This window comes from bacterium, from assembly GCA_019637795.1.
GTDB lineage: Bacteria > Desulfobacterota > Binatia > HRBIN30 > CADEER01 > JAHBUY01.
On the sequence record JAHBUY010000002.1, the window covers coordinates 1 to 114226 of the forward strand.

General features: G+C 71.8%; 98 protein-coding genes, 1 tRNA gene and 1 pseudogene (1 of these 100 cut by a window edge). 35 read left to right on the forward strand and 65 right to left on the reverse strand.

What is annotated here, in order from left to right; all coding sequences use genetic code 11:
• Nucleotides 1–695: hypothetical protein (locus KF840_05370; GenBank protein MBX3024324.1), on the reverse strand; the 695-nt coding region annotated here is incomplete at its 3' end.
• A gap of 681 nt (nt 696–1376) precedes the next feature.
• Here KF840_05370 and KF840_05375 point away from each other — a divergent pair.
• The 5 genes and pseudogenes from KF840_05375 to KF840_05395 all read left to right on the forward strand — a co-directional run bounded on the left by KF840_05375 (nt 1377) and on the right by KF840_05395 (nt 6791).
• Nucleotides 1377–1685, forward strand: coding sequence for a hypothetical protein (locus KF840_05375; protein MBX3024325.1), 309 nt, complete (start codon nt 1377–1379; stop codon nt 1683–1685).
• Between the two features lie 370 nt (nt 1686–2055).
• Complete coding sequence (locus KF840_05380; GenBank protein MBX3024326.1) at nt 2056–2847, forward strand: TrfA family protein; 792 nt, start codon at nt 2056–2058, stop codon at nt 2845–2847.
• A 144-nt stretch (nt 2848–2991) separates the two neighbouring features.
• Nucleotides 2992–4269, forward strand: coding sequence for an IS1380 family transposase (locus KF840_05385; GenBank protein MBX3024327.1), 1278 nt, complete (start codon nt 2992–2994; stop codon nt 4267–4269).
• 1034 nt (nt 4270–5303) lie between these two features.
• Nucleotides 5304–5657: pseudogene (locus tag KF840_05390) on the forward strand (DUF3596 domain-containing protein).
• Between the two features lie 195 nt (nt 5658–5852).
• A complete protein-coding gene (locus KF840_05395) occupies nt 5853–6791 on the forward strand; it encodes a tyrosine-type recombinase/integrase (GenBank protein MBX3024328.1) in 939 nt (312 codons plus the stop codon).
• Here the strand turns inward: KF840_05395 and KF840_05400 are convergent.
• From KF840_05400 to KF840_05410, 3 genes are all read right to left on the reverse strand, one after another.
• Nucleotides 6754–6828 (reverse strand) — tRNA-Glu (locus tag KF840_05400). The two genes, KF840_05395 and KF840_05400, sit on opposite strands and share 38 nt — an antisense overlap.
• 55 nt (nt 6829–6883) lie before the next feature.
• Complete coding sequence (locus KF840_05405) at nt 6884–8101, reverse strand: anion transporter (GenBank protein MBX3024329.1); 1218 nt, start codon at nt 8099–8101, stop codon at nt 6884–6886.
• 68 nt (nt 8102–8169) lie between these two features.
• Nucleotides 8170–8832, reverse strand: a complete 663-nt coding sequence (locus tag KF840_05410) for a hypothetical protein (protein MBX3024330.1) — start codon at nt 8830–8832, stop codon at nt 8170–8172.
• Between KF840_05410 and KF840_05415 the strand changes: the two genes are divergently transcribed.
• Nucleotides 8831–10213: a hypothetical protein gene (locus KF840_05415; protein ID MBX3024331.1), complete on the forward strand. Its 1383-nt coding sequence runs from the start codon at nt 8831–8833 to the stop codon at nt 10211–10213. The genes KF840_05410 and KF840_05415 overlap by 2 nt on opposite strands.
• 123 nt (nt 10214–10336) lie before the next feature.
• On the opposite strand, the gene KF840_05420 is transcribed toward KF840_05415, so the two are convergent.
• The 4 genes from KF840_05420 to KF840_05435 all read right to left on the reverse strand — a co-directional run bounded on the left by KF840_05420 (nt 10337) and on the right by KF840_05435 (nt 12838).
• Nucleotides 10337–10636, reverse strand: a complete 300-nt coding sequence (locus KF840_05420; protein ID MBX3024332.1) for a hypothetical protein — start codon at nt 10634–10636, stop codon at nt 10337–10339.
• 291 nt (nt 10637–10927) lie between these two features.
• A complete protein-coding gene (locus KF840_05425; GenBank protein MBX3024333.1) occupies nt 10928–11317 on the reverse strand; it encodes a hypothetical protein in 390 nt (129 codons plus the stop codon).
• A gap of 100 nt (nt 11318–11417) precedes the next feature.
• Nucleotides 11418–12002 (reverse strand): hypothetical protein, encoded by a 585-nt coding sequence (locus KF840_05430; GenBank protein MBX3024334.1) that lies wholly within the window; start codon nt 12000–12002, stop codon nt 11418–11420.
• Between the two features lie 128 nt (nt 12003–12130).
• Nucleotides 12131–12838 (reverse strand): HAD family hydrolase, encoded by a 708-nt coding sequence (locus KF840_05435; GenBank protein ID MBX3024335.1) that lies wholly within the window; start codon nt 12836–12838, stop codon nt 12131–12133.
• 82 nt (nt 12839–12920) lie between these two features.
• Here KF840_05435 and KF840_05440 point away from each other — a divergent pair, with 82 nt between their 5' ends.
• Nucleotides 12921–13418 carry a hypothetical protein gene (locus KF840_05440; protein MBX3024336.1) on the forward strand — a complete coding sequence of 166 codons (498 nt, stop codon included), beginning with the start codon at nt 12921–12923 and terminating at the stop codon, nt 13416–13418.
• Between the two features lie 50 nt (nt 13419–13468).
• Here the strand turns inward: KF840_05440 and KF840_05445 are convergent, their stop codons facing one another.
• The 4 genes from KF840_05445 to KF840_05460 all read right to left on the reverse strand — a co-directional run bounded on the left by KF840_05445 (nt 13469) and on the right by KF840_05460 (nt 20892).
• Nucleotides 13469–14791, reverse strand: coding sequence for a hypothetical protein (locus tag KF840_05445; GenBank protein MBX3024337.1), 1323 nt, complete (start codon nt 14789–14791; stop codon nt 13469–13471).
• A 4-nt stretch (nt 14792–14795) separates the two neighbouring features.
• Entirely contained in the window at nt 14796–17420 is a 2625-nt protein-coding gene (locus tag KF840_05450; protein ID MBX3024338.1) for a right-handed parallel beta-helix repeat-containing protein, read from the reverse strand.
• A 181-nt stretch (nt 17421–17601) separates the two neighbouring features.
• The gene (locus tag KF840_05455; protein MBX3024339.1) at nt 17602–19299 is read right to left on the reverse strand and encodes a hypothetical protein; all 1698 of its coding nucleotides are present in this window, start codon (nt 19297–19299) and stop codon (nt 17602–17604) included.
• Between the two features lie 255 nt (nt 19300–19554).
• Nucleotides 19555–20892, reverse strand: a complete 1338-nt coding sequence (locus tag KF840_05460) for a hypothetical protein (protein ID MBX3024340.1) — start codon at nt 20890–20892, stop codon at nt 19555–19557.
• A 317-nt stretch (nt 20893–21209) separates the two neighbouring features.
• Here KF840_05460 and KF840_05465 point away from each other — a divergent pair, with 317 nt between their 5' ends.
• Nucleotides 21210–22715 (forward strand): aromatic amino acid lyase, encoded by a 1506-nt coding sequence (locus KF840_05465; protein ID MBX3024341.1) that lies wholly within the window; start codon nt 21210–21212, stop codon nt 22713–22715.
• A gap of 121 nt (nt 22716–22836) precedes the next feature.
• Here the strand turns inward: KF840_05465 and acnA are convergent, their stop codons facing one another.
• The 4 genes from acnA to hflX are packed head-to-tail and all read right to left on the reverse strand — an operon-like array spanning nt 22837 to nt 28247.
• Complete coding sequence (gene acnA / locus KF840_05470; GenBank protein ID MBX3024342.1) at nt 22837–25524, reverse strand: aconitate hydratase AcnA; 2688 nt, start codon at nt 25522–25524, stop codon at nt 22837–22839.
• 35 nt (nt 25525–25559) lie between these two features.
• Entirely contained in the window at nt 25560–26369 is an 810-nt protein-coding gene (locus KF840_05475; GenBank protein ID MBX3024343.1) for an outer membrane lipoprotein-sorting protein, read from the reverse strand.
• A complete protein-coding gene (locus tag KF840_05480; protein MBX3024344.1) occupies nt 26366–26923 on the reverse strand; it encodes a CDP-alcohol phosphatidyltransferase family protein in 558 nt (185 codons plus the stop codon). Before KF840_05480 ends, KF840_05475 begins: the two co-directional genes overlap by 4 nt.
• Nucleotides 26924–26978: 55 nt before the next feature.
• On the reverse strand, nt 26979–28247 hold the full coding sequence (gene hflX / locus KF840_05485; GenBank protein MBX3024345.1) for a GTPase HflX: 1269 nt from the start codon (nt 28245–28247) through the stop codon (nt 26979–26981).
• A gap of 183 nt (nt 28248–28430) precedes the next feature.
• On the opposite strand from hflX, the gene KF840_05490 reads away from it, so the two are divergent.
• On the forward strand, nt 28431–31130 hold the full coding sequence (locus KF840_05490; GenBank protein ID MBX3024346.1) for a hypothetical protein: 2700 nt from the start codon (nt 28431–28433) through the stop codon (nt 31128–31130).
• A 46-nt stretch (nt 31131–31176) separates the two neighbouring features.
• Here the strand turns inward: KF840_05490 and KF840_05495 are convergent, their stop codons facing one another.
• Complete coding sequence (locus tag KF840_05495) at nt 31177–31527, reverse strand: sulfite exporter TauE/SafE family protein (protein MBX3024347.1); 351 nt, start codon at nt 31525–31527, stop codon at nt 31177–31179.
• A gap of 225 nt (nt 31528–31752) precedes the next feature.
• Here KF840_05495 and KF840_05500 point away from each other — a divergent pair, with 225 nt between their 5' ends.
• The 6 genes from KF840_05500 to KF840_05525 all read left to right on the forward strand — a co-directional run bounded on the left by KF840_05500 (nt 31753) and on the right by KF840_05525 (nt 39199).
• Nucleotides 31753–32451 (forward strand): transposase, encoded by a 699-nt coding sequence (locus KF840_05500; protein MBX3024348.1) that lies wholly within the window; start codon nt 31753–31755, stop codon nt 32449–32451.
• A gap of 274 nt (nt 32452–32725) precedes the next feature.
• Complete coding sequence (locus KF840_05505; GenBank protein ID MBX3024349.1) at nt 32726–32938, forward strand: transposase; 213 nt, start codon at nt 32726–32728, stop codon at nt 32936–32938.
• 442 nt (nt 32939–33380) lie between these two features.
• Nucleotides 33381–35606 (forward strand): response regulator, encoded by a 2226-nt coding sequence (locus KF840_05510; protein ID MBX3024350.1) that lies wholly within the window; start codon nt 33381–33383, stop codon nt 35604–35606.
• Nucleotides 35607–35852: 246 nt separating this feature from the next.
• Nucleotides 35853–37166 carry a 4-hydroxybutyrate CoA-transferase gene (locus KF840_05515; protein ID MBX3024351.1) on the forward strand — a complete coding sequence of 438 codons (1314 nt, stop codon included), beginning with the start codon at nt 35853–35855 and terminating at the stop codon, nt 37164–37166.
• Between the two features lie 136 nt (nt 37167–37302).
• On the forward strand, nt 37303–37857 hold the full coding sequence (locus tag KF840_05520) for an ATP-dependent Clp protease proteolytic subunit (protein ID MBX3024352.1): 555 nt from the start codon (nt 37303–37305) through the stop codon (nt 37855–37857).
• A 43-nt stretch (nt 37858–37900) separates the two neighbouring features.
• Entirely contained in the window at nt 37901–39199 is a 1299-nt protein-coding gene (locus KF840_05525) for an Hsp70 family protein (GenBank protein ID MBX3024353.1), read from the forward strand.
• A 231-nt stretch (nt 39200–39430) separates the two neighbouring features.
• On the opposite strand, the gene KF840_05530 is transcribed toward KF840_05525, so the two are convergent.
• Nucleotides 39431–39802: a DUF4345 domain-containing protein gene (locus tag KF840_05530; GenBank protein ID MBX3024354.1), complete on the reverse strand. Its 372-nt coding sequence runs from the start codon at nt 39800–39802 to the stop codon at nt 39431–39433.
• Nucleotides 39803–39805: 3 nt separating this feature from the next.
• Nucleotides 39806–40186: a VOC family protein gene (locus KF840_05535; GenBank protein ID MBX3024355.1), complete on the reverse strand. Its 381-nt coding sequence runs from the start codon at nt 40184–40186 to the stop codon at nt 39806–39808.
• A gap of 156 nt (nt 40187–40342) precedes the next feature.
• Here KF840_05535 and KF840_05540 point away from each other — a divergent pair, with 156 nt between their 5' ends.
• Together KF840_05540 and KF840_05545 are read left to right on the forward strand one after the other, a co-directional pair.
• Complete coding sequence (locus tag KF840_05540; GenBank protein MBX3024356.1) at nt 40343–40972, forward strand: DUF2959 family protein; 630 nt, start codon at nt 40343–40345, stop codon at nt 40970–40972.
• A 93-nt stretch (nt 40973–41065) separates the two neighbouring features.
• Nucleotides 41066–42874: a HAMP domain-containing histidine kinase gene (locus KF840_05545; GenBank protein ID MBX3024357.1), complete on the forward strand. Its 1809-nt coding sequence runs from the start codon at nt 41066–41068 to the stop codon at nt 42872–42874.
• Between the two features lie 11 nt (nt 42875–42885).
• On the opposite strand, the gene KF840_05550 is transcribed toward KF840_05545, so the two are convergent.
• Entirely contained in the window at nt 42886–43854 is a 969-nt protein-coding gene (locus KF840_05550) for a zinc-binding dehydrogenase (protein MBX3024358.1), read from the reverse strand.
• A gap of 8 nt (nt 43855–43862) precedes the next feature.
• On the reverse strand, nt 43863–44279 hold the full coding sequence (locus tag KF840_05555) for an ester cyclase (protein MBX3024359.1): 417 nt from the start codon (nt 44277–44279) through the stop codon (nt 43863–43865).
• A 115-nt stretch (nt 44280–44394) separates the two neighbouring features.
• Here KF840_05555 and KF840_05560 point away from each other — a divergent pair, with 115 nt between their 5' ends.
• Complete coding sequence (locus KF840_05560) at nt 44395–46473, forward strand: hypothetical protein (protein ID MBX3024360.1); 2079 nt, start codon at nt 44395–44397, stop codon at nt 46471–46473.
• Nucleotides 46474–46612: 139 nt separating this feature from the next.
• On the opposite strand, the gene KF840_05565 is transcribed toward KF840_05560, so the two are convergent.
• From KF840_05565 to KF840_05615, 11 genes are all read right to left on the reverse strand, one after another.
• Nucleotides 46613–48703 carry an AAA family ATPase gene (locus tag KF840_05565; GenBank protein ID MBX3024361.1) on the reverse strand — a complete coding sequence of 697 codons (2091 nt, stop codon included), beginning with the start codon at nt 48701–48703 and terminating at the stop codon, nt 46613–46615.
• Between the two features lie 60 nt (nt 48704–48763).
• Complete coding sequence (locus KF840_05570; GenBank protein MBX3024362.1) at nt 48764–49222, reverse strand: cytochrome c; 459 nt, start codon at nt 49220–49222, stop codon at nt 48764–48766.
• A 3-nt stretch (nt 49223–49225) separates the two neighbouring features.
• Nucleotides 49226–49771: a twin-arginine translocation signal domain-containing protein gene (locus KF840_05575; protein MBX3024363.1), complete on the reverse strand. Its 546-nt coding sequence runs from the start codon at nt 49769–49771 to the stop codon at nt 49226–49228.
• A 19-nt stretch (nt 49772–49790) separates the two neighbouring features.
• Nucleotides 49791–50405 (reverse strand): methylamine dehydrogenase accessory protein MauD, encoded by a 615-nt coding sequence (mauD, locus tag KF840_05580; protein MBX3024364.1) that lies wholly within the window; start codon nt 50403–50405, stop codon nt 49791–49793.
• Nucleotides 50398–50937, reverse strand: coding sequence for a methylamine utilization protein MauE (locus tag KF840_05585; protein MBX3024365.1), 540 nt, complete (start codon nt 50935–50937; stop codon nt 50398–50400). The genes mauD and KF840_05585 overlap by 8 nt, the downstream gene beginning before the upstream one ends.
• 20 nt (nt 50938–50957) lie before the next feature.
• Nucleotides 50958–52181, reverse strand: coding sequence for an amine dehydrogenase (locus KF840_05590; GenBank protein ID MBX3024366.1), 1224 nt, complete (start codon nt 52179–52181; stop codon nt 50958–50960).
• A gap of 59 nt (nt 52182–52240) precedes the next feature.
• The gene (locus tag KF840_05595) at nt 52241–53218 is read right to left on the reverse strand and encodes a DUF2889 domain-containing protein (protein MBX3024367.1); all 978 of its coding nucleotides are present in this window, start codon (nt 53216–53218) and stop codon (nt 52241–52243) included.
• Nucleotides 53219–53229: 11 nt separating this feature from the next.
• Nucleotides 53230–53613, reverse strand: coding sequence for a PaaI family thioesterase (locus KF840_05600; GenBank protein ID MBX3024368.1), 384 nt, complete (start codon nt 53611–53613; stop codon nt 53230–53232).
• Nucleotides 53610–54047 (reverse strand): PaaI family thioesterase, encoded by a 438-nt coding sequence (locus KF840_05605; protein MBX3024369.1) that lies wholly within the window; start codon nt 54045–54047, stop codon nt 53610–53612. The genes KF840_05600 and KF840_05605 overlap by 4 nt, the downstream gene beginning before the upstream one ends.
• Nucleotides 54048–54174: 127 nt before the next feature.
• Nucleotides 54175–55380: an endonuclease/exonuclease/phosphatase family protein gene (locus KF840_05610; GenBank protein ID MBX3024370.1), complete on the reverse strand. Its 1206-nt coding sequence runs from the start codon at nt 55378–55380 to the stop codon at nt 54175–54177.
• 79 nt (nt 55381–55459) lie between these two features.
• A complete protein-coding gene (locus tag KF840_05615) occupies nt 55460–56611 on the reverse strand; it encodes a DGQHR domain-containing protein (GenBank protein MBX3024371.1) in 1152 nt (383 codons plus the stop codon).
• A gap of 109 nt (nt 56612–56720) precedes the next feature.
• Here KF840_05615 and KF840_05620 point away from each other — a divergent pair, with 109 nt between their 5' ends.
• The 3 genes from KF840_05620 (at nt 56721) to KF840_05630 (ending at nt 60937) form a co-directional block, all read left to right on the forward strand.
• The gene (locus KF840_05620) at nt 56721–59519 is read left to right on the forward strand and encodes a hypothetical protein (GenBank protein ID MBX3024372.1); all 2799 of its coding nucleotides are present in this window, start codon (nt 56721–56723) and stop codon (nt 59517–59519) included.
• Between the two features lie 177 nt (nt 59520–59696).
• The gene (locus KF840_05625) at nt 59697–60038 is read left to right on the forward strand and encodes a hemerythrin domain-containing protein (protein MBX3024373.1); all 342 of its coding nucleotides are present in this window, start codon (nt 59697–59699) and stop codon (nt 60036–60038) included.
• A 41-nt stretch (nt 60039–60079) separates the two neighbouring features.
• The gene (locus KF840_05630; GenBank protein ID MBX3024374.1) at nt 60080–60937 is read left to right on the forward strand and encodes a phytanoyl-CoA dioxygenase family protein; all 858 of its coding nucleotides are present in this window, start codon (nt 60080–60082) and stop codon (nt 60935–60937) included.
• A gap of 34 nt (nt 60938–60971) precedes the next feature.
• Here KF840_05630 and KF840_05635 read toward each other — a convergent pair whose 3' ends face one another.
• Nucleotides 60972–62879 (reverse strand): hypothetical protein, encoded by a 1908-nt coding sequence (locus KF840_05635; protein ID MBX3024375.1) that lies wholly within the window; start codon nt 62877–62879, stop codon nt 60972–60974.
• A 108-nt stretch (nt 62880–62987) separates the two neighbouring features.
• On the opposite strand from KF840_05635, the gene KF840_05640 reads away from it, so the two are divergent.
• Both KF840_05640 and KF840_05645 read left to right on the forward strand, forming a co-directional pair.
• Nucleotides 62988–63743, forward strand: coding sequence for a DUF3108 domain-containing protein (locus KF840_05640; protein MBX3024376.1), 756 nt, complete (start codon nt 62988–62990; stop codon nt 63741–63743).
• Nucleotides 63744–63786: 43 nt separating this feature from the next.
• Nucleotides 63787–65064 (forward strand): hypothetical protein, encoded by a 1278-nt coding sequence (locus KF840_05645; protein ID MBX3024377.1) that lies wholly within the window; start codon nt 63787–63789, stop codon nt 65062–65064.
• Between the two features lie 160 nt (nt 65065–65224).
• Here KF840_05645 and ppk1 read toward each other — a convergent pair whose 3' ends face one another.
• Nucleotides 65225–67405, reverse strand: a complete 2181-nt coding sequence (ppk1, locus tag KF840_05650) for a polyphosphate kinase 1 (protein ID MBX3024378.1) — start codon at nt 67403–67405, stop codon at nt 65225–65227.
• A gap of 207 nt (nt 67406–67612) precedes the next feature.
• On the opposite strand from ppk1, the gene KF840_05655 reads away from it, so the two are divergent.
• Nucleotides 67613–68803 (forward strand): thiolase family protein, encoded by a 1191-nt coding sequence (locus KF840_05655; GenBank protein ID MBX3024379.1) that lies wholly within the window; start codon nt 67613–67615, stop codon nt 68801–68803.
• Between the two features lie 48 nt (nt 68804–68851).
• Here KF840_05655 and KF840_05660 read toward each other — a convergent pair whose 3' ends face one another.
• The 3 genes from KF840_05660 to KF840_05670 all read right to left on the reverse strand — a co-directional run bounded on the left by KF840_05660 (nt 68852) and on the right by KF840_05670 (nt 71718).
• Nucleotides 68852–69823 carry an NADPH:quinone oxidoreductase family protein gene (locus KF840_05660; protein ID MBX3024380.1) on the reverse strand — a complete coding sequence of 324 codons (972 nt, stop codon included), beginning with the start codon at nt 69821–69823 and terminating at the stop codon, nt 68852–68854.
• A 115-nt stretch (nt 69824–69938) separates the two neighbouring features.
• Nucleotides 69939–71180 (reverse strand): family 1 glycosylhydrolase, encoded by a 1242-nt coding sequence (locus tag KF840_05665; GenBank protein MBX3024381.1) that lies wholly within the window; start codon nt 71178–71180, stop codon nt 69939–69941.
• Nucleotides 71181–71250: 70 nt separating this feature from the next.
• Complete coding sequence (locus KF840_05670; protein ID MBX3024382.1) at nt 71251–71718, reverse strand: nitroreductase family deazaflavin-dependent oxidoreductase; 468 nt, start codon at nt 71716–71718, stop codon at nt 71251–71253.
• Between the two features lie 98 nt (nt 71719–71816).
• Here KF840_05670 and KF840_05675 point away from each other — a divergent pair, with 98 nt between their 5' ends.
• The 5 genes from KF840_05675 to KF840_05695 all read left to right on the forward strand — a co-directional run bounded on the left by KF840_05675 (nt 71817) and on the right by KF840_05695 (nt 75084).
• Nucleotides 71817–72215 (forward strand): hypothetical protein, encoded by a 399-nt coding sequence (locus tag KF840_05675; protein MBX3024383.1) that lies wholly within the window; start codon nt 71817–71819, stop codon nt 72213–72215.
• A 66-nt stretch (nt 72216–72281) separates the two neighbouring features.
• Nucleotides 72282–73190: an alpha/beta hydrolase gene (locus KF840_05680; GenBank protein ID MBX3024384.1), complete on the forward strand. Its 909-nt coding sequence runs from the start codon at nt 72282–72284 to the stop codon at nt 73188–73190.
• 70 nt (nt 73191–73260) lie between these two features.
• Complete coding sequence (locus tag KF840_05685) at nt 73261–74103, forward strand: SDR family NAD(P)-dependent oxidoreductase (GenBank protein MBX3024385.1); 843 nt, start codon at nt 73261–73263, stop codon at nt 74101–74103.
• Nucleotides 74104–74180: 77 nt separating this feature from the next.
• Nucleotides 74181–74594 (forward strand): hypothetical protein, encoded by a 414-nt coding sequence (locus KF840_05690; protein MBX3024386.1) that lies wholly within the window; start codon nt 74181–74183, stop codon nt 74592–74594.
• A gap of 85 nt (nt 74595–74679) precedes the next feature.
• Nucleotides 74680–75084, forward strand: a complete 405-nt coding sequence (locus tag KF840_05695) for a hypothetical protein (GenBank protein ID MBX3024387.1) — start codon at nt 74680–74682, stop codon at nt 75082–75084.
• 29 nt (nt 75085–75113) lie between these two features.
• Here the strand turns inward: KF840_05695 and dnaE are convergent, their stop codons facing one another.
• From dnaE to guaB, 3 genes are all read right to left on the reverse strand, one after another.
• Nucleotides 75114–78668 carry a DNA polymerase III subunit alpha gene (gene dnaE / locus KF840_05700; GenBank protein ID MBX3024388.1) on the reverse strand — a complete coding sequence of 1185 codons (3555 nt, stop codon included), beginning with the start codon at nt 78666–78668 and terminating at the stop codon, nt 75114–75116.
• A gap of 101 nt (nt 78669–78769) precedes the next feature.
• Complete coding sequence (gene guaA / locus KF840_05705; GenBank protein MBX3024389.1) at nt 78770–80302, reverse strand: glutamine-hydrolyzing GMP synthase; 1533 nt, start codon at nt 80300–80302, stop codon at nt 78770–78772.
• A gap of 16 nt (nt 80303–80318) precedes the next feature.
• Nucleotides 80319–81794 (reverse strand): IMP dehydrogenase, encoded by a 1476-nt coding sequence (guaB, locus tag KF840_05710; GenBank protein MBX3024390.1) that lies wholly within the window; start codon nt 81792–81794, stop codon nt 80319–80321.
• Between the two features lie 246 nt (nt 81795–82040).
• Between guaB and KF840_05715 the strand changes: the two genes are divergently transcribed.
• Nucleotides 82041–82556 (forward strand): gamma carbonic anhydrase family protein, encoded by a 516-nt coding sequence (locus KF840_05715; protein ID MBX3024391.1) that lies wholly within the window; start codon nt 82041–82043, stop codon nt 82554–82556.
• Nucleotides 82557–82575: 19 nt separating this feature from the next.
• Here KF840_05715 and KF840_05720 read toward each other — a convergent pair whose 3' ends face one another.
• Both KF840_05720 and KF840_05725 read right to left on the reverse strand, forming a co-directional pair.
• Complete coding sequence (locus KF840_05720; GenBank protein ID MBX3024392.1) at nt 82576–85371, reverse strand: hypothetical protein; 2796 nt, start codon at nt 85369–85371, stop codon at nt 82576–82578.
• 174 nt (nt 85372–85545) lie between these two features.
• Complete coding sequence (locus tag KF840_05725) at nt 85546–86280, reverse strand: endonuclease/exonuclease/phosphatase family protein (GenBank protein MBX3024393.1); 735 nt, start codon at nt 86278–86280, stop codon at nt 85546–85548.
• A 179-nt stretch (nt 86281–86459) separates the two neighbouring features.
• On the opposite strand from KF840_05725, the gene KF840_05730 reads away from it, so the two are divergent.
• Complete coding sequence (locus KF840_05730) at nt 86460–86840, forward strand: ferritin (GenBank protein MBX3024394.1); 381 nt, start codon at nt 86460–86462, stop codon at nt 86838–86840.
• On the forward strand, nt 86837–87655 hold the full coding sequence (locus KF840_05735; protein ID MBX3024395.1) for a bacteriocin family protein: 819 nt from the start codon (nt 86837–86839) through the stop codon (nt 87653–87655). Before KF840_05730 ends, KF840_05735 begins: the two co-directional genes overlap by 4 nt.
• 36 nt (nt 87656–87691) lie before the next feature.
• Here KF840_05735 and der read toward each other — a convergent pair whose 3' ends face one another.
• From der to KF840_05770, 7 genes are all read right to left on the reverse strand, one after another.
• Nucleotides 87692–89074 (reverse strand): ribosome biogenesis GTPase Der, encoded by a 1383-nt coding sequence (der, locus tag KF840_05740; GenBank protein ID MBX3024396.1) that lies wholly within the window; start codon nt 89072–89074, stop codon nt 87692–87694.
• Between the two features lie 104 nt (nt 89075–89178).
• Entirely contained in the window at nt 89179–90069 is an 891-nt protein-coding gene (era, locus tag KF840_05745) for a GTPase Era (GenBank protein ID MBX3024397.1), read from the reverse strand.
• A gap of 29 nt (nt 90070–90098) precedes the next feature.
• Nucleotides 90099–90395, reverse strand: coding sequence for a hypothetical protein (locus tag KF840_05750; GenBank protein ID MBX3024398.1), 297 nt, complete (start codon nt 90393–90395; stop codon nt 90099–90101).
• A 67-nt stretch (nt 90396–90462) separates the two neighbouring features.
• Nucleotides 90463–91344 (reverse strand): formyltetrahydrofolate deformylase, encoded by an 882-nt coding sequence (locus tag KF840_05755; protein ID MBX3024399.1) that lies wholly within the window; start codon nt 91342–91344, stop codon nt 90463–90465.
• Between the two features lie 28 nt (nt 91345–91372).
• The gene (locus tag KF840_05760) at nt 91373–91726 is read right to left on the reverse strand and encodes a 4Fe-4S dicluster domain-containing protein (protein MBX3024400.1); all 354 of its coding nucleotides are present in this window, start codon (nt 91724–91726) and stop codon (nt 91373–91375) included.
• Between the two features lie 21 nt (nt 91727–91747).
• Nucleotides 91748–92275, reverse strand: a complete 528-nt coding sequence (locus KF840_05765) for an Rrf2 family transcriptional regulator (protein ID MBX3024401.1) — start codon at nt 92273–92275, stop codon at nt 91748–91750.
• Between the two features lie 208 nt (nt 92276–92483).
• Nucleotides 92484–92750, reverse strand: coding sequence for a hypothetical protein (locus KF840_05770; GenBank protein MBX3024402.1), 267 nt, complete (start codon nt 92748–92750; stop codon nt 92484–92486).
• Nucleotides 92751–93032: 282 nt separating this feature from the next.
• Between KF840_05770 and KF840_05775 the strand changes: the two genes are divergently transcribed.
• From KF840_05775 to KF840_05785, 3 genes are all read left to right on the forward strand, one after another.
• On the forward strand, nt 93033–94310 hold the full coding sequence (locus KF840_05775) for an ISNCY family transposase (GenBank protein MBX3024403.1): 1278 nt from the start codon (nt 93033–93035) through the stop codon (nt 94308–94310).
• A 213-nt stretch (nt 94311–94523) separates the two neighbouring features.
• Nucleotides 94524–95273: an OmpA family protein gene (locus KF840_05780; GenBank protein MBX3024404.1), complete on the forward strand. Its 750-nt coding sequence runs from the start codon at nt 94524–94526 to the stop codon at nt 95271–95273.
• 40 nt (nt 95274–95313) lie between these two features.
• Nucleotides 95314–96585 (forward strand): DUF1329 domain-containing protein, encoded by a 1272-nt coding sequence (locus KF840_05785; protein ID MBX3024405.1) that lies wholly within the window; start codon nt 95314–95316, stop codon nt 96583–96585.
• Nucleotides 96586–96702: 117 nt separating this feature from the next.
• On the opposite strand, the gene rnc is transcribed toward KF840_05785, so the two are convergent.
• The 16 genes from rnc to KF840_05865 form a co-directional block, all read right to left on the reverse strand.
• Nucleotides 96703–97374, reverse strand: a complete 672-nt coding sequence (gene rnc / locus KF840_05790) for a ribonuclease III (protein ID MBX3024406.1) — start codon at nt 97372–97374, stop codon at nt 96703–96705.
• Complete coding sequence (mtaB, locus tag KF840_05795; protein MBX3024407.1) at nt 97367–98701, reverse strand: tRNA (N(6)-L-threonylcarbamoyladenosine(37)-C(2))-methylthiotransferase MtaB; 1335 nt, start codon at nt 98699–98701, stop codon at nt 97367–97369. Before mtaB ends, rnc begins: the two co-directional genes overlap by 8 nt.
• Complete coding sequence (gene mnmA / locus KF840_05800; protein MBX3024408.1) at nt 98698–99804, reverse strand: tRNA 2-thiouridine(34) synthase MnmA; 1107 nt, start codon at nt 99802–99804, stop codon at nt 98698–98700. Before mnmA ends, mtaB begins: the two co-directional genes overlap by 4 nt.
• A 3-nt stretch (nt 99805–99807) precedes the next feature.
• Nucleotides 99808–100923 carry a cysteine desulfurase gene (locus KF840_05805; protein ID MBX3024409.1) on the reverse strand — a complete coding sequence of 372 codons (1116 nt, stop codon included), beginning with the start codon at nt 100921–100923 and terminating at the stop codon, nt 99808–99810.
• A gap of 25 nt (nt 100924–100948) precedes the next feature.
• Nucleotides 100949–102622: a citramalate synthase gene (gene cimA, locus KF840_05810; protein ID MBX3024410.1), complete on the reverse strand. Its 1674-nt coding sequence runs from the start codon at nt 102620–102622 to the stop codon at nt 100949–100951.
• A gap of 2 nt (nt 102623–102624) precedes the next feature.
• The gene (locus tag KF840_05815; GenBank protein MBX3024411.1) at nt 102625–103848 is read right to left on the reverse strand and encodes an aspartate kinase; all 1224 of its coding nucleotides are present in this window, start codon (nt 103846–103848) and stop codon (nt 102625–102627) included.
• Between the two features lie 145 nt (nt 103849–103993).
• Nucleotides 103994–104458, reverse strand: a complete 465-nt coding sequence (gene tsaE / locus KF840_05820; GenBank protein ID MBX3024412.1) for a tRNA (adenosine(37)-N6)-threonylcarbamoyltransferase complex ATPase subunit type 1 TsaE — start codon at nt 104456–104458, stop codon at nt 103994–103996.
• On the reverse strand, nt 104458–106005 hold the full coding sequence (locus KF840_05825) for an NAD(P)H-hydrate dehydratase (protein ID MBX3024413.1): 1548 nt from the start codon (nt 106003–106005) through the stop codon (nt 104458–104460). Before KF840_05825 ends, tsaE begins: the two co-directional genes overlap by 1 nt.
• Before the next feature lie 58 nt (nt 106006–106063).
• A complete protein-coding gene (gene pdxJ / locus KF840_05830) occupies nt 106064–106792 on the reverse strand; it encodes a pyridoxine 5'-phosphate synthase (protein ID MBX3024414.1) in 729 nt (242 codons plus the stop codon).
• Between the two features lie 91 nt (nt 106793–106883).
• Nucleotides 106884–108515, reverse strand: coding sequence for a phosphoglucosamine mutase (locus KF840_05835; GenBank protein MBX3024415.1), 1632 nt, complete (start codon nt 108513–108515; stop codon nt 106884–106886).
• A gap of 738 nt (nt 108516–109253) precedes the next feature.
• Nucleotides 109254–109997 carry a diadenylate cyclase CdaA gene (gene cdaA / locus KF840_05840; protein MBX3024416.1) on the reverse strand — a complete coding sequence of 248 codons (744 nt, stop codon included), beginning with the start codon at nt 109995–109997 and terminating at the stop codon, nt 109254–109256.
• 10 nt (nt 109998–110007) lie between these two features.
• Nucleotides 110008–111849, reverse strand: a complete 1842-nt coding sequence (ftsH, locus tag KF840_05845; protein ID MBX3024417.1) for an ATP-dependent zinc metalloprotease FtsH — start codon at nt 111847–111849, stop codon at nt 110008–110010.
• A 63-nt stretch (nt 111850–111912) separates the two neighbouring features.
• Nucleotides 111913–112938: a tRNA lysidine(34) synthetase TilS gene (tilS, locus tag KF840_05850; GenBank protein ID MBX3024418.1), complete on the reverse strand. Its 1026-nt coding sequence runs from the start codon at nt 112936–112938 to the stop codon at nt 111913–111915.
• Between the two features lie 72 nt (nt 112939–113010).
• Nucleotides 113011–113361: a PspC domain-containing protein gene (locus tag KF840_05855; GenBank protein ID MBX3024419.1), complete on the reverse strand. Its 351-nt coding sequence runs from the start codon at nt 113359–113361 to the stop codon at nt 113011–113013.
• 9 nt (nt 113362–113370) lie between these two features.
• Nucleotides 113371–113748: a hypothetical protein gene (locus KF840_05860; protein ID MBX3024420.1), complete on the reverse strand. Its 378-nt coding sequence runs from the start codon at nt 113746–113748 to the stop codon at nt 113371–113373.
• Nucleotides 113745–114226, reverse strand: the 3' portion of a protein-coding gene (locus KF840_05865; GenBank protein MBX3024421.1) for a sigma-70 family RNA polymerase sigma factor. It continues 31 nt past the right edge of the window; only the last 482 of its 513 coding nucleotides appear in the window; its start codon lies off the right edge, out of view — the gene reads right to left on this strand; the stop codon is at nt 113745–113747. The genes KF840_05860 and KF840_05865 overlap by 4 nt, the downstream gene beginning before the upstream one ends.

The following is a 114226-nucleotide window of genomic DNA, read 5'->3' on the forward strand; positions in this document are numbered from 1 at the left end:
GTGACGCGAATCCGGTCCTCGGTTTCATGGTCGCTGATCACCAACTCTGGCACCGAGACGTCGATATCGGCAAAATTTTGGAAGAGTCCCTGGACAGTCTTGGCCCCTTCGGTGTCGTAGTGATTGATCCACGTCCTAGCCTTGAACAGCCGCCGTTTGGCATCGGCGTTGACAGCAGCACCGAGGATTCTGTCGATCGAGTCGGATTGAAGAACAATCACGCCTGGGCGCTGCGCCGCTCCTTCGCCGAAGAACTGTTCGAGAGGTTCGGCGTCTGACGGAGACAGGTCCGCCCGGGTATCGTTGATGGCGCCTTGCGCAGTCGCGGGCGAGAGGTTTGCCCTAAAGCCGGCAATTTCGATCTTTCGAGGCCGTGGCGTCTCATTGTAGTAGCCGCTCAGCGCCGCCCGAAGATCGACCAACGCGGAGCGCGCGTACGTCTTGCTCAAGTCGCCGGGCGACGGGTCGCCATAGAACTCCTCTCGCACGGCTTTCTCATCGAGCTTCCGGCCAGGCTCTAGGTGAGCTGCGTGAAGCAGATAGAGGAGCAGCTTCCTTCGACGATGCGCCTTTCTGAACTTGTGGTGTTCGCTGATCCTTGAGAACTCCGCGAATGCCGTGCGCGGAAGGAGAGCGGCCACAGCCTTTTCGTGTTTTGAGTCCGAGTCAACGCGAACGTTCTTCCGAGCAGTCATCGACACCACCTTGCTGCGGGCCGGCTTAGTGGTGCGGTCACGGCCGTGTCAACGGGTCGGACCGTGAGCAACGTGCCTAACGTGTCTCACGTTTGCGGACAAAAATGTTCTGCAGTTTCAGCGCCTTAGCTGGTACAGCATTCTCCAACAACGCTGAGTGAGGGCGTTGAACAAGGAGGTTCGACATGGCGGTTCGCACGATCTTCATCAATGGCCAACCCGTGGTCGCGACCGACTACGGCAGCGGCGGCTGTACGATTCAGACGCCGTCGGGACCGAAGACCTTCTGGCCCACCAACTAGGGCCGTACGTACACCTCCGCCGGCGGCAGGGCTTGTGGCCGCCGGCGGAGCAATAGGAGGAAACTCAAATGTGTGAGTTCGAAGGCCTTCATTCCGAACCGAAGCTCGATCCATGCGTTTGTGGAGCGTGCCATCGTTGCCGGAGTCGCCACGGTCGCGTGGCGCTCCCCGATCCCGCATGGGAGAGCCAATGGCCGTGAACTGTTATCCGTGCCCGTGCTCCTGCCACCAGAGTGACTGGCAGCACCGCGGCCTTTCCGAAGGACCCCGCCGCTTCCCCTGGATTTCGGGAAACCATCCATGTCCCCGCTGCTATTGCGGCCCATCACCGGTGAGGCGGTGAAGGCCGCGCGATCGCGGAGGTTGCAGAAAGGTAGAGATGAAGCGCCGCCGGCGTTATGTAGCGCTCGGGCGTGAACTCAAGCGCTATCGTCAAGGATTCAAATTTCGGCAGGATTGGCTCGTTGATGGCATTTATGGCCACAGCGCGTCCGCTCCGCTCTGGCGTAGTCTCGAGCGAGGAGACTTCCGACCGGATCGTGACAAGCTCATCCGCATACTCGTCGAGAAGTTTGATCTCACCGACATCGCGGAGATAAACCGGCTGATGAGGCTTGCTGCCTACGAGGGCCTGACTCCGAATGAGGCATCCCGGCTCCTCGGGAACCTTGTGCGGGCGGCTTCGTAGTCAGCGGCAATCCGGCCAGACCCCCGGGCCTATCCGACACCCATCCCCGCTCAGCGTGGCTCGCTGGTTGCGCGCCTGAGCGCGGGTGAGGGTTACCCACCCCAGAGCGCCGGACGCACCATGACGCATTCTGGGGGCTGACAGCAGCTCGGCCAACCTCCGTTCGGGGGTTCTGACGCGAGATATACCGTGGCGCGAATGGGGGCAGCGAGAAAAGCCTTGCCGGCCAGACGATCGGGGTCCTAGAACCAACAAGGCCGTCCGGGCGGTTGCTCGGGCGGCCTTGCATCACTTCGGGCAGTTTGGAGCGTCCCCGCTTGAACTGCACGCGGAGTATAAACCGCACGCGATCCGCGGCGAAAGGAATTTCATGGGACGGCCCGATGACCTGAGTCGCGATCTCGCGGATTGCCTCGAAGGCCTTCGCAAAACCCTCGCGGCAGCAACCACCCACGACGACGAAGGCGAAGCCGCGCCCCCTGCTGGATCAAGGGTCGTTCAACTTCCTCTCTGGCCGGAAAGCCGCCGCGCATCTCCCAATGCCATCTTCCGCTCTGCGCTGTTTCCCGCCCTCAACTTTAAGGAGGGCCGGCCCGTATTGAAGGGTCGCGTCCTCGCGTCGGTCGCCGGCATCAAGGTGCTCTTCACGGGCGAGCGATTCGACCAATCCGATCTCGACGTCTACCTCGAGCTGCTGCATCACGCCCGCTTCCATCCCCTCGGCACTGAATGCGCTTTCTCCGTCTATGGCATGCTGAAAGCCCTTGGGCGACATACGGGCAATCACGATCACAAATGGCTCCACGGGGTGCTGATACGCCTCTGCGGCGGCGTGGTGGACATCACAGACCAGCGGAAGCGTTATTTCGGGACGCTGATCCATGGCGGCTTCACGGATGAGCTCGCCCGGCACTATCGCATACGGATCAACACGGAGTTCGCGGGCCTGTTTGGATTCGGGATGTGGGCGAGTATCGACCGCGCGCAACGCCGCGCTCTCGGCAGGAATGCGACCGCGAAGTTCCTTCACGCGTACTATTCGACCCACGCGAAGCCCGGCCCGCATCGGTTCGAGACGCTGGCTGCGATCGTCGGTCTCAATAACTCGAACAGGCGCCAGCAACGGGCGACGCTCCTAACCCGGATTATTCACGGTTACTAAAGTAGAAAGCCACCGTGCACCTCTGAAATCTGCTACAGACAAGGGCTGCGAGACTCTTGATCGAAGCAGAGAGGAGGAGCGGCGGTGGCTACAGAGTGTCGTAGCGGATCGGGATTCCAATTCCAATTCGCACCGAAGCTGGCGGTGGCATTCGATGGGGGTGAGATCACCAGTGATGCGGGCTTGGTGCTGCTGCGGGAATTCGATGAGCGGGTCGGGGTGACGGCAGCATTGCCGACGTTGATCGCCGACCCGCGCGACACGCGGTTCACCGAGCACGAATTGCTGACGCTGCTGCGTCAGCGGCTGTATCAAATTGCCGCCGGCTACGAGGACGCCAACGACGCGACGGCGCTGCGGCGCGATCCGACGCTGTGCACGGTGGCGGCGCGCGGCCTGACCGCGTTGGCGTCGCAGCCGACGCTGTCGCGCTTGGAGAACGGGGTCGCGTGGGAGTCGATCCGGCTGCTGGAGACGCAGGGCACCGAATGGCTGTGTCGCTATGAACCGCGCGGTCCGCGCGACGAGATCATCCTGGATGTAGATTCCACCGAGGATCCGACCCACGGCCAGCAGCCCTTCACGTTCTTCAATCAGCACTACGGCGGCTACATGTATCACCCCGTGCTGATTTTCGACGGGCGCAGCGGGCTGCTGCTGGGCTCGCGGCTGCGGCCCGGCAACGCCATGGGGAGCCGCCAGGTGATCCCGCTGCTGCGCCCGTTGCTGGCGCGGCTGCGCGGCCACTTCGGTCCCGCCCAGCCGCTGGCGCTGCGCGCCGATGGGGAGTTCGCCAAGCCCGATCTGCTCGCGTATGCCGAGCGCCACGGGCTGCGTTACGCGATCGGCTTTGCCCGCAACTCCAGACTGCAGACCCTGGTGCAGCCGCTGTGCGAGAAGGCCGAAGCGCTCTGGGAACGGCGCGGGGCGCGCGTGCGGCTGTATGCCAGCTTTTCCTACCAAGCCCACAGTTGGCACCGCCCGCGCCGCGTGGTGGCCAAGATCGAACGCACCGCCGAGGGACGGAATCTGCGCTTCGTGGTGACCAACCGCCGCGGCCGGGCTCAGCAAATCTTCCACTGGTACGAGCAACGCGGGCAGGCCGAGAACTACATCAAGGAACTCAAGAACGATCTGGCCGCCGATCGGCTGTCGTGTGCGGCCTATCGCGCCAATGCCTTCCGGCTCCAACTGCATGCGTACGCGTACAACCTGGCAGTGCTCTTCCGCCGCCGCGTGCTCGTCGGGACCGAGCTGGCCCGCAGCACGATGGCCACGCTGCGCGGGCGTCTGTTCAAAGTGGGCGCCCGCGTTCACCGCTCGGTGCGCCGGGTGTGGTTCCACCTCGCCAGCGGGTGGCCGGGGCAGGCGCTGTTTGAGCGCGTCCTCACCCACATGGCCCCCCTCGGCGCGCCGGGATAGCCGCACGCCCCCGCCTCCCCCTCGCTGAAACCTCGCTCGCCGCGGCGCCCCGATCGGGGCGCACGGCGGTGCTATGTCCGTGCGCGGGTCGTCCGCGCGCTTCTTTGATCTCATCGCGTCTCTCGGGATCATCCGCGGTCTACCTACGACCCGCACTTGCCGCTCACTGACCCGCTACACCCCGCTCGCCGCTCTGCCGCACCTCATCTGGCGCCCTTTACGCCTCGAACACTGGCCGCGCCGTCGAAAGTGTGAATAATCCGGGCTAAAGGCCCACGAACTCCTGGCGGCACCGGCTGTGGGATTTCTCCGAAGCCATACCGTTTCACCGGATGGGCTCAGTGTTCGCGTGAGCCTGAATCCGACCGCGGGACAGGCGCGCCACCTCGCGCGGCGGCAGCGTGCAACGGGCAATGGCCGCGGCGGGCGCCGAGCACGGGATAGCGTGGACGCCGCCACGGGATAGCATGGACGCTTTGACGGGATAGCGTGGACAGAATCACGGGATGGGATGGACGGGTGAAACGCCAAGTTTCCCAAGTGACAGAGTAACTTAGGTACAGATCATCTAGCCGATAACCTATTATAACCTGCTATAACCGGAAATATGCATCAGGCTACGTCCTGCGTCATGGCCAACAAGGGGGCTCATTGCCGCCCCCTCTGGCCGTCGCTGAGGCGACGACCATTCACCCCGCTAGGATGGTTGAGCCGAAATGATGTCAGGGTCGTGACCACCCCCGGCAGGGCTTCTCTTTGCCACCTCTCTGCAACCTTGTTCGGGGTCGGAGCGAGAGTCACAATCGACGGCGATGATGGGGTGGGAGGCGGCTGTGGGGACGGGGGCAATCGGGTCATGGCAAGTCGACCGTCAACAGCGGCACATCTCGACAATGGCGATCAACCTCGCGTGGGAGACGCTTCGGGCGTGCCCAAGCCCTATCTCTCGGTCGCCGAGCTTTCGCGCCTGACACCCTGGACCGAACAGGCGATCCGCACCATGATCTCCAAGGGGATCTTGCGCTGCGACGAGCATTTCTTCTACGTCGGCCGCCGCGCGGTCTTCAAATGGGCGGCGATCGTGGCCTTCATCGAGGGGAGAATCTCCGCGCCCTCATCGGACCGCCTGCCACATTATCGGGACACGCTTAATCGTGGGAGCAAAGCCTAGAACGAAACGGACCTCCTGCTCGGTGCAGACGACCCCCGGAGGGCTTCTTCGCTTCCGGTTCCGGGCGCTGATCCCCGGCGTCGGCCCGCGGTACCTTTCGGAGGCCACCGCCCTGCCCGATACGCCCGCCAATCGGGCCCGGGTGAAGCGGCAAGCCGAGCTGATCGGCGCGGAGTTGCGGCTGGGCGTCTTCGACTACCTGAAATGGTTCCCCAACGGGAACCGCGCCACCCACTTCCTGGCTGCTAGGGCAGGCCCGCCCGACGCGGTGTCGACGTCACAATGGACCGTGCGGGGCTATTACGGCGCCTGGATCGAGCGGAAGACCCCGCCCCTGGTGCGCGCCTCGGCGGAGCGGGACTATCGCTGCCACTTCTCCAACTACATCCTGCACGCGCTGGGCGACGTCCTGATGGCAGAGCTGTCCCTCGGCCACCTCGAGGATCTGCGCACCGCGCTGCGCAAGCGGGAGCTTTCGGACAAGAGCATCCGGAACGTCATTGACGGATCGCTGCGCGCCATGTTTCGCGACGCGGCCGACGAAGAGATCCCGGTCGGATTTCCGTTTCCCAAGCTCCGCTGGCCGGAGAGGATCGTGCCGGGCCCCTCCCCCTTTAACGCCGAAGAGCGGGATCGGCTGCTGGCCTACTTCCGCGCGAAGAGCTGGAAGTTCGGCGGCTTCAACGATTCGCGGCCTCACTACGCCTATTTCGCGTTCCTCTACACGCTTTTCTTCACGGGGATGCGCCCGTCCGAAGCGGCGGCCCTTCGCCTCCACAGCGTCAATCTGGAGGCGCGGACGATCTACGTGGACCGGTCCCGCCACCTCGGCACCGAGGCACCGCCGAAGACCCAACGTGCGCGCCGCACGGTGCGGCTCACGCCTGGAGCGGCCGACGTTCTGACTCCGCTCGTCGCGTTCGAGGCCGCGCCCGACGACCACCTCTTTCTCAACATCCACGGGGAGCCGATCGAGCAGGCCAACTTCTACGACCTCTTCCGCGATGCGCAGCGCGCCCTGAAGATGGCGCCGCTGCGGGATCTCTACTCGACCAAGGACACGTACATCTCGCTGGCGCTCACTAACGGCGTCAGCCTGCCCTGGCTCTCCGAGCAGACAGGCGTCGCTGTGGCGACGATCCTGAAGCACTATGGGCGGTTCATCCACTCAACGCAGGCGGACGATCTTGAGCTGTCGAAGATCGGTGATTCCGCCGAGCCTTCGCAGGGAAATTCGGAGCAGTTTGAACACCGGTTTGAACACCGGGAAGGCCCCGAGAAGCCAACTCCGCGAATTTCCAAGAAAAGGAAAGCGTCCCCGACGGGATTTGAACCCGTGTTGCCGACGTGAAAGGCCGGTGTCCTGGGCCGGGCTAGACGACGGGGACGTGGCTGGTGGCGCGTAGCGGTCTGCGAGCGAGCTATGCGAAAGGGCGGGCCGAATCAACCCGGGCCGCTGCGCCACCAGAGCCAGGCGATGGCGAGCGCCGAGGTCAGGACGGTGATCGGGACGCCGGCGCGCGCGTGCTCGCGCCAGCCGATGGCAATGCCCAACCGGTCGGCCTGGTCGACGACGATCAGGTTGGCGATGCTGCCGACCAGCAACAGGTTGCCGGCCAGCGTGCTGGCGAGGCCGAGGATCGCGCCTGCCTGCTCGCCGTTCGCCAGCGGCAGCAGGAGCATCACGGCCGGCACGTTGGAGACCAGATTGGAGAGCGCCACGGTGACCGCGAACAGCCACCCCGGCCGCTGCAGGTCGACCATCCCAGCGGCCAGCCGATCGCGCAGCACCGCCAGCAGACCCGACGCGGCGACCGCGTGGTTGACGATGAAGAGCGCGACGAAGAGCAGCAGGAGCTGCCCGTCGACCTGCGCCAGCAGGCCCCGCGACGCGGTGCGTCGGCTGACCAGCAGCACCGCCGCGCCGGCGAGCGCCAGCACGTCGCGCTCGCCGACGCCGGCCACGAAGCCGACGATCAACGCCGCCAGCACGGCCAGTCCCTTGCCGCTCTGCCAGACGTCGAGCCGCGGCACCGCAATGGCCCGCGACGGCTCGGCGCCCTGCCAGCGCCCGCCGCTCTGGCGCGCGATCACCCACCAGACGACGCCGAGGCCGAGCAGCGCCGGCACCGCCGCGTCGGCCAGGTAGCCGGCGAACGACAGGCGCAGCACCTGTCCGATCAGGATGTTCTGCGGGTTGCCGATCAGGGTCGCCGCCGAGCCGACGTTCGCCGCCGCCGCCAGGGCGAGCAGGAAGGGCCGCGGGTCGAGTCGGCGGCCGGCGCAGCCGGCGACGACGATCGGCGCCATCGCCAGACAGACGACGTCGTTGACCAGCACCGCCGAGAGCAGGCCGGCGCTCAGCACCAGGATGGCGAGCAGCAGCGGCGGCGACAGCGCCGCGGTGGTGATGCGGGCGGTGAGCGCGGCGTAGAATCCGGCCTGCGCCAGTTGCCCCGATACCACCATCAGGGCGAACAGCAGCGCGATGGTGGCGACGTCCACCGCCTGCCACGCCGCCGCGGCGCCGAGCGCTCCGCCGGCGACGAGGGCGATGGCGCCGAGCAACGCGACGCCGGTGCGGTCGAGCCCCGTCCCCGGCACGCCGCCGACCAGCATCCCCAGGTACACCACGGCGAAGACGGCGAGGACGAGCGGCATCGCCCCGCGTTCTCGACGAGGCCCGGCCGGCGGTCAACGGCGGCGTCGGCGGCGGCCCCGCCCGGGGGTCACGGCACGACGCGGATGATGATCGAGGCGGGCGGCCCCGGCTGACCGAGGATGTCGGTGATCCGCACCGTGACGCGGGTGTCGCCGAGCGGGAAGGCGATCTCGGAGCCGACGCCGAGCGTCGGGCAGAACTGCACCCGCGTCGTGCTGACGACGAAGCTCGGGTCCTGCTGGCGGTTGCGCGTGCACGCATCGCCGCTGGAGGCCCGCGCGTTGAAACGACAGCTCAGATCGTTGATCGCATTCGCCGACGCCTGCGAGCCGCCGAACATCGGCGGGTCGGTCGCCGGCACGCCGCCGATCGGTGGGTCCGGCCCGTTGTCGCACACCTTCGTGCTGCCGTTGCCGAGCGGCCGCGAGACGACGATCTGGAGATTGGGCAGCAGGTTCGGATCGCTGAGGCTGGAGTTGAATGTCGTCTGTCCGACCGCGCGATTGGACGGCCCCGGCCGCGCTTCGACGTAGAGGAAGAAACCGAAGCCGAGTGGACGTTCGAAGATCGGCGTGCCGTCGGCGGCGGTGCCTGCCGCCTGCGTGACCTGCCCGTCGGCGCGCGCCACCCCGACGGCGTTGATCAGGGGGCCCACGCTCGCGAAGGTCGGCGTGATCGTCGGCGTGGTCGTGCGGGTCGGCGTCGCGGTGCCGGTACGCGTCGCGGTCATGGTCCGCGTCACCGTGCGGGTGGCCGTGTCCGTGCGGGTCGCGGTGGCGGCTGGGGGGCCGGTCGGCGTGTACGTCACGGTCCCAGTCGGCGTCCGGGTCGTCGTCCGCGTCGGCGTCGCGGTGAAGCTCGGGGTGCGGGTGACCGTCGGCGTCCGGGTCGTGGTCGCGGTCGGCGTCTGCGTCGGGGCCGGCGAGCCGGTCGCGGTGCGGGTCGAGGTCGCCGATGGCGCCACGGTCGCCGTGCGGGTCGCCGTCGCCCCGATCGGGACGGTGGCCGACCGCGTCGCCGTGGCGGTCGCCGGCCGCGTCGCGGTGGGTGTCGCGCTCGGCGAGGCCGTGGCGCTGCGCGTCACCGATGGCGTCCGAGTCGCCGTCGACGTCCGGGTGGGCGTCTGGGTCCGCGTCGCGGTGAGGGACGGGGTGCTGGTCCGGGTCGCGGTCGACGTCACCGGCGGCGTCGCGGTGCGGGTCGGCGATGGGCCGGCGGTGTTGGTGTCCGACGGCGTCGCCGTCGCCGGCTCCGGCGTGGACGTCAGGCGGATGGTGCGCGTCGCCGTGCGGGTGACGGTCGGCGACTTGGTCGCCGTCGGCGAGATGGTGGTGGTCGGCGTGCGCGTCGGCCGGGTGGCCGTCGGCGTCGCGGTGGGCGGCTCCGTCCGCGTGCGCGTCGGCGACAGCGTCTGCGTCGGCGTGCGCGTGCTCGTCGGCGGCGTGCCCATGGTCGCGGTTTCGGTGGGCGGACCCTGGGTCGCGGTCGGCAGCGCGGTGTCGGTCGCGCTCGCCGTCCGCGTCGCCGTGGCCGTCGCCACTGTCGCCGTCGCGCTGCTGGTGGCGCTGCCGGTGGCGGTCGGCAGCGGCGTCGCCGTCGATGTCGACGGCGCGGTGGCCGTGGGCGTGGCCACGAGCGTCGCCGTGGCCGGGGCGGTCTCGGTGGCGGTGGCGAGGGGCGTCGCCGTCGGGCTCGCGGTGAGCGACGGGGTGCCGGTCGGCGACGGACTGATCGTGGGCGGCGTCGCCGTCGGGCTGGCGGTCGGCACCGCGATGCAGCCGGAGAGGGCTCCGTTGACCGCCAGGATGAGCTCGTTGAGCGCCACGGTGCGGTCGCCGTCGGCGTCGAACGAGGGACAGCTTGCGAGCGGCAGCTCCCCCTGGGCGATCGTCACGCCGATGATCAGCTCGTTGACGGTGACGACGCCGTCACCGTTGCAGTCGCCGACACAGGGCCCGAGCAGGACGTCGGCGCGCGCCGCGGGCGCGGCGGACGCAGCGGACACGGCCAACACCGCCAGCATCCTCAGCAACCGCCGCCACCGCCGGCGGAGCCGCCCGCCCCTGCCTCTGCTCGGCAGGCATCGCTCGCCGCACCTCACCACCTCGTAGATGTGCAGACCTGGCGCTTTGCTGCAAGACTACGCATGCCGCGTGGCACGCGGTGGTGGCGGGCGGACGCGCGTTCGGCACCCGCCGCTGGCGGACGACGCGCCCGGGGCGCCCGCCCGGCCCTCAGAGCTGGGCGTCGGCCTGGCGCGGTCGCCCCTCCGCCGCGCGCGCGCCCAGCGCCCCCTCCTGGCGGGTGTCGTGGTACTCGCGCAGCAGGGCGCGCAGGTCGCTCGAGGGTCGCCAGCGCGCCGGGCCGGCGCCGGTCACGGCGCCGCAGAGCATCCCCATGGCGCGTGCCGAGGCGCGTCCGTTCTCCAGTTGCCAGCCGAGGGCCAGCGGCACGGGATCGGTCGTCGGCGCAGCGGCGCAGACGCGGTTGTGGACCAGGGCCAGGCAGTAGCGACGCAGCTCTCCGTTTCGCATGCGACTCCCTCGTGTGGCGGATTTGCGCTGGGAACCGTGCGGTACCTGTGCAACCGATGTGCCGCGGCGCCGCGGGCGCCGCCGCGCGAGACGTCGCGGCGGGCGCGCATCCGCCGCCGCCACCCGATCGTCGCTTCCTCGTGCCATATGCCTGTCGCGACGACGTGCCCGGCGCGCCGGCGTCCGCGCAGCTCCACGTTGCGCATGACCGCTCGCGCGCCACCCCAGTCCGGGTGCGCCGTCCCCCCTCCCCTGTCTCTGGTTTCGCTTCGACCCGCCGGGCGCGGCGTGTCACTCCTCCGGCCCGGGATCGCGCGCGAAGCCGCTCCGCCGCCGCGCATTCGGCCGACTGCGCGGGATGTGATCCGGCGACACGTCCTGGGCGCGCAGCCGGAGCAGCGCGCCGCGGACCGCCTTCGGCTCGAGCCCCAGCGTCTCGCAGACGACGGCGAACGAGAACACCGATCGCCGCTGACGGCTCAGCACCCACTGCTCGGCTTCCATCCGGGCCCTGGGCTCGCGGCTGAGATAGGCGCGGATCGCATCCTCCAGCACCGCCAGCATGAGGGCCTTGGTGCCGGTGTAGGGCGCCGTGCGCGCCTCGCCGCCGCCGACGCCGATGAGAGCGGCGATGTCGTCGCTGGTCACGGGCCAGGCGTGCTTGGGATCGAACTTCGACACGGGACGGTTGACGTGGGGCTCCGGCCGCGGCGACCGCTGCCCACCCCCTCGCCAATGCTCCGATTCGCGTCGGCGTATTGCCAGCGCTTTTTCAGTTCGCTCAATCGAGGCGCATGCGAAATTGCACGATCACGCCGAGATCGCCTTCGGCGTCGCGCAGGTTCATCGGCACCCCCACGCCGAGGGCCAGCGGCAGGCGTGGATGCAGCCACTGCACGCCGGCAATCCCGTAGTACCCGAACTCGCTGTCCTCGCCGCCCTCGAGGCGGAGCGTGAAGCGATCGATCGGCCAGACCACCGCGCAGCGGAAGCCGCGCTGGGCCGAGTAGAAGGCGCCGAGCGGCTCGAGCGACCGGTCGCCGAGGTTGACGCTCACCGCCGGCAGATCGCGGCCGACGCCGAAGGCGGCCTGCACGCCCACCAACTCGCCCGTCGGTTCGCCGCGCCGCTGGCGCAACGGAATGCCGTGCTGGTTGACGAAGCCGACGATCGCGTCGACCGCCGGCGACAGATCGATGCCGGCGCGCCGCGGCGGCCCCTCGGCCCCCGGCATGCCCGTGGCGTCGCGCCCGATCTGATCGAAGCGGTCGGGACGGCCGGCGCGCCACAATGCGCGCGACGCCTCCGCCACCGGCATCGCCAGGCGCGCCGCGTCATCGCCGGCCGCGCCCGACGCCCCCGCCACCAGGAGGGCGATCGCACTGCCCCATCGCGACCAACAGCAGGACACGGCACGACTCCCCTGCCACCACGCTCCGCCCGGGTCGCGGCATTTTCAACCGCGATGTCGCATCCCTCGCCGCTGAAGGCGGGTCAGCGACGGCGGCGCGGCGGACGCGGCGCCGGTCGCGCCGCGGCGAGCAGCGTCTGGAGGTCGTAGTCGACCAGCTCGCCGATGCGCTGCAGCGTCACGTCGGGAATCGCGCACCTGGCGAAGGCGTCGGGATCGAGCGCGTAGTGCCCCTGGCGCGGGAAGACGGTGGTGACGCGTTCGCCCCAGCTCCGCTTCACCGCGTCGAGCAGGCGCGGCTTGTCGTCGACCATGATGTAGTGCTTCGCCGGATAGCGGCGGGCCACGTCGGCGAGCTCCTGCTCCTTGTGGATGTACACCAGGATGTTGCCGTCCACCGCCTCGAAGATCCCGGCGCGGTGGATCTTGCGCGGCTGGAAGACGACGTCGCCGTCCGAGAGCACCACCGCCGGTCCCCAGCGCTTGACGTGCGCGATGACGTCGAGCGAGCCGGGGTAGAGGCGGTTGGCAAACGGATAGTCGATGAGAAACATCGACAGCGCCAGCAGGTGCGAGTCCTGCGGTTGCTCCAGGCGATAGCGCTGCAGCGCGCCCAGGTAGTCGGCGTAGCCGAGCTCCCCCCGCAGCTCCTCGAAGATCTGCCAGTAGCGCGCCTGGCGCTGGCGGCCGACCTCGGCCGTCAGGTGGGCGCGCAGATCGGCGGTGACGGCGTCGTTGTCGAGCAGCGTGTTGTCGATGTCGAGGAGGGTGACGACGGAGGCGCGCGGCATGGCGCCGTTCTACACGCCGCGCCCACGGGCGCAAGGCGGTTCGGTGGACCGCGCCGCCCGCGCCCGCTAGAAAGCCCAGCCCATGACGATGCGAGCGACGATCCTGACCGCGGCGGTGATGGCCATGGCGGCGGGCTGCGCGGCGAGCGGCCCGATCGCGGCGCGCCTGGTGCGGCCCGACAGCGGCGCGCCCGTGGCGATGGCGTACCGCTCCCAGCGCTTCACCAACAACGGCACCCTGACCGCGACCCTGCCCGACGGCGAGCGCTTCAGCGGGCCGTACCTGCAGGTGACCTCGGACGTCAGCGGCGAGGCGCTCGATCCGTACTGGGGCGGCTGGGGCGTCGGCTGGGACGGCTGGACGCCATGGTCCGACGACTACGGGCCCTGGATCGCCGGCGCCGACATGCCGACCTTCATCCGCAACTACAGCGGCAAGGTGATCGCCAGCCTGCAGGGCGACCGCGGCGGGCGCATGCGCTGCCGCTTCCGCCTCGCCGAGCCGGACCAGGGCATGAGCGGCGGCGGCCTCGGCGAGTGCGAGACCGGCAGCGGCGAGCGCATCAGCGCGACGTTCTGACCCACCCACGGCGCGCGGCCACGCCGGCGTCATGCGGGGTGGGATTCGCGCTACCGGCAGGTGCCCTCGAGGCCGGAGATCCAGTCGCGGATCACGCTCACCGCCTCGCCGTGCACGGTCTGGCGGCCGAGCTCGGGCATGGCGATGCCGGGGGCGATCGATTCCATCCGGTAGACGAGGATCGAGCCGTCGGGATCGCCGGGCAGGATGTCGACCCTGCGCCCACCCGAGCCCTGCCCGGCGGCGACCGGGCCCTTGCAGACGCCGAGGCGGGCCGGGGTGTCCTCGTGGATGTCGAGGTAGAGACCGGAGGTGCGCGCCAGGCCGCTCGGGTTGTGGCAGTGGCCGCAGTTCACGTCCAGATAAGCGCGGGCCCGCTGCTCGAGCGTGCCGGCCCCGGGGTCGTCGAACGACGGTGACTTCGGCGCCTCTTCCGGGCTTGGGGCGCCGGTGAGATAGCCGACCTCGGTCCACCGCCGCAGCTCGTTCTCGACCGCATCCCCGTAGTCGTAGTCCTTGTTGAGATTGCGCGCCTTCGGGCCCAGCGGTCCGAGCACGTCGTTGTGCTCGGCATGGCACTCCTTGCACTGGTTGGTGTTCGGCACCTGGAAGGTGATCTGGAAGCGCGATCCGTCCGCCTGCGGGTAGTCGATCGGCACGCGGGCGCCGATCACCCGGCGCCGCGCCTCGCTCCGCTGGTCGTTCCACACGTAGGTGATCGCTTCCCAGCCGGTGCTGCGGCGCAGCAGCAGCCGGGTCTCGATCAGTCGCTCGCCGAGCGCCGGATCGCGCTCGTCGACCGGGAAGGCGAAGGTCTTCACCAGCAGCGCGCCGACCGGGAAGGTGAAGCTCTCGCGCGCGCTGTAGGTCGCGCTGGTGCCGGGCGGCAGGTACACGAAGCGGTGCTTGCGGGCGTAGTCGGAGAACAGCGGCGTATTGAGGTCGAACGGCAGCAGCCCGGCGTTGGGCTCCTGCGTCGCCGGATCCCGGAACAGCCGGTAGCTCGAGAGCAGCTCGCAGAACGGCTGCGTCGGATCGACGTTCACCCCCTCTCCCGGCGGCACGGCGCAGCGCGTCTCCGCGACGGCGACGGGCGTGGCGGTGGCGGTCGGCGTCGGGCTGGCATCGGGCAGGCAGATGCCAACGGCGCTGTTGACGCCTGCCAGCAGCTCGTCGATCGACACCAGGCCATCGCCGTTGCGATCGAAGGCGCGACAGGCGTCGACCGGCGCGGCGCCGAGGGCGACGTTGACGCCCATGATCAGCTCGTTGATCGGCACGCTGCCGTCGCCGTTGCAGTCGCCGACGCACGCCAGCGCCGGCGCCGCCGCCGTCAGCAGCGCGGCGGCGCAGAGGGAGACGAGACGCCGCATCGCCCTACTTCACCCCCGGAATGCTGACCGGCGCCAGGCGCGGCAGGCCACAATTGAACGGGGTCGGGTCCTTGCTCACCATCGGCGCGCCGCCGACCAGTCCGGGGATGTCGAGGTTGACGAAGGTGCCAGCGGGATCCTGAACGCAGAAGCGCAGGGCGTCGGGCAGCGCGCCGCCGACCAGCTTCGCCGGGTCGACGTCGCCGTCGTAGGCGATCTGCGGCACCGGCAGGCCGCCGACGAGTTGCACGAACACCGCCGTCAGGTCGCCGAGATCCGGGTCGGTGCCGCCGCCCTGGTAGCTGTTGTCGAGGATGTAGATCGATTCCGAGAAGGGATCGAACCGGGGATCGGTCGGCGCCGGCAGGCCGAAGAACTGCGCCGTATTGAAGCTGATGACGCTGATGGCGTTGGTGTCGTTCTCGCGGATGATGTTGTTGAAGATCTCCACCTGGTCGTTGGCGAGCACGAAGATGCCGGTGCCCGTCGGCACCGCCGCCACCGTGTTCCCCGCCGGGGCGAAGTTGGGGGTGTTGTTGCGGTACACCTGGTTGTCGTGGACGCGCGTGCGCGCCCCGTACACCGCCAGGCCCGGCAGGTTGAAGACCAGGATGCCGCCGGTGTTCGCGGTCGCGACGTTGCCGTGTACGTCGGCGCCGGTGGAGTTCTCGATCTCGATGCCGGCGACGTTGAGCTCGACGACGTTGTTGCGAACGATGATGTTGCGCGACTGGCCGACGTAGATGCCGGCGTCGGAGGCGCCGCGCACGATCGAGTCCTCGATCAGGACGTCCTTGCACTGCACCGGGTACAGACCGTACGCGCCGTTGTCGGTGTCGGCGCCGTTGGTCCACTCGGCGCGCACGCGGCGGAAGGTGACCCCGTCGGCGCCGATCACCTTGACGATGTCGTTCTTCGGCGTGTCCTCGAGACCGATGTCCTGCAGGGTGAAGTCGTCCCCCTGCACCAGCAGGCCCTCGCCGCCGCCCTGCAGGCCGGTGAAGCTGAGGACGGTGGCGTCCATGCCCTCGCCGCGGATGGTGACGTGGTCGACGGTGAGCGACAGCGGCATGGTGATCGGATAGGTGCCCGCGGTGAGCAGGATGTCGTCGCCCGGCTCCGCCTCGAGGAGCGCGGTGAGGACCGCCTCCTCGCCGTCGCCGGGATGGAGGACGATGTGCCGGCCCGTGCCGATCACCACCCCGGACAGCGCGTCGTGCGTGCAGTCCACCGTCGCCAGGTCGGTGGTGATGTTGGCGAAGTTGTTCGGCACGTCGAGGTTGACGAAGGTGGCGCCCGGCTGCTGAACGCACAGGCGCAGACGGTCGGGCAGGACGCCGTCGACCAGGTGGGCGCGGTTGATGTCGCCGTCGGTCAAAATGTTGGGCAGCGGGGTGCCGATCAGGTCCACCAGCGCCGCGAGAATGGCCGACGGCGCGGTGCCACCACCGATGAAGGTGTTGTCGTGGATGAAGGTCCCTTCCGAATAGGGATCGAAGTCCGGATTGTGGGCCGGCGTCTGCCCGAAGAAGGCGGCGGTGTTGTAGCTGATCACGACGATGTGGGTGGAATTGTTGTCGCGGAAGGTGTTGCCGAAGAATTCCACCTGGTCGTTGGCGAGCACCATCGATCCCGTGCCGCTCGGCACGCCGGACACCGACGAGCCCGGGATGGCGAAATTCTCGATGTTGTTCTCGACGATCTGGTTGTTGAAGACGCGGGTGCGTCGGCCGTCCTGCACCGGCGGGCCGGGCAGGTTGAAGACCAGGATGCCGCCGGCGTTGTTGGTGGCGACGTTCTCGTACACGTCGGCATCGGTCGAGTTCTCGATCTCGATGCCGGCGACGTTCTCGTGCACGTTGTTGCGGCGGACGATGATGTTGCGCGACTGGCCGACGTAGATACCGGCATCGCGGGCGCCGCGCACGATCGAGTCCTCGATCAGCACGTCGCGACACTGCACCGGGTAGAGGCCGTAGGCGCCGTTCTCGACCGACGGCCCGCGCGTCCACTCGGCGCGCACCCGGCGCATTGTGACGCCGGTGGCGCCCTCGATCTTCAGCAGGTCGCCGGGGCTGTCCTCGAAGCCGATGTCCTCGGCGACGAAGCCGTCCGACTGGACCAGCAGGCCCTCGCCGCCGCTGGTCTGGCCGCTGAACGAGAGGATGGTCTTGTCCTGGCCCTCGCCCTTCAGCGTCACGTCGTCGACGTCGAGCGAGAGCTGCTGGTCAAGGGTGTAGGTTCCGGCGCGCAGATAGATGGTGTCGTTCGGTTGCGCCTCGATGAGCGCCGCCAGCAGGTCGTCCTGGGCGTCGGGGCCGGGCGCGATCTCGACGCACCGTCCGCCCGGCCGCGGCACGCAGGCGGCGGCCGGACAGCCGTTCAGCGCCGCGTTGACGGCGGCGATGAGCTCGTTGATCGTCACGTCGCCGCTGCCGTCGGCGTCGAACGCGGCGCAGGTCCCGGCCTCGGCGGTGCCGAGCGCGATGTTGACGCCGATGATCAGCTCGTTGATCGCCACCGTGCCGTCGCCGTTGCAGTCGCCGGCGCACTGCGCCGCCGCCGGTCGTGCGGCGAGCGCCAGCAGCGCCGCGCACAGCATGCCCACCCGGGTTCCCCTAGCCCACATGCTCGAATGTCCCATATCGGAATTGTGTACTTGATGGTTCGCCTCAGTGGCAAGGTGGATCGGCGCGAGAGGCGTTGCTCGAGCATGCGCTGCGAACGGCCGGGCAAGGCCCGCGCGGGGGGCATCGCGGCACCCCCTCGCCGGATGTGGACCGCGCCGTCGGGTGGCCGGTGACCGCGGGTCAGCCGTCGACGCGCGAGGCGCCGGTGGTGGCCACCGCCGGCTCGTCGTCGATCAGGGCGCGCAGCAGGCGGACATCGCCCGCCGCGTTCTCGTCGGCGGCGATGTCGAGCACGAGGATCGCCGCCGATTGCAGCGGCTGGCCGCTGGCGAACGCGATGCGGGCGCGCCGCGGGTCGGTCAGGTTGCTGACCATCAGTGCGCCGGCGGCCGCCCGCAGGGGGCGGACGGCGACGGCGCGCAGGCCGGGACCGAGGTCGATGGTGAGATCGACGGCGTAGAAGTCGGCGGGCGCGTCGACGGCGATCGGCACCCGAATCATTCCGTCGGCGGTGCGCCGCGAGACGCGCAGGCGCACCTCGGGCCGACGCCCCGGCGCCACCGCCTGCAGCGCCGCGCCGCCGGCCGGCTGCCAGTTGCCGGTGCAGTCGCCGAACAGGATGCCGAGAAAGTCCTGCTGCGTCTGGTCGGTGGCGAGCGGCTCGTAGGCGATGCCGCCGCGTTGACAGCTCGCCGCGGTGATCGCCGGCTGAATGAGGCGCCGCCCGGCGGCGGCGCTGGCCACCGGCTCGAAGAGCCAGTCCGAGTCGCACTTGGTGGCGACGGCGAAGCGCGACAGGATGCCCACCTGGCGCTGCAGGATGTTGGCGGCGTCGAGCGCGCTCAGCGTGCCGTTGCCGCTCACGTCGCAGGCCAGGCGCTGGCGGGCGTCGAAGGTGCGGATGCCCGCGACCGCCTGCAGCACCCACGCGGCGTCGAGGGCCGAGATCGCGGTCGGCGACCCGAAGTCGCCGACCTTGCGCGGCTCGATGGTGACCGTGCCGGCCGGCATGTCGGTGAAGGCGTAGCCGCCGCTGCTCGACGTGGTGACGCTGCGCGCCGCGCTGCCGGTCGAGCGCACGGTGGCGGCGGGAACCGGGCGCGTGCTGGCATAGAAGCGCACGGCGCCGGCGAGACTCGCCGGCCGCGGGGTCGCCGTCGGCGTGCGCGTCGGCGTCGTCGTCGGCCCCGCGTTGGGATCGACGACGACGACGAACTCGTAGCGCGGCCCCAGGTTGCCGCTGGTGTCGCGCAACTGCACCGCGACCGTGGTGCGGCCGGTCGGGAAGGCGGCGGCGTTGCCGATCTGGGCGCAGAACTGGCGCGCCGTCGACGAGCTCAGGAAGGCGAAGTCGCCGTAGCGGTTGCGCGTGCAGGCGAACTGCGACGACTGCGCGAATTCGAAGCGACACGCCATGTCGGCGAGGGCGGTGGTGACGGCGCTCCCGGCATTGAAGTCGAGCGCCGAGAAGCCGGGGACGCCGCCGAGCGGCAGCGTGCGACAGTCGATCTGCGGGCTGCCGTTCCCCAACTTGCGCTCCGACAGCATCATCATCGACGGCTTGCTGGACGGGTCCGAGATCGCGACGAGGGTGTTGCCCGAGAACACCCCTTCGCTGCCGACCTGGCGGTTCGAGGTCCCGAGGCCGGCCTCGACCACCATCAGGAACTGGCCGGTGGAACGGCGGAACACCCGCCGTCCCTGGGCGTCGATCTCGGGCGTCGGGGTCGGCGTCCGCTGGCAGGAGAACTCGCAGCAGAAGGGGCAGCCGTCCTGGTTCACCGGTCCGGCAAAGCGGACGACCGGTCCGGACTGGGCCGCCGCCATGGTCGCCAGGAAGGAAGCGATGACGATCGACAGGTGGCGAATCGCGCGCACGGGTCGGTGAGTCCTCCGCCGAGGCGCCGCTGCGGCAGATCCGCTGGCCCCTCAGCTACGTGAGACGCTGGGCTCGCTCTCTTTGCTGCAGGGCGTCCGCCCTGACGAGACCCACCCTGACGCCCGTCCGCGTCTCTGGCAATAGCCGAACCCGCCGATCCGGCGTCGGCGCGGGGCGCGCTCGGTCGTCGCGGCGGCCCGGTGATCGGAGGGGGCGCGACCCGCTCGCCCCCTCCGATCGGGCGCCACGCCGGCTCAGGAGCCCGAATCCGTCTCCTCGAGGATGCCGATGCCGTCGGGGAAGTTCAGGCCCTCGTTCATGATCTCCGGCGGCTGCGGCTGGCCGTCGACGAAGCGGATGCGGCGCACCTTGCCGAGATTGCGGCCCGGGCCGATGCCGCGCGACGAGACCTGCAGGCCGATGTCGGCGAAGTAGATCGTGCCGTCCGAGGCGAGGCCGATGCCCAGCGGGTTGCCGGTCTCCGCCGGAATGCCGGGGCGAGGCGGCGACAGGACGCGGCGGACGAACTGGCCGTCGCGGTCGTACTCGGCGATCACCCCGTTCACCACGCTGGCGACGTAGAAGCCGCCGCCGGGGATCAGCACCACGCCGGCGGGCGTCTGGATGTGGCCGTCGCTGGGAATGAAGCGCTCCTTGGTGATGCGCCCCTCGCTGACCAGCGGCGCGCCGGTGCCGTCGACCCGGCCGCAGCCGCCTTCGGCGGTGTCCGACGTCGGGAACTCGCCGCTGTAGCGCCAGACCCCGGCCGGGCTCTCACCGGTGGTGCGGGAGGAGGAGACGTAGACGCGGTCCTGGTCGTCGATCGCGATCTGCTGCGCGGTGGCGATGCCGACGTCCAGCTTGCAGTAGCGGGTGTTCGCCCCGTCCAGCGGCGGGAACCAGATCACCAACTGCCCGGTACCGGGGCCGGCGGCCTGGCTGCCGACATCGGTCAGGAGCAGGCGGCCATCGCTGAGGAAGCCGCAGCCGTAGTTCTCCGCCTCGTCGCCACCCTGCGGCACGGGTTGATAGGTGGGTTGGATGTGGGTGAGCTGTCGCCAGGTGAAGTTCGGAAAGCTGCCGCCGAGCTCGAACAGGCCCCAGCCGGCCGTCGTGTGCTGCTGGCCCTGGTCGGTGTCCTCGCCGGCGATGAAACGCAGCTCGCCCTGCGGGCCGCGCGTGAAGCAGATCTGGCCGTTGATGTCGCGGCCCACCCCCGGCGCGTCGTTGTCGCTGGGGATCACCACCTGGCGCGGAAACCCCGGGGCGCCCTGGTAGGCGAAGAGGCGGTTGTTCTCGGCGCCGAAGACGATGCCCGCGGTGGTGGCGGTCACTGGACAGCCGTCGAGCAGGTAGCTCACCGCCCGGATCAGCTCGTCGATGGAGATCTCTCCGTCGCCGTTGTCGTCGAGCGCGGTGCAACTGCTCACCGGCGCCGCGCCGAGGGCGATGTTGACGCCGGTCACGAGCTCGCCCACCGTCACCGCGCCGCTGCCGTCACAGTCGCCGAGGCATTGCGCCGCGACGCCGCTCGCTCCCCCGAAGCACAGCACGCATGCCATGCCGATGCCCGCCGCCCACAGCTTCAGCATCGATCCCTCCTCGCTGGTCCGTTCCTCCGACAGAAGCACGGCGCCGCGCCGAGAGGCAAACCGCCGGCCGCCCCGCATTGCCAATGCGGCGGCGGCCGGCTAGCCCGGACCCTTCATGAGCTCGCTCCTGCCATGAGCTCGCTGCCGCGAGCGCCGATCGCACGCCATCTCCGGCCGTGCCCGCCCCTCTCTCCTCGCCGGACGGGCGAGTCCGCCCGCGTCGATCGTCGCGGCGCCGGAGCGGATCCGGCGCACGAGCGCCGCTGTCGCGACGCGAACCCATGAATGATCCGGGCCGGGACTCGCGCCTTTCCGCCATGCGCCTCGCCCCGATCGTCGTCGGTGATCGTCTCACGGTGACGCACGTCGACGCCGTCGCGCGCCGCCGCGCGCCCGCCATCGTGGCGCCGGGCGCCGGCGAGCGCCTGGCGCGCAGCCACGCGTTCCTGCAGGAGCTGGCGGCGGGCGACGCTCCCGTGTACGGCCTCACCACCGGCTGCGGGCCGCTCGCCGGCCAGCGCATCGACGCCGCGGCGCGCGCCGCCTTCCAACGCAACCTCGTGCGCAGCCATGCCGTCGCCCTCGGCCCGCCGCACGGCGAGGCCGCCGTCCGCGCCGCGATGCTGGTGCGCGCCCAGGTCTTCGCCCAGGGCTGCTCCGGCGTCGCCCCGGCCACCGTCGACCTGCTGCTCGGCATGCTGAACGCCGGCGTGCACCCGCTGGTGCGCGAGGTCGGCGGCGTCGGCGCCAGCGGCGACCTGGTCGAGCTGGCGGAGATCGCGCTGGTGGCGATCGGCGAAGGCGAGGCCGCGTTCGACGGCCGCATCCGACCCGCTGGCGAGGCGCTGCGCGCCGCCGGCCTGGCCCCGCTGACGCCCAGCCTGCGCGAGGGCCTGGCGCTGATCAACGGCACGTCCTTCCACGCCGGCGCCGCGGCGCTCGTCGTGGCGGGCGCGCGGCGCCTGGTCGCCGCGGCGCAGGTCGCCGCCGCCCTGTCGTTCGAGGCCCTCGGCGGGCATCCCGAGGCCCTCGACCCTGCCCTGCACGCGGCCCGACCGCACCCCGGCCAGGCGGCGGTGGCCGCCCGCCTGCGCGAGCTGACGCGCGGCAGCGCCCTGCTGCGCCGCGACGCCGTCGCCGGCAGCCAGGATGCCTATACCGTCCGCTGCATCCCGCAGATCGTCGGGCCGGTGCTCGAGGCGCTCGACGGCGCCGCGGCGGTGGTCGAGGTCGAGCTGAACGCGGTCAGCGACAACCCGCTGTTCCTCGCCGCCGAGCGACGCGTCGTGCACGGCGGCAACTTCCACGGCCAGCCGGTGGCGATGGCGCTCGATCGCCTGAAGGCGGCGCTGATCGCCCTCGGCGTCGCCGGCGAGCGGCGCATCGCGCGGGTCCTCGACGCCCGCCTCAGCAACGGTCTTCCTCCCTTCCTGATTCGCGGCGACGCGGGCCTGCAGAGCGGCTTCATGGGCCTGCAGTACGCCGCCACCACCATCGCCGCCGAGCAGGCGCTGCTGGCCGCGCCGGCCAGCGTTCGCTCGCTGCCGACCAACGCCAACAACCAGGACATGGTGCCGATGGGCATGCTGGCGGCGCGACACGCGCTGCGGGTGCTCGACGGCGCCCGGCAACTGGTCGCGATCGAGATGCTGTGCGCCGCCCAGGCGCTCGACCTGCGCGGCGCCGAGCGCGCCGGCGCCGGCACGCGCGCCGCGCACGCCGCCATCCGCGCCGTCGCCGCGCCGCTGCTCGAGGATCGCGGCCTGCGCCCCGACGTGGAAGCGCTGGTGGCGTTGATCGAGGACGACGGTGTCGCGCCCTGAGTGTCGTCGCGCAGGGCGCGAGGCGGACCGACGAGCCGGCGACCACCGCGGGGCGGTGGACACGGCGAGCGGCCGACGGCGCGCGCGGCGGGGCCGCGCCGGCTGAGCGCGAGGCGCCCCGCTACTGCGTCGCGATGGCGCGGATGACGGTCTGCAGGATGCCGCCGTTGCGGTAGTACTCGACCTCCACGTGCGAATCGATGCGCGCCACGACGGTGAAGCGCCGCACGCCGCCGTCCGCCGCCGTCGCCTCCACCTCCAGCCTGGCCTGCGGCGCCAGCGCCGTGATGCCGCGCACGGCGTAGACCTCGTCGCCGCGCAGGCCGAGCGACTCGCGCGACTCGCCGGGCAGAAACTGCAGCGGCAGCACGCCCATGCCGACCAGGTTGCTGCGGTGGATGCGCTCGTAGCTCTCGGCGATCACCGCCCGCACCCCGAGCAGCGTCGTGCCCTTCGCCGCCCAGTCGCGCGAGCTGCCGGTGCCGTACTCCTTGCCGGCGATGACGAGCAGCGGCACGCCCTCGCTCCGGTACTGCATCGCCGCCTCGTAGATCGAGGTCTGCGCCCCGTCCGGGAAGTGGCGGGTGACGCCGCCCTCGACGCCCGGCACCAACTGGTTCCTGAGGCGGATGTTGGCGAAGGTGCCGCGCATCATCACCTCGTGATTGCCGCGCCGGGCGCCGTAGGAGTTGAAGTCGCGCGGGGGCACGCCGAGGCCGATCAGGTACTTCCCGGCCGGGCTGTCGGCGGGGATCGAACCGGCGGGCGAGATGTGGTCGGTGGTCACCGAATCCCCGAGCACCGCCAGCACGCGCGCGCCCGCGATGTCGGCGAGGGGTTCCACGGTCGCCGTCATGGTGGCGAAGAACGGCGGCGACTTGATGTACGTCGAATCGTCCCGCCACTGGTACAGCTCGCCGCTCGGCGCCGGCAGGGCGCGCCAGCGCTCGTCGCCGCTGAAAACGTCGGCGTACTGGGCGCGGAACTGCTCCGGCGTCACGTTGTCGCGGACCACCGCCGCGACCTCCTCGGGGCTCGGCCAGATGTCGCGCAGGTAGACCGGCGTCCCGTCGCGGCCGGTGCCGAGGGGATCGCGGGTGAGGTCGATGTCGACCGTGCCGGCCAGCGCGTAGGCGACGACCAGCGGCGGCGACGCGAGGTAGTTGGCCAGCGTCAGCGGGTTGATGCGGCCTTCGAAATTGCGATTCCCGCTCAGCACCGCCGCCGCCACCAGGTTGCCCTGCTTGATCGCCGCCGCCACCGCGTCGGGCAGCGGGCCGGAGTTGCCGATGCAGGTGGTGCAGCCGTAGCCGACGACGTGGAAGCGCAGCGCCTCCAGGGCGGGCATCAGGCCGGCCCGTCGCAGGTAGTCCGTCACCACTTTCGAGCCCGGCGCCAGGCTCGTCTTCACCCACGGCTTCACCGTCAGCCCGCGCTCCACCGCCTTCCTGGCCAGCAGGCCGGCGCCCAGCATCACCGAGGGATTGGAGGTGTTGGTGCAACTGGTGATGGCGGCGATCACCACCGCGCCCTGGCGCAGCTCGTATCGCTCCTCGCCCTCGGTCACCGCGACGCTGGCCGCGGCGTCGCGCTTGTAGGCGCTGCGCAGGGCCTCGTGGAAACCGGCCTGCATGCGCGCCAGCGGCACCCGATCCTGCGGCCGCTTCGGACCGGCCAGGCTCGCCTCCACGGTCGAGAGGTCGAGGGCGAGCTGCTCGCTGAACGTCGGTTCCGGCGACGTGGCGGTGTGGAAGAGTCCCTGCGCCTTGCAGTACGCCTCGACCAGCGCCACCTGCTCCGGCGCGCGGCCGCTCAGGCGCAGATAGGCCAGCGTCTGCTCGTCCACCGGGAAGAAGCCCATGGTGGCGCCGTACTCGGGCGCCATGTTGGCGATGGTCGCCCGGTCGGCGAGCGACAGGTCGGCCAGCGCCGGGCCGTGGAACTCGACGAACTTGTCGACCACGCCGTGCGCCCGCAGCATCTCGGTGACCGTGAGCACCAGGTCGGTGGCGGTGACTCCGGGAGCGAGCGCGCCGGTGAGCTTCACGCCCACCACCTTCGGCATCAGCATGTAGTACGGCTGGCCGAGCATCACCGCCTCGGCCTCGATGCCGCCGACGCCCCACCCCATGACGCCGAGGCCGTTGATCATGGTGGTGTGCGAATCGGTGCCGACGCAGGTGTCGGGGAAGACCAGGCGGGCGCCGTCCTCGTCGCGACCGAACACCACCTGCGCCAGGTACTCGAGGTTCACCTGGTGACAGATGCCGGTCTCCGGCGGCACGACGCGGAAATTGCGCAGGCTCCCCTGCCCCCAGCGCAGGAACTCGTAGCGCTCGCGGTTGCGCTCGTACTCGAGCGCGCCATTGGCGGCGAAGGCGCCGGCGGCGCCGAAGCGGTCCACCTGCACCGAGTGGTCGATGACCAGATCCACCGCCACCTGCGGGTTGATGCGGCGCGGATCGCCGCCGAGCCGGCGCATCGCCTCGCGCATCGCCGCCAGGTCGACGACCGCCGGCACGCCGGTGAAGTCCTGCAGCAGCACGCGCGCCGGCATGTACGGCACCTCGCGCGCCGCCGGCGCCGCCGCCGTCCATGCCGCGAGCTGGCGCACGTCGTCGCCGCGCACCAGCCGCCCGTCCTCGTTGCGCAACAGGTTCTCGAGCAGGATGCGGATGCTGAACGGCAGGCGGTCGACGGCTCCCAGGTTCGCCTCGGCCAGCGCGGCGAGGGCGAAATACTCGACGCGCGTCCCGCCCACCGTGAGCGACCGGCGGGCCCCGAAGCTGTTCAGGCGTGGCGTGCTCATCTCGTCTCCAACCTTTCCGATCCTCTGCGCACCGCTCAGAGCCCCTTCTCCAAACGGCGTTGGGTGAATTCCTCGTCGGCGATGCCGGTATCGTACTCCAGCGCCGTCACCGTCACCGTGGTGTGGCTGCCGGTCTTCACGTTCTGCATCTCGAGCCGGTGCGCGGTGGGGATGTTCTTCTGCGGCCGGATGTCGCCGAGGAACAGGGTCTTGGCCAGCGTGCCGTCGGCGTCGCGCAGCTCCATCTTGCGCACCACCTGGTCGTCGCTGCCGAGCCACACCCGCACCGTCCCGTACGACACATCGGCGCCGGCGGTCGGCCGCAGGTCGATGACGGCGCAGCGGACGCCATCGAGCGTCTCCTCGCCGACCATGCCGGCGCTCGCTCGGTCCTCCTGCCACTCGACCGCCTCGGCCATGATCGCCAGATCCTCGTAGCTGAAGTCGGTGCCGACGAAGCTCTCGGTGCGGGCGCCGCCGCTGATCTGCCGCACCCGCTTGAGCGCCGGCAACCACAGCCACTGGTGGTCCTCGCTCGTCGGGTCGGTCCACTGCAGGAAGCCGATCCCCGCCACCTGCGCCGGGGCGCGGAAGAACATCAGCGAGCGGACGAGGTCGCCGTCGCCGCGCTTGCTCAGCACCTCGAGCTCGCGCTGGAACTCGCCGCCGCGCCGATCGACGACCGTCAGCGTCATGCGCTGCCGGCGATCGCTCCAGTGCCGCTCGCCGCGGTTGAGGGCCCTGGCCTTGTCGAGCGCGGCGCGCGCCGCGTCGTCGCCGCGGGCGCCGCCCGCCAGCAGCACGAGCGCCGCCAGGGCCAGCCCGATGCGGCCGACGGCGCTCATGCCGGGCTGCTCCCGCGGCGCTGGTGCCAGAGCAGGCCGCGATAGACGTACTGGATGCCGGAGACGGCGGTGACGGCGCCGGTGACCGTCTGCAGCATCTCCGACACCGTCGCCAGCGGCAGCGCCGGCCGCGCGACGCTCATCAGCGCGAAGCCGACGGTGAAGAGCTGGAAGAAGGTGGTGAGCTTGCCGAGCCGGCTGGGAGCCACCTCCATCCACTCGTGGTCGACGACGAAGACGGCGCCGTAGCCGAGGACGACGATGACGTCGCGCAGGATGACCAGGACCGCCAGCCAGACCGGGATGACGCCGTCATAGCCGAGCACCACGAACGAGCTCAGCAGCAGCAGCTTGTCGGCCATCGGATCGAGCACCGCCCCGAGATCGGAGCGGCTGTCGGTGAGGCGGGCGAGCGCGCCGTCCACCGTGTCGGTGACGCCCGCCGCGAGAAAGAGCATGAACGCCGCCGGGTGATTGCCGTTGGCGAGCAGGATCAGAAACACCGGGATGGCGATGATCCGCAGCAGGGTCAGGAAGTTCGGCAGGGTCAGCATCCGCGCCGCCAGTCATAGCAAGTCGCGCCGCCGATGGCAGGCCCGGCGCGGCGCCTCACGCGCCGGCGGCGCCCTGCGCCAGCGCCTTGCGGATCCGCCCCGCCACCTTCGGCGGCACGTAGGCGGTGATCTGGAAGGCGCCATCGAGCAGGCTCTGCTCGGCGACCCGGCCCGCCTGATGAATCTGCGCCAGCAGATCGCCGCGATCGACCGGGATCCGCACCTGCAGCCGCTCCTGCTGCGCCGCCAGCAGGATGCCGATCTGGCGCAGAAGCTGCGGCAGGCCGGCGCCGCTCCGCGCCGAGACGCTGCAGCTCGGGCCGCGCACCGCCGGCCGCGCGGCGGGCGTCAGGTCGGCCTTGTTGAACACCGTCAGGCGCGGCAGCTCGCCGGCGTGCAACTCGCCGAGCACCTCCTCGACCACCGCCACCTGCTCGCCGGCGTTCGCATCGCTGCCATCGATGACGTGCAGCAGCAGGTTGGCGCTCCGCACCTCCTCGAGGGTGCTCTTGAAGGCGTCGACGAAGCCGTGCGGCAGCTTGTGGATGAAGCCCACGGTGTCGACCAGCAGCGCCTCGCCGCCCTCCGGCAGGCGCAGCACGCGCACCGTCGGGTCGAGGGTGGCGAAGAGCTGGTTCGCCACCAATACCCCGGCGTCGGTCAGCGCGTTCATCAGCGTCGATTTGCCGGAGTTGGTGTAGCCGACCAGGGCGACGATCGGGTACGGCACGGCGTGGCGGCCGGCGCGGTGCAGGCCGCGGGTGCGCGACACCTCGCCCAGTCGCTGCTTCAGCTTGGCGATGCGCTCGCGGACGCGCCGGCGGTCGACCTCGAGCTGTGTCTCGCCCGGCCCGCGGGTGCCGACCATGCCGCCCGCCTGGCGCGAGAGGTGCGACCACTGCCGGGTGAGCCGCGGCAGGAGGTACTCGAGCTGCGCCAGCTCGACCTGCAGCTTGCCCGCCTGCGAGGTCGCCCGCTGCGCGAAGATGTCGAGAATCAACTGCGTGCGGTCGATCACCCGCACGCCGATCGCCTTCTCCAGGTTGCGCTGCTGCGCCGGCGTCAGCTCGTCGTCGAAGATGACGACGCTCGCCACCCCGCCCTGCACCTGCTGCCGCACCTCCTCGATCTTCCCCGAGCCGATCAACGTGCCCGGACTCAACCTGCGCGCCGCCTGCACGGCGCGACCGACCACGGTGGCACCCGCCGTCTCGCTCAGTCGCTCGAGCTCGTCGAGCGACTCCTCCGCCGTGAGCAGGGCGCCGCGACCATGGTCCACCGCGACGAGAAAGGCCCGGTCACTGCGCTGCGCGACATCGATCACGACCCCGCGGACCATCGCGGAGCGCGCCGCCCCCGTCAAGGCGGGGCGTTCCCACGGTGGTGCGAAGCCAGCGCCCAGCGCGGCCGCGCCGCGCGGTGGCCCGGACCTTGTCAAAGCGCGGCGCCTGGCAATACTGGGCGAATGCCGCTCTTCGCGGCGGACGCCACCAGGGGGGGACACGAAATGCGATCGAGACTGTCGTGGAGCATCGCCGCGCTCCTGCTGCTCACCGGACACGCCGGCGCGCAGCTCACCGCCGGGCAACAGAAGTGCCTGAACACGCTCAACGCCGACGCGGCGAAGCTGGCGCAGACGCAGGGCAAGGAGAACGTCGCCTGCCTGAAGCGGGCCACCGCCGGCGCGCTGCCCGCCGGCCAGAATGCCGACGCCTGCCTGCTGGCCGACGGCAAGGGAAAGGTCACCGATCTGCAGGATCGCATCGCCAGCGACTACGCCGCGCGCTGCGCCGCCACGCCACCGCCCTTCGGCCTGCCGAGCGGTACCGCCGCCGCCGTCGTCGCGGCCGTGCCGCGCGACCAGTCGCTGGCCCTCGCCGCCGACATCTTCGGCGCCTCGCTGCGCACGGCGGCGATCGACTGCGCCAGCGACAAGGCGGCGTGCGGCTGCCAGAACGCGGTCGCCAAGGCCTACGAGAAACTCGTGGCGACGACGTTCAAGACCTTCGTCCAGTGCAAGAAGGCGGCGCTCAAGGCCGGCGCCAACTCGGGCGCGGCGCTCGCCGCCTGTGTCGACGACGCCGGCACCCCCGGCTCGATCGCCGCCGACAGCAAGCAGCAGATCGCCAAGCGGGTCAGCCAGCTCGCCGGCATCGCCGGCAAGAAGTGCGCCGCGGTCAGCACGGCGCGCGCCCTGCCCGGCGCCTGCGCCGGCCGCGCCGGCAACGCCCTGGCGGCCTGCCTCAATGAGCGCGTGCAATGCCGGGTCTGCCTCGCCCTCAACCTGATCGACGGTCTCGCCCTCGACTGCGACCAGCTCGACGACGGCCAGCGCAACGTCTCCTGCCCGCGCGAGACATTCACCCTGAAGAGCCCCGCGGAGCCCGAGGACACCCCGGGCACGGGCGGCCTGACCGCGACGGGCTATCCCAAGCTGCTCACCCAGTTCGGCGGCAGCGACGTCAACCTCAACAATGCCCGCTTCACCCGCTTCCGCCTCTCGCCCACCACCACCAACCCCGACGCGGTGTTGGTCCTCGTGCCCGGCTTCGAGGGCGGCGCCAACGATTTCAAGATCCTGGCCGAGAACCTGATCCCGCGCGTCCACGCCGAGCAGGGCCTGCGGCTCGAGATCTGGGCCTACGACCGCCGCTCCAACCAACTCGAGGACACCATCGGTCTCGACATCGCCGAGGCCACGGACGACGCGCTGCTCGGCCTCGACTGGCTCTTCGGCGGCGAGCTCGCCCTGCCGTTGTCGCCGGCGCTGGTCGCCGGACCGAACCGTCGGGCGCAGTTCCACAATCCGCAGGGCGACACCGCCTTCATCGCCAACTGGACGCCGCTGACCTTCTCGCGCGACATCGACGCCATCGTCGAGAAGGCGCGCACGGTGGCCCGGGACGGCAACGTCTTCCTCGGCGGCCACTCCGCGGGCACCGGCTTCGCCGCCCGCTACGCCGCCACCGACTTCAACCTCACCGGCAACGGCCCGGCGCAGCCCGGGTACGCCAAGCTGCGCGGCCTCGTCCTCTTCGAGGGCGGCGGCGGCTCGACCGGCGGCGCGCCGCTGACCGCCGACACGCTCGATCGCATCGAGGCGAAGTTCGACGGCGGCCTCTTCGCCGCCGTGCGCGACAACGCCGGTCGCTGCGTCGACGGCGCCACCGCCTGCACCCTGGCCAACGAAGCCACCGCCTGCAGCGGCCAGACGCCGCCCAAGTGCACCCTCGCCACCACCGCGTACTCCTCGTCCGCGCTGCTCAACGCCCGCATCCTGGCCGCCGTCGAGCCGGCCGCGATTCAGGGCCGCAGCGATCCCGACAGCGGCCAGATCATCCTCCAGGTCGACCAGGGGTCGGCCGGCAACAACGCCGTCGCCAAGGTGCCCGACCTGGCGCCGCTCGCCGTCCTGCCGCAGGCGACGGTCTACGGCGGCATCGGCTCCTTCATCGACGACGACGGCTTCATCGCCGGCCTCGCCTCGTTCGTCGCCACCTCGGTGGGCGCCGCCGGCCCGATCGTCGGCGGGCTGACCACCTGGCTCGACTTCGACGAGGGCCCCTTTCCGCCCGCCGCCGTGCCCGACAACGGCCCGCCGCCGACCACGCTGCCGGGCACCATCTGGGGCCAGGAGAAGGAGGTCACGCGCTTCGACCGCATGCTGACGACCTTCTACGAGGGCGGCACCAACTTCGTCGACTGGTACTACCCGTCGAGCGGCCTGAGCGTCACCAGCGTCGCCGGCGTCTGCACCGGCGGCGTCTGCACCGCCGGCAACGTCGGCGCCGCCTGCACCACCGGCAACGCCGCCAGCGTCTGCGGTCAGGCGATCAATCTCGACTCGACGGCGCTCTCGGTCGGCCGCGGCCGCCGCGACATCGAGAACCTGACCCAGGCGGCCAACATCGACATCCCGGTGATCGGCTTCGGCGGCAGCAACGGCCTGGCGCCGGTCCCCGGCCGCTTCACGCCGCTGGCGCAGAGCATCGGCCTCTGCGCCGCGCCGAGCTGCGACGGCACGCCGCGGGTGGTCAGCGCGAGCCTGCCCAACCCGGCCTTCCCGACCTTCGGCGACGCCGCCGGCGGCTTCGAGGTCCACATCAGCGAGGGCTTCGCCCACGTCGACGTGCTGACCGCCGAGGACGACGGCAACAACAACGTGCTGGCGCCGCTCAGCGCCTTCATCGCCCGCAACGTCCAATGACGCCGTGCCGGCGGGCGCCGCGTCCAGCGGTGCCCGCCGGCGACGGCTACTTGCGGAAGTACATGTCCAGGGCGATCAGCGCCATCACCACCGCGAACGCCTTGCGCAGCATCGGCCCGGGGATGAGCTGCGCCGTCCAACCGCCGAGGTAGCCGCCGACGACGAAGCCGATCGCCACCAGGATGGCGACCTGGACGTCGACGTGCCCGTTCTTCCAGTACTGCCAGAAGGCGAGGATGCCGAGGGGCGGCAGCAGCACGGTCAGCGAGGTCCCCTGCGCCTGATGCTGCGTCATCCCGAACAGGTAGACGAGCAGGGGCACCATGATGAAGCCGCCGCCGAGACCGGTGAGGCCGCTCAGGGTGCCACCGATCAGACCAACCAGAATTCCGAGCATCGCGGACCTCCAGCGGTGCGAGTTATCGCGCGCGCCCGCGATGTCAACGAGGCGGGCGCGCCGCGCCGCGTGGCGGAGCGAGGTACTGTCCTAATCTCGATACGACAAAAAACCCTTCAGGTAGTGTCGGCTGATTGGTGGAAAAGCGAAAAGGCGTCATCATCCGGCGAGTTGTAACCCACAGCTCGCGCCCGCTGGCCAGAGCGGGTGCCGGAGGATGACGCCATGGGAAGCGATAGCAAGGGGACGAGACCGGGAGAAGCGTTCGGCCGCGATTCGATCGAGCAGGTGATGCGGGAGCGGATTCGGGAGACGATCGAGGTGTTGGTCGAGGAGGAGCTGGAAGCGGCGCTGGGCGCGGCGAAATCGGCGCGAGTGGGCGGCGAGCGAGTGGGCTATCGCCACGGCCGGCGGCCGCGGACGTTGAGCACCAGCTTGGGACTGACGACGTTCGCGCTGCCGCGTGCCTGGCTGCACGACGCCGCCGGCGAGGAGCGCGAGTGGCGCAGCGCGCGATGTTCGAGCGCTACGCAGGCGCACGGCGGGTCGACGAGGCTGTTGGGGATCTACCTGAGCGGCACCAACACGCGGCGGCTGCGCGGGGCGCTGGCGCCGTTGCTGCGCGGCGCGCCGCTGGGCAAGGACGCGATCTCGCGCCTGGTCGGGCGGTTGCGCGAAGACTTCACCACGTGGAGCCAGCGGGACCTGGCGGCCGAGCAGATCCGCTACCTGTTTCTCGACGGCTGGTATCCGCGGGTCCGCATCGGCAAGAAGGGCACGGGTCCCGGTGCTGGTGACGCTGGGGACGCGACGGGCGGCGGGTGCTGCTCGATCTGCGCGTGGCGGGCGAGGAGAGCACGGCCGCCGGAGGTGTTGGAGGCGCTGCACAGAAGTGCCAGCTGGGACGCCCGGTGTTGGCGGTGATCGACGGCAACCCCGGCCTGAGGCACCTGCAGGCGACCTGGCCGCAGCTCGACGTGCAGCGCTGCACCAATCACAAGCTCTGGAACCTGCTCGCCAAGGCCCCGGCGCACCTGCGCGAGGGTCTTCGCGGAGGACCACCGCCGGATGATCGACGCGACGGCGGCCGACGTGGAGAAGGCGCGCGTGGCGTTCAGCCGCAAGTGGCGCCGCTGCAAGGCGGCGTGGAGCAGCTTCGAGGAGGCGGGGATCGCCTTTCACCTTCCTGCGTTATCCCGTGGCGCAGTGGAAGGCGCTGCGCACCACCAACGCGCTGGAGCGCATCAACGAGGAGTTCCGCCGCCGCACCAAGACCCAGGCGAGCCTGCCGAGCGAGGATGCCGTCCTGCTGCTGCTCTTCGGCCTGATCCGCAGCGGGCAGATCACCTTGCGGCGCATGGTCGGCTGGCAGGAGATGCCGGCGGTTACCCAACGGAGCAACGCGGCCTGACCGCATAGAGTCCATTACTGGTTACGCTGCCGGATGCGAGGCGCGACTCTTTTCCACCACTTGACCGACACCACCAACCCTTCACCACGGAGGCACGGAGACACGGAGGGCTCGGTGCCATAGCGAAGGCGCGGGGCCTCTTCTCACTCCATTTCTGATGAACTTTGGGATGAACGCTGAGCGGGCTTCGAGATCAGTACTCTCCGTGTCTCCGTGCCTCCGTGGTGAAAGTCCTTCGTCACATCAGGGCTAAGGCTCAGATTAGGACACTACCCGGAGCGAGGCGCGCCGGTCGCCGGCTCCGCGCACCCCCGGGACGCCGCCGCCGGTGTCGCGCCGGGCGCCATCGCACCGTCGCCCCGCCCCGCCCCGGGCGGAGCCGCCGCCGGCCGCACGCAACTCGTTCGGCGTGGCACCTGCCTTGCTGGATCGAGTCCCCGAAATGGGTGCTCCCGTCGCCGCCGACCTGCGCGCCGAATTCGCCGCCGAAGGCAGGGCGCTCACCGAGCGCGGCCTGCGCACCGTCGTCGGCGTCGGCGTGCCCCTGGTGCTCGGCTTCGCGCTCTTCGACTACGTCCGCCATCCCGAGGTATTCGGCGCCTCGCTGCTGATTCGGATCGCCGTCGCCGGCATCCTGCTGCTCGCCCTGCTGCTCGGTCGCACCGCCGCCGGCCGCCCCTACGTGCCCCTCCTCGCCCTCATCGGCGTCGCCTCGACCGGCGTGCTGGTGTTCGCGATGCAGGTGCTGACCAGCGCCCATCCCAGCCAGTACTCCATCGGCCTCAGTATGGTGCCGCTGGGGGCGGCGCTGCTGTTGCCGTGGCCGGCGCGCTGGACCGCGCTCCTCTGCGCCACCATCGTCGCCATCTACGCCGCCGGCACCTGGGCCCTCGGACAGCCGCTGCTCGACCGGAGCGTGTTCGACAACGTGGCCACCGTCGTCGCCGCCAGCGCCATCGCCGTCGTCACCACCATGCTGCGCGAGCAGCTCCGCTGGCGCGAGCTCCAGGCCCGCGCCTCGCTCGCCGAGGCGATGGAGAAGCTGCGCGCGAGCGAGCAGCGCGCCACCGCCGCGCTGCAGGCGGCCGAGGCGGCCAATCGGGCGAAGAGCGAGTTCCTCGCCAACATGAGCCACGAGATCCGCACGCCGATGAACGGCGTCATCGGCATGACCGATCTGGCGCTGAAGACCGAGCTCAGCGACGAGCAGCGCGAGTACCTGACGATGGCCCGCGAGTCGGCCGACACCCTGCTCAACGTCATCAACGACATCCTCGACTTCTCCAAGATCGAGGCCCGCAAGCTCGAGCTCTCGCCGGTCGACTTCAGCCTCCGCGAGGCGGTGGTCAGCGCCCTGCGCCCGTTCAGCGTCCGCGCCGCGGAGAAGGGCGTGGAGCTGATCAGCCAGGTGCCGCCGCGCGTCGCCGACACCCTGGTCGGCGACGTCCTGCGCCTGCGCCAGGTGCTGTCGAACCTGGTCAGCAACGCGCTCAAGTTCACCGAGCGGGGCGAGATCGTCGTCCGTGTCGAAGCCGAGCCGGCGGCGGCCGACGAGCTGCTCCTCCACTTCGCCGTCGCCGACACCGGCATCGGCATCCCGCCCGACAAGCAGGCGCTGATCTTCGAGGCCTTCGCCCAGGCCGACGGCTCGACCACCCGCCGCTACGGCGGCACCGGCCTCGGCCTCGCCATCTCGGCGCAGTTGGTGGCGCTGATGGGCGGCCGCATCTGGGTGGAGAGCGACTCCGGACGGGGCAGCGCCTTCCACTTCACCGCCCGGGTGGCGGTCAACCAGACGCCCGCCGACCGGGCCGCGATGTGTCCCACGGCCCTGCGCGGCATCCGCGTGCTGGTCATCGACGACAACGCCACCAACCGCCGCATCCTGCAGGAGCTCCTCGGCTACTGGTCGATGGCGCCGAATGCCACCGCCGACGGCGTCGCCGGGATCGCCGAGCTGCGCCGCGCCGCCGCCGCCGGTCAGCCGTATCACCTGGTCCTGCTCGACTGCATGATGCCGGAGCTCGACGGCTTCGACGTCGCCGCCCGCGCCCGCCAGATCCCCGACCTGCTGCGCACGCCCCTCATCATGCTCACCTCGAGCGGCCAGCTCGGCGACATCGCCCGCTGCCACGAGCTCGGCATCGACGCCTATCTCACGAAGCCGATCAATCCCTCCGAATTGCAGGAGACCATCATGCGCGTGCTCGAGTCCCGCCCGCAGCCGACCGCCGCCGCGCCCGCCGCCGAGCCGACCGGCACCCTCGCCCCGCACCGCCTGCGCATCCTCCTCGTCGAGGACAACCTGGTGAACCAGCGCCTGGCGGTGCGCGTCCTCGAGCGCATGGGGCACCACGTCGACGTCGTCGAGGACGGCGGCGGCGCGGTGCGCGCCGTCGCCGCCGACCACTTCGATCTGGTGTTCATGGACGTGCAGATGCCGGTGATGGACGGCTTCGAGGCGACCACCCGGATCCGCGCCCACGAACGCACCACCGGCCAGCACGTGCCGATCGTCGCCATGACCGCGCACGCCATGAAGGGCGACCGCGAGCGCTGCCTCGAGGTCGGCATGGACGACTACCTCACCAAGCCGTTCGACACCGCCGCCCTGCGCGACGTCCTCGAGCGCGTCGTCCCCGAGCACCGGGCGCGCGCGGCGAGCTGATCCGGCGTCGGCGCGCTCCCGCCGCCGCGGCGCCCGTGCTAGCCTTGATGAGAAAAAAACTCCTCACCACGGGGGCATGGAGACACGGAGGGCTCGGTGCCATAGCGAAGGCGCGGGGCCTCTTCTCACTCCATTTCTGATGAACTTTGGGATGAACGCTGAGCGGGCTTCGAGATCAGTACTCTCCGTGTCTCCGTGCCTCCGTGGTGAAAGTCTTTTGTCGCATCAAGGCTAGAAGGCCCGGCCATGCCGCCCGAGACGATCTCCGCCGACGCGGCCGCGGCGCTGGTGCGCGACGGACAGTGGATCGACTACGGCTTCGGCCTGGCGCAGCCCGACCTCTTCGACCAGGCGCTGGCACGGCGCATCGCCGGGCTGCGCGACGTCCGCATCCGCGCCTGCCTGAGCCTGGCGCCGCGCGCCGTGCTGGAGGCCGATCCGCGCGGCGAGCACGCGCTGTGGTTCAACTGGCATTTCTCGGGCTACGACCGGGCGCGCAACCTCGACGGCCGCTGCAACTACATCCCGATGAGCTTCGGCGAAGCGCCCGACCTCTACCGCCGCTTCATCCCCCCGATCGACCTCGTCTGCCTGCGCACCGCGCCGATGGATGCCCACGGCTATTTCAACTTCGGCGCCGCCAGCACCTACCTGAAGGCGGTCTGCGAGCGCGCCCGGGTGCTCATCGTCGAAACCTGCGAGACGATGCCCTACGTGTTCGGCAGCGAGAACGCCGTCCACGCGCGCGACGTCACCTACGTCATCGACGGCGGCGCCGGCCGCGTTCCCGAGCTGGCGAATCCGCCGAGCACCGCCGTGGACCAGGCGGTCGCGGCGCGCATCGCCCCGGAGATCGACGACGGCGCCTGCCTGCAGATCGGCATCGGCGGCATGCCGAACGCGGTGTGCGAGGCGCTGACCACCGCCGGCAAGCGCGACCTCGGGATCCATACCGAGATGTTCGTCGACGGCATGGTCGACCTCGTGGAAGCCGGCGTGGTCACCGGCGCCCGCAAGACGCTCGACCCCGGCCAGATCACCTTCACCTTCGCCGCCGGCTCGCGCCGCCAGTACGACTTCATCACCCGCAACGCCGGGGTGCGGAGCTGCGCCGTCGACTACACCAACCTGCCGGCGACCATCAGCCGCAATCCGCGCGTGGTGTCGATCAACAACACCACCCAGATCGACCTGCAGGGACAGGCGGCGTCGGAGAGCGACGGCCACCGCCACCTCACCGGCACCGGCGGCCAGCTCCAGTTCGTCCGCGGCGCCTACACCTCGCCGGGCGGCAAGTCCTTCCTGTGCCTGGCCTCGACCTACGAGAAACGCGGCGAGCGCCGCAGCCGCATCGTCACCACCCTGACGCCGGGCAACGTCGTCACCACGCCGCGCACCGACACGATGTACGTCGTCACCGAGCACGGCATGGTGAACCTCAAGGGCAAGTCGGTCGCCGAGCGCGCCCTGGCGCTGATCGGCATCGCCCATCCCGACTTCCGCGACGCGCTCGAGCGCGAGGCGCGCCTCCTCCACCTGATCCCGCGCCGCTTCCACTGACCCGCGCCCGCCGACGCCGTCGCCGCTCGGCGCTCGCCGCGGTTGGCCCGCCACGGTCGAGCGTGTAGGCTGAGCGGCCCGAAGCAGGAGGTCCGACATGCCCGACATCGAGCACCCGTCCAATCCGCTCACCGAGATGGCGACGCGCGCCAGCGTGGCGCAGAAGCTGTTCGAGGCGCGCACCATCGTCATCTGCGGCGAGATCCAGTCCGAGCTGGCGCGGTCGGTCAGCGAGCAGTTGCTCGCCATGGCGGCGGCCTCGGACGACGACATCACGCTCTACCTCCACTCCCCGGGCGGACACGTGGAGTCCGGCGACACCATCCACGACATGCTGACCTTCGTCGGCCCCAAGGTGCGCATCATCGGCACCGGCTGGGTGGCCAGCGCCGGCGCCCACATCTTCCTCGGCGTGCCGCGCGAGCGCCGCTTCTGCCTGCCCAACACCCGCTTCCTGCTGCACCAGCCGGCGGGCGGCTTCGGCGGCCGCGCCACCGATCTCGAGATCGAGGCGGAGGAGATTCTCAAGATGCGCGCCCGCCTCAACAAGGTGATCGCCGACCAGACCGGCCAGCCGCTGAAGAAGGTCGAGAAGGACACCGAGCGCAACTTCTGGATGTCCGCCGAGCAGGCCAAGGAGTACGGGCTGGTCGGACGCATCGTCTCGTCGTTCGACGAGCTGAAACGCTGAGCGGGCGCGCCGCCGGCGACCTGGCCCCGACCGCCGAGCGCTCGTGCTGGGCCTCGATTTCGGCACCACCAACAGCGCCGTCGCGCGCGCCGAGCCCGGCGGCCCGGCGCGGCTGGCGACGTTCGAGCTCGATGGCCACCGCACCGCCACCTTCCGCTCGGTCCTCTACTTCAGCCCCGAGCGCGCCACCTATGGGCAGAAGCCAACGGCGCTCGCGGGTCCCGCGGCGCTGACCGCCTACCGCGAGGCCGGCGGCGACGCCGGCGGCCGTTTCATGCAGTCGCTCAAGTCCTTCCTCGCCAGCCGCCACTTCGAGCGCACCTCCGTGTTCGGCTGGCCGCTCACCCTCGAGGAGCTGGTGTCCCTGATGCTGCGCGGCCTGCGCGCCGCCGCCATGGCGCAGCTCGACGCGGCCGGCGACGCCGTCCTGATCGGGCGGCCGGTGCACTTCGTCGTCGATGCCGCTGGCGACGTCGACCCCGCCCGCGACGCCGCCGCGCTGGCCCGCCTCACCGCCGCCGCCGAGCTCGCCGGCTTCACCCGCGTCGCCTTCGCCTACGAGCCGGTCGCCGCCGCCTACGAGTACGAGCGCGCCCTCGACCACGACGAGCTGGTGCTGATCGGCGACTTCGGCGGCGGCACCAGCGACTTCTGCCTGGTGCGCCTCGGCCCCGGCGCGCGCCGCGCCGGCGATCGCGCCGAGACCATCCTCGCCGTCGACGGCGTGCCCCTGGCCGGCAACGCCTTCGACGCCCGCCTGGTGCGCGCGGTGGTCTCGCCGGCGCTCGGCCTCGGCTGCAAGCGCCGCTCGGAAGGCGGGCAGGAGCTGCCGATCCCGTCCTGGATCTACAGCCGCCTGGAGCGCTGGGAGGACCTGTCGCTGCTCGCCACGCCGGAGACCCTCGACACGCTGCGCCGCCTGCGGCAGCAGGCGGTCGAGCCCGAGCGCATCGCCAACCTCATCCACCTCGTCCGCCACGACCTCGGCTACGCGCTCTACCAGGAGGTCGAGCGCTGCAAGCTCGGCCTCTCGACGGCCCCGCAGGTGGCGTTCTCCTTCGACGAGCTGTCCGACCCCCTGGCGGCCACCATCACCCGGGCCGCCTTCGAATCGTGGATCGACGTCGACCTGATGCGCATCGCCGCCTGCGTCGACCGCCTCCTGCTGCGCTGCGGCGTGCCCGCGTCGGCGGTGGACCGCGTCTTCCTCACCGGCGGCTCGTCCCTGGTGCCGAGCGTGCGCGCCATCTTCGCCGCCCGCTTCGGCGCCGACCGCGTCCGCGGCGGCGACGAGCTCATCACCGTCGCCCGCGGCCTCGCCCTGATCGCCGCCGAGTCCTAGCCTTGATGAGACAGAAAACTCCTCACCACGGAGGCACGGAGACACGGAGGGCTCGGTGCCATAGCGAAGGCGCGGGGCCTCTTCTCACTTCATTTCCAATGAACTTTGGGATGAACGCTGAGCGGGCTTCGAGATCAGTACTCTCCGTGTCTCCGTGCCTCCGTGGTGAAATGTCTTCGTCACGCGGCGGGGAACGCATCCCGAAGTACGCCGAGTCGGCCCGGACCGCCGTCACAGGCGCCGCAGCAGCGCCCCCGACCACAGCATCGAGCCCCATTCGAAGACCAGGCCCATCAACGTGTAGCCGGACCAGGCGCCGTCGGAGACGGCGCCGAGGAGGCGGGCGATGCCGAGGCCGGCGGTGACGGTGAACAGGGTGACCAGCGCCGGCCGCCGCAGCGTCTCGCGTTGCATGCCGGCGAAGGCGAGCAGCCCGAGCGCCGCCTGCAGGCCACCGTACATCGCTCGCAGCTCGCTGGCGCCGGTGGCGGTGGTGAAGACCACGCCGGCGCCGCCGGCGAGCGCCACCGGGTTGAAGAAGCAGAACAATCCATAGGGGAACCAGACCAGCGCCGACAGGGCGAGAAACCATCGTCCGTGCATCGCTCACTCCACCGCGCCGGCGATCTCGATGCGATTGCCGCCCGGATCGCGCACGTAGAACCGCGACCAGCCCGGGATCGGCCGCTCGTCGGGCTCGATCGTCAGGCCCGCCGCCACGCACGCCGCCTCGGCCCGCCCCAGGTCGGCGACCACGACGCAGACGTGCCGCCGGCTCGCGGGCTCGTCCGTCGGCCGTTCCTCGCGCGAGAGATGGAGTTGGATCGCGCCGCAGGCGTACCAGGCGCCGCCGCGGCCGCGCGTCGCCTCCGGCTTCGCCATCTCGGTCAGGCCCAGCACCTCGCCGTAGAAGCGCTTCGCCGCCGTCTCCAGCGCGGCCGGGACGGTGACGTTCACGTGGTCGAAGCGGATGACGCCGATCGCCATGCCTCTCGCTGCCTCATTCCCGGGCCGGCGCGCAAGCGCCGACCACGATCGTGCGCCAGACTTGCCTTGCCGCGGCGGCGCGGCAGAATCGCCATCGTGGCCTCTTGTGTTGCTTCGGCGTCCCGGTCAAACAGCGCCTGCTCCTCTCCCGCCGCCATGCGCCGACCCGCCCTGCCCCTCGCCATCCTCGTCCTCGCCGGCCTCGGCGGCTGCAGCACCATCTACTACGCCGCGATGTCGCAGCTCGGCTGGGCGAAGGCCGACCTGCTGGCCAACCGCGTCCAGCAGGCGCGCGACGCGATGGACCAGGCGCGCGTCCAGCTCGCCGACGCCGTGCCCGACTTCGAGGAGGCGCGCGCCGCGCCGCACGGCGCCGCCGTCCACTACCAGGCGCTGCGCGCCAGCTTCGCCGACGCGCACGAGAACGCCACCCTGATCCGCACGCGCCGGGCGGCGGTGGAGAGCGCCGCCGAGGCCCTGTTCGGCGAGTGGCAGCACGAGATCGACAGCGCCGCCGACCCCGGCCTGCGCCAGCGGCGCCAGCAGCGCTACGACGCCTACCACGCTCCCTTCACCCGCCTGCTCGATGCCATGCGCGGTGCCGAGGCCGCGCTGCCGCCGGTCCTCGATGGGATGCAGGCCGCGCTCGCCGCCCTGCGGCACCCGACCGCCGACACCCCCGTCCCCACCGTGCCCGCCGCCGCCGCCGACCGCGCCCTGCGCGATCTTCAGATCGCCGTCGCCCTCGCCAACCAGTACATCACCGTCCTCGAGACCATCGACTGAGCCGCGTCGCCGCACGCGGCAGCGCGGCGCGGAAATTCGGCTTCCTGGCCCCCGCCTCCTCGGCTACCCTTCCGGGCCGTGCCGGAGGCGGTGATGACCATGCTGCACCGGCGCGTGCCCTCGCCCGCCGGGCGCGCCGCCGGCGCCGGTGCGCCCAGCGCCGCGCTCGACGCGGAATTGCGCGCCCGCGTCTACTTCGGGCTCTGGCTGGCGCTCGTCGCCACCGCGCTCTTCGCCCTTGGCGACGCCTTCTTCGCCGCCGACATGCTGTGGCTCCTCTACCCGCTGAAGGCGGTGTACGTCCTCACCCTGGCGCTCGCCTTCCGCGCCCTGGCGGGCGCCCGCGACGCCGCCGAGATCACCCGCGTCGCCCTGTTGGCGATCGCCGTCTCCTTCGCGGTGTCGTCCGTCTCCAGCGCCGTCGGCCGCGATCCGCTGACGACGCCGGTGTTGTGCAGCGCCGTCACCCTGGCCGGCGCGGCGCTGCTGCCCTGGACGGTGCGGGCGCAGTGCATCGTCGTCGCGCTTGCCGCCGTGGCCATGGCCGGCACCGCCGTCGCCCTGGACGGCGGCGCCTCGCTCCTCGCCTATCCCACCATCGTCGTCGTCTCCTGCCTCGGCCTGTCGATCTACGTCGCGCACCTGCTCGGCCGCTATCGTGCCCGCGCCGCCGACGCCGAGCACCGCCTGCGCGCCGAGGCGCGGGTCTCGGCGACCCTGGCGCGGGTCGGCCGCGAGCTGATCGCCGCCCTCGACACCGACGCGGTCCTCGAACGCCTGGCGCAACTGACGGTCGAGGCGTTCACGTGCAACGCCAGCCAGACCTGGATGCGCGACGCCGACGGCGTGTTCCGGGTCGCCGCCGGCGTCAGCGACGATGCGGAGGAGCTCAACGCGCTGCACGCGCTGTCCATCCCGGCGCCCGCCGTCGCCCCGCTGCTCGATCGCCTGCGCCGCCACGGACCGGTGATCCTGACCCCGGAGGAGATCGCCGCCCTGCCCACGGCGGCGCTCAGCCGCCGCCACGCCGTCGGCCACGTCATCTTCATTCCCCTGCGCCGGGGCGACGATGTGGTCGGCGTGCAGACCGCCGTCTTCCGCGCCTCCGGCGACGCCCTCCCGCCGGCGGTGACGCCGCTCGCCGCCGGCATCGCGCAGCTCGCCGCCCTGGCGCTCGAGACCGCTCGCCTGGTCGACGCGATGAACGCCGCCGATCGCCTGAAGACGGAGTTCCTCGCCAACCTGTCGCACGAGCTGCGAACGCCGCTGAACGTGATCATCGGCTACAACGAGATGCTGCTCGACGGCGCCTGCGGTCCGCTCAGCGGCGAGCAGCAGGGCGTGCTCGAGCGCGCCCAGCACAATGCCCGCGAGCTGCTGGCGCTCATGGGGGCGGCGCTCGAGCTCAGCCGCCACGACGGGCGCGGCATGCCGCTGGTCCTCGAACCGGTGTCGATCGCGCTCCTGGTCGACACCCTGGCCCGCGAGGTCGCGGCGCTGCCGCCGCTGCCCGGGGTCACCTTCCACTGGAGCATCCCCGACGGCCTGCCGCCGCTGCTCACCGACGCGCTCAAGTTGCGCATGATCCTCAAGAACCTGGTCGACAACGCGCGCAAGTACACCGCCCAGGGCCGCATCACCCTGGCGGCGCGGGCCGCCGCCGACGGCATCGAGCTGGCGGTCAGCGATACCGGCCACGGCATCCCCGCCGAGGACCTGTCGCGCATCTTCGAGCCCTTCCGACAGGTCGGCGGCGGCCGCTCGCCGAGCGGCGTCGGCCTCGGCCTCTTCCTCGTCCGCCGCCTGGCGGAAGCGCTCGGCGGCCGGGTCGACGTCGAGAGCCGCCTCGGCGCCGGCAGCACGTTCCGCGTCTGGCTGCCGCTGCGCGCCACCCCGCGCTGAGCCGCGCCCGGCTACGGGATCAGCAGCACGCGACCGATCGCCTGTCGGCTCTCGATGTAGGCGTGCGCGGCGGCGGCGTCGCGCAGCGGGTATTCGCGGTCGATGATCACCTGCAGCGCGCCGCGCGCCAGATCGGCGAGGTGGCGGGCGATCATGCCGTGCACGCGCGCGTGCTGCAGCACCAGCTCGGCGCCGAGAAAGATGCCGACGATCGTCTTGTTGCCGGGGCGCAGCGCGTCGAGGTTGGGGCGGTGGGCGTCGCGGCCGGCCGAGCCGACGTAGGCGATGCGCCCGCGGTAGGCGAGCGCCTCGATGCTGCCCTCGAGCGTGTGGCCGCCGATCGAGTCAACGATCACGTCGGCGCCGGCGCCGCCGGTGAGGGCGCGCACCCGGGCGACGAAATCCTCCTCCCGATAGTTGATGCCCTGGTCGAGGCCGAGCGGTTTCAGACGCTCGAGCTTGACCTGACTCGACGCCGTGGCGAGCACCGTCGCCCCGGCGCGCTTGGCGAGTTGGATGGCGGCGATGCCGACGCCGCTGGCGCCGGCGTGGATCAGCGCCGTCTCGCCGGCGCGCAGGCGGCCGAATTCGAACAGGCAGTCGTCGGCGGTGCCGAAGGGGATCGGCACGCAGGCGGCGGCGCGCACGTCGAGCCCGTCCGGCACCACCCAGGTGGTCGCGGCCGGCACCGCCACCAGCTCGGCGTGCGAGCCGTGCGGCATCACTGCCACGACGATCTGGCCGACGGCGCGGTCGCGCGCCCCTTCGCCGACGGCGCGCACCACCCCGCCGCACTGGTAGCCGACGATGTGCGGCCGTCCCGCCAGGTCGCCGCCGGCGCGATTGAGCGTGTCGCCGCCCTCGATGCTGACGGCGCGGACCTCGATCAGCACCATGCCGGGTCCGCAGACCGGATCGGGAACGTCCTCGTAGCGCAAGACGTCGGGAGCACCGGTGTCGTAGTACACGGCAGCTTTCATCGCGTCCCTCAGGCGGTGATCTGGCGCAGGATGGTGCCGGCGTCGAAGTAGACGCGTTCGCAGATCAGGCCGCGCTCGTCGAACAGGAAGAAGGCGGTCATGCGGCAGCGGAAGCCTCGGCCGGTGGGCTCGATGCCCATCAGCGGCCCGCGGTGCGTCCCGAGGAGCCAGAACTCGGCGATCACCGCGTCGTCGGCGTGGTGCAGCGCGATCAGCTCGTTGCGCTGGTCGGGAAAGGCGGTGCGGCTCTCGCGAAAGTACGCCCGCACCTCCTCGAGACCGTCGAAGACGCGGTCGGTGGCGATGATTTCGTAGCGCGGATGCGCGAAGGTGCCGATCGCGACCTCGTACTCGTGCTCGTTCTCCGCCTCCATGTGCCGGCGCACCAGCGCCTCGCGCTGGCGCCGGACGGCGTCGCTGGGCATGTCGCCTCCTCGCTGCTGCCGCCGGTGGATCTCAGAGACGGCCGGAGAAATCCAGCGGCGGACCGTTCGCCCCGTCGCCGTTGCACTACCGGCGATGCCGTTCCATAGCTGGCCGATGACGATCCGCATCCTCGGCCCCGTCCTTGCGTTCGCCGCGCTGCTCGCCGCCTGCGGCGGCGGTAACTCGTCCACCACGCCGACCCCGGTTCCGACCGCCACCCGCCCGGCGGCCACGGCGACCGCGACCGTCGTTCCCACCGACACCCAGGCGCCCACGAGCACGCCGGTGCCCTCCGGCACCGCCCTGCCGACCAGCACCAGCGCGCCAACCCATACGCCGCTGCCCACGGACACCGCCGTGCCGACGCAGACCGGCGTGCCGACCGGGACGCCGATCGCCACGGACACCGCCGCGCCGACCGCGACCCCGACGGTGGACCATGGCGCCGCCTGCGGCGACGGCGCCGCGGCCGCGCTGCGCACCTGCGTGGCGTCGATCAGCGACGCGCTGCGCGGCTGCTATCTCAGCCTCGGCACGACCTGCGGCGACGGCGACGACTCGGCCGACGCGGCGCTGTCGAAGGTCGACGCGGCGGTGCGCGCCGCCTGCCCGGCCGACGCCAGCGTCCACGCCGCCGGGTTCAACCCGGAGCTGACGGTCGCCGCCCTCGTCGGCCGCATGCAGGCCGCGTGCGGCGCCGAGGGGCAGTCGCTGGCCAGCCGCGCCTTCGGCGGGCCCCAGGGCGCCGCCCTGAGCGGCGCCGACGAAGCGGCGCGCGCCTGTCTGACGACGGCGCACGCGGATGCCGCGAGCCTGGTCGACGAGCAGCTCGGACTCTACGACGCCTGCCTCGCCGCCGCCCGCGACGGCGGCGCCTGCGACCCGGCGGCGACGGCCGCCGCGGCCGATGCGGCGCGCGACCAGGTGGCGCTCGCCGTCGGCACCGCCTGCGCATCGCTGCCCGCGCTGGTGTCCGTCGACCCGCCGACCTTCGCCGCCCGCGCGGCGGCGCAGGCCCGCTGTCTGACCGCCATGGGCCACGCCGACACCGCGCCGCTCGCTCTCGACTGCGGCCCGCGCGACGGGCTGGTGGCGGCGCCGCGCGGCGAGTACGTGCAGGTGGTGCTCGACTCCGACACCTACGGGACCCGCTGCGGCGACGGCAGCCCGTTCGCCTTCTGGATCCGGCTGGCGCCGGAGGGCGCGCCGGTCGACCGCGTGGTCGTCGGCATGCAGGGCGGCGGCGTCTGCATCTTCGGCTCCGACTGCGCCACCCGTCCCGCCGATCTCTTCGAGGCGCTCTCGGACCAGCCGGAGACCGGGGGCACGCTCTCCAACGACCCGCAGATCAACCCGTACTTCGCCGACTGGACGAAGGTCTACCTGCCGTACTGCAACCAGGACGTCTTCATCGGCGGCGGCACGACCAGCAACTTCCCCGAGGTCACGGTCCACCGGTACGGCGCCGTCAACGTGCGCGCCGCCATGCGCTACGTGCGCGATCTGATCTGGCGCGAGCTCGACCGCGACACCGCCCAGGGCTACCGCCCGGACGAGGTGCGGGCGCTGTTCGGCGGCTTCTCCGCCGGCGCCTTCGGCACCATCTACAACTACCACTGGGTGCTGGACGATCTGCTGTGGGCACGCACCGCCGCCTACCCCGACGCCGGCCTGGCGCTCGACAACGGCCAGGCCCTCGGCGTGCGGGCGCTCGGGGCGCTGCTGATCAACGACACGCCGCCGCTCGGCTGGGGGGCGCGCAACTACATGCCGTCCTACTGCACCACCACCGACTGCGGCGTCGGTCCGGTGATCCTCGAGCACATGGCGCCGCGCCTGCTCTCCGTCCCCGAACAGCAGATCCTGGTGCTCTCGAACCAGGTCGACGAGACCCAGGTCGCCACGACCTTCTTCTCGTCGACCGCGGACTGGGTGAACGCCCTCCGCGCCTCGTACTGCGCCACGCGCGACCTGCCGGGCGTGAGCTACTTCATGCCCGCCATCGCCCAGAACATCCACGTCATCAGCCCGCGCCCCGAGCTCTACACCAACTACCCGATCGACGGCGTGCTGATGCGCGACTGGCTGGCGAGCGCCTTCACCGATCCCGAAGCGGTGACGAACCACGTCGAGGAGGGCACGTTGGTGAACGACTACCCCGGCGTGATGCCGTTCGGGTGCGACGTGCCGTGAGGAAGGGTGTTAAGGCTGTTAGGCTGTTAGGCTGTTAGGGTGGACCTGAGGCGAGAAACCCTAACAGCGCAACACCCTAACAGCTAACACCCTAACAGCTAACAGCCTAACAGCTAACAGCCTAACACCCTACCAGCCTCTAAGAGCCCAACCGTCCGAAGGACTCACGCAACACCGGCGAGGGCGTGGCCACGCTGGTCAGCCAGAGCTGGTGGATGGCGCGGGTGGCGCCGACGTGCAGTCGGCGGCGGGCGGCCGGCGTGTCGGGGTAGTGCGCGGCGCTGGCTTCGAGCAGGACGACGTAGTCGAACTCGAGTCCCTTGACGTCGGCGACCTCGGCCACCTCGACGCCGGGCGCGAAGCTGAAGCGCTGATCCTGCACCCAGGCCAGGCGCGGCACCTCGGCGGCTTCGAGGGCGCGGTGATAGATGCCGGCGACTTCGGCCGAGGGCGCCAGCAGTACCGTCGAGGCCAGCGGCTCGCGCGCCGACAGCCGCTTCAGGGCGGTGGCGAGGAAGGCCACGGCGGCGCCGTGGTCGGTGAAGCGGAAGAGCTCGACCGGCGGCCCGCTGCGCGTGGTCTCCGGCGGCGTCTCGTCCTCGCGCAGGTCGCCGAGGATGCCCAGGGCGAACTGCACGATCTCGTGCGTCGACCGGTAGGCGACGCGCAGCGTCTCGACCTCCGTGCCGGCGAGCCCGAGGTGGCGGAAGAAGTCCTGCCACGAGGCGAAGCCGGCGTCCTGCAGGACGTGCTGCTGGGTGTCGCCGGCGAGGGTCATGCTGCGACGATCGTCCAGGCAGTCGATGAGCACCCGCACCTCGAGCGGCGAGAAGTCCTGCACCTCGTCGATGGCGACGTGGCGCAGCGCCAGCGGGCGGCCGGCGGCGTCGCGCAGCGGGCCGACGCGGAGCTGGAAGGCGCGCAGCAGCAGGGCGTCGTCCTCCGCCGACAGCTCCACCGGCGTCGGATCCTCGCCGGCGAGGAAGGCCAGCAGATCGCGGTAGCGGCGCCCGCACCAGTCGGCGGCGCGCTGCAGCTCGTCGCGACCGAAGGCCCCCGGGGCGGCCCGCTCGACCACGCCGGTCAGCAGCGCCGCGTCGGCGAGCGCGCTGCCCCAGTCGTCCACCGCCTGACGCGGCGTGGCCCGGCCGCCGGCGCGCGCCGCCTGCGCCGCCAGGATCTCGAGCATCACCGGGTGCGCCTTCAGGCGCTGCACGACGGCCGGGGCGTCGTCGCGGATCTCGCGCGGCAGCATCGGGAAGTGGCGGCGGCGCTGCTCGCGCGACCATTCGTGGAAGGTGCAGACGCGCGCCCGCCGCACGCCGAGCGCCGGCAGGACGTGCGACACGTAGTCGCGCAGCGCGCGCGAGAAGACGACGACCAGGGTGCCCTCGCCGTCGATCGCCGGGTCGTCGTAGGCGAGGTAGGCGATGCGGTGCAGGGCGACCGTCGTCTTCCCCGAGCCGGCGGTGCCGCGCACGACCACCAGGCCGCTCGACGGCTTGGTGATGAGCTCGAACTGCGCCGGGTCGATGAGGCCGGCGATGTCGGGCAGGTGCTTGTCGGCGCGCACCGCCGCCCCCTCGGGGCTGGCGCCGAGCTGGCGCTCGCCGCCGGCGTCGGCCTGATAGACGCGCAGCGCCGCGCCCTGCCCGCCGTGCAGGCGCGGCGCCTCGCGCGACGCCTGCTCCCAGCCGCCGCCGGGCAGCCGGCGGAAGATGCCCTCGGGCGCGTCGACGCGCTGCAGGACGCCGTCGCGCACGGTCACCGTGCGGCGGCTGACGACCCGCCCCTCGCGCGACCGGCCGGCGATCTCCTCGTCGTACTCGTCGCCCTGCTCGTAGCGGTAGAAGAGGCGCGATACCGGGGCGTTGCGCCAGTCGACGACGCTGATGCCGCCGGCGATGAAGGTCGCCTTGCCGAGGCAGATGTCCCACTCCCGGCGCTGCTCGCGCAGTCGCAGGTGGCCGAAGTAGGGCGAGTCGGCGGCGACCCGTGGCCGATCCCGCGCCGAGCGCAACTGCTTCACCAGCGCCTCCTGCCGATTGTACTCGAGCAGGGCGGCGGCCCGGTCGTCGGCGCCGCGACCCGAGAGGAGCTGTTCGCGCAGCCGTTCGAGCTCGGCCAGCGCGCTGGCCTCGGACGCGCCGGCGCCTTCCGGATGCTCCCGAAGGGCCCGGCGGACAGCGGCGAGCAGCGCCAGCTCCTCATCGACGATCGGGTTCGTCATGCGCGGACCGGCGAAGGAAGATGACCGCTCGCGGCGGCCCCCGCAAGGCCCCTCCGCCGCTCAGGGCGTCGCGGGCATGGCCGCCAGCAGCGCGGCGCGGGTGGCGCGCACGTCGAGCAGCGCCGGCCGCCGGTGCGCCGCGACCTCGGCGGCGGTGAACGGCGTGAGCGCGGTCGCCGCCGCGCGCGGCCCGAAGCGCCGCACCATCCAGTTCAGCAGCGCGGCGGTCTGCGCATCGTCGAGCTCGGACTGCGAGGTGCCGGGCACGCGGATGAGATACTCGCGCCCGCCGGGCACGAGCAGGAAGCGGCCGATGGTGTCGCGCAGATCGGGCGCCCCGCCCGCCGCCCCCTGCCCCTCCGGGCCATGACAGCCGCGGCAGTGCATGACGTAGAGGTACGCCTCGTCGGCAGGCGCCGGGACCGCGGAGAGCAGCGCGAGCGCCACCGCCGCGGCGCGCAGGGGCGCACCGAGGAGTCCCGCGCGCCGCGGTGACCGCCGTCGTTCGGTCGATTCCATCCCCTAGGATTTCTCCTCGGTGGCCAGCCCCAGGACGATCGCGGTGGAACAGTTGTAGATCACGGTCGACACGCCGTAGCACCAGTTGATGTCGTTGCTGCGCGGCGGGAAGTAGATCGGCTTGTCGCCCTGATTGCGGTGGCAGAAACAGAGCCCGCAGACGTGCTTGCCGCAGCAGTCGTTGTACGAGATCACGTAGTCCTTGCCGTCGGCCGGATTGCGGCAGGTGCCGATCCAGGTCACCGGCGACTGCTCGGTGCCCGGCGGGCAGGCGCGCTGGCTGCCGCCGCAGCAACTGCACAGGAAGCCGTCGATGGCGCAGTGGCGCCAGTACTCGCACGAGGTCGCATCGCCGGCGGCGGTGTCGGGCGGCGGCTCGCCCGGGATCGGCACCCGGGTCGCGCCGTGGGCGCGGCTGATCGGCAGCAGCGGCAGCGCCGCGCCGCCGACCACGGCGGTCGCCAGCCGGGCGAGGAAACCGCGCCGCGAGGTCCGCCGCGCCACGCGGCGCGACAGGTTCGCCATCCAGCGGTCGAGGCGGTCGTGCATCGCCGGTCCTCCGTCTCCTTCACGCCACGTCGCGGTCGCCGCGCGGCGCGGCGAGGAATTCCTGCAGCGAGCCGACGCCGCGCTCCATCGCCTCGAACAGGCTCTCGACGTGCTCACGGGTGTTGATCAGGCCCTTGGCGCGCAGCACGCCGGCGGCGTCGATCAGCACCGCGTAGGGCAGCTTGCCGACCTGGTAGACGAGCCCGAGCTCGCTCGACAACAGGTAGCCGCGCTCCGCCAGGCGATGCTCGCGCACGAACGCCTCGTGCTCCTGGCGCGGGCCGTCGCTCGCCAACAGCAGGCGCGCCCGCTGTTGCTCGCGGCGCATCACCGCGTCGAGGATCTCGAGCATCGTCTTGCACACCGGGCAGGTCGGCGAGACGAAGGCGATCAGCGTCGCCCGCCCGTCGGCGGCCGCGCCCCCGAGGCTGACCGGCTGGCCGTTCCAGTCGTCGACCAGCAGGCGCGGCGCCGGCTCGCCGAGCCGCGGCCCCTCCCGGCCCACCAGGGCGCCGGCCGGCGCGACGCGTTCGTGCAGGATGCCGATCTGCCGCACCAGCGCCGCCACCACGGCGGTGAGCGCCAGCACCAGCAGCCAGAGGACGCCGTTCGAGATCAGCAGCGCCTCAAGCATCGGCGACCTCCGGCCGCCGCAGGCGGGCCAGCGCCGCCAGGCGCGGGCCGTTGGCGAGCAGGCCGTCGACCGCCAGGTACAGGCCGGCGGCGACCACCGGCGCGAGCACGATCGTCGGACCGTCCATCCAGGTCAGCGCGCGCGGCGCCGCCGGCAGCGCCGCCAGCAGCGCGGCGACGATCAGCACGCCGTTGCGCGCCACCAGCGCCGGCCGCACCGACTGGCGGCGGGCCGGGCCGGCGCAGCCGCAATCGACGTCGCGCCGGCCGCGGCGGAGCGCGATCGCCATCGCCGCCGCATAGAGGCCGAGGAGCGCGGCGCCGCCGAGCGCCGCGGCGCCGCCGACCCCGGGAAGCCAGAGCCCGACCGCCAGACCGCACTCGGCGGCGATCGCGAAGGCGGCGAAGGGCACCGTCCACACCGGCGGCAGCAGGCGGTAGCCCTCCACCGCGGCGCGGAAGGCGCCGACGTCGCGCAGCTTGTGCCACGCCGCCGAGGCGAGGAGCAGCGACAAGCTCGCCCGCAGGACCAGCCGGAGCGCCGGATCGAGGCTCACGAGCCACCCCACGGCGCCTGCAGCACGTCGCTGGTCCACCCGGTCGGGCCGGCGCGGCGCAGGAAGGCGCCGCTCTGCGCGTCGTAGACGCCGAGCATGCCGCTGAACTGCGAGCTGGTGACCAAGAGCGGCTGCGCGTCCTGGGTGACGGCGATGAAGTGGACCAGCGGCGGCGCGACGTGGTCGAGCAGCCAGTCGATCAGGCGCGCCAGGACGCCGCTGCCGCTGCCGATCGGAAAGCCGTAGATCGTGAAGCCGGGATTCACCAGCGGAATGCGGGCGACGCGGCGGTGGCTGGCGAGGTCGAAGACCCACACCTCCTCCCCCGGATCCTTGTGGGTGTCGGCGCCGCCGCGGTGCATGAGCGCGTAGAGGCGGCCGCTGGCGCGGTGCACCGCCAGGTGCTCGAGGCCGCCGATCCGCCACGATTCGCGTTTGTCGGCGTCATCGACCAGCGACCACGTGGGTCCGAAGCGCGGCGTCTCGCCGCTGCCGTCGACCGGGTGGATGATGCCGTCGAACGAGACGAACAGCCACTCGTCGCCATTGCGCACCGCCTTTTCGGTCACCGGGTCGACGCGCGGGTCGAAGAATGGCGGGCTGAGGGCGCGGCTCGCCTCGCTGCCGTCGTCGTTGAGCGTCAGCGTGAAGACGGCGCCGTCGGCGCAGAGCGAGAAGAAGCGGCGCGGCCCGGCGGCGAACACCAGGCTGCAGCCCGGGGTCTCGATCTCGCCGGCGAAGCGGCGCTCGCGCAGGTCGACGATGCTGAGCGAGGTGCCGGTGGTCCAATTGAACAGGGCGAGGAAGCGATCGTCATCGGACAGCGCCGCATGGGCGAGGGCGACGGCATTGGTGGCGCGCTTGGGCGGAATCACCACTTCGCCCTGCACCGCCAGGTGCGTCGGGTCGTAGATCTCGACCACGTCGGTGCGCGTGCCGTGGGTGCCGCGCGAGTAATAGGTCGCCGGCACGTAGATCTCCGGCCGGGTGCGCGCGACGAGCGGCATCACCGTCCCGTACCCGCCGTTGATCATGCCGAGGAAGCGACCGTCGTCGGCGTCGATCAGCGCCGAGCGCTGCAGGATCAGATCCGCGGTCCACACCCAGTGCGGCTGGGGCGCCGGCAGGCTCTCCACTGCCCCGGTGTGCTCCGGCGCCACCTCGGCCGCGCCGCGCAGCGCGCCGAGCAGCACGACGGCGATCAGGAGGAGACAGCGCATGGCGGACGATCTCGTAGCGCACGGCGGTGCCGGACGCCACTGCGCGCGCGGTCCCGCCGTCAACCGCCGCGGACCCGTTCCAGCGCGCCGCCGCGGCGCCACATGTAGCAGGAGTCGGCCATGCCGATGAGGCCGGGATGCCCGGGCGCGGCGGCGGCATTGAGCCACTTGTCGGGAAACGAGGCGCGGCACTGGATGAGCGCGCCGGCGAGCTGCAGCAGCGCGTCGCGGACGCGCGGCAGGTTCTCGGTCGCGGCCAGCAGCGCCTGCGCCGCGCCCCGACCGAGCGACAGACCGCGCAGCGGCGCCAGCTCGGCGCCGAGGTCGCGCCAGGCGGCGGCGGCGAAATCCGCCGCGCCGCGCCGGCGCTCGCCGCCCGACAGCGCGGCGATCGACGCCGGCCAGCCTTCGAGCAGCACCGCCAGCCGCGTCTCGTCGTGACGCAGGAAGCGGTCCATCGCCCGCCCCCCGGCGCCGGCCGGCGCGGTGCGCAGGTCGCCGAGCTGGATGGCGATCGCCAGCCGGCCGTCGGCCTGCTCGTTGCCGTCGATCACCAGGTCGCGGCGCAGCAACTGGCGATGCACGGCGGCGGCGGGCACCGACGGCAGGTCGCCGCAGTCGGCGAGAGTGGCGCACAGAAGCTGGCCGACGGCGAGCAGATGCGAACAGCCGGCGGCGCCGCCCATCACCCGGCGCAGCCGGGCGGCGTCGTCGAGCGGCATGCCGTGCAGCGCGGCGAGCCCGCCGACCACGTCGCGGCAGCTCTCGCCGCGCGTCGCCGCCGAGGCCTCGAAGGCGACCACCGCCTGGCGCGCCTGCACCGTCTCGAGCACGCGCCGCGCCGGATCGACGCGCGCCGTCAGGCCCATCTGGTGGATGATGCCGGCGCCCTGGATCTCGGTGCCGACGGGCGTGAAGCCGCGCTTGCGCAGATCGACCAGGTCGCCGGCGACCGACCAGGCGCCACCGGCGTCGCCGTCGACGACGATCGACAGCGCCCGGGTGTGCAGCGGGTGGCCGCCCTGGTCGAGGCGCACGGCGCGGCCGTTCAGAGGAGGAACTTGCCGTTGCCGGCGGCGACCGGGCGCGACGGGTGGTCCTGCCAGGCGACGACGTGCACGTTGGCGATGCGGCGGCCGAGCTTGAAGATGTCGGCGCGGGCGCGGGTGGTGGTCGGCCCCGCCGAGCGCAGATAGTCGACGCTGAAGGTGATCGGCTTCGGCACCCGATCGGTGCCGCTCTCGTCGAGCAGGCGCAGCAGCGCCGTCAGCTCGAGAAACGCCCCGAGAACGCCGCCGTGCACCGCCGGCAGGCGGGCGTTGCCGACGATCTCGTCGCGGAACGGCAGCACGCACTCGAGCTGGCCCTCCACCTGCTCGACGCCGACGCCGAGGAACCGGGCGTACGGAATGGCCGCGAGGATGCGGCTCACGACTGGGTCGCCTGGCGCAGGAGCTGCGCCATCGGCGCGCCGCTGCGGTTGGCGCCGATCATGAACGCGCCCATGCAGCCGGCGAAGGGATCGGCGGGGTCGCGGTCGTAGGCGATGGCGCGCACGAAGGCGACGTTGCGGGTGACGCGGTAGCAGTCCGAGCGCGCGAAGAGATCGCAGCCCGGCTCGGCGGCGCGCAGGTAGTCGACGCGCAGGTCGATGGTGGCCACCGGCACCAGCTCCTCGAGCGCGCAGGCGACGGCGATGCCGGAGGCGTGGTCCAGGAGGGTGGTGATGGCGCCGCCGAACACCACCCGGCGCTGCGGATCGCCGATGATCTCCTCGCGATACGGCAGCCGGCAGATGGAGAAGGCCGGACCGATCTCGATCACCCGCATGCCGAGGTGATGGGCGTGCGGCGTGTGACTCACCATCTCGTCGCGCCCGGGGCCGAAGAAGGCCGCCAGCGCGTAGCGCTTCGCCTCGCTCATGCAGAGCGCCCTACCACCTCGCGGCCGCGGATGGGAACGCCGGGACGCCGCGCGCCGGCCCGCCGGCCGCCTACGGCGCCACCGTCCAGTCGATGCGCACCGCCACCGGCTCGTGGTCGCTCAGCGGCTCGCCGTCGCCGTCGAGGAAGTCGGCGGTCTCCAGCGACCACGACGTCGGGGTCAGCGTCACCTGGGCGCTGCTGCGCACCAGGACCTTGTCGATGCGGGCCGGGTCGGGGCAGCCGAGGAAGGCGCAGGCGTCGGTGAGGTTGGCGTCGGCGAGCAGGCGCTGGAACTGGGTCGCATCCGGCTCGCGATCGGTGTGCAGGTTGAAATCGCCGCCGACGATCACCGCCCGGCCGGCCGAGTGGGCGTTGATGAAGGTCGCGAGCTGGGTGACCCCGGCATCGCGCAGGGCCTTGTCCTCGGGCGCGCTGCCGGCCTCCATGTGCAGGTCGTAGACGTCGACGCTGCCACCGATCGGCAGCACCATGCGCGAGACGCTGAACCCCTTCAGGGCCAGGCAGTCGGCGGCGGTGTTCCAGCAGCCCGACCAGCGCTGGCGGACGGTGTCGTCGAAGCGGAAGCGGGAGAACAGGTTCAGCCCGTCGCCGAGGATCGCGCTCGGCCGGTCCGGATCGCTGCCGAAGGGGTGCGTGGCGGACACCGACTTGTACGGGTGCTGGCTGCCGGCGACCAGGATCTCGTGGTACACGCGCGTCGGCGCCAGCGGATTCGGGTTCGGCGTCTGCCAGGTCTCCTGCATCAGCACCAGGTCGTAGGCGTTCAGGCGCGGCGCGATCAGCGGCGTGTTCGCCGCCGGGTGCGAGCCGGAGAGGCCCTCCGGCAGGCCGGCGACGTTGTAGGTCAGCGCCAGCAGGCTGCCGCTCGAGGCCACCGGCTGCACGGTCGCCGCCGCTGGGACGCAGAGCAGGGTGGCCTTCTGCAGCGCCAACCGGCCGCCGCCGAGGGCGTCGGTCATCTGGACCTGGACGGGCGCCGCCAGCTTGTGCGGCTTGGTCTTGTAGCAGGCGAGATGCGCCGCGGGCGCGACCGCCGCCTGTCCGTCGACGCTCGCCGGCGAGCACAGCAACGCCGGCTTCTTCACCGCGGCGCCGGTGCGGGTGGCGAACTGATCGCTCAGCAGCGACACCGTGGTCGCCACGAACTTCGGCTGTTTCAGGTCCTTCGCCTGGTAACAGGTGAAGGTGCCGAGCGCGCCCGCCGGCGACGCCGCCAGCACGAGCCCCAGCAGGACCGCGAACCGTGATGCCATTGCCAAGCCCCCCGCGGACAGCCGTACCATCCCGAGCGGGCGAGCGGAACCGCGGCGCGCCCGGCGGCAACCGCGGCGCTCAGGCCTCCTGGTCGCGACTGGCGGCGATCGGGGTGATGCCGAGCAGTTGGTCGATGCGGCGGTGGATGCGGGCGACGCGCTCGACCTGGCCCTTGGCCGGGAAGCGCTCGTAGAAGCCCTCGACGCGGAAGTCGGGCTCGATCTCGCGCAGGCGGCGCAGCTTGTTGGTCCAGCGGCGGACGCGGTCGTCGGCGGCGCCGTCGGCGCGATGCAGGTCGGCGCACACCCGCACCAGCGCCTTCAGGGTCACGGCGCGGGTCACCATGTAGCGCTCGTTGCCCCACGAGCTGACCAGCGCCTGGTGCGCCGCGATCAGGAAATCGCGCAGCGGCTCGTAGATCTCGGCGCGCGCCGCGCGCTCGACGTCGCGGCTGCGGCTCAGACTCTTCACCTTCAGGCGCCGCGCCTCCAGCCGCACCCAGCGGTGGACCTCGTTGAAGAGCTCCGCCTGCAGGATCCACTTCACCTGGCGCGAGCGCCCGCCGAGGCGGTTGACGCGGTACTGCAACGGGCTGTCGGACTCGGCGTAGATCAGCTCGCAGGCCTTGGCCGCCAGCTTCTTGTCCGGCGCCGCGTAGGCGACGCGCTCGTAGAGGTCGACGAGGTGGCTCTTGTTGATGCGGGTCGGCGTCGAGTTGATGGTGACGAACATCTCGGTGGCGAAGTCCTCGGTCTTGCCGTCGAAGATCATGCACGGCACCAGGATGCCCTTCGCCTCGGCGGGAAACTTCTCGCGGTAGAAGTGCAGCGCCGCCAGGCGGTGTTGGCCGTCGATGATCAGGTACGGCTGGCGCGGCTCCTCCAGGTTGCCGACGTTCTCGAAGCTGCCGATGGCCTCGAAGCGCAGCTCCTCGGGCGTGAACAGCAGCACCGCCCCGGGGATCGGCGGCTGGTGCACCGCCTCGGCGTAGAAATCCTGGATCGCCTTCACCTTCTTGCGCGCCAGGCCGCGCTGGAAAGCGGCATCGGAGCGCTCGATCTTGGCGATGAAGGTCGCCACCTCGTCGTCCTTGCGCGGCGCCGTCGCTTCGATGGTCTCGCCCTCGCCGTAGTAGCGGCTGATGAAACGCACCCGGCGCAACAGGTCCTCCGCCGGATAGGCCACGAAGTAGAAGCGACTGTCCTTCTGCCGTACCTGCGTCGCGAGCATCCTGACCCCTCCGCCGGCGCTTCTCTGCCGTCGCGGCGCCGCTGTCAACCGCCGCGGCGGCGCGATTGCCGTTCCGAAAGCACGCCCGGCCGCGTAGGGTGGCGGGGGCATGGGCCGGACGAGGATGACGGCGGGCGCGGCGATCGCCCTGTGGCTGCTCGGCGTCGCGCCGGCCGCGGCGCTGCAGAAGCTCTACGTCGCCACCCTGAGCGCCGGCAGCGTCGGCGTGGTCGATGTCGACCGGCGGCTGGTGATCGAGCGCATCCCGGTCGGCCGGCAGCCCGACGGGATCGCCGCCGCGCCCGACGGCTCGGCGGTCTACGTCGCGAACTTCGCCGACGCCACGGTGTCGATCATCGACCCGGCGACGGACAGCGTCGCCGCCGTCGTTCCCGTCGACCCGGGCCCGGTCGGCCTCGCCGTGCATCCCGACGGGCGGACGCTCTACGTCGCCTGCAAGACCGTCGGCACCCTGGCGGTCATCGACACCGCGCGCCGCGCCGCGGTCGCGTCGATCGCCGTCGGCGAGGCGCCCAACGCCGTCGCCCTCTCGCCCACCGGCGAGGTCGCCTACGTGGCCCGCTCCGCCGGCGCGACGATCGCCGTGGTCGACACCGTCAGCGGCGCCCTGCGCGCGCCGCTCGAGACCGCGGCCGGCCCCAATCGCCTGGCGCTCTCCGGCGATGGGCTCCGGCTCTACGTCAGCCATGCGACCGGCACCATCGAGGTGCTGCGCACGGACGAGCCGGGCGCGGCCCTGTTCACCAACCACGGCGGCGGAACGGCGATCGCCCTGGCTGCCGACGAGCGTTGGGTGTACGGCGCCGGCGCGGGCGGTCTGATCGCGGCGACGCCCGAGCTCGAGATCCAGCGCACCGCATGCGGCGGCGTGGCGCCCTACGACCTGCTGGCCCTGGCCGACGGCCGGGTGATCGCCGCCGACATGCGCGGCGATGCCCTGTACTTCTTCGCCGCCGGCCTGGAGAACCCCACCCTGCTGCCGCTCGACGGCGGGCCGTTCGCGCTCGCGGCGCTGCCCGCGGTCACGCCCGGCGTCGACCTGGCGATCGAATCGCCGCCCTTCGCGACGCGCCTCGACGCCGCGGCCAGCGTCGGCGTCCGCGTCAGCGTCCGCCCGCGCGCCCAGACGGTCACGAGCTGGACGCTGCACCTGCGCGGCGCCGACCGGCCCGAGCGCCGCCTGGCGAGCGGCGCCGGTCCGGTGCTCTCGGCTCTCGTCGCGGCGATCGATGGCGCCGACCTGACCCCCGGCATCGACTACGAGCTGGTGCTGAGCGCCCTGGCGGGCGACCAGACGACCACCACCCGGCGCGTCCCCCTGCGCGTCGTGCCACGCGACTACGCCCTGGTGCCGCTCGAGCCCAGCCGCGGCCGCGCGAGCGCGCTCACGGCGGCGATGGACGCCACCGGTTCGCGCTTCGCGCGCTGGCCGGAGCCGCAGCGGCTGGTGATCGACGAACCCGCCGGCGCCGGTGCCTACACGCTCGCGCCGCCGCTGCCCTTCCGCCGCAGCTTCGCGCCGCCGCTCCTCAGCCGCGATGGCCGCCGCGTGCTCCTCACCGGCGAGGTCGACGGTCGCGGCCAGGCCCTGCTCTGGGATCTCGCGGGCGGCGAGACCTTCGATCTGCCGGCGCTCGGCTCCCTCGACCTCGACGGCGGCGGAGCGCGCGTCGCGGCCTTCCACTACCGCGGCGGCGACGAGTCCTCCGCCGGGTGGAACTACGACCTCTACGACGTCGCCGCCGGGACGGTGACGGCCATCACCGACACGCCGACGATGCCCGACGTCCCACCGGTCTGCCGCCCCGCCGCCGCGGCGCAACCGCGCCTGAGCCTCGCCGGCGACCGCGTCGCCTTCTTCACCGCGCTGCCGCTCGGCGACCCGCCGGGGTGCAACCTGTACGGGTACGACGTCGCCAGCGGTCGGCGCCGCCTCGTCGCCGCCTTCGGCGACGCCGGGCCGCTGCTGGCGCCGACGCTCGACGACGCCGGCGCCCGCCTGGCCCTGCTGCGCCGGCCGCCCCTCCAGGATGGAGCGTATCCGCTGCGCCCGCAGCTCATCGACCTGGCGAGCGGCGCGAGCCAGGAGATCCTCGCCGATCCGGCGGCGTCGGCGCTCGCCGCGGCGATCAGCGGCGATGGCGCGGCGGTGGTGATCGCGAGCTGCGCCGACCTCGATCCCGCGGTCGGCAACCCCGACTTCAACGAGGAGCTGTTCCGCTACGACGTCGCCACGCAGCGCTTCACCCAGATCACCGACACCCGCGGCGGACCGCAGGACTGCTGGGCGCGCCGCGGCGATCCGCTCGAGCCGCGGGTCAGCCGCGACGCCGCCGTCATCGCCTTCCGCGGCCTCGGCGCCGGCCCCGCCACCTGCGGCGATCCCGGGGCGCAGCGCGACGCGCACAGCGGCTTCGCCTTCGGCGACGCCCGCGCCGTCCGCATCGATGCCGCGAACACGCCGCCGCGCCTGACGATCGGCAACGACGTGCTGGCCGCGATCGGCGCCCCGATCGAGATCGCCGCCAGCGCCAGCGACGCCGACGGCGATCGCCTCGCGTGGTTCGCCGAGCTCGACGCGCTGGGCGAGCTGCCGGCGACCGCCAGCTTCCAGGAGTCCCCGAGCGGCGCCGGCGCGGCGGTGTTCCGCTGGACCGGCACCACGCCCGCCGACGTCGGCTCGCACGAGCTGCGCATCGGCGCCTTCGACGGCCGCGGCGGCGACGACGTGCGCGCCCTCCGCGTCACCGTCTGCCGCTTCGTGCCCAGCGATCGGATCGGCGACGTCCTGAGCGCCATCTTCGGCTCGCAGCCACCGGCGTGCGGCACCGGCGACGCCAATCGCGACGGCGTCGCATCGGCCGCCGATCTGCTCGTCCGCCGCTGAGTCGCCGCCTCTTTGAGCAGTCATGCCCGCCAACTGGGCAGATGACGCAGCCGGGCACGGCCCCGAACGTCCCCCGGCGGGCGCGCCGCCCCCGGCACGCCCAGTGCTGCACCCGACGTCATGCGCCAGGAAGCAGTTGCGGAACCAGTGGTCGCTGCGCCCCTCGAGCTCGATGACATGGCGCGCCAGCATCGCGCGGTGCGCATCGAGGTGAGCGAGTTGCGCGGCATGATCGACAGTTGTCGCGCCACCCAGCGCACCGACGGCTACCGGCACATGCTGGCGGTGCTGGTCGGACGGCTGCGCGAACGGCTGCTGCACCACTTCGAGGCCGAGGAGAGCCGCGCCCCCCTCGCCGGTCTCGCGGTCGAGCACGGCGCCCTGCTCGAAGAAGGCGGCCGGCTCGCCCTCCTCCTCCGTTCGCCGACTGCCCCGCCCGACGTGGTCGCCAGGACCATGCGCTGGCTCGATGCCCTGCGCCGCCACGAACAGGGAGAGGACGGCTCCCTGGCGCGCTGATGCCGTGACCGTCGCCACCCTGGCGTGGTAGACGGCTCGCCATGGACATTCCCCGCTTCGCCGCCGGCGTGCCGGCGAGCCAGGTCGCCGACGCCCTCGCCGCCGCCGGCTGCGCCATCGTCGAGCGTCTGGTCGACCGCGAGCTGCTCGATCGCGCCCGTCACGAGCTGCGGCCCTGGCTCGAGACGACGCCGCCCGGACGCGACGAGTTCGCCGGCTTCCGCACCCGCCGCACCGGCGGCCTGCTCGGCCGTTCCGCCACCTGCCGCGAGTTGGTGCAGCATCCGACGGCGCTCGACACGACCCGCGCCGTCCTCGCCCACGCCACCAGCTTCCAACTCCATCTCACGCAGGTGATCGCCATCGGCCCGGGCGAACCGGCGCAGATGATCCATCGCGACCAGTGGGCCTTCGACTTCTTTCCCTTCCCGACCGGCTACGAGGTGCAGTGCAACACCATCTGGGCGATGAGCGACTTCACCGACGCCAACGGCGCCACCCGGGTGGTCCCCGGCAGCCACCGCCACGAGGACCGGCTGCAGATGCGAGCCGAGGACACCCTGCCCGCCGAGATGCCCGCCGGATCGCTCCTGCTCTACACTGGCTCGCTCTACCACGGCGCCGGAGAAAATCGCTCGAATACAGTCCGTTACGGGCTGAACCTGACTTACTCACTGAGCTGGCTGCGGCAGGAGGAGAACCAGTACCTGGCGGTGCCCGCGGAGGTGGCGCGGACCTTCGACGAGCCGCTGCTCCGGCTCATGGGGTATGCCCGCGGCGCCTATGCGCTCGGCTACGTCGACGACCTGCGCGATCCGCTCGACGCCCTGCTCGGCCGCGCCACCGCGGATACCGACCTCGGCGAGCTCGAACAGGCCCGAGCGCGGCTCCGCGGCTGAGGCGTCCGTCCGCGGCCCCCTCAGCCGGGCGACGTCAGCTTGCGGCAGACGCGTCGATGCGGCTGGCGGCGCGCTTGAGGGAGCGGGTGCGGGTCGGATCGGCGGCGGTGGCGGCGAGGAACGGCGCGGCGCGGGTCAGGCGGCGATCGAGCCGCGCCCACTGGGTCGTGCCGACGCTGCCGGCGGCGATCGCCAGCGGCGACTCGGCGCGCACCTGATCGATCAGCTCGCCGATCTGGGTGACGTCGGCGCGGATGCCGGCGTCGCAGCCGGTCTGGGCGGCTGCGTTGCGGGCCCGGGCGGCGGCGGCGCAGGCGGCGTCGCGCATCATCCGGCGCGGATCGGCGGACCCGAACTTGGTGATGCCGCCCTGCAGCGGCGCGCTCGACAGATTGAGGACGCGGGCGAAGATGCGGCGCACCGGCGAGTTGCCGAGATACACGGCCCCGTCGGGGCCGGTGCTCATGACCGCCACCGTCTCCTCGCCGCCGGCGACGAAACTGCGCACGGATCCGTTCTCGCGATCGAGCACGCCGGTGCCGACGGTGCTCGGCAGGCCGGTGCCGTTGAGCACCACGCCGGCCCCGGCCTGGAACGCCAGGCCGTTGGCGCCGATGGCGACCAGATTCATGTTCAGATTCTGCTGCCCGGTGGCCAGGTCGAAGACGTCGAGGTCGGCGGTCCACTCGACGCTGCCGCTCGTGCCGTGGTCGACCACCTTGGTGATGCCGTGCGAGGTCGAGGTGTAGATCTCGCGCCGATCCGACGCCGCCGCCACCGAGCCGAAGATCTGGGCGCCGACGTCGACCGACCAGAGATCGCCGCAGTCGGTGTCGATGGCCAGCAACAGCGAGGTGTTGTCGCCGAGGTAGATGCGCGAGCCGTCGGCGGAGATGGTCGGCGTCGACGCCGAGCCGCCGGTGAACGAGCGGTGGCAGACCTCGTGCATCTCGTAGCCGGCGGTGCCGGCCACCAGGCCGAGGCGGAACAGGGCGCCGAGCTGGGAGACGCCGTCGACGGTGCCGTCCTCGCCGTCCGGCGCGGTCGCCGCCACCCAGAGCTGACTGCTCGCCGGGTCGACCGAGAACATGTTGGCGACCCGCACGCCGTTGCCGAGCAGCGCCGCGGTGAACAGCGGCAGCGATCCAGGGGGCACGTTCACCAGGGTGCGGAACTGGGCGTCGGCGGCGGCGACGATCGCCGGCGGCAGGCTCGAGGGAACGGTCGGGGTCGGCCCACCCGGGAGGACGAACGGCGCGGCGAGCAGCGGCGCGCCGGTGGCGCGATCGAGGGCATAGAGGTGCCCGTCGCCGGTGAGCGCCACCAGCGCGTCGGCGGCCGGGACGTAATTGAGGCCGAGGACGAGATAGCCGAAGGGCGCCGGGCCGACGGTGAGCCCGGTGGGCACGTCCCAGACCACCGTGCCGTCGGTGCGCACGGCGAGCGCGCGATCGTAGAGCGCCAGGTAGACGATCTCGGCGCCGGGCGTGTCGGGGTCGGCGAGGACGAGCGGCGTCGAGCCGCCCGGCGGCGCGCCGGTGCCGGCGATCGCCCAGCGGCGGGCGCCGCTGGCCGGCTCGAGGGAGACGAGGACGACGTTCTCGTAGGGGATGAAGGGGGAGAAGTACAGATTGCCGGCGCGGTCGAAGACCGGTCCGGTGACGTTGTAGGTCGCCGGCTCCGCCGTCCAGTCGGCGCGCAGCACCGCCGGCAGCGCGATCGACACCTCGTCGCTGCTCGCGCTGTCGCCGTGCAGCGCGTGCCAGCCGTCGCGCGGCGGCAGCAGGGGATCGGGCGCCTGCGCCTGCCGGCATCCGCGCGGCGCCCAGGTGGTCGGCGGCGGCGGCGCGAAGCTCTTCGCCGCCGGCAGTTGCGCCTGCGCCGGCGCCAACCAGGCCAGCAGCGTCAGCGCGATCGTCCAGTGCCGCCCGTGTGTCCGCATGCGTCCCCCGTGCCCGAGGCACGACAAAGCCACTTCGCAGACGCTTTTGGAAGCCGGGCAGCGTGGTGGGCCTCCTCAGAGGGAGGGAAAGGGCGTAGAACAGGGCGCATGAAGCGGCTGGTGCTCGCGCTCCTGCTCGTCCCGCTGCTGCCCGGACCGACTTCCGCGACCGGCGTGACGCTCGAATACGATGTCCTCTACGGACCGCTGCAGGTGATGACGCTGCGCAGCACGGCGCGCTTCGCGCCCGCCGGCTACGAGACCAGCACCCAGGTGCGCACGGTCGGCCTGGCCGGCGTGCTCTTCCCCTGGACGGCCGACGCCAACACCGTCGGCAGGCGCGGCGACGGCGGCTTGCTGCCGCTCCGCCACCGCGCCCATGGCGAGTACCGCGGCAGCGAGCGCTCCGTCGCCCTCGACTACGGCGCCGACGGCGCCGTGCAGGCGGTGATCGCGCCGCCGCCGGAAGCCGACGATCGCCAGCCGGTCCCGGATGCCGAGCGGCGGGCGACCATCGACCCGCTCACCGCGACCCTGACCGCGGTGCAGGACGGCTGCCGCGGCATCCTGCGCGTCTTCGACGGCCGCCGCCGCTACGACCTGGCGCTCGCCGACCAGGGCGAGAGCGAGCTGCCGGCCGCCACGCCGGCCTACCGCGGCCGCGCCCAGCACTGCCAGGCGCAGGTGACGCCGCGCACCGGGTTCTGGCAGGCGACCGCGCAGCACGACGAGCGGCCGGCGCAGCTCGACGTGTGGATCGCGGCGCCGACGCCCGACGTCATGCGCGTCCCCGTCTACATGCGACTCTCCGGGGCGCGCGGCACCCTCGGGTTCCGGCTCAGCGCTGCCACTCCCCTGCCCTGATCCGCGGGTTGCAGTCGCCGCCGCGTCGCAGCAGAAGGGCAGCATGACCTGGCGCGGCGTCCGCCTGCCCCTGCTGCTCCTGGCGATCAGCGCCCTGACCGCGACACCGGCACGGGCGCGGCCGCTCGGTCGCGACGCCGAACCGGTCGTCATCGGTACCGAGGCCCTGCTCGTCCTGCCCCGCCCGCACACCGATCACCTGCGGCTCTACCGCTGGCGCGCGGGCGGCTTCGAGGCCGTGCCGTACCAGTTCGACGCGCGCGACGGGGGCGGCGACATCGAGCTGAGCCGCGAACACTTCGCCCTCGACGCCAACGACGAGCTGGTGTTCATGGCCGGTGACACCGGCGAGCGCGCCGATCCCGCGGCGTTGCCGGCGGCCAGCACGGCGGCGCTCGAGATCGCGGTCGGGGATCCCGGCGACGACCGGCGCGGCTGGGTGTATCTCCTCGCCTTCGACGACCCGCCACCGCCGCTCGACCGCGCCCCGTACGCGGTCATCGACAGCGACGGCCGCCACGTGCGCTCGGCGAATTACGCCGTGGAGTACGGCGACGGGATGAACGTCTTCACCGCCCTGCGCATCGCGCCGGCGGCCGGCGGCAGCGGCGAGAACCTGCTGCGCCAGACCCGCATGACCGGCGAGCCGACCCTGCGCCTCCTGTTCGCCGATCTGACGCTGCGCTTCGACGAGCGCAGCACCGTGGCGCGGATCGACGGAGTCAAGAACGGCCCGGTGCGCGCCATCCGCCAGGTGCGCCTGTCGATCGACCTCGGCAAGATGTTCCCCGACCTGCCGAACGGCACCACCCAGACCTACCACTACAGCGCGGGGTTCGACTCGCCCGCCAAGGTGTCGATCCCCTGGGTGGTGCTGAAAACGCTGCGCGCCTTCCGCTTCGAGGACGTGGTGGTGTTCGACCCGGCGGTGCAGCCGCTGCGCTACTGGGACGGCGCCAATCCCGACGGCGTCGACCTCGCCGCCGGCGCCGCCCTGCGCACCGACGTCGACCACGACTGGTGGGCGGTGCGCACGCGCGCCGGCTCGATCCTGCAGACGCTGCAGATCCCCGATCGCTGGCGCGAATGGGGGATCGCCCGCGGCACGGTCGCCGGCGACCGCCGCGGCGACGCGGACGGCGACGAGACCTACGTCGCAGGCTACAGCCTGCTCAACATGACGCGGCTCCGGGCGCACGGCGACTACGACTTCCGCCAGCTCATGCTGGTGGTCCCCGGCGGCTACCGCCCGGGCGCCGAGCGCGCCGCGCGGGCCTGGTCCAACGACCCGCTGCGCGCGACGGTGACGCGGATCCGCTAGCTGGGAATCATTCAACGCGCAGACGCCGGGTCCGGAGGAGCCACGTCGTTCGACGGCAACGGCGCGCAGCCCGTCCCGATCTCACGCGACACCACGCCCAGCGCGGGCGATCCGAGGCAGCGCGCGACGCCCTGACGAAGTCCGCCAGGCCCGCCCACGATCACGGCGTGCTGCTGCGGCGCGCGAAGCCCTTGGGCCGCCGCTTGCGCAGGCGGCCGGCTTCCTTCTGCCGCCTCTCGGCCATCCCGATCTGGATGCTCTGGCAGCTCTCGGCCTCGGGGGTGCGGCGCACGTACGTCCCGTCGGACTGCATCTCCCAGGCGTCCCGGCTCGGCGCGAGCTGCAGATCGAGCACGGCGCGCAGCTCGGCCCGCAGGTCGGGATCCTCGACCGGCGCCACCACCTCGACCCGGCTCTCGAGGTTGCGCTTCATGCAATCGGCGGAGCCGATGAAGTACTCCTCGGCGCCGCCGTTGCGGAAGTAGTAGATGCGGCCGTGCTCGAGGAAGCGGCCGACGATGCTGACCACGCGCACCCGCTCCGACAGCCCGGCGATGCCGGGCCGCAGGCGACAGGTGTCGCGCACGATCAGATCGACCTGCACGCCGGCCTGCGAGGCGCGGTAGAGGGCGCGGGTGACGTCGGCGTCCTCCAGCGCGTTCACCTTCATCTGGATGAGCGCCGGCTGACCGGCGCCGCGGTGCTCGCACTCGCGCTCGATCTTCGCCAGCAGCGCGTCCTTGAGCAGCGTCGGCGCCGGCAGGATCTTCGCGTAGGCGCGCTTCGGTCGGTAGCCGGTGGTGAGGTAGTTGAACAGCTCGGTGAGGTCGCGGCCGAGCGCCTCGTCGCTGCTCAGCAGCCCGTAGTCGGCGTAGATGCGCGCCGTCCCGGCGTGGTAGTTGCCGGTGCCGATGTGCACGTAGCGGCGCAGACCGTTGTAGTCTTGGCGCACGACCAGGATCACCTTGCAGTGGGTCTTGAGGCCGACGACGCCGTAGGTGACGTGGATGCCATCCTCCTCGAGCTGGGTGGCGAAGCGGATGTTCGCCGCCTCGTCGAACCGGGCCTTCAGCTCGATCACCACCGCCACCTGCTTGCCGTTGCGCGCGGCGACGCGCAGGTACTCGATGATGTTCGAGTCGGCCGAGGTGCGGTAGAGCGTCATCTTGATCGCCCGCACCTTGGGGTCCTCGCTCGCCTCGCGCACGAGGCGCTCGACCGAGGTGGAGAAGGATTCGTACGGGTGCTGCAGGAGCAGCGCCCCGGCGTCGCGGAGGATGTGGAAGATGTTGCGCGACGGCGCCAGCCGGGGGTGATCGATCGGGTGGTGCGGCGGATCGTGCAGCGTCGCGTCGTCGAGCTGCGCGATCTCCATCAGATCGCGCAGGGCGAGGAGGCCGTCGACGTCGGCGACGTCGGCGTGCTCGTCGAGGCCGAGCTCGGCGGCGAGCATGCCGCGGTGGGACGACTGCATGCCGGCCGCCACCTCGAGGCGCACCATCGGGGCGAAGCGGCGGTCGCGCAGCTCGGACTCGATCATCGCCAGCAGATCGTCCGCCTCCTCCTCGTCGCGTTCGGTGTTGGCGTTGCGGGTGACGCGGAAGCTCTCGCACGATGCCACCGCCATGCCGGGCAGCAGCAGGTCGAGGTGCTGGGCGATGACGTCCTCGAGGGGCACGAAGCGGCGCGAGTCGCCGACCGGGATGAAGCGCGGAATGCCGCTCCCCACCGGCACCTTGACGCGGATGAGCAGCGGCTCGCTCTCCTTCGGGTGGTGGCCGCCGACCAGGAGGTTGATCGACAGGTTGGAGATGAACGGAAAGGGGTGCGCCGGATCGAGCGCCAGCGGCGTCACCAGGGGGAAGATGTTGCGCACGTAGCGCTCGCGCAACGCCGCCTGCTCGTCGCTGGCGAGCTCGGCGTGGGCCTGGATCTGGATGCCGTGCTCGTCGCGCAACTGGTCGCGCAGGTGGTTCCAGAGCTGACGCTGCCGGCGCTCGAAATCGCGCACGATGGCGTACGCGGCGGCGATCTGTTCCTGCGGCGTGCGGCCGTCGACCGTGCGCTCCTGCAGACCGGCGACCACCTGCTGCTTCAGGCCGCCGATGCGTTTCATGAAGAATTCGTCGAGATTGGAGGCCGAGATGGCGAGGAACTTGATCCGCTCGAGGAGCGGCACGCGCGCGTCCTCGGCCTGGTTCAGCACCCGCTCGTTGAACGCCAGCCAGGCGAGCTCGCGATTGAGATAGAGCTCAGGGTTCGCCAGCCCGTCCGCCGGCACCTCCGGTGCCGGCGCCGGCGCCGCCGCCCGCAATCGCGTTCGCCCGCCCCGCTCGACCATGCTGGTCACGTCTGCCACGTCAGACCTCCGCGCCGGCGGAGTCTGACGGGAACCGGCATCGGGCGCAACCAGCGAGCCGGCGAACCGGCCGGCCGCGGCGCGCGCCAGCCCGCCGCGGCCGAGCGCCGGCACCAGGCACCCCCCTCGGTAGCCATCGGCCTGCATCTGTGGTTCTGTCGCCCTTCAACCCTCGCGAAGGAGAAGAGCATGCGCGAAGCCGTCATCGTCGATGCCGTCCGTACCCCGCTCGGGCGCGGGAAGGAGAACGGGGCCCTGCACGGGTGGCACCCCGCCGATCTCGCCGCCGAGACGCTGAAGGCGCTGGTCGGCCGCACCGGGATCGACCCGGGCGAGATCGAGGACGTGATCATGGGCTGCGTCGGCCAGGTCGGCGAGCAGGGCCTGAACATCGGCCGCAACGCGGCCCTCGCCGCCGGCTTCCCCGAATCGGTGGTGGGGACGACGGTGGACCGCCAGTGCGGATCGAGCCAGCAGGCGCTGCATTTCGCCGCCCAGGGCGTGATGGCGGGCGCCTACGACGTCGTCGTCGCCGCCGGCGTCGAATCGATGAGCCGCGTGCCGATGGGCACCAGCGCCGCGGTCGGCGGCGCGCCGTTCGGGCCGCGCATGATCGACCGCTACGCGCGGGAGAACCTCTACGGGGTCGGCGGGCTGGTGAACCAGGGCATCTCGGCCGAGATCATCGCCGAGCGCTGGAACCTGTCGCGCCAGGAGCTCGATACCCTGTCGATGGAGTCGCACCACAAGGCGGCCAAGGCGGCGCGCAGCGGCTGGTTCGACAAGGAGATCGTCGGCATCGACATCCGCCACAGCGACGGCACGACCGAACAGGTGAAGAGCGACGAGGGCATCCGCCCCGAGACGACCCTGGAGCGCCTGGCATCGCTGAAGCCCGCGTTCAAGCCGGACGGCCGGATCACCGCCGGCAACTCCAGCCAGATCACCGACGGCGCCGCCGCGGTGCTGGTGATGGCGAAGGAGAAAGCCGCGGCGCTCGGGCTCAGGCCGCGCGCCCGCTTCCACAGCTTCGCGCTCGGCGGCGTCGATCCGGTGGTCATGCTGACCGGCGTCATCCCCGCGACCCGGAAGATCCTCGAGCGCTCGCGGCTGGGGATCAAGGACTTCGACGCCATCGAGGTCAACGAGGCCTTCGCGCCGGTGGTGCTCGCCTGGGCGCGCGAATTCGGCGCCGACCTGGCGAAGGTCAACCAGTGCGGCGGCGCCATCGCCCTCGGTCACCCGCTCGGCTGCAGCGGCAGCCGGCTGATGACCACGCTGCTCAACACCCTCGAGCGCACCGGCGGCCGCTACGGCCTGCAGACCATGTGCGAGGGTGGCGGCATGGCGAACGCGACGGTGATCGAGCGCCTCGACTGAGCCGGGAGGTCGCGAGGGCGTCCGCCATCGCGCGGCCCCCTCGCGACCTCACGGCACCAGCACCACCTTCCCCGCCACCTTGCGGTCGACCAGGGCCTGCAGCGCGTCGCCGGCGTGGTCCAGCGCATAACGGGTCGGCTCCACCGGCTGGATGGTGCCGCAGGCGGCGAGCGCCAGGACCTCGCCGATCAGCGCCGCGTTTTCGTGCGGATGCTCGAAGGTCCAGGCGCCCCAGTCGACGCCGACCACCGAACGGTTCTGCAGCAGCACCAGGTTGGCCTTGAGGGCGGGAATCTCGCCGGCGGCGAAGCCGACGATGAGATAGTTGCCGAACGACCGCAGGGCGCGCAGCGCCGGCTCGGCGTACGAGCCGCCGACCGGATCGACGACCATGTGCACGCCGCCACCGCTGATCTCGCGCACCCGCGTCTTCAGGTCCTCCTCGTCGTAGCGGATGCACGCCTGCGCGCCGACGGCGCGCGCCGCGGCGAGCTTGGCGGCGCTCGACGCGGCGGCGATCACGCGGGCGCCGAGATGGCGGGCGACGTCGACCATGGCGAGGCCGACGCCGCCGCCGGCGCCGAGCACCAGGACCCAGTCGCCGCGCCGCACCGTCGCCCGCCGGGTCAGCGCGAACAGCGCCGTCGCATAACTCTGGATCAGCGCCGCGCCCTGCCCGAAGCTGAGGGTCGGCGGCAGCCGGCGCGCCATCGCCTCCGGCACCGCGAGGCGTTCCGCGAACCCGCCGACGCCGCACGACACCAGCACCCGTTCCTGCAGGCGCGCCGGGTTGACGCCGCTCCCCACGGCGACGATCACCCCCGCCACCTCGCCTCCCGGCGTGAACGGCAGCGGCGGCTTGATCTGATAGCGCCCCTGCACCAGCAGCGCGTCGACGAAGGTGACGCCGGCGGCGCGGACCTCCACCACGACGTCGCCGGCGCTGGGGAGCGGGTCCGCGACCTGCTCCACGGTCAGGCGATCCGGCGGGCCGAACTCCCTGCAGACGACGCGTCTCATGGCGCGGTGACCCTAGCGAATCACGAGCGCCGCCGATAGTTTCCCAGCGGCCGCCAGGGCGCGCCCAGCGAAGCGCGCGACGCGCCCTGTCCGCCGGCGCGCTCGCGCCGCATCCTCACTCACCGAGCGCGTTGGCGCGCGCGATCGCCCCGAGCCACGCGGCGCTGGCTTTCGGGCGCCGCATCTGGCTCTGGCGATCGACCGCGACCAGGCCGAACTTCGGACCGTAGCCGAACAGCCACTCGAAGTTGTCCATCAGCGACCAGTAGAAGTAGCCGCGGACGTCGATGCCGTCGCCCAGGCAGCGCGCGACGCCCGCCAACGCCCGGCGCACGTAGTCGTGGCGCAGCTCGTCGTCGTCGGTGCCGATGCCGTTCTCGGTGACGTAGATCGGCACGCCGGCGCGGGCCGCGGCGTAGCGGATGGTGCCCTCGAGCGCCTCCGGCCAGTACTCGTAGCCCAGGGCCAGTACCGGCACGCCGGGCTCCGGACCGACCGGGCCGTTGGCGTCGAAGCGCACCCGGCTGTAGGTCTGCACGCCGACGAAGTCGTCCGCCCTGGCGGCGTCGAGGAACGGGTCGAAGCTCACCCGCCGCGCCTCGTCGCGCTGCGCCTCTCCGCCGGGCAGCGCCTGGTAGTCCTGCATCGCCAGGGTGATGCCGACCGGGAAGCGCCCCGGCCCCGCCTTCAACACCTCGCGGGCGCGGGTGTGGGCGCGCAGCAGGGTGTCGCTGATGCGCAGCGGGTGGCCGAGGAAGAACGGGCCGAAGCGCTCGAGCGTCGTGCCGCAACGCCGCGCCGACTCGGCGACGAACGGCGCCACCGATTTGAAGCCATCGCGCGGCAGCACGCCGGACACCGCCAGGGTCGCCAGCAGATTCGCTTCGTTGATGGTGTAGGCGGTGTCGATGAGGTCGCCGAGATGACGCACGACGCGCTCGCAGTAGCGCGCGAAGCGGTCGGCATTCGCCGCCTCCTCCCAGCCGCCGTCGGCGGTGAACCAGCGCGGCGAGGTGAAGTGATGGAAGGTGACGCAGGGCCGCACCCCGAGCTCGTGGCAGCAGGCGAGCACGCGGCGGTAGTGGTCGAGCGCGGCGAGCGAGAACTGCCCCTCCTCGGGCTCGACGCGCGCCCACTCGACCGAGAAGCGGTACGCCTGGAAGCCGAGATCGCGCACCAGGCGGATGTCGTCCGGGTAGCGATGGAACGAGTCGCAGGCGTCGCCGGACGGCTCGGCGAACATGGTGCCCGGCGTGTGCTCCATCACCCAGAAGTCGCTGTTGACGTTGTTGCCCTCGATCTGGTGCGCGGCCGTGGCCGTGCCCCACGTGAAGCCCTGCGGAAATCGGAACGCCATGCGCCCGGTTCTCACGCGCGCGGCGCGAGTGCAAGCGCGCGCCGCGCAGCCGACGACTGGCCGCCGCGCCTCAGCCGCGCGGGGTGAGGATGACCAGGGGAATGTCGCGCTGCGTGCGCGCCTGGTAGTCGTCGTAGTCGCGGTAGACGGCGACCGCCTTCGGCCACAGCGCCCGCTTCTCCTCCGCCGACGCGGTGCGCGCGGTCATCGCCCGGACCTCGGCGCCGATCTGCACCTCGACCTGCGGGTTGGCGTCCAGGTTGCGGTACCAGAGCGGGTGATGGTCCATGCCGCCCTTGGAAGCGACGAGCAGCAACCGTTCTCCGTCGCGCGCGTAGATGAGCGGCGCCACCCGCCGCGCGCCGCTCTTGCGGCCGATGGTGGTGAGCAGCAGGACCGGGGCGCCGCGCAGGAAGCGGCCGCCGACGCGCCCATTGGTCGCCCGATACGCCCAGGTGTTGAGCCGGCTCATCAGCTTGATGATCGGGTTGGCGATCGCGACTTCGGTTTTCGAGAATGGGCGCGGGGCGCTGGCCATGGCGCGCTCCATTGCCCCGCCACCGCGTCGCGGTCAACCGGCGGCGCCTGGACTTTCTCCGCCGATCCCGGCATAGGCTCGCGGCGGAGGAGTTGCGGATGCGCCGGATCCTGCTGATCGCCGCCCTGGGCATCGTCGCCACGGTCGCCGCGCGCCCGGTGTCGGCGGCGTTCCTCACCGGCTGCTGCGCCTGCCTGGAGCAGCACAATGCGCAGACCGCGAGCGGGCCTCCCCAGGCCCAGCCGGCGCTGTTCTGCAGCCAGGTGGTCGGCATGGGATATCCCGACTTCGTGCAGCGCTGCGACGACGCCGGCGGCGCCAGCGCGCCCTGCTTCGACCCCTCGCCGGGTCAGTCCTGCGGCGCAACCCTGGCGCAGCAGGGCATCGGCTGCCCGGCCGCGCCCGGCGCCCCGGCGGCCGGCCACCTCGGGCTGGCCGCGTTGGCCGTGGCGCTGAGCAGTCTCGGGTTCGCCGCCCTGCGCCGCCGCGCCCGCTGAACCGCGCGCCCGCCGCCCCTCCTGCCGCCATTGCCGCAGTCGCGCCGCGGCTGCTAGGCAACGGCGATGCCGATCGTCGACAGCAACGGAATCCGCCTCGCCTACCAGGAGTTCGGGGACCCGCGCGCCACCCCGATGCTGCTCATCATGGGCTTGGGCGCGCAGATGATCCTCTGGCGCGATGACTTCTGCGAGACCCTCGCCGGCCGCGGCTATCGCGTCATCCGCTTCGACAACCGCGACGTCGGCGAGTCGACCTGGATGGACGACCTCGGCATGCCCGACGTGCTCGGGGTCCTCGGCGCCATCGCCGCCCGGCAGCCGGTGCAGGCGCCGTACCTGCTGCGCGACATGGCGGCCGACGCCGCCGGCCTGCTCGCCGCGCTCGCCATCGACAGCGCCCACGTGGTCGGCGCCTCGATGGGCGGCATGATCGCGCAGACCCTGGCCCTCGACGCGCCGGCGCGGGTGCGTTCGCTGACCTCGATCATGTCGTCGACCGGCAACCCCGACCTGCCACAGCCGCGGCCCGACGCCATGGCGGTGCTGCTCACCCCGCCGCCGGCCGACCGCGAGGGCGCGATCGCCCGCGGCGTCGAGGTGTTCCGCACCATCGGCAGCCCCGGCTTCCCCTTCGACGAGCCGGAGATCCGCCGCCTCGCCGCGCTGAGCTACGACCGCGGCTTCAACCCGGTCGGCACCGCCCGGCAACTGGTGGCCATCCTCGCCTCCGGCAGCCGCGTCGAGCGCCTGCGCGAGCTGCGCCGGCCGACGCTCGTCATCCACGGCACCGACGACCCGCTCGTCCCCTTCGCCGCCGGCCAGGATACCGCCAGCGCCGTCCCCGGGGCGCGCCTGCTCGCCATCGAGGGTATGGGGCACGACATGCCGCGTCCGGTCTGGCCGCGCATGATCGACGCCATCTGCGAGCTGGCCGAACGCGCCGAGTCCGCGATGGACGCCGCCGGCCGCTGATGCCCGCCGCCAGCGCCGCCGCCGGCCTCCCCGTCCAACGGCGGCCCTCGGCGTTCGCCGGTGCCTCGCGATGCCCTCGGTTCTGATCACCGGCTGCTCCTCCGGCATCGGGCTGGCGGCCGCGGTCGAAATGGGGCGGCGCGGCTGGACGACGATCGCCACCCTGCGCGATCCGCGGCGCGCCGATCGCCTGCGCGACGCGGCGACGCGCGCCGGGGTTGCCTCGCGGCTGGTCATCGAGGCGCTCGACGTCACCGACGCCGCGTCGTTCCCCGCCGTGCTGCAGCGGGTGCTGGCGCACGGCGGCGGCCGCCTGGACGCGGTGGTGCACAACGCCGGCATCGCCAGCGGCGGCGCCTTCGAGGACCTGCCGGACGGCGAGCTGCGCCGGGTCATGGAGACCAACTTCTTCGCCGTGCTGGCGCTGACCCGCGCCCTGCTCCCCACCTTCCGCGCCCAGCGCCGGGGCCGCATCGTCGTCGTCTCCAGCAACTCCGCCTTCGCCGGCGAGCCCGCGAACTCCATCTACGTCGCCTCCAAGTGGGCGATCGAGGGCTGGGCGGAATCGCTCGCCTACGAGGTCGAGCGCTTCGGCATCGACGTCGCGCTCATCGAACCCGGCCCCTACCGCACCGAGATCTGGCGGAGCTCGCCGCGCATCGTGCCGGACGGCAGCCCCTACGCGCCCTGGCTCCGCCGCCTCGAGGCGGCGATCGACGCCAAGGTGGTGGCCAGCGCCCGCGACCCGCGCGAGGTCGCCACCGCCATCGCCGCGGCGCTGGAGGCGGTACGGCCGCGCTTCCGCTACCCCGTCAGCCCGCAGGCCTGGTTCGGATTCCTCATGCGCGGCGTCGTGCCGACCCGCGCCCAGCGCCGGCTGGTCACCCGCCTCCTCGGCCTGCGCGGCGAGTGACCCCTTCGACGAGGTCGCGGCACGGGTGGAGTCCGGGCGGGCGCTTTGGTAAACGGCCGCTCCGTGGAGGGAACGCCGTGAACAGGATCGCCGCGGTTGCCATGGTCATCGCCGCCATCAGCCTCTCGACCGGCCCGGCGGCCGCCACGCTGTTGCAGTCCTGCTGCGCCTGCGTCAAAGGCGAACAGGCCCAGACGAGCGGCGCGTTCGGCGCCAACCCGCAGGTCTACTTCTGTGCCGAGGCGCAGCCGGGAGACATCCCGGGCCTCGAAGAACGGTGCGACGCGGTCTCCGACCAGAGCGGCACGCTGCACTGCGAGGCCAACATTCCCGGCCCGACCTGCCGCGCCCAGCTCGCCGACGGCGGTCTCTTCTGCCCGGCGGCCGGCGCGCCCGCCGCCGCTCCGTTGCCTCTTGCCGCGCTGGCCATCGCCCTGGCGATTCTCGGTGCCGCCACGGCGCACCGTCGCCGCCCCGGCGGCCGCGCCTGACCCCGAAGCCATGCCATTTGCCCCGCCGCCGTCCGTGACATCCGAGGGCGCAGCTTGCTACAGGCGCGCCCCGGGAGGGTTCGCCGTGAGAAGCATCGTCGCCACCGCCATCGTCGCCGCGCTCGCGGGCACCGCATCCGTCGCCGCCGCGCTTGGCCCCGTGTGCTGCGCCTGTGTTCCCGGCGACGATGCGCAGACCGGCGGCTTCGCGAATCAGACCGCGGTCAAAGCCCTCCTCTGCGCCCAGGCGCCTCCCGCCGATCCCCAGACCCTCGACGCGCAGTGCCAGCAGGCCAATCCCAGCTATACGCTGTTCTGCGCCCCCCATCTCCCCGGCTCGTCGTGCACCGCCGAGCTCGCCGATGCCGGCATCCGCTGTCCCAGCGCCGGGGTGCCCGCGGCCACGGGCGCGACCGCGCTCGCGCTCGCCGTCGGCCTGGTCGTCGCCGGCGCCCTGCGGCTGCGGCGCCGCCGGGCCGCCCGCTCCTGACGGGTCGCTCCCGCGCTCCGCCGGCGGGACTACTGCAGACTCGCCACGCCGCGGCCGCAGAGCTGTTCGACGGCGTCGAGCATGCCCTCGGTGGCGGCGACGCGCAGCTCGCGCGGCAGGGCGATCACCGTCTCGGTCTTGTTCGGCAGCAGGAGATGGACGTAGCAGGGGCAGTCGCCCCGGTGTTCGCTGAGCGTCGCCTTGAGGCGCGCGAAGAGGTCGTCGGTCACCCGATCGGCGACCAGCGCCAGGTGCACCTCCTGGGCGGTGCGGGCGCGATACTGGGTGAGCAGCGTCACCTCGTCGGCGATGATCTGGCAGCGCTCCTCACCCACTTCGAGCGTGCCGCTGACGCACACCGGCTCGTCGGTGGTGAAGTCGATCTCGGCCTTGCGATAGGTCTCCGGCCAACAGATCACCTCGACGGTGCCGGTCTTGTCCTCGAGCGTGAAGGCCGCGTAGCGATCGCCCTTGCGGCTGTTCTTGAGCTGCAGGCGTTGGATGACGCCGCCCAGCGTCACCTTGCACTGGTCGGGCTTCTCGGAGAGCTGCTCGCACAGCGCGGTGGTGAAGCGCTTCAGATCGGTCTCGTACTTATCGAGCGGATGGGCGGTGATGTAGAAGCCGAGCGCCTCGTGCTCGGCTTTGAGGCGCTCCTTGTCGGGCCACGGGGTCAGTGGCGCCAGCGGCGGTTCGGGCGCTTCGACCGCGATGCCCTTCGAGGAGAACAGGCCGATCTGCTGGGTGTTGTCCTCCCTGGCGTGCGACGCGCCCCAGGCGAGCGCCCGGTCGACGCCGTCGAGGAGTTGGCGGCGGCTGACGCCGAGCGAGTCGAAGGCGCCGCACTTGATCAGCGACTCGACCACCTTCTTGTTCACCGCCGCCGGGGCGCTCGCGACGTCGCCGCCCTCGCCGCCGGCGTCGCCGTTGCGGGTGGCGAGCACGCGCTTGCAGAAGTTGGCCAGGCTGGTGAACGGCCCGCCGGCGTCGCGGGCGGCGAGGATGGCATCGACCGCCTTGCTGCCGACGCCGCGCACCGCGCACAGCCCGAAGCGGATGGGGCGCAGGCCGTTGTCGTCCGGCTGGGCGAGCACGGTGAAATCCTGGCGGCTCTCGTTGACGTCCGGCGGCAGGATGCGGATGCCGCGCTCGCGGCACTCGGCGATGTTCTTGAAGGTCTTGTCGGTGTCGCCCATTTCCATGGTGAGCAGCCCGGCCATGAGCTCCTCGCGGAAGTGGGCCTTCAGATACGCCGTCTGGAAGGAGACCAGCGCGTACGCCGCCGAGTGCGACTTGTTGAAGCCGTACATGGCGAAGGTTTCCATCTGGTCGAAGATCTCGCCGGCCTTGGCCTCGGGGATCTGCTGCGCGGCCGCCCCGGCGATGAAGCGCTCGCGCTCCTTCTGCATCTTGACCGGGTCCTTCTTGCCCATGGCGCGGCGCAGGTTGTCGGCGTCGCCGAGCGAGTAGCCGGCGAGCACCTGCGCGATCTGCATCACCTGCTCCTGGTAGACGATGACGCCGTAGGTGGGCTCGAGGATGGGCTCCAGCGCCGGGTGGGGATAGCGGACATCCTCCTTGCCGTGCTTGCGCTTGATGAACTGCTCGACCATGCCGCTGTCGAGCGGGCCGGGGCGGAAGAGCGCCAGGACGGCGATGATGTCCTCGAAGGTGCTCGGCCGAAGCTGCGTGACCAGCTTGCGCATGCCGCCCGATTCCATCTGGAAGACGCCGACGGTGTCGCCCTTGGCGATCAGCTTGTAGGTCGCCTTGTCGTCGAGCGGCAGGGTGGCGACGTCGATCTCGACGCCGCGGCCCTCGCGGATGCGGCGCGCGACGTTGTGCACCAGGGTCAGCGTCTTCAGGCCGAGGAAGTCGAACTTGATGAGGCCGATCTCGTCGACGTGCGGGCCGCTGAACTGGGTCATCACGCTGCCCTCTTTGTCCATGAAGAGGGGCAGGTCCTCGACCAGCGGTCGCGAGCCGATGACGATGCCGGCGGCGTGCTTGGAGGCGTGGCGCAGCAGGCCCTCGAGCTTGATGGCGTGATCGAAGAGCTGCTGCTCGCGTTCGCCCTTCTCGCGCAGCTCGCGCAGCCGCGGCTCCATCTCCAGCGCCTTGGTGAGCGGGAAGTCCTTGCCCTGCTTCGGCGCCGGGTACAGCTTGGCGATCTTGTCGGTTTCGCCGAAGGTGAACTCGAGGGCGCGGCCGACGTCCTTGATCGCCGCCTTCCCCTTCAACGTCCCGAAGGTGATGATCTGCGCCACGTGGTCCTCGCCGTATTTCTCGCGCACGTAGCGAATGACCTCGTCCCGCCGCTCGAAGCAGAAGTCCATGTCGATGTCGGGCATCGACTTGCGCTCGGGGTTGAGGAAGCGCTCGAAGAGCAGATTGTAGGGAATGGGGTCGAGGTCGGTGATGCGCAGCGCCCAGGCGACCAGGCTGCCGGCCGCCGAGCCGCGGCCGGGACCGACCGGGATGCCCTGCCGTTTGGCGTAGTTGGTGAAGTCGGCGACGATCAGGAAGTAGCCGGCGAAGCCCATCTTCTCGATCACGGCCAGCTCGCGGTCGAGCCGCTCCTGGTAGACCCGTTCGCGCTCCGCGTCCCAGTGGCCGAGCGTGCGCAGGCCGACCAGGCGCTCCTCGAGCCCGGCGCGGGCGTCGCGCTCGAGCTGCTCCTCGAGCGTCACACCCTTCGGCACCTGGAAGACCGGAAACTGGTAGCGGCCGAACTCGAGCTCGAGCGAGCAGCGTTTGGCGATGTCCAGGGTGTTGCGCACCGCCTCGTCGCGCTCGCCGAACGCGGCCAGCATCTCCGTCGGGTCCTTGACGTAGAGCTGGTCGGTGCCGAAGCGCCAGCGCTTCTCGTCGTTGAAGGTCTTGCCGGTCTGGATGCAGAGCAGCACGTCGTGCGCCTGGTGGTCGCCCGGCTGCAGGTAGTGGCAGTCGTTGGTCGCCACCAGCGGCAGCCCGAGCTCGTCGGCGAGCGCGATCAGCTCGCGGTTGGCGCGCTCCTGTTCCTTCAGGTGATTGTCCTGGATCTCGACGTAGTAGCGGTCGCCGAAGATGGCCCGGTATTCCAGCAGCACGGCGCGGGCGCGATCCATCGAGCCGGTCATCAGCGCCTGGTTGACCTCGCTCGCCAGGCAGCCCGACAGGGCGATCAGGCCGCCGTTCAGCTCGCGCAGCAACGCCTTGTCGATGCGCGGCTTGTAGTAGAAGCCCTCCGTGTAGCCGAGCGTCACCAGCCGGCAGAGATTGCGGTACCCCTCCTGGTTGGTCGCCAGGAGGACGAGATGGAAGTTGCCGGCGGTCTCGAAATCGTCGCCCTTCACGACCTTCTGCTTGTCCCGCCGGTCGCCGGGCGCGACGTACATCTCGCAGCCGATGATCGGCTGCACCCCGGCGGCCACCGCCGTCTTGTAGAACTCGACGGCGCCGAACATGTTGCCGTGGTCGGTCATCGCCACCGCCGGCATGCCGAGCGCCTTCACCCGCGGGATCAGGTCGGCGATCTTGTTGGCGCCGTCGAGCAGCGAGTACTGCGTGTGCAGATGCAGATGCGCGAACCCCATGGCAGTCAGACCACTCCCCTCAGCAACTCCAACCCAGACTCCCGACCGCGGAGGACACGGCTCTCAGGGATGCCCGATGCGCGACATCCGTGGTCACCGCTTCTCTCCGCTCACTCCCACTCGATCGTCGCCGGCGGTTTCGACGAGATGTCGTAGACCACGCGATTGACGCCCTCGACCTCGTTGATGATGCGGCTCGACATGCGCGCCAGCAGCTCCGGCGGCAGGCGCGACCAGTCCGCGGTCATGCCATCGACCGACTCCACGGCGCGGATCGCGAGCACGTGCTCGTAGGTGCGCTCGTCGCCCATGACGCCGACGGTCTTCACCGGCAGGAGCACGCAGAACGCCTGCCAGACGCGGTCGTACCAGCCGGCGGCGCGGATCTCCTCCTCCATGATGGCGTCGGCCGCCTGGACGACGGCGACGCGCTCGGCGGTGACCTCGCCGATGATGCGGATCGCCAGGCCGGGGCCGGGGAACGGATGCCGGCCGGTGATCGAGGCCGGGATGCCGAGCGCGGCGCCGAGCTCGCGCACCTCGTCCTTGAACAGCTCGCGCAGCGGCTCGACCAGCGCCAGGCGCATGCGCTCGGGCAGGCCGCCGACGTTGTGATGACTCTTGATCGTCTGCGACGGCCCCTTGAACGACACCGACTCGATGACGTCCGGATACAACGTCCCCTGGGCGAGGAACGCGACGTCGCGCAGCCGCTTCGCCTGCTCCTCGAACACCTCGATGAAGGTGACGCCGATCGTCCGCCGCTTCTGCTCCGGATCGGTGACGCCGGCCAGACGGCGGAGAAAGAGCGCCCCGGCGTCCACCGCCTCGATGCGGAAGTGGAACGCGTCGCCGAGAAACCGCATCACCCGCGTCGCCTCGTCGCGGCGCAGCACGCCGTTGTCGACGAAGATGCAGGTGAGCTGATCGCCGATGGCGCGGTGGATCAGCGCCGCGGTGACGGTCGAATCGACGCCGCCCGACAGGCCGCAGACGACGCCGGCGGCGCCGACCTGCGCGCGGATGCGCGCGCACGCGGACTCGATGAAGCTCTCCATCGTCCAGTCGGCCCTGGCCCGGCAGATGCGGAAGAGGAAGTTCTCCAGCAGCTCACGGCCGCGCCGGGTGTGCACGACCTCGGGGTGGAACTGGATCGCGTAGCGTCGGCGCGCGCGATCGGCGAGCGCGGCGATCGGCGAGTTGGCGCTGTGGGCGAGGATCGTCCAGCCGGCCGGGAGCTCCTCCAGGCGATCGCCGTGGCTCATCCACACCGGCGTCGGGTGGCCGACGCTGAAGCCCTGGAAGAGGTCGGCGTCGTCGTCGACGATGAGCTCCGCCGGCCCGTACTCGCGCGCCGCCGCGCGCGCCGTGCGCGCCCCGTCCTCCTTGGCGAGGACGCCCATGCCGTAACAGATGCCGAGCAGCGGCACCCCGAGCTCGGCGAGGCGCGGATCCGACAGGGGCGCGTCGGCCTGGTAGACGCTCGCCGGCCCGCCCGAGAGGATGATGCCCTCCGGTTGCAGGGCGCGGATCTTCTCGAGCGGCAGGTTGTACGGGTGCAGCTCGCAGTAGACGTGCGCCTCGCGCACCCGCCGCGCGATCAGTTGCGTGTACTGGGAGCCGAAGTCGAGGACGAGGATCATCGGCGGAATCCGATGCTCACCGGTCGCCCGACCGCTGGTAGTTCGGCGCCTCCTTGGCGATGAACACGTCGTGCACGTGGCTCTCCTGCAGCGAGGCGTTGGAGACCCGCATGAAGCGCGCGCTGGTCTGCAGCTCCTCGATGGTGCGGCAGCCGACGTAGCCCATGCCGGCCTTCAGGCCGCCGACGAGTTGGGCGACGATGAAGCTGAGCGGCCCCTTGTGCGGCACCCGCCCTTCGATGCCCTCGGGCACCAGCTTCATCTGCTCCTCCTCGTCCTGCATGTACCGGTTGCGGCTGCCCTCGCGTTCGCGCATCGCCTCCAGCGAGCCCATGCCGCGGTACAGCTTGTAGGTGCGGCCCTGGTAGAGGATCGTCTCGCCCGGGCTCTCCTCGGTGCCGGCGAAGAGGCCGCCGATCATCACCGAGTCGGCGCCCGCCGCCAGCGCCTTGGGAATGTCGCCGCTGAACTTGATGCCGCCGTCGGCGATCAGCGGGATGTCGAAGTCCTTCGCGACCCGCGCCGCCGCCGCGATGGCGGTGAGCTGCGGCACGCCGACGCCGGAGACGACGCGCGTGGTGCAGATGGATGCCGGCCCCATGCCGACCTTGAGGCCGTCGGCGCCGGCCTCGGCAAGCGCTCGCGCGCCCTCGGCGGTGGCGATGTTGCCGGCGACCAGGTCGACGTCCGGGAACGCCGCCTTGATCTCCTTCACCGTGTCGATGACGTTGCCGGAGTGGCCGTGCGCGGTGTCGATCACCAGCACGTCGGCGCCCGCCGCCACCAGGCGCTCCGCGCGCTCGCGGCGGTCGTCGCCGGTGCCGATGGCGCCGGCGACCCGCAGCCGCCCGTAGGAGTCCTTGCAGGCGTCCGGGAACTGCGCCGCCTTGTTGATGTCCTTCACCGTGATCAGCCCGCGCAGGCGGTCCCGTTCGTCGACGATCAGCAGCTTCTCGATGCGGTGCTGGTGCAGGATCTCGGTCGCGTCCTCGAGGCTGATGCCGGGCTGCGCGGTCACCAGATCGTCCTTGGTCATCACCTCCGCCACCCGGCGGTTCAGCCGCTTCTCGAAGCGCAGGTCGCGGTTGGTGAGGATGCCCACCAGCTTGCCGTCCTTGGTCACCGGCAGGCCGCTGATCTTGTAGCGGCGCATGACGTCGAGCGCCTCGGCGATCGGCTGGTCCGGGTGCACGGTCACCGGATCGATGATCATGCCGCTCTCCGACTTCTTGACCCGGTCCACCTCCTGCGCCTGCTGCTCGACGGTCAGATTGCGGTGGATGACGCCGATGCCGCCCTCCTGCGCCATGGCGATCGCCATCGCCGCCTCGGTGACCGTGTCCATCGCGGCGCTGACCAGCGGGATGTTGAGGCTCACCCGCCGCGACAATCGCGTCCCGACGTCGGCGTCGCGCGGCAGGAAGCTCGACGCGCCGGGCACCAACAACACGTCGTCGAAGGTGAAGCCTTCCGGCATGTCATACGTGAACATACGACCTCCGTCGGGCTCGCCGGCTGGCGGCGCGACGACCGGGGACCGTCGCTGCCGCCGGCTCTCGGTCGTCGCGCGCCAGGGTGCCGATCTGCTGCCCTGGCGAGGCGATGACGACCGTCCGGCGAACCATGGCGTCGATTACCAGACGCCCTACAGCTTCGGCAAGAGGGGTGCGACCTCCACAACATCTTGTGGACGCGGCCCCGGCGCGCCGTATCGTCGCGGATGCGCTAAGAAGCCGGGATGCTGATCCCCCTCGACGGCATCGCGCCGCGCATCGCGGCCACCGCCTACGTGCAGGCCAGCGCCCAGGTGATCGGCGATGTGCACCTCGGCGACGAGTCGAGCGTCTGGTTCAACGCCGTGCTGCGCGGCGACGTCTTTCCCATCCGCATCGGCGCCCGCACCAGCATCCAGGACAACAGCACCGTGCACGTGACCACCGGCCGGCACGCGACCGAGGTCGGCGACGACGTCACCGTCGGACACAACGTCGTCCTGCACGGCTGCCGGATCGGCGACCGCTGCCTGATCGGCATCGGCGCCATCGTGCTCGACCGCTGCGTCGTCGGCGACGACTGCATCGTCGGCGCCGGCGCGCTGCTGACGCCCGGCACCGTCGTGCCGCCCGGTCACTTGGTCCTCGGCCGCCCGGCGACGATCGTCCGGCCGCTCCGCGACGCCGAGCGCGCGCACGTGCTGCAGTCGGCGCGCGGCTACGTCGCGAACGCGGCGCGCTATCGCGCCCAGGGCATCTGAACGGACGCGCGGCCGGCGGTCAGCAGCCGGCGAGCGCCGCGTTCACGGCGGCGATCAGGTCGTCGATGCTGACCGTGCCGTCGCCGCCGCGGTCGGCGGCGACGCAGGCGTCGAGCGCGCTCTCGCCGAGGGCGATGCGCACCGCGCGCACCAGGTCGTCGATGGTGACGGCGCCGTCGTCGCCGCAGTCGCCGGCGCACGCGCCGTCGACGAACAGCTCGACGCCGGTGCTCCCATCGTCGGCGGCGAAGAGCACGCGCGCGCCGAGCGCCGTGAACCCGCTCGGGTTCGAGGACGCGGCGCCGGGTGCGAGATCGGCCACCCGCGTCACTCGGCCGTCGCGGCGCGCCGCCCACGGCTCGCAGCCGCTCGCGGTGTCGCAGGCCTGGAACAGCAGGCGGTCGCCGGCCGGCGTCAGGAAGGCCGGGAACGAGCTCTCGGGGCCGGGATCGATGTCGGCCGCCAGGCGCGTCCCGGCCTCGCTGCCGTCGCTGCGCCACAGCTCGACGCCGTGCGTGTCGTCATCGGCGGCGAAGTAGAGCACCCCGTCGAGCAGGCCGAACGAGAAGTAGAAGGTCTCGGTGCCGAACGCCGGGCCGTTCGGATTGATGTCGGCGATCATGGTCGTGCCGCTCTCGCTGCCGTCGCTGCGCCACAGCTCGAGCCCGTGCTCGCCGTCGTCGGCGACGAAGTAGACCTCGCTGCCGACCGCGGTGAGGAACTGCGGCCGCGAATCGTCGGCGCCGACGCGGATGTCGCGCACCAGCCGCGTCCCGTCGGCGGTGCCGTCGCTGCGCCACAGCTCGGTGCCGTGCTCGCCATCGTCGGCGGTGAAGTAGAGCGTCCCCCCGGCGACGACCATGTAGAAGACGCGCGGCGGCAGGAAGGCGCTGCCGTCGGGATTGATGTCGCGCACCAGGCGGGTGCCGGGCGCCGTCCCGTCGCTCATCCACAGCTCGACGCCGTGCTCGCCGTCGTCGGCGGTGAACGCCACCTCGGCTCCGTACGCCGTCATCAGGCGCGGGTCCGACGGCCCGTCCGGATTGATGTCGCGGATCGGCAGGGTGCGGCCGCTGGCGTCGGTGCGCCAGAGCTCGTTGCCGAAGAAGCCCTCGTCGGCGGCGAAGAAGAGGACGTCGGCAGCGGCCGCGAGCTGGTGCGGATCGCCGCTGGCGGCGCCGCGGGCGATGTCCTTCCAGAGCACCGTGCCGTCGGGGGTGCCATCGCTGCGCCACAGCTCGCTGCCGTGCTCGCCGTCGTCGGCGGCGAAGTAGAGCGCGTCGCCCAGGCGCGTGAAGGCGGTGAACAGCGAGAAGCCGTTGCCACCCGGATTGATGTCGCGCAGGCGGCGGGTGTTGGCGGCGGTGCCGTCGCTGGCCCACAGCTCGCGCCCCGTCTCGCCGTCGTCGGCCGAGAACAGCACCTGATCGCCGAGCACGGTGAGGCCAGAGGGGAAGCTGCCGCTGACGAGATCGTCGGGCGCCACGTTGGCCAGGATGGCGGTGCCGTCGCGGGCGTTGCTGCGCCAGGGCTCGACGCCGCTCGCGCCATCGTCGGCGGCGAACAGCAGGCCGAAGGGGCTGGCCGCGAGCTGCCCCTCGACGCCGTCGGCCGGCCCGGGGTTGATGTCGTCCACCAGGGCGGTGCCGGCGGTCGTGCCGTCGCTGCGCCAGAGCTCGCGCCCGTGCGCGCCATCGCTGGCGATCAGGAAGAGCGCGCCATCGGCGACGGTGAGAAAGGTGGGAACGGAACCGTCGGGGCCCTGCCACAGGTCGGCGAGCAGGGTCGTGCCGGCCTCGCTGCCGTCGCTGATCCACGGCTCCTCGCCGCTGTCGTCGAGCGTGGCGGTGAAGGCGACGCGGTCGCCGAACGCGGTCAGCCAGAAGGGAAACGAACCGTCGCTCCCGGGCACGAGATCGCGCACCAGCGTCGTCCCCGCTTCCGTGCCGTCGCTCACCCAGAGCTCGTTGCCGTGCGCGCCGTCGTCGGCGCTGAAGAAGACGCGGCCGCCGACCGCCACCAGCTCGGCGGGATTCGACCCGCTGGCGCCGGGGGCGATGTCGCGCACCCGCTGCGTGCCGTCCGCGGTGCCGTCGCTGCGCCACAGCTCGTCGCCCGTCTGACCGTCGTCGGCGGTGAAATAGAGAGTACCGCCGGCGGCGGCGAAGAAGCTCGGGAAGGAGCCGTCCGGGCCGTCGGCGATGTCGCGCAGCAGCACCGTGCCGGCCTCGGAACCGTCGCTGCGCCACAGCTCGTTGCCGTGCGTCGCATCGTCGGCGGCGAAGTAGAGCACGTCGCCGAGCACGGCGAGGTCGGAGGGGAAGGACCCCTGGGCCCCGGCGACGATGTCGCGCACCTGCTGGGTGCCGGCCTCGGTGCCGTCGCTGCGCCACAGCTCCTCGCCGTGGACGCCGTCATCGGCGGTGAAGTAGACGTGGTCGCCCATCGCCACCAGGTGGCGGGGATTGGAGGAGAGCACGCCGTCGTTGATGTCGCGCACCCGCGCGGTACCGGCGGCGGTGCCGTCGCTGCTCCACAGCTCGACGCCGGTGACCACGTCGTTGGCGGCGAAGAGCACCCGGTCGCCGAGCGCGGTCAGCCAGAACCGCTGGCTGCTGACGTTGCCGAAGCCGCGCAGCAGCACGGTGCCGGCCGCCGTCCCGTCGGTCCGCCAGAGTCCGATGCCCGCGGCCGGCGTGGTGGCGACGAAGAAGACCCGATTGCCGGCGCTGACGAATTCGCGTGGCGAGGACGACTCGATCAACGGCCGTGAGTTGATGTCCGCGAGCAGACGCACCGACGCCCCGGCGGGCATCGCGCCAACCAGGACGGCGATCAGGGAACCGAGACGGAGCGCGCGCCCAACCACTCGCCCAACCTAGGGAAATGCGCCGACAGTTGCCAACTGGCGGCGCGCGGACGACGCCGATCGGCGGGAGGCCATGGGGAGCTGCGCGGCCGCCCCTCGCCCTGCGCTGGCGAACGGCGCTCAGGCCGAGCGGCGTTCGCGCGCCGGCTTGCTCTCCCACAGGCCGCCGATGACGGCGCGGATCGGCAGGTGATCCGAGGCGCGGCGGGCGCGCGGGGTGTTGTGCACGTCGACCGCGACGAGGGCGTGCCGCGGCTGCACCCAAATGCGGTCGAGGGCCAGCACCGGAAAGCGGGCCGGGAAGGATGGCACGCCCGGGGTGCGGCCGAAGCGGCGGTGCAGGCGGCGCAGCGGCGCGCTCGGCGGCCGCCATTCGTTGAAGTCGCCGAGCAGGATCATCGGGTGCTCCGCCACGCCGTCGAGCTCGCCGAGCAGCCGGCGCACCTGGATCTCGCGCTCGCTGAGCCCCAGGCCCAGGTGGGCGGCGATGATCCGAATCGGCCGGCCGTGGATCTCCAGGTCCACGTCGAGGGCGCCGCGGCGCTGGTAGCGCGGCACGCTGAGATCGATGCCGCGCACCTCCAGCACCGGGTGGCGCGTGAGCAGGCCGTTGCCGTACTGGCCGCGCGCGCGGTAGAGCACCGGGCCCCAGACGCTCTCGTAGCCGGTGGCCTCGGCGAGGACGCGGAGCTGATCGACGCCCTGGCGGACGTGGTACCGGTAGTCGACCTCCTGCAGCGCGATGACGTCCGCATCGAGCTCTTCGAGGACGCGCACGATGCGCTGCGGGTCGCACCGCCCGTCGCGCCCGATGCAGCGGTGGACGTTGTACGAGGCGATCGTCAGCGTCCGCATCGCATCCCCTTCGGCTCGATCCTGCACCGACCTGCTTCCGCTTCCCGCCGCATTCTGACAAGCTCAGACGGAACGCAGTGTAGCAGAATGCCCGGCGAAGCCAGAGGGAATGCGCGAGGTGGTCAGCATCGCGGCGGTCCCGCGCCCGTTGGCGCCGGCCTACCCGGGAAGGAGGGCAACTGATGGCCAACTCGGCCGGCTTCCACGAGGCGGAGGATGCGCTGCGCCCCGAGACCAAGGACGAGCACCGCGCGCTCACCTCGATGCAGGAGGAGCTCGAAGCCGTCGACTGGTACGGCCAGCGCGTCGACGCTGCGAGCGACGCCGAGCTGCGGGCGATCCTCGCCCACAATCGCGACGAGGAGATCGAGCACTTCGCGATGCTCCTCGAGTGGCTGCGCCGGCGCAGCCCGAAAGTGGCGCTGGAGATGGCCCAGCGCCTCGACACCACCGGTTCGATCGTCGCGGCCGAGCAGGCCGGCAAGGCCGCGGCCGCGGATGCCGGCGCCGACGGCGGATCGCTCGGCATCGGCAGTCTGAAGGGAGGGTCCAGTCTGTGAACAACCTGCGACGCGAGCTCGCACCGATCTCCGATGCCGCCTGGCGCCTCATCGACGAGGAGGCCACCCGCGTCCTCAAACTGACGCTGGCCGCGCGCAAGCTGGTCGATTTCGTCGGTCCCAAGGGACCCGACTTCGGCGCCATCAACAGTGGCCGCGTCGACGACCTGAAGACCGGGCCGGTCGCCGGCGTCGACGCGGCGCTGCGCCGCGTCCTGCCGCTGACCGAGTTGCGCACCAGCTTCGAGCTGTCGCGTGCCGAGCTCGACGCGGTCGAGCGCGGCAGCGACAACCCGGACCTGGATCCGCTGATCGCCGCGGCGACGCGGATCGCCGCCGCCGAGGACAATGCCGTCTTCCATGGCTACGCGGCGGGGGGCATCCAGGGCATCGACCAGGCGTCGCCGCACCCGGTGCAGACGATCTCCAGCGACTTCACCGCCTACCCGCAGAGCGTCGCCGAGGCGACGCGCCTGCTGCGCAACGCCGGCATCGATGGACCCTACGCCATCGCCCTCGGTCCCCGCTGCTACGCCGGCCTCACCCAGGCCACCGGCCCGGGCGGTTTTCCCGTGCTCGAGGTGGTCAAACGCATCGTCGACGGCCCCATGGTCTGGGCGCCGGCGGTCAACGGCGCCGTGGTCCTCAGCACCCGCGGCGGCGACTTCCAGCTCACCGTCGGCCGCGACCTGTCGATCGGCTATACGAGCCACACCGATGCGACCGTGACGCTCTACCTGACGGAATCGTTCACCTTCCGCATCCTCATGCCCGAAGCGGCCGTGGCCCTGGCGTACGCGGACAAGAAGAAGTGAGTCGGAGCTGGGGGCGCCCCCTGTGGCGCCCCCAGCTCACCGTCGTGGGCGGGCCCTGAAGCGGACCCGCAGCGGCGTGCCCTCGAGCCCGAACTCGGCGCGCAGGCGGTTCAGCAGGAAGCGCTCGTAGCTGGCCGCGATGCGTTGCGGATGGCTGCAGAAGACGGTGACGGTGGGCGGCGCCGTCGCGGTCTGCGTCGCGTAGTACAGGCGCGGCCGGACGCCATTGACCATCGGCGGCTCCTGGGCGCGGCGGGCGCGCTCGAACACCGCGTTGATCTTGGCGGTCGGCAGCCGGCTGCGGTGCGCGGCGACGACGCGGTCGATGGCGCCCCAGATGCGCTCCACGCCGCGGCCACTGCGCGCCGAGATGAACAGCTTCGGCACCACCGCCAGGCTCGGATAGCGGCGGTCGATGTCGTCGCGCAGGGCCGCCGCCGCCTTCGGCGCCGCGGGGACGGCGTCCCACTTGTTGACCAGCAGGACCAGGGCCCGGCCGCGCTCCCAGGCGTAGCCGGCGACGCGCGCGTCCTGCTCGGTCATGCCCTCGACGGCATCGATCACCAGCAGCGCCACCTCGGCCCGCTCGAGGGCGCGCAGGGCGCGGACGACGCTGGCGCGCTCGATGTGCTGGTCCACCCGCCCGCGGCGGCGCACGCCGGCGGTGTCGACCAGGACGTAGTCGCGGTCGCCGCGCCGCAGCGGCGTGTCGAGCGCGTCGCGGGTCGTCCCGGGAACGGCGCTGACGATGCTGCGTTCGAATCCGACCAGGCGGTTGAGCAGCGACGATTTGCCGACGTTGGGGCGGCCGATGATCGCCACCGCGATCGGCGGTTCGGCGTCGTCGGCCGGGGCCGCGGGCGCCTCGCCGAGGTGCGCCAGGACGTCGCCCAGCAGCTCGTCGACCCCGATCCCGTGCTCGGCCGAGATCGGATACAGGGTCTCGATCCCCAGGGCGTAGAAGTCGGCCACCAGATCGTCCTGCTTCGGGGTGTCGATCTTGTTCACCGCCAGCAGCACCGGCTGGCGCAGTTGCCGCAGGCGTTCGACGAGCTGACGATCGAGCGGATTGAGCCCGGCGCGGGCGTCGACGACGGCGATGACGACGTCCGCCTGTTCCGCCGCCAGCAGCGCCTGCACGCGCACCGCGCGCCCGAGCTCCGCCTGCTCCTCGGCCTCGAAGCCGCCGGTATCGACCACCAGAAAGCGTCGCCCGTCCCAGTGGCCGACGGCGATGTTGCGATCGCGCGTCACCCCCGGCGTCGGCGCCACCAGGGCGCGGCGGGAATGGGTCAGGCGGTTGAAGAGCGTCGACTTGCCGGTGTTCGGGCGCCCGACGAGCGCGACCACCGGCAGGGTCTCGAGGATCTCGGCGCGCGGCAGCGGCGCATCGGTGTCGCGGGACGGCGGTCGCGGCATGGAACTGGAGCCTTATCGCATCTCGCCGGGCGGTTGGAGTGCGGCGCCACGGCGCCGCGCCCGGCGCCAGCGCGCGGCGCCGTCACCCTCGGGACACGGCTCCCCTACAGCCCGAAGTCGCGCAGACGGGCGGCGTGACCGGTCCAGTTCTCCTGCACGCGGACGAAGAGCTCGAGGTAGACGCGGGTGCCCAGCAGGGTCTCCAGCTCGCGCCGCGCCGACTGGCCGATCTGCTTCAGCCGGGCCCCGCGGTCGCCGATGACGATCGGCTTCTGCGACTCGCGGGCGACGTGGATGGTGGCGCTGATCACCACCAGATGCTTCTGCGGCTTCTCCTCGAAGGCGTCGACGCTCACCGCCACCGCGTAGGGCACCTCCTCGCGCGTCGCCAGCATCACCTTCTCGCGCACGATCTCGGCAGCGATGGCGCGCTCGGGCTCGTCGGTCAGCTCGTCCGGCGGGTAGAAGCGCGGCCCTTCCGGCAGCTCCGCCTCGATCGTCCGCAACAGCTCCTCGACGTTCTCGCCGGTCTCGGCGCTCACCGGCACGACCGGCCGGTCGGGCAGCAGGGCGGCGACCGCGGCGATGATCGGCAGCAGCTCCGCCTTGGCCACGGCGTCGATCTTGTTGATCGCCACCACCACCGGCTTGCCGCGCGACGGCAGGCGGGTGGCGACGTCGCGGTCGGCCGCGGTCAGCCCTTCCGGCGCGGCCACCACCCAGAGCGCGACGTCGGCCTCGCCGATGCTGGTGATCGCCCGCTCGACCATGCGCGCGGTGAGCAGGTCGCGGCTGGCGTGGATGCCCGGCGTGTCGAGGAAGAGGATCTGCGCCTGGGGCCGCGTCTTGATCCCCAGGAGCCGCCGTCGGGTGGTCTGTGGCTTCGGCGTGACGGCGGCGATCTTGCGCCCGAGGACGCGGTTGAGCAGCGTCGACTTGCCGACGTTCGGCCGCCCGACGATGCTCACGAAGCCCGAGCGGTGCCCGGGCGGCAGGTCGGGTCCGAAGAGCGGCGCCTCGGCCACTAGAACTGCCGGCGCGCCGCCTCGACGCTGCGCTCGTGCTGCGCCGAAGGCAGCCAGTTGCTGCCGGCGGGCGGACGCAGGTGCAACGGGTCGCGCGACAGGCGCATCAGCACCCCGGTGGGCACGACCACGGTGAGGTAGAGGACCATCATGATCACCCGCGTCTGCACCACCCCCACCGCATGCGCGGCCCGCCGCCAGCGATCGTAGATGCGTTGGAACACGTTGCGGCTCACCGCCGCCCGCGCTGGCGTCGGGATCACCACCGCGGCGCCGAGCGCGCTCTGGTTCTCCATCGTTGACCTATGGCAGCTCGCCACCAGACGCTCAAGCGGGAAATCGGCGCGCCCAGCGCGGCGCGCCTCAACTCACCGAGACGTGTCCGGGCCGGAAGATGACCTTCTTGTCCTTCACCACCAATTGGTCGGCGGCGAAGAGCTGCACGGCCTGCGACAACACCTTGCCCTCGAGCTCCTGACCGCGCGCGCGCACGTCATCGAGGGTGTCCTCGCCGACCCGGATGTGGAAGACGTCCTGCAACACCACCGGCCCCTGGTCGAGCTGCTCGGTGACGAAGTGGGCGGTGCAGCCCGAGACGCGGCAGCCCTCCTCGAACGCCTGCTTATAGGCGTTGGCGCCGGGGTGATAGGGCAGCAGCGAGGGATGGATGTTGATGATCCGGTTGCGGAACTGCTCGACGAGCTCCGGCGTCACCACCTGCATGTAGCGCGCGAGCACCACCAGGTCGGGACGGTGGGCGCGCAGGCGCTCGAGCAGGAAGGCCATATGCGCCGGTTTGTCCGTGGAGGGCATCCACTCGAAGGGAATGGCGGCCGCCTCGGCGATCGGGCGCAGCACCTCGTGGTTGGAGAGCACGCAGACGAAGTCGCCGGCGATGAGACCGGCGGCCTGGTCGGCGATGAGCTGCTGCAGGCAGTGCGGCTCGCGGCTCACCAGGAGGGCGATGCGCTTGCGCAGGCGCTCGCCGTGCAGGCGCACCGAGACGTCGAGTTGCATCTCGGTACCGATCTCCTTGAGGCCGAGGATGAGCTCGTCGAGCGTCTGCGTGACGTCGGCGAGGTCGACCACCATGGTCATGATGAACAACCCCTCGACGACCCGCTGCTCGATGTCCTCGATGTTGCAGTTGGCGGCGGCGAGATAGGTGCAGACGCGGGCCACCACGCCCTTCTGGTCGCGGCCGATGACCGAGACCACCGCCAGGTTCTTCGCCGCCGCGCGCATGCGTCCGACCGGCCCGCCAGGCGGCGGCTCAGCCCGCCCAACTCCACTTCTTCTTGTTGGCCTCGATCTGCTCGGCGCTCGGCTTCGGCTTTTCCTCGTGCGGCGACACCTCGAAGCTGTCGCGATTGTCGACCATCGCGGCGTTCAGCTTGACGTCGTCGGCGAAGACCGTCGGCACCGCCGCCTCCTCGAAGATCGCCTGCCACGGGCACTCCGGCTCGCAGGCGCCGCAGTCGATGCACTCGTCCGGGTGGATGTAGAGCTGGTTCGGGAAACTGGCCCTGTCATCGCCGGTGTAGCGATAGATGCAGTCGACCGGGCACACCGCCACGCAGGCGGTGTCCACGCAGTCGCGACACAGGCGAGTGATCACGTAAGCCATCGGTCCTCCTCGTGCGCCCCCTCAGGAGCGGGATGGTGATGCGGTCTGCGTCTCGGCCAGGCGGCTCACCAGCCCGGCGCGATCGGCGATCTGACGGACGGAGATGCCGTCCAAATAGTCGAACAGAACCCGCTGCGCGCCCTGCCAGACTTCGCGCTGCGCGCACACCGACGCGAAGCAGCAGAAGGCGTCGCGGCGCTCCACGCAGTCGATGAGCGACAACTGCCCCTCGATGCACTCGTACACCTGACGGACCGTGATGCGATCGGCGGGCCGCCCGAGGCGGAAGCCGCCGCGCGCGCCGGGCACCGATTCCAGCACCCCGGCGGCGACCAGCCGGCGCAGGATCTTGGAGAGGAAGTGCGGCGGCACCGCCTGCCGCGCCTGGATCTCGGTGCAGGTGACGACGCGATCGTCGTCCTGGGCGGCGAGGTAGCAGAGGGCGCGCAGGGCGTAGTCGACCCGCCGGCCGACGTTCATCAGCGAGCTGCGCGCGACGGCGCTGGCGGGCATGCGCTCAGCGGCGCCGCGTGCGACGGCGGCGGGCATCAGCATCCGCGGATCGGTGGCGCGGACCCTCGGTCCCGCGCTCCACGCTGCGCCTCTGCGCGTCGGCTTGCTCTCACGTCTGCACCCTGGTCGTCGCGTCGCTCGCCGAACGGCGGCGCGCTGAGGCCGGCCGACGCGGAGCAACCTCTCCGTATAAGCGTGCGCGATTTGCGAAGTCAACGCGGGTCGCGCCGGCGCACCGCGCCGGTCAGGAGCTCGGCGTCGCGGTAGGCGTCGGCGCCGCGTGGCAGTCGCTGCAGCTCTTCACCAGGCAGCGCTTGTTCTTGTTCGAGTACGTGATCTCGTCCGAGCAGCCGCGCTCGACGGCGATCGCCCGACAGTCCTCGAAGCGCGCCACGTCCTCGATCACGTGGTTGCACGAGTCGCTGTCGCCGCAGGCATTGATCGCGCCGGCAAGCAGCAGCGCCCCCACCATCGGTCGCCAGCGCCGCCGATGTGCCGAAATCCCTCGCATGATCGTCGCTCCCCTCCTGTCTGCGCGCCGCGGCCCGAGCCCCGCGCCGCTTCCCCCCCGCGCGGCAGACGCGCGGCGCTTACCACAGGGTCGCGATCCGGCTCAACCGATCGGTGGCCGCCCAGGGGGCGGCGCCTCATCGCCCGTCAGCGCGCGCCTTGTCAACCGCGCCGACGGGCCGCGTCGGCCATGCGGCCCCTGTTGAAGCTCAGTGATTTTGTCCGCCTAACTGCTCAGTGAAAATGTCCGCCCCTCCGCGGCAAAGAAGGAGGGATGGAGAGGATGAGCAAGCGGCAATGGAAGCGGCTGGACGCCGTGGAGCGGATCGAGCGAGGGGCGCTGACGGTGGGAGAAGCGGCAGAGGTGCTGGGACTGTCGAAGCGGCAGGTGCGACGGCTGCGGCGGGCGGTGGGGCGGCGTGGGGCGAAAGGAGTGCAGCACGGGAACACGGGGCGGGCGCCGAAGCACCGCTTGGGGGAAGCGGTGCGGGAGCAGATCCTGGAGCTGCGGCGCAAGAAGTACGACGGGTTCAACGACCAGCACTTCACCGAGAAGCTGGGGGACGTGGAAGGGGTCAAGGTCTCTCGGGCCAGCGTGCAGCGGCTGCTGCGCGCGGCGGGCATCGGGCCGCCGCGCCGGCGGCGCGCCCCGAAACACCGCCGGCGCAGAGACCGCAAACCGCAGGCGGGGTTGATGATCCTCTGGGACGGCAGCCGACACGAGTGGCTCGAGGGGCGCGGGCCGATGCTGTGCCTGATGGGAGCGATCGATGACGCGACCGGCGAGCTGCTGCCTGGGGCGTCGTTCGTGGAGCAGGAGTGCGCGGCAGGGTACCTGCGGGTGCTGCGAGCGATCGCGGAGGCGAAAGGACTTCCGTACAGCGCCTACATGGATCGGCACGGGAGCCTGAAGCGCAACGACGCGCACTGGACGCTGGAAGAGGAGTTACGCGGGGTCCAAGACCCGACGCAGGTGGGCCGGGCGCTCGCGGCCTTGGAGATTGAGGTGATCTACGCGCTGTCGCCGCAGGCGAAGGGCCGAGTGGAGCGGCTGTGGGGCACGCTGCAGGATCGGTTGGTCTCCGAGCTCCGGTTGGTGGGGGCCACGACCGTGGAGGAGGCCAATGCCGTGCTGGAGGCCTTTCGGGCGGAGCACAACCAGCGGTTTGCCATTCCCCCGGCCGAGGCCACCCCGGCGTGGCGGCCGGTGCGACGGGGGACCGATCTGAGCCGGATCTGCAGCTTCCAGTACGAGGCGACCGTGCTGAACGACAACACCGTGCGGATCGGCGGCCTGGTCCTCGACATCCCGCCCGGCCCGCGCAAGCGCAGCTATGCGGGGACGCGCGTCGAGGTGCGCCAGCTCCTCGACGGCAGCTGGCGCGTCTACGGCGGCGACACGGTGATCGCCACGGCCGCCGCCACCTCGCCCGGCGCCCTCCGCACGCTCAAGCGCCGGCGGCGGCGGCCGCCGAGCGCCGCCTCGGTGGGGAAAACTCCAGTCGCCCTGCGGGCTCCTTCCGTTTCCCCCACCGACATGATCCCGTCACCACCACGATGAACCCCGGGGGGACGGAATCACTGAGCAGTTGAGGGCGGACAGAATCACTGAGCAGCGACAGTCGGCCATGCGGCCCCTTGACGCCTCCGCGACGGCCAGCCTAGTAAGGGGCCTTGCGCGTTCAGTATTTGATGCGTTCCGACGCCGGCTGCGCATCGGCTGTCACGCTGGGGGGATCAGATGAGATGCCGTGCCAGTCGCCTGATTCGGGGAGTGCTCGCCGCCCTGCTGCTCGTGCAGGCGGGGTGTAGCGCCGCCAACCGCCCCGGGTGGCTGCAGGAGCCGGGCTGGAACAAGCCCTGGAGCTACCGCTCCGGCGTCGCCGCCGCCGTCTGCGCGGCGATCGGCGCCGGCGCCGGCGTCGGCATCCAGCAGGCCCGGACGAGCTGCGCCACGGCGACCGTCAACGGGCAGAAGATCCAGGACTGCCAGTCGATCTCGAACTCGAACGACGACACCTTCTGGCTCTGGGGGGCGCTGATCGGCGCCGCCAGCGGCGCCGTGCTCTGCGGCGTGCTCGGGCACGTGTTCCTCGACCCCGCCGCCGAGCCGGAGCCGGTGACGCCGCCGCCGCCACTGCCCGAGCCGACGCCGGAACCGCCCGTGCGCCAGCGCATCGTGCTGCGCGGCGTGAACTTCGCCTTCAACTCGAGCGCGATCGAGCCCGAGTCGCGCCCGGTGCTCGACGAGGCGGCGAACATTCTGAAGCGGCATCCGGATGTGCAAGTCCTGGTGAAGGGCTACACTGACGCCATCGGCAGCGTCGAATACAATCAGGCGCTCTCGGTCCGACGGGCCGAGGCGGTCTTCCGTTATCTCGTGAACCAGGGGGTCGACCCGGAGCGGCTGACCGTCCAGGGCTTCGGCAAATCGAACCCCGTCGCGTCCAATGACACCGAAGCGGGCCGTGCCCAGAATCGCCGCGTCGAGCTGCATCCCGTGCAGAGCGACGCCGCGCCGTGACCGCGGGCGCGCCATCCGCTGGATCCATATGGAGGAACCCATGACCTTTCCCAGACAGCTCGCGGCGCTCTGCGGCGGCCTGGCGCTGGCGCTGCTCGCCGCCGCGCCGACGCGCGCCGACGTCAACCCCGGCGACGTCATCAACAAGGACAACAAGGACAAGGTCACCGACCTCGTCTCGCCGGGCGTGATGTGGTGCATCGAGCACGGGATGACGATGAAGATCGTCCCGTACCAGAAGATCGACTGGAACCCGGCCTACAAGGAGGCGACCGAGAAGTACTCCGGCCAGGTGAAGCTGTCGGCCGACGGGCGCACGATCGAGAACCACGTCGGCGGCCTGCCCTTCCCGAACATCGATCCCAACGACCCGAACGTGGCGCTGAAGATCATGTTCAACTACGAGTACAAGCCGTTCGTCACCGACGACCAGGACCTGCGCAACTTCGACGCGGACACCGGCACCGTCTCCGACAAGCCGCTCGACGTCGAGCGCCACTACATCCTCGACCACCTGCGCACGCTCTTCTACACCGGTCGCCTGTACATCGATCCCAAGCCCATCCTGCTGCCCAACACCGACGGCGTGCGCGCCAAGCAGTCCCTGCACCCGATCCTCGAGCCCTTCGACCTCAAGGGCGTCGGCCTGACCGGCATCCGCTACCTCGACCCGGATCGCCAGGACGACACCTGGCTGTATCTGCCCACCCTCCGCCGCGTCCGCCGGCTCTCCAGCGCCCAGCGCTCGGACGCCCTCTTCGGCCAGGACACGGACGTCGACAGCTACGGCGGCTACGCCGGACAGATCCCCTGGTTCACCTGGAAATTCCTCGGCAGCAAGAAGATCCTCGGCACCTTCCATGCCGAGAAGTTCCCGGTCGAGTACTGCCCGGGTGGCGCCGACTTCGTCTACTGCGACAATTGGGAGCCGCGCGACGTGTGGGTCGTCGAAGGCACCGCCAAGCAGGCGCAGTACGCCTACGGCAAGCGCGTGCTCTTCATCGACAAGGAGTCGTACTACATCGCGTACAGCGACATCTACGACAAGGCCGGCCAGCTCTGGAAGGTGTGGCTCAACCAGTTCGGCTTCCGCAACAAGGCGGCCCCGGGCTACGGCGACACCTACGATTCCGTGATGCCGTTCACCCACAGCATCACCATGGCCGACATGCAGCTCAGCCACGCCACGCGCGCCGCGCTGCCGAGCCCGAAATACCCCGGCGAGCCGGGCTGGTACTTCAACCAGGGCGCGAAGACCGGTCTCACCGAGGAATTCTTCACCATCGCCCACATGATCGCGGCCTCGAACTGAGCGCCGATCCCGACCCGAAGCGAAGGGCCGACCGGCATCGCCGGTCGGCCCTTCGTCGTTGCGAGGGAGCCGATCGCCCGCGCGTCGTAGTGCCAGCGCCGCCGGGGGCGCCGCGGGCTACTCCTCCAGCGCCGCCCGGGCGGCGTCCTGTTCGGCGGCGCGCTTGCTCGGGCCGTAGCCGACCGCCAGGCACTGCTCGGCGACCCACACCTCGATCGTGAAGCGGCGCGCGTGCGCCGGCCCGCTCTCCTCGACCACCCGGTACTCGGGCACGATCCGCTGCGCCGCCTGCGTGCGTTCCTGCAGGATGGTCTTCCAGTCCGGCGCGCCGACCATGCCGCCGCGGGCGATGTCCTCGGCGAAGTGGCGCGCGATCAGCGCCCGGGTGCGCGCGAAGCCGCCGTCACGGAAGACCGCGCCGAGCGCCGCTTCGTAGACGTAGGCGAGGATCGAGGCCTTCTCGCGCCCGCCGCTGCGATCCTCGCCCCGTCCCAGGCGCAGCGCTTCGTCGAGGCCGAGGGCGCGCGCCTTGTCCGCCAGTGTCACCGTGCGCACCAGGGTGGCGCGCCGCTTCGACAACTCGCCCTCGTCGAGCTCCGGCAGGCGCAGCAGCAGCAGATCGGCGATCACCAGGTCGAGCACGGCGTCGCCGAGGAACTCGAGTTGCTCGCCGGCGCGCACGGCGCCGACCGGCAGCGCCGACGGGTGGGTGAGCGCCGCGTCGAGCAGACTGCGATCGAGAAAGCTGTAGCCGAGCCGCTCCTCGATGCGCCGGAACTCGTCACCCAGCGCTCGCGCCACCGAGGCCCCCTACCCGCTCGCCGCGCAGCCGGTCGCCCACCCGCGCCAGCACCCGCACGGGCACCTCGTGGTTGGCGAGGTCGTCGTCACCGTCGAGCAGCACCCGGGCGTAGTTCCGGCTGTAGCCGATGAGCTTGCCGGTCGACGCATCGCGCGTCGACTCGACCAGCACCCGCAGCTCCTGCCCGAGGCAGCGCTCGGCGAAGGCCTCGCGCTGCGCGCGTCCGAGCCGCCGCAGTCGCCCGGCGCGTTCGCGGATCACCGCCGGCGCCAGGTGGTCGCTCGCCTTCGCCGCCGTCGTGCCGCTGCGACGCGAGTAGGGAAAGACGTGCAGGTAGCTGAAGCCGCTCTCGGCGAGCAGCGCCTCGGTGGCGGCGAAGTCGGCGTCGCCCTCGCCGGGGAAGCCGGCGATGACGTCTGTTCCGAGCCCGGCGCCGGGGAGGCGGCGGTGGATCTCTGAGGCGACCGCGCGCACCAGCGCCGCGTCGTAGAGCCGGCGCATGCGGCGCAGCACCCGGTCGGCGCCGGCCTGCACCGGCACGTGCAGGTGCTCGCACAGCACCGGGCTGCGCGCGATCAGATCGAGCAGGCGCGGCGTCACCTCCGGTGGGTCGATCGAGCTGAGGCGGACGCGCGGCACCGGCGCCGCCTCGGCGATCATCTCCACCAGGTCGGCGAGCTGCAGCGGCGTCTCCAGGTCCTTGCCGTAGCCGCCGAGATGGATGCCGGTGAGCACGACCTCGCGGAAGCCGAGCCCGGCCAGGCGCGCGAGCTCGGCGAGCACCCGGCGCGGCGACACGCTGCGGCTGCGACCGCGCGCCATCGGCACGATGCAGAAGGTGCAGAAGAGATCGCAGCCCTCCTGCACCTTGAGAAAGGCGCGGGTCTGCCCGGCGAACGCCTCGGCGCCCAGCGTGCTCACCGTCGCCGCCCGGCGCAGGTTGCTGACGAAGACCCGGCCCTCGGCATCCGGGATCTGGTCGCGCACGGCGCGCAGCAGGTCCGGCAGGCGGCCGACGCCGATGACATAGTCGACCTCCGGCAGATCGGCGCGCTGCGGGCTGGTCTGCGCGAAGCAGCCGGTGAGGATGACGCGACCGCGCGGGTTCCAGCGCCGCGCCCGGCGCGCCAACTGGCGGCTCTCGGCATCGGCGCGGTCGGTGACCGTGCACGAGTTGACGACGTAGACGTCGGCGCCGGCGGCGAAGGGCACCGGCTCGCAGTCGGCGGCGAGCGCCGTCTGCATGGTCGCCGTGTCGTACTGGTTCACCTTGCAGCCGAGGGTGGCGAAGGCGACGCGCAACTTGCGGCTCATGGGTTCGCCGCCCCGCCGATCGCCGGCTCCGCCGCCCCGTCGGGCAGCGCGGCGCGGATCCACCCGCCGCCCAGCACGCGCTCGCCGTCGTACAACACCGCCGCCTGCCCGGGCGTCACGGCGCGCAGGCCGTCCGCGGCGACGACCACGAAGCCCTCCGCGTCGGCGCGGACGACGCGCGCCGCCTGCGGCGCGAAGCGCGAGCGGATCTTGACCGCGACCGGCGCCCCGACGGCCGGCGGCGCCGTGAGCCAGTTCACCGCCGCGGCGACGACGCCGCGCGCCAGCACCTGCGCCGCGCCACCCAGGCGCACCGTGCCGTCCGCCTCGATGGCGGTCACGTAGCGCGGCGCGCCGCCGGCGACCCCGAGGCCGCGGCGCTGGCCGATGGTGAAGCGGTGCACGCCGTCGTGGGTCGCGATCACCTGACCGGCCGCGTCGACCAGGCGGCCACCGCGCAGTGGTTCCGGCGAGGGGTGTCGCTCGACGAAGGCCGCATAGCCACGGCGCGGCACGAAGCACACCTCCTGGCTGTCCGGCTTGCCGGCCACCGGCAGGCCGCGCCGCGCCGCCGCGGCGCGCACCTCGGACTTGCACAGGCCGCCGACCGGGAACAGGGTCCGCGCCAGCACCGCCCGTTCGATGCCGAAGAGGAAATAGGACTGGTCCTTGTCGGCGTCGACCCCGGCGAGCAGCGCCGCCCCGTCGCCGGCGCCGGCGATCCGCGCGTAGTGGCCGGTGGCGATGCGCGTCGCCCCGAGCTCGCGCGCGCGCTCCCAGAAGCCGGCGAACTTCACGTGCTGATTGCAGCGCGCGCACGGGTTCGGAGTCCGCCCGCGCCGGTACTCGGCGACGAAGTCGTCGACCACGGCGCGTGCGAAGGCGGCGCTGAAGTCCATCACGTAGAAGGGGATGCCCAGGCGCTCGGCCACCAGGCGCGCGTCGAGGAAGTCGTCGAGCGAGCAGCAGCCGCTGTCGCTCGCGCCCGCCCACAGGCGCATCGAGATCCCGACCACCTCGTAGCCGGCTTCCACCAGCAGCGCCGCGGCCAGTGAGCTGTCGACGCCGCCGCTCATCGCGACCACCACCCGTTCCCGCGCCATCGCCTATCCCACCGCCCGCGCCGCGAGCGCGCGGGCGCGCGCCACGACCCGCCGCAGCGCCGCCGCCGCGGCCTCGATCTCCGTCGCCGTCGTCCGCGGCCCGAGGCTGAAGCGCACGCCGCCGCGCGCCGCCGCGTCGTCGCAGCCGATGGCGCGCAGCACGTACGAGGCCTCCCCGGATCCGGCCGCGCAGGCCGAGCCGACGGAAGCGCACACCCCCTCGAGATCGAGCGCCGCCACCACCGTCTCCCCGGCCAGGCCGTCGATGCCGAGGCACAGCGTGTTCGGCAACCCTCCGGTGCCGGGCCCGTGGCGCCGCACGCCGTCCACCCCGGCGACCGCCTCCCACAGCCGCGCCCGCAATGCCGCCAGGCCGGGGGCGGGCGCCACCGCGAGCGCGGCGGCGAAACCCGCCGCCGCGGCCGCGTTCTCGGTTCCCGGCCGCAGGCCTCGCTCCTGCTCGCCGCCGCGCAGCAGCGGCCGCACCCCGACGCCGCGGCGCACCACCAGCGCGCCGATGCCGACTGGTCCGCCGAGCTTGTGCGCCGAGAGCGTGCACAGATCGACCGCGCCCGCGTGCACCGGAACGCGCCCCACCGCCTGCGCCGCGTCGACGTGGAGGAGCACGCCGCGTGTCCGACAGAGGGCGGCGATCTCGGCGATCGGTTGCAGGGTGCCGATCTCGCCGTTCGCCCAGCCGATCGAGACCAACGCCGTGTCCGACCGCAGCGCGGCCGCGACGTCATCGACCGCGATCCGCCCCTCGGCATCCACCGGTAGCCAGGTGACCCGCGCGCCGCGCCGCTCGAGCTCGCGCACCGGCGCGAGGACCGACGCGTGCTCGATGGGCGTGGTGACGACGTGCCCCCCCGCCACCACCGACCCGAAGAGAGCCAGATTGTTGGCCTCGGTGGCGCCGCTGGTGAAGCACACCGACGCCGCGGGGACGCCGAGGATCTCGCCGATCGCGCGCCGCGACCGCTCGAGCACGGCGCGCGCCGCCCGCCCCGCGGCGTGCGCGCTCGACGGATTGCCGATCCCCTCGTCCAGCGCCGCCAGCATGGCCTGGCGCGCCACCGCCGCGAGCGGCGCGGTCGCATTGTGGTCGAGATAGATCATCGCCCCGAACGCGCCGCGCTGCCTCCTACGGCCGCCGGCTGCGGGCCCGCGGGGCGCGCCGGGCGCTTCGCTTGCCGTCCTTGTAGAGCTTGTACTCGAAGCTATCGACCAGCGCCTGCCAACTGGCCTCGATGACGTTCAGCGACACGCCCACCGTGCCCCAGCGGTCGACGTCGTCCGCCGACTCCATCAACACCCGCACCGGCGCCGCGCTGCCCGCGGCGCCGCTCAGCACCCGGACCTTGTAATCGAGCAGGCGCACGGCCTCGATGTCGGGATAGAAGCGGCGCAGGGCGCGCCGCAGGGCGGTGTCGAGGGCGTTCACCGGGCCGTTGCCTTCGGCCGCGGTGTGCTCGATGTCGCCGGTCGGCCCCTTCAGCATCACCGCCGCCCAGGCCGACGCGGGACCGTGCTCGATGCGCTCGTCGGTCCTGACCGCGACGGAGCCGTTGTCGCCGAAGACCAGGCGCATGTAACCCTTCTCGTCGACGACCCGGAACTGCACCAGCTCGAAATAGCGCAGCTCGCCGTGCTGGATGCGGTGCATGCGCAGCTCGAGGGACGCCTCGGCGCCCTCGAACTGGTAGCCCTGGTGCTCGAGCTGCTTCACTTCCTGCAGCAGGTGCTTCACGTGGCCGTCGAGCGCCTCCATGTCGACGCCGAACTGCCTGGCCTTGTAGACGATGTTGGCGCGCCCGGAGAGGTCCGACACCAGCACCCGCTGCGTGTTGCCGACCAGCGCCGGATCGATGTGCTCGTAGGTCCGCGGATTGCGTTGCACCGCCGCGACGTGGACCCCACCCTTGTGCGCGAAGGCGCTCTGCCCGACGTAGGGCTGGCGCTTGCTCGGTTCGACGTTGGCGAGCTCGTCGACGAAGCGCGACACCTCGTGCAGGCGACGCAGGTTGGCGGCGCTGACCACGTGGTAGCCCATCTTGAGCTGCAGATTGGCGATCACCGAGCAGAGGTTGACGTTGCCGCAGCGCTCGCCGATGCCGTTGATCGTGCCCTGCACCTGGATGGCGCCGTGCTCGACGGCGATCAGGCTGTTCGCCACCGCCAGCTCGGAGTCGTTGTGGCAATGGATGCCGATCGGCGTCGGCCCCTGCGCCCGCACGGCGTCCACCGCCGCCGCGATCTCCCACGGCATGCGGCCGCCGTTGGTGTCGCACAGGCAGAGGACGTCGGCGCCGGCGTCGGCGGCGACACGCAGGCACTCGAGCGCGAACTCCGGGTTGGCGCGGTAGCCGTCGAAGAAGTGCTCGGCGTCGTACACCACCTCGTCGACGTGGCGCTTCAGGTAGCGGATGGTGTCGTGGATGAGGTCGAAGTTCTCGGCCAGGGGGATGCGCAGGTCGTCGCGCACGTGCAGATCCCAGCTCTTGCCGAAGATCGTCACCACCGGGGTGTCGGCGCGCAGCAGCTTCTCGAGGTTGCGGTCGTCGCTGGCGCGGGCGCCGGCGCGGCGCGTCGAGCCGAACGCGGCGACCCTGATGCGCGTCAGCTTCCGCTGCTTCACCGCCTGGAAGAACGCCTCGTCGCGCGGGTTCGAGCCCGGCCAGCCGCCCTCGACGTAATCGATGCCGAAGTCGTCCAGGCGCTCGGCGATGCGCAGCTTGTCCTCGAGGGTGAGGGCGATGTCCTCCGCCTGGCAGCCGTCGCGCAGCGTCGTGTCGTAGATGTGGATGGTCTTCGCCACGCTCAGGCCTCCGACGGCGCCTCCTCGATCAGCGCCTTGTGCAGCGCCCGCACCGCCAGCTCGCCGTACTTCGCCTCGATGACGACGGAGATCTTGATCTCCGAGGTCGAGATCATCTGGATGTTGATGCCCTCGTTGGCCAGCGTCTCGAACATGCGCGCCGCCACCCCGGCGTGACTGCGCATGCCGAGGCCGACGACCGACACCTTGACCACCTCGGTATCGGCGCTCGCCTGTGCGCCGATCTCGCGCGCCGTCTCCTCGACCATCTGCAGCGCCCGCGCCACGTCGGTCTTGGGCAGCGTGAAGGTGAAGTCGGCGTCGCCGGCGGTGCTGGCGTTCTGGATGATCATGTCGACGCTGATGTGCGCCCGGGCGATCGGGCCCAGCACCTTCGACGCCAGGCCCGGCTTGTCGGGGACGTGGCGGAGCGTGATCTTCGCCTGGTCGCGGTCGAGCGACACGCCGGATACCATCACCTGTTCCATCGCCTCGTCCTCTGGCACCACCCAGGTGCCGTCGCTGTCGTCGAAGCTGGAGCGCACGCAGAGCGGCACGCCGTAGCGCTTGGCGAATTCCACCGAGCGGATCTGCAGCACCTTGGCGCCGAGACTGGCGAGCTCGAGCATCTCGTCGTGCGAGATGCGCTGCAGCTTGCGCGCCTGCGGGCAGATGCGCGGGTCGGTGGTGTAGACGCCGTCGACGTCGGTGTAGATCTCGCACACATCGGCCGTGAGGGCCGCCGCCACGGCCACCGCCGAGGTGTCGCTGCCGCCGCGGCCCAGGGTGGTGATGTGGCCGTGCGCATCGACGCCCTGGAAGCCCGCCACCACCGCCACCTCGCCGCGGTCGAGCACGGCGCGGATCTGGTCGCCGTCGATGCGCTGGATGCGGGCCCGGCCGTAGGCGCTGTCGGTGTCGATGCGAACCTGGTGGCCGAGGAACGAGCGCGCCGGGATCCCCTGCCCCTGCAGCGCGATCGCCAGCAGCGCGCTGGTCACCTGCTCGCCGGTGGCGATCAGCACATCGACCTCGCGCAGCGAAGGCTGCGGCGCGCAGCGCTGCGCCAGCTCGAGCAGCCGATTGGTCTCGCCCGACATCGCCGAGACCACCACCACCAGACGGTGGCCCGCCGCGTGCCCGGCCGCCACCCGCGCGGCCACCGCCTGGATGCGCTCGATGCTGCCGACCGAGGTGCCGCCGTACTTCTGGACGATCAGACTCATCTCACAGCCCACACCCGGATGGACACCGCCCCCGCCCGCCCCACGCCGGCGAGCACCGAAGCAGTCGCTGCGCCATCGACGCGTTCGTTGCGGTCCGATCCGTGTGCATCGGCGTGGGGCGGGCGGGGTCGCTGTCCATCTGTGCTCAGCCCTTGCGTGTCAGGGCGTCAATCGCGGCACCATAACCCGAACCATGCGCGACGGCCAGCAGGCGCCGGCCGCCGGGAACGAACTCGATGCGGACCTCGAGGTGGTCGCCGAGTGGCTCGTCCAGGCGCTCCGGCCACTCCACGGCGCAGACCCCGGCGCCGAAGATGTATTCGCGCAGGGACAGCGAGTCGACATCTCCCGCGGGGAGGCGGAAGAGGTCGATGTGGTAGAGCGGCAGGCGCCCGCCCTCGTGGGGAATCAGGATCGGGAACGAGGGACTGCGGATCTCCTCCGGCGGCACCCCGAGGCCTTCCGCCAGGCCGCGCACGAAGCAGGTCTTGCCGGCGCCGAGCTCGCCGGAGAGGCCGATGCGTTCGCCGCCGCGCAGGGCCGCGGCCAGGCGGCGGCCGACGGCGCGCGTCTCCTCCTCGCTGGTGGTGATCAGCTCGACCCGGTCCATCACCCGGCCAGCAGCGCTGCCATGGCGGGGCGCAGGCCCTCGACCACGTCCCCCGCCAGCAGCCCGACCTCGCCGTCGGCCGCCGCCCGGTCCGCCGCCAGGCCGTGCAGGTAGACGCCGAGGCAGGCCGCCTCCGCGGGCGGCAGGCGTTGCGCCAGCAGGCCGCCGATGGCGCCGGCCAGCACGTCTCCCATGCCGCCGGACGCCATGCCGGGATTGCCGGTCGGATTGATCCAGGCGAAGCCGCCCGGCTCGGCGATGACCGTCCGCGCTCCCTTGAGCACCAGGGTACAGCCGTGGGCGGTGGCGAAGCGGCGCGCCTGACCGATGCGGTCGGCCTGCACGGACGCGGTGTCGCCGCCGTTCAGCCGGCTCATCTCCCCCGGGTGCGGGGTCAGCACCGCCCGACCGCCGGCGGCGCGCAGCGGCGCCGGGTCACGGCCGAGGATGGTCAGCGCGTCGGCGTCGAGGACGATTGGCAGCCCCGTCTCCTCGAGCAGCCAGCGCACCGTGGCGGCGGCGCCGTGGTGGGTCCCGATGCCGGGGCCGATCACCACCGCGCTCTTGCCGCCGACCAGGGCGGCGAGGCGCGCCGCGTCGAAGCGGATGCGGCCGTCATCATCGGGCAACGTCTCGGTCATCGCCTCGAGCACGCCGGCGGCATACACCGGATACAGCGATCGCGGGCCGACCAGGGTCACCAGTCCGGCGCCGACCCGGCCGGCGCCGCGCGCCGCAAGTTGCGCGGCGCCGGTGTGCCCGAACGAACCGGCGATGATCAGCACGTGGCCGCAGTCGCCCTTGTGGACCTCGGGGTCGCGGCGCGGCGCCAGGCGGGCCGCATCCGCGGCCTCCAAGAGCGCGGCGCGCGCCGGCACCGCGGCCAGCGCCGCCGCGGCGAGGCCGATGTCCACCACCGCCAGCGCGCCGCAGTGGCGCACGCCCGGATGCTGGACCTGGCCGGCCTTGGCGAAGCCGAACGTGGCGGTCACCTCGGCCTGCACGGCGACGCCCAGCGGCCGGCCGCGGTCGGCGTCCAGGCCGGATGGAATGTCGACCGCCAACACCGGCGCGCCGCAGGTGTTGACGATCTCGATCGCCGACGCCGGCAGGCCCCGAACGGCGTCGCGCAAGCCGGTGCCGAAGATCGCATCGACGACGGCATCGACCTCGCCGGCCATCGCGCTCAGGCGTGCCAGGCCGGCGTCGTCCGTGATCTCGACCAGCACCCCGCGCAGTCGTCGATAGGCGCGCAGGTTGCGCAGCGCGTCCCCGCCGACCTCGGCCGCGCGCCCCAGCAGCGCCACCTGGACGCGCGCCCCGCGCTTCTTCAGCAGCCGCGCGATGACGAATCCGTCGCCGCCGTTGTTTCCCTTGCCGGCGACGATCAGCACCCGCGCGCCGCGGCGCCGCAGGCGCGGCACGCACTGCAGAAAGGCCGCCGTCGCCCCCTGACCGGCGCGTTCCATCAGGACGTTCCCGGGCGTGCCGCCCTCGATCGTCAGCCGATCGAGGGTCCGCATCTCCTCCGCGGTCACCAGGCGCATGGCGACTGCGCCGGCGGGCGACCCGCTCGCAGTGCGGCGCCAAGTCCGGCCGCCCCGGTCATGCGCCCGCCGCGGCGACCATCGCCGCCTTCAGCTCCCGCACCGCGGCCTCGAGGCCGACGAACAGCGCCCGCGCCACCACGCTGTGACCGATGTTGAGCTCGTGCATGCCGGGAACGGCGGCGATCGGCCCGACGTTCTCCACCGTCAGACCGTGCCCGGCGTTGACCACCAGGCCGAGCGAGCGGCCGAGCGCGGCGGCGGCGCGGACCCGCGCCAGCTCTGCGGCGCGCCCCGCCGCATCCGGCGCGTCGGCATAGCGGCCGGTGTGGATCTCGATCGCCCGGGCCCCGAGGCGGTGCGCCGTCTCGACCTGCGCCGGCTCGGCGTCGATGAACAGGCTGACGCGCGTGCCACCGTCCTGCAGTCGCCGCACGGCGTCGCCGACCACCGCCGGGTTGCCCGCCGCGTCGAGCCCGCCCTCGGTGGTCACCTCCTGGCGCCGCTCCGGCACCAGGCAGACATCGGGCGGACGCAGTCGGCAGCCGATCGCGACCATCTCGGGCGTCACCGCCATCTCCAGGTTCACCTTCGTCGACACCGCCGCCAGCAAGCGCTCGACGTCGCGATCCTGGATGTGCCGGCGATCCTCCCGCAGGTGCACGGTGATGCCGTCGGCGCCACCGCGCTCCGCCGCCCGCGCCGCCTCCACGATGTCGGGATACGGCGTGCCGCGCGCCTGGCGGACGGTGGCGACGTGATCGATGTTCACGCCGAGGCGGATCATGGGAGGACGTCGGCCCGCGCCCCCCTCGCCGTTGGCCCGGTTCGGCGACCGCCGCGGCGCGCCCGCGGTCCTGGCGTGGCGGCGCGCGGGCTCACCGACGCGCCTCCTCGTCGCGCGCCCCCACCTGCTCGCGCAACGCCGCCGCGATCTCCTCGCAATAGCGCTCCACCTGGCCGATGTGCTCCCCCTCGACCATGACGCGGACCAGCGGCTCGGTGCCGGAATAGCGCACGAGGACGCGGCCGCGCTCGCCGAGATCCGTGCTCACCCGGTCGATGACCCGCTGCACGACGGGCAGCGCCGCCAGCTCGCGGCGCTCGCGAACGCGCACGTTGACCAGGCGCTGCGGCAGGCGCTGCATGACCCGGCGCAGCGCGCTGAGCGGACGGCCCGTCTCCACCATCACCGCCAGCACCGCCAGCGCCGACACCAGACCGTCGCCGGTGGTGCCGTGCTCGAGGAACACGATGTGCCCCGACTGCTCGCCGCCCAGCAGATGGCCGCCGCGCACCATCTCCTCGACCACGTAGCGGTCGCCGACCTGGACGCGGCTCAGCGCGATGCCATGGGCGCGCAGCGCCAGATCGAGGCCGAGGTTGCTCATCACCGTCGCCACCACCGCCCCGGTCGGCAGGCGGCCGCTGCGCTGCAGCTCGATCCCGAGCATCGCCAGCACCTCGTCGCCGTCCACCACCTCGCCCTGCTCGTCGACCAGGATGACGCGGTCGGCGTCGCCGTCGAGGGCGACGCCGATGTCCGCGCCGTCCTGCCGCACCCGCGCCGCCAGGCCCTGCGGGTGCAGGGCGCCGCAGTCGCGGTTGATGTTGGTGCCATCGGGCTCGTCCGCCATCGCCACGACGTCGGCGCCGAGCTCGGCGAAGACCTCCGGGCCGACCCGGTACCCGGCGCCGTTGGCGCAGTCGATCACCACCTTCACGCCGTCCAGCGTGCGCTGGCGCGGAAAGGTGTTCTTGAGGAAGACGTTGTAGCGGCCGAGCGCGTCGTCGACGTGGAAGGCCTTGCCGATCTGATCCGCGGTCGGCCGCAGCCCGTCCGTCCCGCTGCCGAGCACCAGATCCTCGATCTCGCGCTCGACGTCGTCGGCGAGCTTGAAGCCGCTGGAGGCGAAGAACTTGATGCCGTTGTCCTGGAACGGGTTGTGCGAGGCCGAGATCATCACCCCGGCGTCGGCGCGCATGCTGCGGGTGAGGAAGGCGATCCCCGGGGTCGGAATCGGCCCGCACACCAGGACGTCGACGCCCATCGAGCAGATCCCGGACGTGAGCGCGCTCTCGAGCATGTAGCCGGAGAGGCGCGTGTCCTTGCCGATGATGATCTTGTGGCGGCGCGGGCTGCGCTTGACGACATGCGCGATGGCGCGGCCGAGGCGGACCGCGGTCTCCGACGTCATCGGTTCGACGTTGGCGGTGCCGCGAATCCCGTCGGTCCCGAACAGACGCGGCCGCGCCGCCCTCTCATTGCCCATCGGCTCTCCGTCTCTGGCGCAGGACGCGCAGCTCCACCACGGCGGGATCCTGTTTGACGAGCTCGATGCCGGCCGGCAGGTCCACCGCCGGGGTGACTCGGTAGCTGCCCGGCTCGCGTCCGCCGGCGTCGATATAAACCGCGCCGTGGTCGAGCTCAAGCGCGTCGGTCGCCGACTGCGGTCCGCGCACCGTGATCTGCTGCTTCGGCGGCACGACGGCCGTCTGGTAGTCGGCATTGCGAACGACGATCGTCACGCCGCTGAGCGTCCGCGTGCGCTCCGGCTCCTCGAGCCGCACCTGGACGTGGACCAGCGCGGCGCTGAACGACAGGAACTCCCCCGGGACGTCGAGCGGCAGCTCGCGCTCGAGCAGGCCGGCCTGCGCGTCGGCGAGATCGAGCGGATCGGTCTCCGCCGTCTTCAGCGCGCTCACCTCGGCCGCCGGCCCGACCACCTCCACCGACTCGGGCGCCACGCGCGTGTCGGTGACGAGCAGATTCGCCGGCGGCTTGCCGGCGAAGGCGACGTGCACCGGCACGCGCTTGCGCATCACGGCGGCGAGCTCGAGCGTCACCTCCGCCGGCGTCATGCGCACGATGGTGACGCCGCGCGGCAGATCGAGGGTGTCGCCGACGATGCGGAACACCGCCGGACCCGGCCGCACGCCGTGCAGGTCGAGGGTGATCGCGGCGCGCTGCGGATCGATGCGGTTGAGCAGCGTCCGCGGGCCGCGCACGACGAGGTCGATGAAGTCGACGCGCGGGCTCACCAGCATCACGTTCGGGGGCCGGTTCCGCAGCTCCACCGGCACCTGCACCGCGATCTCGGTGTCGCGCTCGCCGGCGTTGACGAAGAACCAGAGCCCGACGGCGATGACGAGCGAGAGCAGCTTGACGCCGGCGTTGTGCAGCAGCAGCCAGCGCAGCGACTCGCCGACGTCGCGCAGGGTGATGTCGCGCAGGCGGTCGCGCCAGGTCATACCACGAGCTTCTGCAGCGTGCCGCGCAGCGAGCCGGCGTCGAGGTCGCGCGTCAGGCGGCCGTCGAGCACCAGCGAGATGCTGCCGGTCTCCTCCGAGACCGCGATCACCACCGCGTCGGTCTCCTCGGTGATGCCGATCGCCGCGCGATGGCGGGTGCCGAAGGTCTTGCTGACGTTCGGATTGGTGGTCAGCGGCAGGAAGCAGCCGGCGGCGGTGATCCGCCCCTTGCGGATGATCAACGCCCCGTCGTGGATCGGCGACGTCGGCGTGAAGATGCTGACGATCAGCTCCCGGCTGATCTGCGCGTCGATCGTCGTCCCGCCCTCGATGAACTCGTTGAGGCCGGTCTCGCGCTCCAGGACCACCAGGCCGCCGACGCGCCGCCCGGCGAGCGTCACCACCGCGCGCAGGATCTCCTCGAGGTCCTGGCCGCGCAGCGCGCTGGCGGCGCCGAAGATCGGCCGGCTGCCGACCTGCACCAGGGCGCGGCGGATGTCGTGCTGGAAGATGATGACGATGACCAGCAGGACGGAGCTGAGGAAGTTATCGAGGATCCAGTTGACCGTGTAGAGGTCGAACAGCCGCGACGACAGGTAGATGAGGACGACGATGCAGAGCCCGATCAGCATCCGCGCCGCGCGGGTGCCGCGGATGAGCTCGATCAGGCTGTAGACGATGAACGCGACGATGCCGATGTCGACGGCATCTTGCAGGCGGAAGTTGTCGAGAAAAGTCACCCGCCCGGGGTCAGGCTCGCTGATCGCTGGCCACGGTCAGCGGCGAGCGCGCGTCGCGCTGCTCGCGTTGCACGCGCAGGATCTCGTCGATCTGCGCGCTGTCCAGGGCTTCCTTTTCCAGCAACTGCTCCGCCAGGGCGTGCAGCCAGTCGATGTGCTCGCCGAGCAGCGACTTGGCGCGCTCGTAGCCCTCGCTGACGATGCGCCGCACCTCCTCGTCGATCTCCTGCGCGGTCTTCTCCGAGTAGTCCTGCACCTGGGCGAAGTCGCGGCCGAGGAAGACCTGGTCCTCCTTCTTGCCGAACGCCACCGGGCCGAGCCGCTCGCTCATGCCGTACTCGCAGACCATGCTCTTGGCGATCTCGGTCGCCTTCTTGATGTCGTCGTGCGCCCCGGTGGTGACGTGGCCGAAGACGATCTCCTCGGCGCCGCGGCCGCCGAAGCACATCTGGATGCGGCTCAGGCACCAGTCCTTGGTGACGTTGTGCCGCTCGTCGGCCGGCAGCGTCGTCGTCACCCCCAGCGCCATGCCGCGCGGGATGATGCTCACCTTGTGCACCGGGTCGACCCCCGGCGTCAGCTTGGCGACCAGGACGTGCCCCGCCTCGTGGTACGCGGTGTGCCGGCGCTCCTCGAGGCTGAGGATCATGCTCTTGCGCTCCGAGCCCATCAGGACCTTGTCCTTGGCGACCTCGAAATCGAGCATCGTCACCCGGTCCTTGTTCTGCCGCGCCGCCAGCAGCGCCGCCTCGTTGACCACGTTCTCGAGGTCGGCGCCGGCGAAGCCCGGCGTGCCGCGGGCGAGCAACTCGAGGTCGACGTCGTCCGAGAGCGGCAGCTTGCGCGCGTGCACCTTCAGGATGCCCTCGCGCCCCTTCACGTCGGGCCGCGGCACCACCACGCGCCGGTCGAAGCGGCCCGGGCGCAGCAGCGCCGGGTCGAGCACATCGGGCCGGTTGGTGGCGGCGATCAGGATGACCCCCTCGTTGGTCTCGAAGCCGTCCATCTCCACCAGGAGCTGGTTCAGCGTCTGCTCGCGCTCGTCGTGCCCGCCGCCCAGGCCGGCGCCGCGGTGGCGGCCGACGGCGTCGATCTCGTCGATGAAAATGATGCAGGGCGCGTTCTTCTTCCCCTGCACGAACAGGTCGCGGACGCGCGAGGCGCCGACGCCGACGAACATCTCGACGAAGTCGGAGCCGCTGATCGAAAAGAACGGCACCCCCGCCTCGCCGGCGATGGCGCGCGCCAGCAGCGTCTTGCCGGTGCCCGGCGAGCCGACCAGCAGCACGCCCTTGGGGATGCGGCCGCCCAGCTTGGTGAACTTCTTCGGGTCCTTGAGGAAGGCGATGATCTCTTCCAGCTCGTCCTTGGCCTCGTCGACCCCGGCGACGTCGCTGAACGTCACCTTCTGGGTGTTCTCGCTCAGCATCTTCGCCCGGCTCTTGCCGAACGACATCGCCTTGCCGCCGCCGACCTGCATCTGGCGCATGAAGAAGATCCAGACGCCGATCAGGAGGAGCACCGGGAACCATTGGACGAACGCGACCACGTACCACGGGTCGCCGACCTCCGGCTTGGCGATGATCTTGACGTCCTTGGCCCGCAGCATCTTGACCAGGTCCGGGTCCTCCGGCGCATAGGTCTTGAAGCGCTCGCTGCTGTGGAAGCGGCCGCGGATGTTCTGGCCTTCGATCTCGACGTCCGTCACCTCGCCCTTGTCGACGGCGGCGACGAAGTCGCTGTAGGACACGTCCTGCAGCTTGGTCTGCTGCTTGGTGAGCAACTGGAACAGCAAGAGAATCATCAGCCCCAGCACGAGCCAGAGCGCGACGTTTCTCGAAAATTGATTCACATGACCCCCGGAAGGCTCAAAATCGACGCCAGCCTAACATGGCACATATCCTGCGGCAACGGCTCATAACGGCTTCTCGGCAGCGCGAACGCCGCGTCCGGACGATGACTTACGCCGCGCGGCGACGAGGCGTCCGCGCCTCCGCCGCACCGTCCAACCGAGCGGCAGATGGATCTCGCCGCGCCCCTCCGGCGCCAGTGCCAGCGCCACCGCGGCGCGGATGTGACGCCGCTGCAGGCGGCGCCGCGGCACGCCGGCGCGCAGCAACCAGCGCCGCGCCAGCACGGCGCGGGCGCCGGCGCCCTGGCCGGCGAGCCAGGCGACCGGCAGACCACCGTCGCCGGCGACGGACGCCAGCTCGGCATCGGCCCAGCGCGCCACCACCGCGCGTTCGGCGCGCGCCGAGGCGGCGAGATTGGCGCACGCCTCGGCGATCGCCGGGTTGAGCTCGCCGAGCAGCGGCAGCACCCGCTGCCGCACCTGGGTGCGCAGGAAGCGCGGATCGTCGTTCGAGGCGTCGTGCCGATAGGCGAGGCCGGCCTGCTCGACCACGGCGCGGACGTCGGCGCGGCGGCACTCGAGCAGTGGCCGCACCACCCCATCGCGCCGGCGCGGCCGGATGGCGCCGAGCCCGCGCACGCCGGCGCCGCGCAGCAGGCGCATCAGCACCGTCTCCGCCTGATCGTCGACGGTGTGACCGGTGGCGATGCGCGTGCACTCGTGCGCCGCCGCCAGGCGGTGCAATGCGGCGTAGCGCAGCGCCCGGGCCCGCGCCTCGAGATTCGGCATGGCGACGGTCAGCCGGCCGCCCAGGTCGCAGCGCGCGAAGCGCACGCCCAGGGTCGCGGCGGCGGCGGCGGCCGCCGCCTCGTCGGCGTCCGCCGCGGCGCCGCGCAAGCCGTGGTGCACGTGCGCCGCCACCAGCTCGATGCCGAGCTTGCGGCGCAGCTCGCGCAGCGCCAGCAGCAGGCCGATCGAGTCCGACCCGCCCGATACCGCGACCAGCACCCGATCGCCGGGGGTCAGCAGCGCCTGTTCCCTGATCGTGCGCTGCACGGTGCCGAGCAGGATCGCCAGAGCATGTCGCACGCCACCCAGATGAACACAGATGGCCGTCGATGGACACCGCACGGCGGCCCGGCCCCGCGCCGGGCCTGATCGTCACCGCTGGCTGTCGGTGCTCACCGGCGAGCGCAGCTCGACCGTCTCGACATCGCGCGCCGCCAGCGCCAGGCGCTCCGGCCGATAAGGCATCACCACCCAGAGGACGACGTAGAGCACCAGCCCGGCGCCGCCGGCGATCAGGGTCAGCAGCACGAACGCCAGGCGCACCGGCGTGGCGGCGATGCCCAGCTCCTGCGCCAGGCCGGCGCAGACGCCGGCGATCTTCTTGCCGTCGCGCGACCGATACCACTCGCGCGACAGCGGCGAGGCGACCAGCGAGCTGCCGCAGTAGCGGCACTTGATCGCCGCCTCCTGGATCGGCTCGGCGCAGTAGGGACAGGTCTTCATCGTCGCACCTCAGGCGGCGAGCGCGTCGTCCGGCGGACGCCGCGCCAGCAGGAGGGGAATGCTCGCGTAGGAGAGGCCGACGCCGACCAGCGCGGCGAGGGCGTAGCTGGCGGCGAGGTAGATCGCCACGCCGTGCGGCAGCCAGGCATCGGCCAGCGCGTACAGCCACGCGACCAGCGCCACGTTGGCCGCCACCAGCAGCGGCAGGGGCATCAGCGCGACCCCGAGCACGCGCAGCAGGCGCGGCCAGAAGGCAGCGCGCGCCGCCAGCTCGGGGCCGGCGGCCGCCAGGGCGCGCGCCGACAGCGCCGCCGTGTCGATCGACACCCGCGCCGCCGCCAGGGCCGCGGCCAGGCGCGGGTCGAGCCGGTCGTCGCCGTCGCTCATTCCCCATCCTCGCCGCGGACCAGCGCGTTCAGCGTGGCGATCGCGTGGTGCAGGCGGCTCTTCACGGTGCCGCGCGGGATGCCGAGTATCGACGCCACGTCGTCCTCGCTCAGATCGTGCAGGTAGCGGAGCGCCACCACTTCGCGCTGCCCGTCCGGGAGGCGCGCCAGGAGGCGCGCGACGTCGATGCCGGCGTCGCCCGGCGGGGCCGCGCCGTCGCCCTCGCCGCTCGCTGCGCCCGACTCGCGCGGCTGCCGCCGTTGCCAGTCGCGGCTGAGATTGAGGGCGATCTGGAACAGCCAGGTCGAGAAGCGCCGCTCGCCGTCGAAGCGTTCGGCGGCGCGAACCACGCGCAGCCAGACCTCCTGGTAGAGGTCCTCGACGTCGCGGCCGCCGGTGCGGCGGTGGAGGAAGTGCGCCAGCGGCCGCTGCCAGCGCCGCAGCAGCTCCGCCAGCGCCTGCTCGTCGCCGCGCGCCA

Excerpts from the sequence above, each read along its gene's own strand:
- KF840_05375 (MBX3024325.1), top strand. The coding sequence starts at position 1,377 with ATGAAGCGCCGCCGGCGTTATGTAGCGCTCGGGCGTGAACTCAAGCGC.
- KF840_05380 (MBX3024326.1), top strand. The coding sequence starts at position 2,056 with ATGGGACGGCCCGATGACCTGAGTCGCGATCTCGCGGATTGCCTCGAA.
- KF840_05395 (MBX3024328.1), top strand. The coding sequence starts at position 5,853 with ATGGCAGAGCTGTCCCTCGGCCACCTCGAGGATCTGCGCACCGCGCTG.
- KF840_05405 (MBX3024329.1), bottom strand. The coding sequence starts at position 8,101 with ATGCCGCTCGTCCTCGCCGTCTTCGCCGTGGTGTACCTGGGGATGCTG.
- KF840_05415 (MBX3024331.1), top strand. The coding sequence starts at position 8,831 with ATGGTCCGCGTCACCGTGCGGGTGGCCGTGTCCGTGCGGGTCGCGGTG.
- KF840_05410 (MBX3024330.1), bottom strand. The coding sequence starts at position 8,832 with ATGACCGCGACGCGTACCGGCACCGCGACGCCGACCCGCACGACCACG.
- KF840_05420 (MBX3024332.1), bottom strand. The coding sequence starts at position 10,636 with ATGCGAAACGGAGAGCTGCGTCGCTACTGCCTGGCCCTGGTCCACAAC.
- KF840_05435 (MBX3024335.1), bottom strand. The coding sequence starts at position 12,838 with ATGCCGCGCGCCTCCGTCGTCACCCTCCTCGACATCGACAACACGCTG.
- KF840_05440 (MBX3024336.1), top strand. The coding sequence starts at position 12,921 with ATGACGATGCGAGCGACGATCCTGACCGCGGCGGTGATGGCCATGGCG.
- KF840_05445 (MBX3024337.1), bottom strand. The coding sequence starts at position 14,791 with ATGCGGCGTCTCGTCTCCCTCTGCGCCGCCGCGCTGCTGACGGCGGCG.
- KF840_05450 (MBX3024338.1), bottom strand. The coding sequence starts at position 17,420 with ATGTGGGCTAGGGGAACCCGGGTGGGCATGCTGTGCGCGGCGCTGCTG.
- KF840_05460 (MBX3024340.1), bottom strand. The coding sequence starts at position 20,892 with ATGCTGAAGCTGTGGGCGGCGGGCATCGGCATGGCATGCGTGCTGTGC.
- KF840_05465 (MBX3024341.1), top strand. The coding sequence starts at position 21,210 with ATGCGCCTCGCCCCGATCGTCGTCGGTGATCGTCTCACGGTGACGCAC.
- acnA (MBX3024342.1), bottom strand. The coding sequence starts at position 25,524 with ATGAGCACGCCACGCCTGAACAGCTTCGGGGCCCGCCGGTCGCTCACG.
- KF840_05475 (MBX3024343.1), bottom strand. The coding sequence starts at position 26,369 with ATGAGCGCCGTCGGCCGCATCGGGCTGGCCCTGGCGGCGCTCGTGCTG.
- KF840_05480 (MBX3024344.1), bottom strand. The coding sequence starts at position 26,923 with ATGCTGACCCTGCCGAACTTCCTGACCCTGCTGCGGATCATCGCCATC.
- KF840_05490 (MBX3024346.1), top strand. The coding sequence starts at position 28,431 with ATGCGATCGAGACTGTCGTGGAGCATCGCCGCGCTCCTGCTGCTCACC.
- KF840_05495 (MBX3024347.1), bottom strand. The coding sequence starts at position 31,527 with ATGCTCGGAATTCTGGTTGGTCTGATCGGTGGCACCCTGAGCGGCCTC.
- KF840_05500 (MBX3024348.1), top strand. The coding sequence starts at position 31,753 with ATGGGAAGCGATAGCAAGGGGACGAGACCGGGAGAAGCGTTCGGCCGC.
- KF840_05510 (MBX3024350.1), top strand. The coding sequence starts at position 33,381 with ATGGGTGCTCCCGTCGCCGCCGACCTGCGCGCCGAATTCGCCGCCGAA.
- KF840_05515 (MBX3024351.1), top strand. The coding sequence starts at position 35,853 with ATGCCGCCCGAGACGATCTCCGCCGACGCGGCCGCGGCGCTGGTGCGC.
- KF840_05520 (MBX3024352.1), top strand. The coding sequence starts at position 37,303 with ATGGCGACGCGCGCCAGCGTGGCGCAGAAGCTGTTCGAGGCGCGCACC.
- KF840_05530 (MBX3024354.1), bottom strand. The coding sequence starts at position 39,802 with ATGCACGGACGATGGTTTCTCGCCCTGTCGGCGCTGGTCTGGTTCCCC.
- KF840_05535 (MBX3024355.1), bottom strand. The coding sequence starts at position 40,186 with ATGGCGATCGGCGTCATCCGCTTCGACCACGTGAACGTCACCGTCCCG.
- KF840_05540 (MBX3024356.1), top strand. The coding sequence starts at position 40,343 with ATGCGCCGACCCGCCCTGCCCCTCGCCATCCTCGTCCTCGCCGGCCTC.
- KF840_05545 (MBX3024357.1), top strand. The coding sequence starts at position 41,066 with ATGACCATGCTGCACCGGCGCGTGCCCTCGCCCGCCGGGCGCGCCGCC.
- KF840_05550 (MBX3024358.1), bottom strand. The coding sequence starts at position 43,854 with ATGAAAGCTGCCGTGTACTACGACACCGGTGCTCCCGACGTCTTGCGC.
- KF840_05555 (MBX3024359.1), bottom strand. The coding sequence starts at position 44,279 with ATGCCCAGCGACGCCGTCCGGCGCCAGCGCGAGGCGCTGGTGCGCCGG.
- KF840_05560 (MBX3024360.1), top strand. The coding sequence starts at position 44,395 with ATGACGATCCGCATCCTCGGCCCCGTCCTTGCGTTCGCCGCGCTGCTC.
- KF840_05565 (MBX3024361.1), bottom strand. The coding sequence starts at position 48,703 with ATGACGAACCCGATCGTCGATGAGGAGCTGGCGCTGCTCGCCGCTGTC.
- KF840_05570 (MBX3024362.1), bottom strand. The coding sequence starts at position 49,222 with ATGGAATCGACCGAACGACGGCGGTCACCGCGGCGCGCGGGACTCCTC.
- KF840_05575 (MBX3024363.1), bottom strand. The coding sequence starts at position 49,771 with ATGCACGACCGCCTCGACCGCTGGATGGCGAACCTGTCGCGCCGCGTG.
- mauD (MBX3024364.1), bottom strand. The coding sequence starts at position 50,405 with ATGCTTGAGGCGCTGCTGATCTCGAACGGCGTCCTCTGGCTGCTGGTG.
- KF840_05590 (MBX3024366.1), bottom strand. The coding sequence starts at position 52,181 with ATGCGCTGTCTCCTCCTGATCGCCGTCGTGCTGCTCGGCGCGCTGCGC.
- KF840_05605 (MBX3024369.1), bottom strand. The coding sequence starts at position 54,047 with ATGGTGAGTCACACGCCGCACGCCCATCACCTCGGCATGCGGGTGATC.
- KF840_05610 (MBX3024370.1), bottom strand. The coding sequence starts at position 55,380 with ATGGCATCACGGTTCGCGGTCCTGCTGGGGCTCGTGCTGGCGGCGTCG.
- KF840_05615 (MBX3024371.1), bottom strand. The coding sequence starts at position 56,611 with ATGCTCGCGACGCAGGTACGGCAGAAGGACAGTCGCTTCTACTTCGTG.
- KF840_05620 (MBX3024372.1), top strand. The coding sequence starts at position 56,721 with ATGGGCCGGACGAGGATGACGGCGGGCGCGGCGATCGCCCTGTGGCTG.
- KF840_05625 (MBX3024373.1), top strand. The coding sequence starts at position 59,697 with ATGGCGCGCCAGCATCGCGCGGTGCGCATCGAGGTGAGCGAGTTGCGC.
- KF840_05630 (MBX3024374.1), top strand. The coding sequence starts at position 60,080 with ATGGACATTCCCCGCTTCGCCGCCGGCGTGCCGGCGAGCCAGGTCGCC.
- KF840_05635 (MBX3024375.1), bottom strand. The coding sequence starts at position 62,879 with ATGCGGACACACGGGCGGCACTGGACGATCGCGCTGACGCTGCTGGCC.
- KF840_05640 (MBX3024376.1), top strand. The coding sequence starts at position 62,988 with ATGAAGCGGCTGGTGCTCGCGCTCCTGCTCGTCCCGCTGCTGCCCGGA.
- KF840_05645 (MBX3024377.1), top strand. The coding sequence starts at position 63,787 with ATGACCTGGCGCGGCGTCCGCCTGCCCCTGCTGCTCCTGGCGATCAGC.
- ppk1 (MBX3024378.1), bottom strand. The coding sequence starts at position 67,405 with ATGGTCGAGCGGGGCGGGCGAACGCGATTGCGGGCGGCGGCGCCGGCG.
- KF840_05655 (MBX3024379.1), top strand. The coding sequence starts at position 67,613 with ATGCGCGAAGCCGTCATCGTCGATGCCGTCCGTACCCCGCTCGGGCGC.
- KF840_05660 (MBX3024380.1), bottom strand. The coding sequence starts at position 69,823 with ATGAGACGCGTCGTCTGCAGGGAGTTCGGCCCGCCGGATCGCCTGACC.
- KF840_05665 (MBX3024381.1), bottom strand. The coding sequence starts at position 71,180 with ATGGCGTTCCGATTTCCGCAGGGCTTCACGTGGGGCACGGCCACGGCC.
- KF840_05670 (MBX3024382.1), bottom strand. The coding sequence starts at position 71,718 with ATGGCCAGCGCCCCGCGCCCATTCTCGAAAACCGAAGTCGCGATCGCC.
- KF840_05675 (MBX3024383.1), top strand. The coding sequence starts at position 71,817 with ATGCGCCGGATCCTGCTGATCGCCGCCCTGGGCATCGTCGCCACGGTC.
- KF840_05680 (MBX3024384.1), top strand. The coding sequence starts at position 72,282 with ATGCCGATCGTCGACAGCAACGGAATCCGCCTCGCCTACCAGGAGTTC.
- KF840_05685 (MBX3024385.1), top strand. The coding sequence starts at position 73,261 with ATGCCCTCGGTTCTGATCACCGGCTGCTCCTCCGGCATCGGGCTGGCG.
- guaA (MBX3024389.1), bottom strand. The coding sequence starts at position 80,302 with ATGATCCTCGTCCTCGACTTCGGCTCCCAGTACACGCAACTGATCGCG.
- guaB (MBX3024390.1), bottom strand. The coding sequence starts at position 81,794 with ATGTTCACGTATGACATGCCGGAAGGCTTCACCTTCGACGACGTGTTG.
- KF840_05715 (MBX3024391.1), top strand. The coding sequence starts at position 82,041 with ATGCTGATCCCCCTCGACGGCATCGCGCCGCGCATCGCGGCCACCGCC.
- KF840_05720 (MBX3024392.1), bottom strand. The coding sequence starts at position 85,371 with ATGCCCGCCGGGGCGTCGGTGCGTCTGCTCGCGGACATCAACTCACGG.
- KF840_05725 (MBX3024393.1), bottom strand. The coding sequence starts at position 86,280 with ATGCGGACGCTGACGATCGCCTCGTACAACGTCCACCGCTGCATCGGG.
- der (MBX3024396.1), bottom strand. The coding sequence starts at position 89,074 with ATGCCGCGACCGCCGTCCCGCGACACCGATGCGCCGCTGCCGCGCGCC.
- KF840_05750 (MBX3024398.1), bottom strand. The coding sequence starts at position 90,395 with ATGGAGAACCAGAGCGCGCTCGGCGCCGCGGTGGTGATCCCGACGCCA.
- KF840_05755 (MBX3024399.1), bottom strand. The coding sequence starts at position 91,344 with ATGCGCGCGGCGGCGAAGAACCTGGCGGTGGTCTCGGTCATCGGCCGC.
- KF840_05760 (MBX3024400.1), bottom strand. The coding sequence starts at position 91,726 with ATGGCTTACGTGATCACTCGCCTGTGTCGCGACTGCGTGGACACCGCC.
- KF840_05765 (MBX3024401.1), bottom strand. The coding sequence starts at position 92,275 with ATGCCCGCCGCCGTCGCACGCGGCGCCGCTGAGCGCATGCCCGCCAGC.
- KF840_05770 (MBX3024402.1), bottom strand. The coding sequence starts at position 92,750 with ATGCGAGGGATTTCGGCACATCGGCGGCGCTGGCGACCGATGGTGGGG.
- KF840_05775 (MBX3024403.1), top strand. The coding sequence starts at position 93,033 with ATGAGCAAGCGGCAATGGAAGCGGCTGGACGCCGTGGAGCGGATCGAG.
- KF840_05785 (MBX3024405.1), top strand. The coding sequence starts at position 95,314 with ATGACCTTTCCCAGACAGCTCGCGGCGCTCTGCGGCGGCCTGGCGCTG.
- mtaB (MBX3024407.1), bottom strand. The coding sequence starts at position 98,701 with ATGAGCCGCAAGTTGCGCGTCGCCTTCGCCACCCTCGGCTGCAAGGTG.
- mnmA (MBX3024408.1), bottom strand. The coding sequence starts at position 99,804 with ATGGCGCGGGAACGGGTGGTGGTCGCGATGAGCGGCGGCGTCGACAGC.
- KF840_05805 (MBX3024409.1), bottom strand. The coding sequence starts at position 100,923 with ATGATCTATCTCGACCACAATGCGACCGCGCCGCTCGCGGCGGTGGCG.
- KF840_05815 (MBX3024411.1), bottom strand. The coding sequence starts at position 103,848 with ATGAGTCTGATCGTCCAGAAGTACGGCGGCACCTCGGTCGGCAGCATC.
- tsaE (MBX3024412.1), bottom strand. The coding sequence starts at position 104,458 with ATGGACCGGGTCGAGCTGATCACCACCAGCGAGGAGGAGACGCGCGCC.
- KF840_05825 (MBX3024413.1), bottom strand. The coding sequence starts at position 106,005 with ATGCGCCTGGTGACCGCGGAGGAGATGCGGACCCTCGATCGGCTGACG.
- pdxJ (MBX3024414.1), bottom strand. The coding sequence starts at position 106,792 with ATGATCCGCCTCGGCGTGAACATCGATCACGTCGCCACCGTCCGCCAG.
- KF840_05835 (MBX3024415.1), bottom strand. The coding sequence starts at position 108,515 with ATGCCGACTACCAGACGGCCGTCGTGCCGCCGAAGCAGCAGATCACGG.
- KF840_05855 (MBX3024419.1), bottom strand. The coding sequence starts at position 113,361 with ATGAAGACCTGTCCCTACTGCGCCGAGCCGATCCAGGAGGCGGCGATC.
- KF840_05860 (MBX3024420.1), bottom strand. The coding sequence starts at position 113,748 with ATGAGCGACGGCGACGACCGGCTCGACCCGCGCCTGGCCGCGGCCCTG.